The sequence below is a fragment of the Pedobacter punctiformis genome (assembly GCF_027213715.1).
Classification (GTDB): Bacteria; Bacteroidota; Bacteroidia; order Sphingobacteriales; family Sphingobacteriaceae; genus Pedobacter; species Pedobacter punctiformis.
The window spans coordinates 1-115,343 of the sequence record NZ_JAPWGM010000001.1; the positions used below are offsets into that span (position 1 = coordinate 1).

A 115,343-nucleotide genomic window follows, 5' to 3' on the forward strand; every position below is an offset into this window, starting at 1 on the left:
TTCTGTATTCTGGTGTTCGATAATCAGGTTGATGAAATTACCATTGTTCCCATCGATATTGGTTGGCCCTGAAGCCATAGCCGGATAAAAAGGGTTAGTGCCCGGGTTGTAGATAATAATCTTGCCCGTACCGCTGAAAGTAGCCCCCGGGGCAATCCAGACATTTTTACTGTAAATCTCCAGCGTACCGTTGATCTCCCAGTTCGCTTTCGGGCCAAAGTAAGTGCCCTCGCTAAAGCGCTGCTCGGTCGTACCCGCTGAAACCACAACCACCGACTCATCAACCGTCATACTCCCAGCGCCACTTTGAGCGTAAAGACCAAAAGAAATTAAACTCAGGCAGCACAATAAATTAATTATTCTTTTCATTTTTTCTCTAATTGGACTTCGTTTTTAATTACTACAATTAATTTGGAGGTACTCAATTAATTTTATTGAATTGGAATAGCATAAAAATAACGCTCATAATTTCCGCTACCGAAGAGGTTAACCCAATAACCTGGATTTGTACCTAGAGTCGTTCCTCCATTAATATATATTTGTGCTGGTCCACCTGTGTATGTTTCCAGTTCCTGATTTGCCCATAAATAATATGTTTTGTTTGCACCGCTGGTATTGTTTATAGCAATGGCACCAGTTACCATAGTTCTGTTCATTCCTCTACCAATTGATCCACCAGAACCTCTCTGACCTGTATAGGCTGTGATGTAATCAGTAGTTGCCACATTTGAACTCGTAGAATTAGATAAAAATGCCGTGCACCATAATTGTGCATCTGAGGTATTCATTCTGTCATTTTGCCCCATAGAAGCTAATGAACCAAAAGAAACCATCCATTTTCCTGGAGGCAGGGTTATAGAACCTCCAGTATATAACGAGATATTTGGAGGATTACCTGCACCGTAACTTGTAAAGCTAACCACTGATGCACCTGAGGGCAAAGTACCTGTTATTGCTTGTAAAGCTGAATATGTCCAGGAAGTATTTCCATTCGCATCAGAAGTAAGCACCTTACCAGTAGCTTGCGATCCATCAACAATCTGCAATGCAGATACTGGTGTGGATAATGTACCTGCAGTATTGGTAATTTTAACCATAGATGCAGCTGTACCTGTATAACTGAGTGTATTTGCTCCTTGTGTAACAATTCTATTTGATGCAAGTGTTCCATCATTAGTATAGATATTGTTAACAGCATCCTGCATCCTTACCCATTTACTACTTATTGTACTCCAATAGTAGTAACCTGGCGTTACATTATTTGGAGCAGTTCCAGCAGTAGCTGTATTAAAAACTGTAAGCCCGTTTACAGGTGTAGAAACTGGTGCTGCTACTGTAATGCTGGTTAAAGCAATACGAGGCAACAAAGCGCCCTTATCTGTGGCAACCATGTCGATTACAGATGACGAGGCTGGACTATTTGTACCAAAACCTTGCTGAGCTTTAGTTATTGTTACTGTGCACAACAACAATAGTGTTGATATATATAAATTTTTCATCTTTTAACAATAATTGAATTTTCTTATTAAATACGGCTAACGATAAACCAATTCACACCATCACATTGGAAAACCCACCCTTGCCATGACAGTGTTCCTGTAATACCTGTAGCAGCCGCATTCCCATCAATGGTACCGCCTGAGGAAATTACATTAACTCCATTTCCAGTGGTATCTATTTTCTTAACTGTATATTTTTTACCTTTTATTGATGCACTTGCGGCAGGCAAGGTTACTTTTACAGCAGCACTTGTTGCATCTATTAGAATCGTTTCATCTGTTACCACAGCTGAGTAATTTGCAGTTTCCGTGCGGATAGCACTAGCTGGTAAAGCGGAAATTGTTTTCAATACGCCACTTGCATCAGCTACTACTATTCTCTCGCTGCCTACTCCTGTATATGCGACTGTATTGATATCACGGATTCTAACACCTTTCGAACCAATATCCAAACGCTCAGTTGGCGCAATAGCTAAATCAGTACCAATACTTCCGTTTTTAAGTACAGTTATGGCATTACTTCTAGTTGTAGATGTACCATTACCAATCTGGAATGCAGCATCAGTCCCGGTAGGTACACTTGTATTTCCGGTAGTGATGGCATTGTACAGACCCGTTACGACTTCTCCAATTGAAGAAGCAATTGTATTTTGACCAGTAGCAAAACTATGCTGTCCACTTGCTCTATTGCCCTGTCCTGACACAAACGTATTTATCGCAGAAGCTGTATTGTTAATACCGCCGGCAATGAATGCATTAGCTTGTGAAGCAGTTGAAGTTGCTCCAAAGTTTTTTGAATTGTAACCAGATGCGATTGTTCCGTTCGTTCCTATAGCAATAGAGTGATCTCCTGAGGCTATTGAATTAAAACCACCAGCAATAGAATTCTCTCCAGAAGCTACATTATTGTTACCGCCAATGATAAAAGAGTTTAGACCTACTGAGCCTACATGACCAGTTCCTGTAACTACAGCACCCTTAACATCTAAAGAGCTACCAGCTAAAGCTGTGTTTTTAGCAATCGCAACCGTACCCATTTGGTAAACATTATCTGTATTAGCAATCGCTTTATCGGTTGTTCCCTGTATCTGCAAAGGCTCAGGACTATTAACCAAATCATTAATATCTTTCCAAACCAATTGTGCATTTAAACCTCCCGGAGTAGTTAGCACCTGATTGGTCGCACCGTTAATTCTTGGAAAAGTATAACTGCCTTCAACTGTTCCATCTGTTTTATTAAAGTCAAAGCTTACCCCTTTCAGTTTTTCAAGTTTAATATTCGTTGCTTCTGCTGATGTTCTTGCATGAGAGAGCGTAACATTGCTTAGTGAACCATCATTATAACCCCAAACAGAAGAAGTAATGTTTCCAGCTGGATTATTAGCGACCATACTAACATTACCGCCACTTGCATTTGAAAAAGCAGCCACACTACCAGTGCCACCACTTGCATCAGTAGTTTGAAAATTAACAATCCCTGGTCGTAAAATACTGATAGAAGTTGCTGTAGCAGCAGTAATATCTACGTTGTTGCTCACATACATCATACTGGTCGGTATACCCAAGCCTGCATCGCCCGTTTCGACACCATAATAGTTTCCACCATTTAAGTATTTTGCTTTTAAATCACCTACTACTTCTAATTGTTTAGTTGTAGCTGGTGTAGCACTTGTAGAACCAATAGAAACTTTTCCTTGCTGATAAATATTATCCGTATTTAATATCGCCTTATTAGCAGTACCCTGAATTTGCCAAGGTTCTAAATTGGTTATCGATGCCTGGGTAAGCAAAGCACCACCATCAGTACCTACTGTTAAAAGCTGCCCTGCATTTGTACTGCGAACCACAGCTGTTGAAGTAACAGGAGTAGTAGCATCATTAATATGCGTAATTACTCCGGTTGATATATCCTGACTAAATGCAGATGCTTTAGTATTAATCTGATAAGGTGTTGCAGTTGTTCCATTTCCGGTAACTATAGTATTAAGACCATTAGTAATTAAACCTATACCACCCTGAGTACCTGTATCACCTTTTGGACCCTGAGGACCCATTGCCCCCGGCGCTCCCGTTAAACCAATAGGACCTTGTGCACCTGTTGTTCCTGTATCTCCTTTTGGACCCTGAGCACCAGTAGCTCCCGGTGCTCCCGTTAAACCAATAGGGCCTTGTGCACCAGTATCACCTTTATCTCCCTGAGGGCCCTGAGCTCCAGGCGCTCCGGTTGGACCAATAGGACCCTGAGCACCATCAACTCCATTTGCTCCAGGTATACCCTGAGCACCTGCTGGCCCTGCTGCACCAGTTAAGCCAATTGGGCCTTGTGCTCCAGTATCCCCCTTGTCTCCTTTTGGACCATTGATATTCGTCCAGGTATTGGTTGTTGGGTTATAAACCCAGGTACCACTGTCATTCGTTACAATCGTAACTCCTGTGCCAGGTGCACCAGGCGTACCTGATCCCGGAGTACCAGGTGCTCCGCTTGTGCCAGGCATTCCCTGAACACCAACTACGCCTGCATCTCCTTTATCTCCTTTTGGACCATTGATATTCGTCCAGGTATTGGTTGTTGGGTTATACACCCAGGTGCCACTGTCATTCGTTACAATCGTAACCCCTGTGCCAGGTGCACCAGGCGTACCTGATCCCGGAGTACCAGGTGCTCCGCTTGTGCCAGGCATGCCCTGAACTCCAACTACGCCTGCATCGCCTTTATCTCCCTTGTCTCCTTTTGGACCATTGATGTTGGTCCAGGTATTGGTCGTTGGGTTATACACCCAGGTACCACTGTCATTCGTTACAATCGTAACCCCTGTGCCAGGTGCTCCAGGCGTACCTGATCCCGGAGTACCAGGTGTGCCGCTTGTGCCAGGCATTCCCTGAACACCAACTACGCCTGCATCACCTTTATCTCCCTTGTCTCCTTTTGGACCATTGATATTCGTCCAGGTATTTGTGGTTGGATTATACACCCAGGTACCACTGTCATTCGTCACAATCGTAACTCCTGTGCCTGGTGCACCAGGCGTACCTGATCCCGGAGTACCAGGTGCTCCACTTGTGCCAGGCATGCCCTGAACACCAACCACTCCTGCATCTCCTTTATCTCCTTTTGGACCGTTTATGTTTGTCCAGGTATTGGTCGTTGGATTATACACCCAGGTACCACTGTCATTCGTCACAATCGTAACCCCTGTCCCAGGTGCTCCAGGCGTACCTGACCCCGGTGTACCAGGTGTGCCACTCGTGCCAGGCATGCCCTGAACACCAACTACGCCTGCATCTCCTTTATCTCCTTTTGGACCATTGATATTCGTCCAGCTATTGGTTGTTGGGTTATAAACCCAGGTACCACTGTCATTCGTTACAATCGTAACCCCTGTCCCAGGGGCTCCAGCTGTGCCGGAACCCGGAGTACCAGGTGTGCCACTCGTGCCAGGCATGCCCTGAACACCAACTACTCCTGCATCGCCCTTATCTCCTTTTGGACCGTTGATATTCGTCCAGGTATTGGTCGTTGGGTTATAAACCCAGGTACCACTGTCATTCGTTACAATCGTAACCCCTGTGCCAGGTGCACCAGGCGTACCTGATCCCGGAGTACCAGGTGTGCCGCTTGTGCCAGGCATACCCTGAACACCAACTATTCCTGCATCACCTTTATCTCCCTTGTCTCCTTTTGGACCATTGATATTCGTCCAGGTATTTGTGGTTGGGTTATACACCCAGGTACCACTGTCATTCGTCACAATCGTAACTCCTGTGCCAGGTGCACCAGGCGTACCGGAACCCGGAATACCAGGTGCTCCACTTGTGCCAGGCATTCCCTGAACACCAACTACGCCTGCATCTCCTTTATCTCCTTTTGGACCGTTTATGTTTGTCCAGGTATTGGTTGTTGGGTTATAAACCCAGGTACCACTGTCATTCGTCACAATCGTAACCCCTGTGCCAGGTGCTCCAGCAGTGCCGGAACCCGGAGTACCAGGTGCTCCACTTGTGCCAGGCATTCCCTGAACTCCAACTACGCCTGCATCACCTTTATCTCCCTTATCTCCTTTTGGACCATTGATATTCGTCCAGGTATTGGTTGTTGGGTTATACACCCAGGTACCACTGTCATTCGTTACAATCGTAACCCCTGTCCCAGGTGCACCAGGCGTACCGGAACCCGGAATACCAGGTGCTCCGCTTGTGCCAGGCATTCCCTGAACACCAACTACGCCTGCATCTCCTTTATCTCCTTTTGGACCGTTTATGTTTGTCCAGGTATTGGTTGTTGGGTTATAAACCCAGGTACCACTGTCATTCGTCACAATCGTAACCCCTGTGCCAGGTGCTCCAGGCGTACCTGATCCCGGAGTACCAGGTGCTCCACTTGTGCCAGGCATTCCCTGAACACCAACTACACCTGCATCTCCCTTATCTCCTTTGTCTCCCTTCGGACCATTGATATTTGTCCAGGTATTCGTCGTTGGGTTATACACCCAGGTACCACTGTCATTCGTTACAATCGTAACCCCTGTTCCAGGCGCACCAGCAGTGCCGGAACCCGGAGTACCAGGCGCTCCGCTTGCGCCAGGCATTCCCTGAACACCAACTACACCTGCATCTCCTTTCAGGCCTTTAATATTTCCTGTTACTACCCAGGTATTTCCTTGTTTGGTATAAACATCTCCGTTTGTTGTATTAACATAACTATCACCATTTGCACCTGTATTTAATCCTGGTGCACCTGATCCTCCGGTAATAGATTTACCATCAATCCCATCTTTTCCATTATCGCCTTTCGGGCCTTTGATATTCCCACTTAATACCCAAACATTTCCTTCTTTTGTATAAACATCTCCAGTACTGGTATTAATATAAGTATCCCCATTTGAACCCGCTCCGTTTACAGGCGTATTTGGACCTGCTGTTACAGAAGTACCATTCTTTCCATCGGCTCCCTTTCCTCCACTAATATTTGTCCAGGTATTGGTCGTTGGGTTATAAACCCAGGTACCACTGTCATTGGTCACAATTGTAACGCCAGATCCTGGACCACCCGGTTGACCGGGGATACCAGGTGTACCTGTTTTACCAGGTTGACTTTCAACCAATATCGAACTGCTGCTTCTTACAAAAACCCATTTAGTACCATCATTGTAATAAATACCCGGTACAACATCGTTTTCGGTGGCTGTATTGTAAACCATCATCCCCGCAACATGTGCACTTAATGGAAAAGCATTCGTAGAGGCCTTTAAGGCAACACGGGTATGTAAAAAACCTTTGTTAGAACTCTCCAGCTCTAAAATTGCATCCTTATTCGGTAAATTACCTCCTGCAACTGTTCCATCTTTTACTTTTTGTTGTGCAGAAACACCAAAAGCGCTTAACAAAATTGCTAAGCTAAAGATAAAGCGTCTATTCATAATAGTTAAGTTATTTTTGTTTGGTATGATTTAGTGTTAATTCTCTAAATGCATCTGCATCCCTAAAGACAAAAACCTATCCAATGTAACTTATGCCACTACATATAGCGGAATGTCCCAATCACACAAAACAACAAGAGGAAATATGAGGAATAAAGTCTCAACAAGTAAAACAGCAACATGGAAATAGGGGAATTTTTTACCCAATTAAACCACAATACTTGCTTTACAGAGACCTGCTTTTACCATACTTAATCATAAGTAAGAAATTGAGGAATATAAATTGAGGAAAAGTGGGGAGATATAGCCAAAATACTCCACAGAGCAGGGCATTTTTTTTTATAAATCAAGGAATTAAATAAAACTGAAATCTACATTTTTGGGGAAATGTTAGGATTGATGCTTTATCTTACAGTAATCCATATAAGCCATTTGCGTAAGCGCGTATTGATGCTGAAACGCTTCTCATTTTATCGGGTGATGGCCCTTTTACCCTATAAGCTTCAGGATGTAATTCTAATGGCTGGTTACTAACTTCTTCTGATGTACTTTTATTGCTTAATGAAGCATTTTGTTCTGCATTTATTTCTAATGGTGTCATGTTATATTTTTATATCTACAACAGCTATTAACTAATTAAGTTTGCTGAAAAATCATTTCATAACATGAATTTTGATCTAAATATAAGTAAACAAAAAAGCCACTTTACAATTGCAAAGTGGCTTTGATTCATGATCAGTTTATTTATTTTATAGATACCGGAACAGAAATCATGTCCCAGTCTAAAGAAAAACCACTATTCGTAATTTTATAAACCAAACGTTCTTGTGTTGCTTTTAATGCTTTTGTTTTAACATTAACTCTTAACTGGTCTTTTGCTTCTTCATATTTATAAGCACCCCACTGTTTTGGTTCTTTGTTAAAAATAGCTACCCACGGGCCGCTTTCTTTAGGAATTAAAAAGAAGCTGTATTTTCCGGCAGGTAAAACTTTACCTTCTACCTTAATATCTTTATCGGTTTCGAAAGTTGTTGCTTCGTTTGCTCCGGCGCGCCATACTTTATCGTAAGCTTCTAATCCACCCCAAATTTTACGTCCTTTAACTGCGGGACTGCTATAATTAATGGTAATGTTTGCACCTTTTACCTTCCCTGTTGCTGTTGCTGCCGGACTTGGTTTTGGTTGAGCATCCTGAGCCATGGCCGTTACGGAAACGGTAATTGCCGTAAAGATCATAGCAATAGATTTGATCATCGTTTTCATAGTATTATTTTATTTGTTTTTGTTGTATTTTGATTTTACGAATTTAGGGCTTTAGGATGATAAAACAATAAACCGGCAATACAAAAAAAGACAACACCAAAAGCCCCGATAATATTGAGCCAGAGAAAAGAAACTATATCAAATTTATAAACGGCTATTACGCTTACCTCCGCTAATATTGCAGCAAAAAATACCAAAGAGCCATTGATTTTTTTGAAATAAAAGGCAACCAGAAAAATACCCAATATAGGTCCGTAAAAAAGTGACCCCAGTACGTTTACGGCCTCTATTAAGGAACCCATTTGAGTTGCAAACATGGCCACAGCTATCGAAAATAATCCCCAGGCCAGGGTATGCAATCTGCTGTAAGCCAACTCCTCTTCATCATTGGGCTTCTTTTTACTAAAAATTAAATGTACATCTTTTAATGAGGAGGAAGCCAGAGAGTTTAGCGCAGCAGAAATAGAACCCCAAGAAGCCAAAAATATTACAGCAAATAATAAACCGATCATACCAACCGGCAAAGTGCTTTTTACAAAATATAGAAAAATGTAATTGGTATCTGTCCGTTCAGCATTATAATTGGTTTTATTAATGGCCTCCTCAACTCTGCTGTGTAAGTCTTTAATTTGCTTTTGGGTTGTTTTAAATTCGGCTATTGAAGTATTTAAATGTGCCGACGCCGTTTTACGTTCGGCTAATATTTGTTTCGATTGCAGTCCGAATTTCTGTTGCAAAAAATTATGTTCTTTTTCAAGACTGGTTGCGAGCTCAGGATTACTCGTTTTTAAATATTGATAAGAGTGTTCGTTAAAATAAATTGGTGCTGGTTTTAATGCAAAGAACGCAAAAAGTAAAGCGCCGATTAAAAGTATTGCAAACTGCATCGGGATTTTAACCAATCCGTTCAGCAATAAACCCATCCTGCCAGTGCTGGTATCTTTTGCACTGATGTAGCGCCCTACCTGACTTTGATCGGTTCCAAAGTAAGAAAGCGCAAGAAAAAAACCTCCAAAAATGCCACTCCAGATGTTGTATTTGTCTTTCCAGTCAAACTCTGTGGTAATGACATTTAATTTGTCCGATTTTCCGGCCAGGTAAAGTGCATCACTAAAACTTGCCCCATTTGGCATATTTTGCACCAATAAATAAGCTGCAAAAGCCATAGTTCCTAAAATAATCAGAAACTGCAGTTTTTGGGTATGTGCAACAGCCTTTGCTCCTCCAATATAGGTATAGATCAATAAAATTCCACCTGTTAAAATATTGGTTAAATAAATGTTCCAGTTTAAAACACTGGATAAAATAATACTGGGTGCATAGATGCTGATTCCGGTTGATAGACCTCTTGAAAGCAGAAACAACAGAGAAGTAAGCACACGGGTTTTGCGGTCAAAACGTTGTTCCAGATATTCATATGCAGTATAAACATTCAACCGTTGAAAGATGGGGATGAACGTAATTGAAATGACAATCATCGCCAGTGGCAGGCCAAAATAGTATTGTACAAAGCGCATTCCATCGGTGTAAGCCTGCCCCGGTGCTGAAAGGAAGGTAATGGCACTGGCCTGTGTGGCCATAATCCCAAGCAATACAATATACCAGGGCATTTTATTATCTGCCTTAAGGTAAGATTCATTGCTTTTCTGACCACGGCCAATAAAGATGCCATAAACCACCACAGCAAACAAAGTAAAAACAAGAACAATCCAGTCTATATTGCTCATGCCCAATATTTAGTAAAAAGGTAATAGAATATAATCTGTGCAATTAATGCCAAAGCAAGTAAAATATACCAGGTGTTCCAATTTCTCAGTATATTTTTCATCTTATTTGCCTGCTGATAAAAAGTTAAAAAATAAACGGGCAGCACCTACATTTCCGGCGGGCAGCTGTCTGAAAAATGCAAGCGGAGTATAAATAAAGTTACCCTTTCCATATTTTGCATATAGCGTAGATCCCTGCAAAGGTTCCTCTCCAGTATCGTGCATTTCAAATAAAACTTCGTACTGTTTATCCCAACGATCAGGAAAATAAGCTCCACGCTCCTGTACCCAGTTCTTAAAATCCGCTTCTGTAATTTTATTCGGGTAATTTAACAAACGATGCCCGGGATTTAAGAACTTAACCTCCGCATTTTCTTCGGTTACTCTTTTATTACTTAAGGAGAACGGATATACCCCAAAATCTTCAGTAGCCATATCCTGCTGGGTATTGTATTGCATCACCAGCGTACCTCCGTTTTTAACATAGTTTTTTAATTGAGGCAGCCAGCTTACGATTTGCTTTTCGGCATTAATAACCCTTACACCAGTTACAATGGCATCATATGAAGCTAATTTCGTGGCATCAAAAATATCTGCAGCTTTCAGCACGTCAACCTGCAAACCCGATTGCCTTAAAAAAGTTGGAATAAAATCACCTGCTCCTTCAATATATCCAATTTTTTTGGCAGTAACCTGAATATCACCTTTCAGAACCAATGTGCTTGCTGGTGTAAAATATTGCAGCGATGGCAGGTGTGGGTATTGAATAAGCTGTTGGTTTTTTTCGAACACGGTATTACCTGAGGTATAACTGGCTTCAAGTTTAAACTGGTTGGTATTTAACTTATTCAGATCAGCTTTTTTAAGCGTAAAACTTAAGGTTTGATCTTTTCCGTTTAAAGTAATGCCTGAAAGCGTAGTCAACACCTGATTGCCTGATTTTAGAACCACCTTGCCATCTTTAAATTCGCGGTTGGTGTTGATCTTAAAATTCAGATCGAGAACTAAATCATTGTCAACTTTCACCAGATAAACCGACTGGTTAAATTTTAACTCCAAAGCCGGAACAATGCGCAAAGGCTCTACAACATCACCCTTAACCGGATCTAATTTTTTATAAGATAAAGGGAGTTGAACTTTAAACCGCTCTGCCCCTATCTTTAAAGTCAACCATACATTTAAAGGTGATTCTGTTTCGGGCAAACCGATTAAAGTGTCGTTGGTAACACTAAAAGTTGCAGCATTTTTTGCAGGTTTTGCCAGCCAGTAAGGCTCTGTTAAAGCCGCATCAACAGGAATTTGAATTTTGTGATTTAATGTAATCAAAGAATCGTTAGATAAAACTCTGTTTAATTTTTCATTATCCTTTAACCAGCCAATTTCTTCAATTGATACGGGCGTTTTTGATCTGGCGATCAGGTTAAGTCTAAAGTTATACTGATCTCCGGCTACAGCGGTTGGTGTATTAGTCACTACCTCACCCATAAATCCGGTACAATGTAAAATCAACTGATCCAGTGCCTGCAATTTATCTGTGAGTAAGTATTTATCTTTAATAATGCTGATTTTTTTACGCAGTGCAATTAAATCCGTAAGAATTAAATCCGGGTCTTTAAAATTAAATTTTTCAATAATCCGGCTAATTGCATCATCTATTTCTTTATAACCTGCAGTAGTAAAAGTTTTATTTAATCCGTCAAACATGGTTGATTTAGCCTGATCTCCGGCTACGGGCGTAAAATATTCTGTGCGTATGCCCGCAACAGACTGTGTACCAGCACCCTGACTTTTATGAAGGCTTCTGCTGATTCCGGCAAGTTCACCATAGCCCATTCCAAGTTGTGGATCATATTGGCCTGCGGTAATTTTAAGCTGATTTTCTGATGTAGTATTTACACTCCCAAATCTAAAAGTATTCCACAACAAGCGCTTAGGTTGCCAAACACTTACATATTTTAACTGATTAGGGAATTGCTTCGGATCGGCAGCTGCCGCAAAAGCTTTCTCTGCAACAACAGCCGAAGCTGCATGCTGCCCATGACCTGCAGCCGCAGTTGGCGGAAAGCGGCAGATAATTACATCAGGTCTGAATTTACGGATTACCCAAACCACATCTGCTGTCAAACTATCGACATCCCATTGTTTAAATGTATCGTCTGTATTTTTAGAAAAACCAAAATCTATCGCCCGGGTAAAAAACTGCTGAGCGCCATCTAATTTCCTCGCCTCTAAAAGTTCGTGTGTTCTGATTAAACCCAATGCAGCTCCTTGCTCTGTACCTAAAAGGTTTTGTCCCCCATCGCCTCTGGTTAGAGATAAATAAGCAGTTTCTACATTTTGTTCGTTAACTAACCATGACAATAAACCAGTGTTTTCATCATCAGGGTGTGCCGCCAGATACAACACTTTGGGTAAGTGTTTCAGTGTTTTAAGTTCTCTGTAAATATCTGATGATTTTGCCGGACGAACTTGTTGCGCCTGGCAAAATACCACATTCAAAAGCAAAAATGCTATTGCAATCAGGTTTCTAAACATAAAATTTGTTTTGTGCACTCAAATATGCTCAATTTGCTTCTATTCTGTGTCTTTCGAAACGAAAAAAGTACAAATTCTGTCTGGCAAGATAATCTTATCTATCTGCTCGCCGCAGAGGCCTTTTTCTTTTGGCAACAAAAGAAACAAAATTGTTGGCTGAATTTTTTTGTATTAAGGTTATTGCTAAGGCCTAGCTTTTTACATCCCCCAAATTTATTGGGCCGATTAGAAGTTGAACGAAGAAGCAGTACTTTGGCCTTATTGAGTGCAGATACAAGGTGCAGAATAATATATTTTGTTAAATTGCTTATCGGCTTTCGCCGAACAATCTTTAATTCCATGATGTACTGAGCGATTTAGTCTCCGGCATGGCAGGATTTTGATGGATCGCACATTAGAATTCTTGCAGGATTTTTCATATTACAAAAAACCAAGGAAATATGCAGCGGGCGCAGGAATTGTGAGCAGGTCTAAGCCTCATATTACCGCCATTAGAATTCTGATGTTGCTATTCAAGAAAGCATGCAAGCCTTGACTTTTGGGTACCTTTTTGTTAAGAAAAAGGTACGAAGCCTGTCTGGCAAAGACAATTCTACTTATCCGATGGTTATAGGGCTTCTTGCTATAGCAACAAAGAAACACTGCTTCGGCTCCACAAACTAGTTATGCAACATACCAAAGAAGCAGATCAAAATCATTTATTTTATTCTTAATATTGCCTCATAAATAAAACCTATGAACGGAATTGTGCTCATCATTGATGATGAAAAGAAGATTTGCAGTTTACTTTCCAGAATTATTGAACTTGAAGGTTTTAAAACTTTACAAGCCAGTACTGGCAAAGAGGGTATCAGGATTCTCAAAAATAACGACATTAGTATTGTAATCAGCGATGTAAAATTGCCTGATGTTAACGGAGTGGCTTTGGTAAAGGATATTAAAGCCTTAAAACCTTATGTAGAAATTATTAATTTAACCGCTTATGGAACCATAGCTGATGGTGTATTGGCCATTAAAAACGGAGCCTTCGATTATCTTGTAAAAGGCGATGATAATGATAAAATTATTCCGTTGCTATACAAAGCTATGGATAAATCTAATCTGCAGCGCCGTGTAGCCGATCTTGAAAATAAAATTATAAGGAAACACAATTTTAACACCATTATAGGTCAGTCTAAGGCTTTAAAAGAAGCAATAGAATTAGCCAAAAAAGTAAGTCAAACCGATACTACTGTTTTATTATTAGGCGAAACAGGAACAGGAAAGGAAGTTTTTGCACAATCTATTCACTATGAAAGTCCACGGGCACTTAATCCTTTTATAGCCTTAAACTGTAGCGGTTTTAGTCCTGATTTACTGGAAAGTGAATTATTTGGCTATAAAGCAGGTGCCTTTACTGGTGCCAATAAGGATAAAAAAGGATTACTGGAAGAAGCCAACGGCGGTACGTTATTTCTTGATGAAATTGGAGAAATGAATCTCGATTTACAGGCCAAACTATTAAGGGTTTTAGAAAATCAAAGTTTTATTAAAATTGGAGATACACACACCCAACAGGTAAATGTCCGCATTTTAGCGGCTACAAATAAAGATTTAAAAGCAGATGCTAATTCAGGCAAATTCCGTTCTGATTTATATTACAGACTCTCTGTTTTTAGCATCCTATTGCCATCACTAAATGAGCGAAAAGGAGATATTCCGGCAATCGCTAAATATTATTTAAAGGAATTTTCGGACAAGGTTAATAAAATGGAGCCTAAAATGGATGATAAAATCCTTGCCTTGCTAAGTAATCACAATTGGAAGGGTAACATTCGCGAATTAAAAAACGTAATCGAGCGTTTAGTAATTTTATCTGATGGTGATGTTTTAAATACTTCTGCCCTGCCTCCGGAGTTTTTTGAGTTTGCTCCATTGGAGAACAACTACGATTTACAGCAAATCGAAAAACAACACATCCAAAAAGTACTTGTTCATACCAAAGGTAATAAAACGGAAGCTTCACGATTGCTCGGCATTGGCCTAACAACCCTTTATCGTAAAATTGAGGAGTATCAGATCCGGGAACTGTAAAAATCAATTTTAAATGGTTATTCAGGGAATTATCCTTATCATCTGAAAAAACCTTAATAAACCAAAATACCTGCTTTATTCCACCCCTGCAAGGGCGAAAAAGCATTCTCTTTTAAAAACCCGTTGGAATTAATACTCCTTTCCGTTATGATAAAAACCCTTCCAAAATGGAAGGGTTTTTTTATGCTTATTTTTTTTCGGTTCAACCAAAAACAAATCAAAACATTAAAAACCAATCACTTATCAAAAAACCCATCGTATTGGTACAACAGTTGGCAACTGGCTCATAAATATCATTAAGATTATGACAATTATTTCATCTCTAACCCTGCTTGCCCTATGCTGGGCAGCTTACAAAACAATCGACTGGTTCGAAAAAATCTAAAATTATGGCCGCACTATTTATGATCGCAATCGCCGTATTTATCTACATGATTTACGTGCTGATTAAACCCGAAAAATTTTAAAAACAATTGTCCTGCAAAGCAAATTGAAGCCTATCCTTCAATAAACCAAAAGACAAGTACTTAGTAAAAACATTAAAAATGAACACTGAATTAATTGGCATTATTGCCACGTTCCTGCTTACGCTACTTATTGCCATCCCGCTCGGTAAGTATCTGGCTAAAGTATTTGCCGGAGAAAAAGTATGGACAGATTTCCTGAAACCGCTTGAACGCGGAATATTTAAGCTGTCAGGTATTAATATTAAAGAACAAATGGACTGGAAGCAACAATTAAAAGCCCTGTTAACCATCAATATACTGTGGTTATTTTATGGCTTTTTCGTATTGATCTTTCAGGATAAGCTTCCGTTCAATCCTGATGCTAACCCCGGTATGAGCCCTGATTTGGCTTTTAATACCATTATCAGCTTTGTCGCCAATTGTAATCTTCAGCATTACTCAGGCGAAAGCGGCGTAAGTTATTTAACACAGCAATTTGTGCTGATGTTTCTTCAATTTGTAAGTGCCGCAACCGGTATTGCCGCAGCTGTAGTTTTGTTTAAAGCTTTCAGAGACAAAACGGCTACACAACTGGGTAATTTCTGGGAATACTTCGTAAAATCGATCACCCGCTTATTGCTGCCGCTATCTGTGGTGGTGGCCTTAATTTTAACTTTTAATGGTACACCTGCAAGTTATGAAGGCAAAGACCAGTTTATTTCGATGCAGGGTGATACCGTACATGTTTCGCGTGGACCCGCAGCGCAAATGATTGCCATAAAACATCTGGGCACGAATGGAGGTGGGTACTTTGGGGCAAACTCCTCACATCCATTCGAAAACCCAAGCTACCTAACCAATATGGTTGAAATGATGGCTCAAACCATCATTCCACTGGCTATGGTTATTGCTTTTGGCTATTTTATACGCAGAAAAAAATTAGCCTGGATGATCTTTGGCGTAATGACAATTGGAATGTTTATGCTGATGATTCCAACATTAAGTTCAGAACTGGACGGAAACTCTGCATTGGCCAAAATGGGTATTTCACAAACTACCGGAGCAATGGAAGGGAAAGAAATGCGCATCGGCCCGGCTGCTACCGCATACTGGAGCACTTTAACTACGGTAATTTCTACCGGTTCGGTTAATGGAATGCATGATAGTACCATGCCGCTAACCGGATTATGGCAATTATTGTCCATGATGATTAATGCTTTTTACGGTGGTTGTGGCGTTGGTTTATTAAATTATTTTATTTACCTGATTATTGCCGTATTTATTTCAGGGTTGATGGTAGGTCGTACGCCAGAGTTTTTGGGGCATAAAGTAGAAGCCCGCGAAATTAAAATCGCCGCTATTATTACTTTATTGAGCCCATTTTTAATCCTGGCCGGAACTGCTGTTGCAAGTTATATTTTCACCAATCACGGTGATGCAGCCTGGGCAGTACAACCTAAAAACTGGTTAAATAATCCCAATTTTCATGGTTTTTCCGAAATGCTTTATGAAATGACTTCCTCAAATGCCAATAACGGTTCTGGTTTTGAAGGTTTGGGTGATAATAACATCTTCTGGAATCTATCTACAGGGATTGTAATTTTCTTAGGCCGTTTCTTACCAATTATTGGCCCGGTTGCTATTGCTGGTTTATTGGCTAAAAAGAAATTCATACCAGAATCAGCCGGCACGTTAAAAACTGATACCCTAACTTTTAGCTTAATGACATTTGCCGTGATCATTGTGTTAAATGCGCTTTCATATTTCCCTGCTTTGGCCTTAGGCCCATTGGCAGAATATTTTACGATGCTTAAATAGATTAATAAAATGAAACCCAATAATAAATTGTTCGAACCTGCTTTAGTGCAAACCGCATTAAAACAATCTTTTATCAAGCTTGATCCCCGCATGATGGTTCGCAACCCGGTGATGTTTACCGTAGAGATCGGAACGCTCGTAATGGCGTATGTTACCGTGTATTCTTTCAGCCATAGCGGACAGGGTTCGCCATTATATAATTTCTTTATCTTTTTAATTTTATTGCTGACCGTTTTGTTTGCCAATTTTGCCGAGGCCATTGCCGAAGCCAGAGGTAAAGCCCAGGCCGATAGCTTGCGCAAAACGAGAGAAGAAACGCCTGCTAAAGTCTTATCAGATAGCGGAATTATTGAAATCCGTTCTTCCAATCAGCTGAAAAAAGGAGATATTTTTGTTTGCGAAGCAGGTGATATCATTCCCACTGACGGTGAAATTATTGAAGGAATTGCCACGATTGATGAGTCGGCCATTACCGGAGAGTCTGCTCCGGTTATTCGTGAATCCGGCGGGGATAAATCGTCTGTAACAGGCGGTACAAAAGTGCTCTCTGACGAAATTAAAGTTCAGGTAAGTACTGCGCCCGGCGAAAGTTTTCTGGATAAAATGATTGCTTTGGTAGAAGGTGCATCTCGTCAGAAAACCCCAAATGAAATTGCATTAACCATTCTCCTGGCCAGTTTTACCCTTGTATTTATCATTGTTTGTGTAACCTTAAAACCTTTTGCCGATTACGCCAACACACCAATTACCATTGCAGCCTTAATTTCATTGTTTGTTTGTTTAATTCCAACCACAATCGGTGGTTTGCTATCCGCAATTGGCATTGCAGGAATGGACAGAGCATTAAGGGCAAATGTGATTACCAAATCAGGAAAAGCAGTTGAAACAGCTGGCGATATAGACGTATTGCTTTTGGATAAAACCGGAACCATCACTATTGGAAACCGTAAAGCCACCAACTTCTATCCTACCGAAGGTATACCTGCAGATGCTTTTACTGGTGCATGTGTATTGAGTTCACTGGCAGATGAAACTCCTGAGGGGAAGTCAATTATTGAACTGGCCGCAGAACAGGGATTTAAAAATTTTCATACCCCGGTTGATTCTACATTCATCAAATTTACAGCAGAAACCCGTTCGAGCGGATTGGATACTAAAGATGGCAGACGCATTAGAAAAGGTGCCTTTGATTCAATCCGAAACATGGTTGAAAAGGCCGGAAATATCTTTCCATCAGATATTGAAACACATGTAAAAACTATTGCAACTAATGGCGGAACACCTTTGGTGGTTGCTGAAAATGAAAAAGCTTTAGGCGTAATTGAGTTACAGGACATTATTAAACCCGGCATTAGCGAACGTTTTGAACGCCTGCGCAAAATGGGGGTTAAAACGGTAATGGTAACCGGAGATAATCCTTTAACAGCCAAATACATTGCAGAAAAAGCAGGGGTTGATGATTTTATCGCAGAGGCAAAGCCGGAAGATAAAATGAATTACATTAAAGATGAGCAGGCTTTGGGCAAGCTGGTTGCTATGATGGGCGATGGTACAAACGATGCCCCTGCATTAGCACAGGCTGATGTAGGTGTAGCGATGAATAGTGGTACTCAGGCTGCAAAAGAAGCCGGGAACATGGTGGACCTAGATAATGACCCAACCAAATTAATTGAGATTGTGGAAATTGGCAAACAATTATTAATTACCCGTGGTACCTTAACCACTTTCTCTATTGCAAACGATGTGGCAAAGTATTTCGCCATTGTTCCGGCCTTATTTATTGCTTCAATTCCGGCATTAAAAAGTTTAAATATTATGGATTTAAATTCTCCGGAAAGTGCAATTATGTCGGCTGTAATTTTTAACGCCATTATCATCCCGATTTTAATTCCACTGGCTTTAAAAGGCGTGGCTTATAAACCAATTGGCGCAACAGCTTTGCTTCGCAGAAATTTATTTATTTATGGAATTGGCGGTGTAGTAGCGCCATTTATCGGAATTAAATTAATTGATTTATTAATCAGCTTATTTATATAAAAAAAACCTGTCATTCTGAACACAGTGAAGAATCTCCAGGCAATTAGCACTTATCAAAACAACAATGCACCTATGCCAGAGATCCTCAACAAGCTCAGTATAACAAAAAATTAGAAACATCATGAAAAAGTATATCATACAATCTATACGCTTAACCTTAGTTTTAATCGTGTTGCTGTGCATCATCTACCCCATCAGCATTGCACTTGCGGGTAAACTTTCAAAAGGGAATGGTGGTGGAGAAAAAATAACCAAAAACGGTAAAACTGTCGGTTATGCTTTACTTGGTCAATCCTTTAATAAACCTGAATATTTTTGGGGCAGACCATCTGTTGTGTCCTATAATGCTGCAGGTTCTGCGGGTTCAAATAAAGGCCCTTCAAACCCGGACTACCTGAAAGAAGTTTCTTCAAGAATTGATACCCTTTTGAAATACAATCCGGGTTTAAAAAAATCAGAAATTCCAGCCGATATGGTTACCGCCTCCGGAAGTGGTTTAGATCCCAACATTTCCGAACAAGGTGCAGCCATTCAAATAGCAAGAGTTGCCAAAGCCCGTAAACTTGATGAGAAAAAAGTAAAAGAATTAGTGGCCATCAATACGTTAAAACCATTAATGGGTTTATTCGGGCCATCCTCTGTAAATGTTTTAAAACTGAACCTGGCTTTAGATAATTTATAATTCAACAAACCGTCATTGCGAGGAACGAAGCAATCTTAACATTACAACCCCAAAAGCTTATAAGCCGGGTAATCATAAACTTAGGATCTTAAAAGGAGTTCGCTTCCTCATTCCGCTTCACAATGATGTTGAGTAAACATTAAATCAAAAAATAAAATGAAAAAATTAATCATCCTTATCTCTATTATAACAATATCGTTAAATGCTTTTTCCCAGGAGCAGTCTAAAGTGAAATTTTCAGGTTATCTGGAAACTTATTACCTCTATGACTTTAATAAACCCAACGATCATAACCGTCCAGGATTTGTATATTCTCATAACCGTACTAACGAAGTAAATTTAAATCTGGGTTTTATTAAGGCTGCTTATGATAATGGCTCTGTCCGGGCCAACTTTGCGGTAATGGCGGGCACTTACACTAATGCAAATCTGGCTGCTGAACCCGGTGTACTAAAAAACGTGTTTGAGGCAAACGCTGGACTCAGATTATCCAAAACAGAAAATCTTTGGATTGATGCCGGTATATTTTCATCACATATTGGCTTTGAAAGTGCTGTGGCTAAAGACTGTTGGGTACTAACCAGAAATATATCATCAGAGAATACACCCTATTACGAATCTGGAGCCAAAATGACTTACATTACTAAAAATGGAAAATTAACTGCGACCCTACTCTACCTAAATGGATGGCAACGGATTACCCGCCAGAACGGCAATAATAAACCCGCAGGAGGTGTACAGCTTACCTGGAAACCAACTGATAAAATTACAGTGAATTATAGCAATTATCTAGGCGCTGAGGGCGCCGATTCAGTCCGGATAAATCGTTTCTACCATAATGTTTACGGCATTTTTCAGGTAACGGATAAATTCGGTTTAACCCTGGGCTTTGATTATGGCATACAACAAAAGCTGAAAGGAAATTCTGCTAAAAATGAAGTCCTCTCCCCTGTTGCTATTGCTCAATATAAATTTACAGACAAATGGGCTGTTGCAAGTCGGTTTGAATATTACGATGATAAAAATGGTATCCTGATTTCAACCGGAACTCCAAACGGGTTTAAAACCAAAGGTTATTCTCTAAATGTAGATTATTCGCCAATTGTAAATGCAGTAGTGCGTTTAGAAGGTAAAATTTATGACAGTAAAGATAAAATTTTTAGCCGTGGAGGAAACCCGGTAAATGCTAATACAGCCTTAACAGCAAGTATTGCAGTAGCATTTTAATGTTTTTTGCTACAGACACACGGAAATCACTTAATTTTCTCCGTGTGTCTGTAGCTAAATAAAAAATCAATGTCAGAAAAAGAAGATTCGGTACGCAAGTTCCTGGACCTGGTTAAAAAATCCAGACGGGGAAAACTCAAAATCTATATTGGGATGAGTGCAGGTGTGGGAAAAACTTATCGTATGCTGCAAGAATCTCACGCCTTGCTTCGTAATGGTGTTGATGTTTGCATTGGCTACATAGAAACACATAACCGTGCAGAAACACAAGCATTGGTTAGTGGTTTGCCCATTATTGCCCGGAAAAATATTTTCTACCGTGGCAAAGAGATTGAGGAAATGGATTTACAGGGCATCCTTAACCGTCATCCGGAAATTGTAATTGTGGATGAGTTGGCGCACACCAATGCTGAAGGCAGCAAGAATACCAAACGCTGGCAGGATGTATTTGACTTACTCGAGGCCGGAATTAGTGTAATATCCGCTGTGAATATTCAGCATTTGGAAAGTATAAATGAAGATATTGTTCACATTACCGGGATTGAAGTTACGGAAAGAATTCCCGATAAAATTCTGGAAATAGCCGATGAAATTGTAAATATAGATTTAACTGCAGATGAACTGGTTACCCGTTTAAAAGAAGGCAAGATATACGATCAAACTAAAATAAAAAGCGCATTAGGAAATTTCTTTCAGTCCGATAAAATTTTGCAGCTCCGGGAGCTCGCCCTTAAAGAAGTGGTTCATCAGGTTGAGCGTAAAATCCAGAAAGAGATTCCTAAATCTGTAAAATTAAGAGCTGAACGATTTTTAGCCTGTATTTCTTCCAATGCTGAAACAGCCGGTGTAGTAATCCGGAAAACAGCAAGGCTTGCCTCCTATTACCATTCGCCATGGATCGTTTTGTATGTGCAGAGTGATGAGGAAAGTTTCGACAGAATTAAGCTGGATAAACAACGACATTTGATCAATCATTTTAAACTGGCAACGGAATTGGGCGCCGAAGTAATCAAAATTAAAAGTAATCAAATCACCCAAACCATCATTAATATGGCAACAGAAAAAGAAATCACAACCATTTGTATCGGGAAGCCACATTTAAATATTTTTCAGGTTATGATGCGAACGGCAATTTTTAATCAACTCTTGCGTAATTTAGCACGCAAAGAAATTGATTTGGTTATTCTTTCATAATGCTGAGTTTATTTCAGCATCTAAGTAGAAAGAAAGACCCTGAAATAAATTCAGGGTAACGTTATTATTAAAATAAATTCTCATGAAAATCAAAACCAAACTCCGCATTGGATTCGGCTTTCTCTTTATAATCGTACTCTCCTTTGGATTAATTGCCTTATTCTATCTAAATAAGTTATCCGATAAGTCGAAAGTAATTTTAGCAGACAATTACGAATCACTTAATTATGTATCTGCTATGCGAAACATACTGGATAAAAACCCTGGTGTTTTAAATCAGCAAAATACGCAGATATTTGAAGACAATCTTAAAAAAGAACTTGATAATTTAACAGAACCGGGAGAAAAAGCAGCTGCAGAAAAATTAAATGTTGCTTACAATCAATACAAAAAATCTCCATCCGATCATGTTAAAGAAAACATAATTAAAGATATCCGGTCTGCGCTCCATTCCATTGATCAGGTAAATATGAAAGCCATTTATCACAAAAACCAACTGGCAAATAAAACCGCATCGAGTGCAAATTTTTACATCATCCTTGCAGCAACCATAAGTTTTATAATCCTGTTTACTTTTATCATTAATTTCCCCGGTTTTGTGGCCAATCCTTTGGCAGAGTTTAGTTCTGCCATCCGCCAAATCAGTCGTAAAAATTATAAACAACGACTTCATTTCGATAATAAAGACGAGTTTACCGAACTGGCCAATGCTTTTAATGGCATGGTTGTAAAATTAAATGAATGGGAAAACAGTAATTTATCAAAGATTAAATCTGAAAAATCAAGGATTGAGGCCATCATTGCTCAAATGCAGGATGCTATTATTGGATTAAATGAAAAGGGTGAGATTCTGTTTTTAAATCATTTGGCCGCTAAACTGATGAACCTGGACGAAGAGCAAGTTATTGGTCAGAATGCAGACGAGCTCATGAAAAAAAATGAGTTGTTAAAAAGAATTATTAAGCCCGAAACAGACGATAAAACGCTTAAAATTTATGCAGATGAAAGAGAATCTTATTTTGTTTTGGAAAGCCGCGAAATCAGGATTCCCAATTATGATGATGGAGAAGAAAAAACGTTAATCGAAACCGAAAAATCAGCTGGCAACGTTTATATTCTCAAAAATATTACGCAATTTAAAGAACTGGATGAAGCCAAAACAAATTTTATCGCTACAGTTTCACATGAGCTAAAAACGCCTTTATCCTCAATAAAAATGAGTTTGAAACTGCTTAAAGATGATCGCGTAGGTACGATGAATGAGGAACAAACTGAATTGGTTGAAAACATTAAGGAAGATAGCGACAGGCTTTTAAAAATTACCAGCGAACTTTTAGATCTTTCTCAGGTAGAAACCGGAAATTTAAAATTAACTTTTGCCGTTACAAAACCTGAAGAAATCGTTCAATATGCCATTGATGCGGTTAAATTTCAGGCAGAACAAAAATCTATTCAACTTGAAATAAATTGCAGTACTAACCTGCCAAAAGTAAATGCTGATATCCAAAAAACGGCCTGGGTAATGGTCAACTTTTTATCAAATGCCTTGCGCTACAGTGCCGAAAAATCTAAAGTAATGATTGATGTGTTGCAGAAGGATAAATTTATTGAATTTTCTGTTCAGGATTTTGGAAAAGGCATTGATGAAAAATACCAAAAGCGCCTCTTCGACCGATATTTTCAAGTTCCAACCGATGGACAAAACAAATCAGGTTCTGGTTTGGGTTTAGCCATTTCAAAAGATTTTATTGAAGCAGAACAAGGCAAAATATGGGTAGAAAGTGCCATTGGAGAAGGTAGCAAATTTTGTTTTACTTTACCGGTTGTAGAATAAACTCAAATAATACACCGTTTATTATTGCCTGTTATTTTCAATCAGAACACGATATTGAATACCATGAGGACTATTGGCTTTAATTTTTGATTCGATTGTTTGGCCCAGAAAATCCCATTCTTCCTGGTTAAATTTTGAATTCGAATTTGGATTTAGTTTAATATCCAGGGTACGTACATACCCTTCCTTTGGATGTGGAGAAGCAACAATTCCTTTTTCCACTTTTACAGCTTTTAGCCTATCTCCTAATTCGTACCTGCAAAAATTACAAATATCTTCCGTTGTAATCAACCTTCCACCCCTGCTTACCAAAGCAAAACGATAGGCATCCAGCTGTTCGCCCGACTGTAGTTTTTCTCTGCCACCAACGGTATCCAATAGTAAAAAGATAGATCCTGAAATCAAATCTACATTGCTTTGCAAAGCCATTGAAGTATTTGCCCTAATGTTATTGGCCAGTTCGCACTGCGTTACCCAATATTCTACATTTAGTTCGTCTCTTACATCGTATGGTTCTGCAATAAGATACGTCGGTACTTCTTTAACATCTGTACCAAATTTGGAGGTTTTACTATCTAAAAGTCTAAGCTGCTTAGATAGTTCGCCTAAAATGGTTACTATAAAATCCTGATTAAATGAAGAAAAAGCAGCGACTTCATCTCTCGTTAACTCAATTAAGTACTTAACCATTTCCAAGGCATTCCGCTTATCGAAACGTTCTGCACCGCCATACCTTATGGAGTAATATCCTTGCCCTAAACCTCCTGCCCTTTGAAAAGGAATATCATTAAAAACCCTGTCATTCGAATCCACAACCTGGCTAACGGCCATGAAATGCTGGTATAAATCTGTTCTTAAAGGTAAAATTCCATTTAAAGATGAGAAGTTATAATTGTTTGTTTTTATCGTCCGGTTGATCACCGGAAAGGCATTCATGGCCACAAACATATTTTCTAAAATATCATAAGTATAATTGGCAGAAAATTGCAAACGGACCCAAACTACCTTTTTTGGAGCTATAGCTTTTAAAGCATCTAAGCCATAAGATTCTATTAACTCGGCAGGAAAGTCTGAGGTAGTGACCTCAGGATGATTTTCAATTTCACATGGTCCAAAAGTGACAAACTTATGCTGATACTGTATTTTTACATCCCTGATTACCTGATGCATTAAATCGTAATCACGAAATATCATTTGCTCTTTACTTAATTCAACCGGCGAAGGATACTCAAGGCCTGCATTAAATGTTACCGTTTTACCATTAACTTCGGGTTTACAAAGTGGCAATAACTGATAAACCCATGATTGGGTTTGATAAGCCGGAAAATCAAAATATAAACCCAATCCTTCCAAACTGCGAACATTATTGCCCAGCTCTATCCCAATGTAGGCACTCCCCCACTCTAAAGGACTTGTTGTACGTAATAATGGTGACTTTGAATTATTTTGATCCAAACCAAAAAACTGACGGCCACCAGCCAGATAACTTACCCTGCCATTCACCAGATTTACATAATCAACAGGTGTAAACTGAACGTTTACAAAGTTATTGGCAATTCCTCCGTTAACTTCAGGTATACGTTTAGGGGTATAAAAATGGGTTTGAGGATGTAAAAGTAAAGGTTCATCAACTGGTATAGCCGTCATTACCGCATGTGCAGCCTTAGGCATACTAAGCAAATCAGGCGTTAACAACCGGGCTATTTTATCCAGCAATCTTCCTTCAACATTTTGTGTTTCATTTCCACTTCTGTGTATTTCAACAGCAAATGCTTCTATTAAAAGCCGTACAAAAGGATCTAATGCCATGGCGTTTTTTACACCCCACAAATTAACCGCATTATTGATCATTCGCGTTTTGATGCCCTCTTTTGTAAATTGATTAATTGCTGAAGTATTTCTATTCATTGCGCTTGTAAAATCTAGTTGTACTATTTGGTTAACCCACTGACATTGGGCTCAAAAACAATTCTGTTTTAAAACTAAATGCTTCTTTAGTTTCTGTTAAATCGGCTTTGATAAGAATGGTCACTTTTTTTCTTACCTCTGTAAATTTCTTCATTGGCCATTCTTTCTCCACCATTTCGGTAAATATTTGGGCCGTCGGGTTTTCTATCCTTTGTTCATATTGCTGAATTGAGTTAATTACATGAAGCCGAAACTGCTCTTCCCACTCTGCCGTTGTAATGTTATTTTCAAACTCAACCTCCCATATCTTATTTCCATAATCAAAATCGTATCTGTTTTCTCCAAATCTTGTTGTAATTAACAACTGAATATGCTGTGCAATACTTTCACCCAAACCACACATTTGTAAATCCCTTCCTTCAAGAAGTTCGCCTAAATAAATTGGAAATTTAAAATACATATGCCTTAATTATCAGTTTTATTAATCATTTCCTCAATAGACTCTTTTAAAATTTCATCTTTATACAAATAAAAATCAGGCATTTTATCCTTTGGAATTTTAAGAAGGTAGGAACTCTGCATAGAACGTTTTATTTCAAAATCAGGATTTAAATCTGTTAATTGTTTATAGGTTAACTGTAGCTTTTTGGCAATAATGGCTAAAGAATATCCGGTAGAAACCGAGCAGGTAAGGTAACTGGCGGATGAAGATTCTTTTGTTTTTAAAGGCGCTTTTTTTTCCGCAATCCAGTTATCCGGCAACCTGTTATTGATGATATAAGAGACACTAATAAATTTTTTAACATGATCTCTGGTTTCCTTCGGAAGGCGGTTTTCTATTTTCCAGAAAGACCGGGAATCATTTTGAGCCATTGCTCTTTTTACCCTGCCTGGCCCGCAATTGTAAGCGGCGACCACTAATAACCAATCGCCAAAATCCTGATGCAACTCCTTTAACAATTTACAGGCAGCATAAGTACTTTTATAAAAATCAGTTCTTTCATCGATTTTATCTTTGTTTTGCAAACCAAAAGCAGTTGCCTCCGTTTGCATAAACTGCCAGGGCCCTACCGCTCCCGCCTTTGAGATACTCTTGTTTTCTAATTCTGATTCTATTACCGCCAGCGCCCCCAGCTCTTTTGGAATACCGTGGGTGGCTAAGGCATGTGAGAAGAAATTTAATAAAGCATTATTCTTCTTTTTTAGCTGTGCATATCTTTTTTCGTAGCGATTAATATAGTTTTCAATATAAATTTTATTGGCTTGGCTGATTTCCTGAGGATAGTTTAGTCCATAGGCTGAAACAAAGGTGGTATCGGCAATACCAGGCTTTCTAACTTGCTGAGCACACATGCTGCTCCATGAAAATACCATCAGCAAACCCATTGTATATAATTTAATATTTACATTTAAAAGAAACATCCCACCTGGCGTTAACTATCTATTACAAAGAAATATTATGGCAATTTTTCAGCAGGTAACCAATAATAAGCCATTCCATTATTGTAAAATCTATACTTATTGTTGCTCATATTTTCCTGCAACCATTGCGCTTTCGTTTTACAATCACTTATAAACTTTAAAATATCAGTCATGTTCATTTTTTTCTCTTTCTTAACCATTCTTAGTGTTTTACTATCCCAGAATGGGTTGACCGATTTATTTCCGGTTAAACATTCTAAAACATCTGACAAACTCATCTCTGATAAATCACCATTTTCCAATTTTATCTTTTTCCTTGCTAAATAACCCGACACTACTTTTTTAAGGTGTGAATAAATTTCGCTCCGGTATGCAAAATTATGGTCCCCGTTACCCGCCAGCATTAATAAATTTTCAGTAACCTGTTCATACTCCTGCTCTGAAACCAGTAAGCCGAGTCTGATATTATTTACAGAATCAGGGAGGGCTTTATAATAAAGCCACGCAGGAATATAAAATGGCTGATTTACATTGGTAAACGTTTTTAGAAAAGGCGGTGGTAAATTTTGATTCCGGTAGCTTGAATAATAATTTTGAAAAGGCGGTTCTATTCCAGTATTCAAAATGCCAATCGTGTTGAAGAAACGATCGAGTGATGATTCAATTTTTGTGTTGTCCAATGCAATTTTATCCATTAAACCAATAAGGCTTTGTTCTAAAATAGAAGCTTGCATAATTTCTCCACGTTCCGGAAAAACAACATAGCCCTGGGTCATTGCCTTTTCGGGATAATCTAAATAATATACTCCTGAATCACTTTTAGCTAATGTAAAAGCCGATTCTTTAAGCATATCCCGGATATCCACCATTTTTTCCTTTTTCAGCAAGGTGATGTTAGCTGCAGATTTTAAAACCAAATCTTTTGCTTGTAACACAAAATCATTATAAGATGGATTTGATAAACTTTGAGTTTGAAAAATCAGCATCCTCGCTCCTACATAACTCAGGCGATTTATCACGTCATTCCAGCCTACAGCACCCGGGCTAAAATCATTTCCGGCACCACCGATAAGTATGATCATATTGCTCTCATTTTTGTTTTTTTCTAAAAGTGCGGAGGCTCTTTTTAAACCGGAAAACACAGATTGTGTAATGTTTTCGTCGTTACATTGACCGATTCGTTCTTGTTGTACTCTTAAAAACTGAGCAATGCTTTTATAATCATCTGTTAAAGGCAGTTCTGTATTTTCATAACAACTTCCGCCTAAATCATCTTTATAAACCACCGCACCATATTTAAAAGAATTGTATCTGTTTGCGGTATCCCTGTACATCTGCAAGTTTTGCATAATGGTAGAAACGTAAGGCATATATTTCCCATTCTCCAAACCTCCATCTACGACAAAAATCAGGTTAATGTTTTTCTGATCTTTAATAATTTGCTTGTAACGGGTATAATTAATGGTGCGCCCTGCAATATTCATCACCTCATTTTTACTTTTATCCAATACACTTGCAAAGATTCCTGTCTTAATTAAACTAGCTGTTGTATCATTTGCAGCAGATATAATTTTTTGTACAGGATAAATAGTTTCGAGCCGGTTTTTTACATTTTTTTCTGCCGATTTTGAATAAAAAGGTGCCACATAGACAGAGTCTGATCTACCTGCATCCAGTTGATTCCAATAAAAATCTGCAGGATTATTACCCGGTTCCAAACCTAATCTGGTGCCCCAAAACTGAACTACATCTTTTGAAATCCAACCTACTATAACCTGTTTAACATCATCAGGTGTAACTTGCGTTGATTTTCCAATTAAATACTGTTTCCCGTCATCGGATTGTTTAAAAATATAAAATAGATTTTCGGTGGCACATTTCTTTTTAAGCGTGTCATTTAACAATGGTCCGCCAAAAAGCATTAAAGAATCTTTACTTAAATATTTTTTAAAATTGGTAAATATCGATTCATCCTTATAACAGGTAACAGTTTTTACAAAAAATTTAGAATTGTTTTCTTTTATCGCCGTTCTCCACAATAACAATTTGCTTTTATGTACCCAGCCTAAATATTCAGCAGACTTTCGATCAATTGTACCACTTTTAGGATTATTTAAAAGTGAAGGGTTATATTTAATCAGCTCCAAGTAATCATCTTTTTTATTAATTACGTAGCAAGCTTCTAACAAACCCAGTTTTTTTAATTGCATATCGCTACCCGGAGATTTGTAGGTGGTGTTGTTACTTCGATCAGAAAAAACATACCAGCGTTCGTTTTCTGTAAAATAACCTTCATCCAGTTCTATATCAACATCATTAATGCGGTAACTTTGCGTTTGAGGGCTTAATTTTATCCTGGTTTTATGTTTAAATATGCCTAATCCGAATTGAGCACTGGCTAAAAACGGGATTAAAAAAAAGAGGACAAATAGTAAAAAACACCTATTCCAGTTGTTATTTCTACTTACTTGCCTATGTATTCTAAAAATATTCATATTAACTTTTTAAGTTCAGCAGGCTATTTACTCTGCTTTACTTCTATCATTTTTATACAATTCTGCTCCTCATTCGGACTCAGTTTTACGGCTTGAATGGTTAATTTTGACTCAAATTGTAAGCCTAAACAATAGCTGTTAAAATCATTAACTTTTTGTCCGTTTATTTTTACTACAGCTTTTTCATTACCACATAAATATTTCTTGATCAGATAATAATAATGTTCGTTAAACTTTTCTCCGTTAGCAATCTTTTGTAAATGTGCTTTAAAATCCAGTCCATACTTTGCGTAAACATCTTCAACATTCACCAAACTGTCTTCCGCAAGCTTGAAAGAAGGAAGAATATTTATTTTATGACGAATCGGATATTCACTGTTATCGGTATAAAGCAGAACCGTATAAGTACCAGGTTCTTTATAGAAATATTGCACAAATTTTTCCTTAGAATCGATAAAATTACTTTCACCAAACTTCCATCTATATTGAGTTGCCCCCTTACCAATTGCTCTGAATGTTAGGTTTTCAAATTGCATCCCTACTTTTGGCGCCTCAATCATTGCAATAGAATCTGTTAAAGGCACAATAAGAGCTGTATCTTTTACTGTTACGTAAAATGTATCCAGGTATTTGGCATTAATTTTTAACTGAACCATATAATTGCCGGCTTTGATAAAACGATGTTTACCGGCTTTTGAAAACGAGATATTTCCATCTCCAAAATTCCACATCCATTCCTTTGCAAAGCCTGATGAATCTTTGTAAACAATTGAATCTTTTGTGGATAGCAAACGAGGCGAAACCCCCGCATTTATATCATTAGAAGAGGGCAGAAATAATTTAGCACCGAAAATAATCAGCCCTAACAAGACGCCAATTAGTAAGGTAAGGAGAATAACTTTTAAGGTGTTTTTATTTTTAAACCCTTTTTTTTCTTCTCCATCCCACTGGTTATCTACAATATTATCCATTAGCTTCTAATTCTGTTGGTTCATTCATCTTTACTCAAGTTTAATTTTCTAATGTTTGGCTATGGTTATTATTTCAATAAGTATACTTTTTGAAATTTTAATAAAAGCCCATTAGTTTTGCTGTATTCCCTGTTCTATTGCCTTGAGTTGATTTAATCGTGTTTCTTTATCCTTGTACCCAATTTGACATTGATCGAGTTGAGATTGAAAGAGTTTAATATTTTCCATCTTTTTCTTCATAATCAGCATATCTTCAAAGTGCATTTTTTCAAATAATGCCATTTGTTTAAAACCTACAAACCTGGGATCACGGTTGGATAGATTTTCGTAATAACTATTCAGTGTATTGATTTGATTTTTTATATCAATCTCAAGTACCAAATTAGTGGGTACGTTTTGAAGGCCTTCAATTTTAACCAATACAGAATCGTACAAAGGCACCGCTTCTTTTTGTTTGTCTAAAAAGAACTGCTCCTGATTAATAAAGGATACATCAGCATAACTGGCAGTTGAGAATGGATTGGGACTCTTTCTAAAAATAAGCCCGACCAAAATTCCTGTAATAACCACAAACATGATGATCAGGTAAATAAAATAATGTCTTTTCTCGGTTTGATTAAGTTTTATTTCTTCTTCCATGTTTAACTAGTTAAATGAACGTCTTGTTTTTCCTGATATATCTGAACTTATTTTTCTATTCTTTTGAATACAATCGTTCAAGTCCTTTTTCATTAATTCTTCTCTTGCCGCAATCCTGACTACAGAATCTTTTAACAATAAAAGTTTATTCAAATTTTTAGTTAACCGGGCGTAAATTGTAAAATTGGCTGTACTGTCATTTCCAATCTTTTTCACTATAGATTCCTTATTATCTGAGATGTACTTGGCAAGAAATAATGTGTTATCCACCCGGGTTCTATCCAAATAAGTCATTTGCAGATATAAAGAGTCTATTTTTTCATTTAAGGTAATTTGTTTATTCACAATATTTTTATAGGCCGTAATTCTATTGTTAAAAGCCGCCCTTTGTTGTTGGGCAGCCCAAAAAAACAGGTAAACAGAGGCAATTGAAAAGAAAACTAAAACACCAAACAGCAACCAGAAATGGGTTGATTTTTTATAAATTTCTTGTATGTTCTTTGCTTTCATTATTTATTTATCGTGGTAAAATTTCTGATTATGTTCAACTTACTCGAATCTAAATCCGGACTAATTCTGAGTGGGTCTATTTCTTCCAGATACCTTATTCTTCGTCTTCTGGTTTTCACTAAATGCTTTCTCTTCACATTTTTTGGCTTGCCCAATTCATCGTATTGGTTTAAATATGGAGCGTCTAAAGTCCACTGCCATTTAAAGTTATAAGCCAGTAACCTTTTATTCCTTAATTGGCTCAAATAAGCTGCAGATGTATCTTTTTGTTTAAATTGTGGCCTTACATTACTAACAAAATAGAGTATATCGTAAGGTTTTTGCTTTCCCTTCAACACCTTAATCACCCTTGCGCCAACTAAATAAAATACAGGCTTGTTGGATTTGTTTAATACACTATCCATTTTAAGGGGTATGCAGGTTACTACAACATCACTGGCCTCATAGATCTCATTAATATTTAACACAGGCAGACTTTTCTTTTTACCAAAAAAAACATTAGTACTGTTTTGAAGGGTGTCAAACAAGTCAATTTTATTTTTTTTTATTGTATCCTGCTCATGGTTACCACAAGAGGTAAGCAATAAAATATTCAAAAATATAATGGTGTATGATAAAAAAATCTTAGCCTTTTTTACGTTAAGATTTCGTTCTATATTATTCGCCCGTACAATCAAATTATGCATTCTTATCTCCGCTGAATTCGTACAAATAAATTAACCGATGGGAGATTTTGGCTCCAATCGGTTAGTTTAAATGCTATTATCCCTGTGCATATTCGGTGTTCCACTCAGCCGATTCATCATCGCCTTTATGTCCATCTAATTTAATTACAAAGCTTTTTGCAGGAAAATAAGGTGTAATGTGCAGATCAAGCCAAATTCTGTCTTTTTGAATTGGGTCCTGTTCGAAACGAACAATTTTAAATTTCTCAATAAGTCCGCCATCAGGTCCTTTGATGCTATCAAGATAACGAACAATCTGACCTCTTAAATCAGCTTCGGTTTTAGAAGTCCAGTTTTCAAATACACGACGGTTTAAGAAATCGAATAATACTTTAGTGATGTAATCGAATACACGAACAACAGAATAAGTTTGCAACCCGATGTTATCACCGTTAAATAAGGTTTTAGCAGAAAAAGCCATAACTTTTCCATACTCATTTACCATTGGTACCAAACCAATTTTTTCTAAATGCGATATTTCAGATTTTTTAAGATCGAAACGAACTGCATCTATTTCATTAATACCACCATGTTTTTTACCGGCAGTTACCTGACTCATTAAAGTCGTATACATTTTACCGGCCAGTGATGCAGATCCCGGAACCATAATATCTTCTGCTTCATCCACCTCGTCCGCTTTTCCTCTTCCAATCAGGTAGTTACAGGTCATGATGGTATTACTTCTAAAGGGCTCACCACCAGTTAAATTAGCCGAATTAAACATTTCAACTACATCATCCGGCTTATCCAAATTGGCAAAATCGGTAACCAGCATAGCTTTATTTTCGTAAGCTATTTTAGACCATTTTTCAACTACTTTATTAGAACCTAAATAACCAGGAACAACCAATAAAGAATAGTTTTCACGAAGATCAAGTCTATCGAAATTTTGTTTTAATGTTGAAGACACATAATCAATAAACAAGGGATTGTCTAAATCTCTAAGCTGATCTTCATTCGCATTTAAAATCGTTACATTATTTACCTTGTCAACTTCGGTATTTTTATAAAATTGAGATACAGTTCGGTAAGAAGTTTCCAATTCACGTGTTGCGGAAAGTGTATTTTTAAGATTTTTCTTTAGTTCTTTACCGGCCAAATCAGCATTTTGCTTACAGGTATCGGCCATTTCAGAAACTGTTTTATTATTTTCCAGCAACTCAACCCACATATTTATAGTTTTATGCAGGTCTTCTCTTTCTTTTTTCTTGTCGCTATCTGTTAAAAATATTTGCTTTCTGGCTTTTCTATCCGGATTTAGGTTTGCAATTCCATCAATGGTGCCTTCTAAGAAGCTAAATCCACCTGCTTTTGCTAATTTTAATAGTGGTTCTGCAAGTTTTTCTGCATGACCGTTAGCCTGGCTAGCAGCAGAAACTTTTTGTGATTGTGCCATATTTTGTTTTTTAGAGTTAATTTAAATTGGAGGTTGATTACTTATTATTTTCAAGTTCTTGTGCCAGCTGTTTTAAAGCTTCAATTACCGCACCTTTTGTTTCTTCGTTTTCCAACATCGATTTAAGCACCTTATTTACTTTCAGCTGCTTGTTAATCTTGTTATACTGTTGTTCTTTTAAACTTTGGTTTCTCAGGTAGCTACTTTGACGGGTAATGTTAATTGGAGAAAAATCTCCTAAATTCTGAAAAGAAACATTTTCTTTACTGGTTGCTCCATCAAGAGATTCCATTTCAACTTCAACAGAAGGGTTAAAGTGTCGGAAAACATCTTCAATTGTTTTCAATCCAGAAATTGCTTCCGGCTGAATTGGATCTTCTGCTGTTAGTTTTGAAACTAAGAGTGTTTTGTTGTGCTGAATTTGCTGAATAGCTTCATTGGCATCTACGGTTACCTCGTTGCCGCCAATTCCATAACTGTAATTTGACATAGTATTTGATTTTAAATTTATTTCTGGATTAGAAAATTTGTTAACTGATTTATTGGTTATATCTGGTTCATTTACCTTATTTACAAAAGGTAAAAGCTGTTTAATTCTATTTTTTATCCTTTTAAAAAAATCCATTAATTCATGGTTCCTAAATGTATTATCCGTTTTATGTGTTAACTATTTAAAGGAGATTCCCTTTTTTATCTCTTCAGTTATTACCTTTTAAATAATCTCCCATTTAATGTTGCCTTCTTCATCCACACCCAATACAATCTGGCTGTTTTTTGAGATCTTCTCTCCTACTATCATTTTGGAAATGGGTCTGCGGATCTCTTTGCGAATTACCCCGCTAATTTGCCGGGCTCCATATTTTGAATTAAAGCCGTTAAGTGCCAAAACATGTTTGGCCTCATCTGTAATGGTTAAGGTGATGTTTAATTTGGCCAGTGCATCATACAAGGTTCGCATTTGAATATCGAATATCTGAACAGCCATTTCCTCTGTAATCGGACTAAAAGGGACAATTTCAGTTAACCTGGCCAGAAACTCCGGCCGGAAATAATTTGTGACCAAATCCAGCAATACATTAGGTTTAGGAAGCTCACCTTCAGCAAATTTTTCAGCAATAAATTCACTGCCAATATTTGAAGTAAACAGAATTAAAGCGTTGCTAAAATCGCCTTCTTTGCCCAATTTATCGTGGATGTGTCCTTCATCCATAATTTGAAGAAAAATATCGAATACGGATTGATGCGCTTTCTCTATTTCATCAAACAATACCACAGAATATGGTTGCTGATGAATTTTATTGACCAGCATTCCGCCTTCTTCATAACCGACATAACCGGGAGGCGCTCCGTAAAAAAGTGCTGCAGAATGTTCTTCTTTAAACTCCGACATATCGAAGCGAATCATCGCCTTCTCATCGTTAAATAGAAGCTCGGCAATAGATTTAGCGAGTTCCGTTTTTCCGGTTCCTGTTGGGCCCAACAAAAAGAATGATCCAATAGGCTGCCCAACTTTATTGATCCCACTTCTGCTTTCAATAATGGCTTCAGAAATAACTTTTAAAGCATACTCCTGTCCTACCATTCTTCGTTTAAGATAGGATTCCATATTCAGTAACTTTTCCTTTTCCTGACTTTGAATTTTACCTATTGGAATTCCGGTTTTTGCTGCAACAATAGCTGAAATCTCTGTTTTCCCGATTGTCTCCCGTTTAACCAAGGCCAATTCTGCAAATGCAACAAGCGTTTTGCGAAGATGTGCTGCCAATTCATCAGGATCAGCAATCTGATCGGCCTCAACTTCATTATTTAATTGTCCAAACAGAATCGGACTTAATTGATTAGGCAACTGACTATTAAACCACTTTAAAGCAGAAATTTTATCCTCCTCCGCAAGTTGATCATTCGCGATTATGCTTTCTAACTCATTATTTAATTTTTCTATATCCTTTGCAGATGCTTCATTCATCATCCGCACAGCAGCCATCGTCCTATCCAGTAAATCAAGTGCCGCATCTGGCAATCGTTTATCTTTGATGTATCTCTTTGCGAGCCTTACACATTCGGCTGATACCTGATTATCAATTTTTAATTGGTGGTGTTCTTCATACCTCGGGGCCAGTAAATCGAGCATTTTTATCGCCGTTTGGATATTAGGCTCATTTACCTTCAATAATTCAAATCGGCGGTTAAAGGCTTGCTCCGGCTCTATAATTTTTCTATACTCTTCAAGGGTTGTAGCACCGATTACCGTAATCTCTCCTCTGGCCAATTCTGGTTTAAGTAAATTACCGGCACCTGAACCAACAGAACCTTTTTCATCCAGAAAAATGTGCATTTCATCAATAAATAAAATCGCTTTATGGTATTGTTTTAAAGCTGAAATTATTTTCTTCAAACGGTCTTCTATCTCTCCTTTATAGCTTGCCCCTGCCATTAAAGCACCAAAATCAAGTTCAAGCAGTAAAGCCTCCTGCAAATGTTTAGGTACTTCTTTATTAATAATGGCTTGTGCAAAACCATCAACCAAAGCAGTTTTACCTACGCCCGGTTCTCCCGCAATAATAACATTAGGTTTATTCCTGCGCCCCAGTATTTCAATCATCTGTCTGGTTTCACTTTCTCTTCCTACAATTGGATCAAGTCTGTTTTCACGGGCTAATGCAGTTTTATCAATGCAGTATTTTCTAAGTATATCGCTATGACCAGAATGACTAACATTTTCTTCGGTTATTCCTGGTTGGTTTTGAGCATTTAAAGAAGATAGCAGATCACTTTCAGGCTCATATAATTCGTATAGTTCCTTTTCTCTTAAAGGAAACGACTTTAACTGTCCTGTAGTAAATCCAATATTCGGTTTTACTAATGCAGCCAATACACACGTAGTATTAATTTCATTTAATCCTAGCTTTAATCTTATATCATCAGCAATTTCCATTACATCAGAAATTGCATCTTCAGGACCTATATCATCAGGCAATGCGCTTACTTTAGGGCAATCATCAATCCGGACCTCAGCCCAATCAATCATATAGTGTATGTCTTTACCTAATAATTCTAAAAAATCTGTTAGTCCTGATTCCCTATGAAGCAACGCCCTTAATAAATGAGCAGAGCCATACTCGCTATTGTAGTTTTCTTTGGCGAAACCTTTAGCTATCTCTAAACAAGAGAGCAGCGTTTCATTGAATTGGAGCGTTGAGTTAAATATTGTATCCTTCATTTAATTTTTGAGTATAAAATCTCATAAAATAGCCTTTAAAGACCAATAAAACAAGATTATTACAAAAACAGCATACACACAAATCTCCTTAAAAAAGCAGAGATTTCTTAATTTGTGTATGATTAACACAATGGGAATAAATATTCAATAGGGATAATTAAACATGTTTGTTTAACTACTGGTATTAAAAAACAGGATGAAAAAATTTAAGAGAGGATTTAAAAAATTATCTTCAAATCCTTAAATCAGATCCGAAGCATAGGCTAAAACTATAAATTAATTTTTGAAAAACTATATTTTTTTTTGAAAAAAAATTACAACATGTAAAATACTTTGTATAATTACAGGTAATTATTTTTAAATTAGTTATTGTAATTATTCTAATACTTAATGAATATAATAGATAAAATTGAAACAGATGTTAAAGCGGAGGTACTAGCCGTATCTTTATTAACTGAAACAACTGATTTTAGTAAAATTATTTTTAAACGTTTAGGACTTGACGCAAGAGGACATACAAAGGATATCAGTAAAGTTTACAATGCCCAGGGCTTATTTGACTTAAATGAACATACTGTAATTGAAACCCACCGGCAAAGCATTTACGAAGCCATGCCCGAACATATATTTCATCCAAGTACTTTAGGTGGTTTTGATAAAACTGAAGAAGATATTATTATTGAAATACGTCATCAAAGAAAAAGAGAAGAAGAGGCCAGAAAATTTTTCCAACCATTTGAACAAGAAGCTTCTTATGTAGAGATGCAAGCTCTTTTGATTGAATTAATGTTTGACAAAAAGGAGAACTATGATAATTTATTACATCTATTCCAGCAAGGCTGGCCAATTTTAAAAAAATTATCAAAATCAACTTCTTTATCTTACATATACATACTATCTATACTACATAAAGTTAGAGGAGATAAAGACTGGACCGAAAAAGCGTTATCTTTTATCCTTGGATATACCGTTAAGATATTTACTGTTATCGAATTAAAGAAAATCGGCCTGCAAAAAGAATCTTTTGAGATTGGAGCATGCCGTTTAGGAATAGAATCAAATCTTTCTGGTTTCCAATATGATGGAATTTCTGACTGGAACATACAAATTGGCCCGATACCTGAAAAATCTGCAGCTTCTGTTTTACCTGGCTCAGACTTTATAGATTTAGTAAATATATTATCCGAACAATTCATCCCTGCAAACATCTTCACACAAATTAAAATCGTAACCGAGAAAGGTTCAGACTCCATCCTGTCTGCATCAAATTCAGAAAGTTGCATTTTAGATTATACTTTTTATTTATAGCAGCGCTCGAGTCATGATTATTAAAACTATTTTTCTACAGTACTTACTCCTCCCTTTAATTGCAATTATACTTGCATCGTGTTTAGTTTTTGTTAAAAAGAAGAATGAATTGGTGAATAACACCCAGCTTATTGTTTTTATTTTAGTGAGTTCACTTATTCTCTGTATCCCCGGTTTTTTAGGTGTTACCGGAAACCGGTTTGTACCTGTATATTATTTAATATCACAATGCCTGTACTTCATTGCAGGTATTGGTTTTGTAAAGTGGTACCCCCTATTCTTTTATGATCAGGTAAAGAAATATAAAGCGTTATTTCAAATTTTAGTTATGGTGGTAAGTATGTTGCTTGGAGCCTATTTATTTGCCATGCTTTTTAATTTATTCAGCGAAATCGGCAATGGCTATATGGCCGCTACCAGCATGCTTACCTTTTGTATTCCTTTGTTATTTTACTGGGCCTACATTGCTTTTATCGATATTCCGTACGAAATATATGACGTATGGACTTACCCTATGGGCAGTGGGGAAATCAGCTTTGAAGGGTTGGATTTCAATAAATTAATGGTTATTGAATTGGAATTTAGTCGCGAATTAAATGATAAAGACCGATCGAGGGTGAAAGCAAAAGCACCTGCTGAAATTCCATTTGGCGATTGGTTTAAAAAATTTATTGAAGATTATAATGTAAAATTCCCGAATGAAAATATTGAATATATCAATGAAGATAATGAGCCTTACAGCTGGATCTTTTATTATAAAAAATCTTTTTTTCACCGTAGAAGGTTAATGGATCCCAAACTAAACATCCTGCAAAATAACATCAAAGAACAAGTAACCATTATCACTAAAAGGGTTATAGAAAATAGCGCAGAAAATTTATAAACATTCTCAAAATCTAAATATGATTATACCTCAAAAATATCTTGCAGTAAACTGGGCAGACGGCATGAAGGTTAATAAATCTCATTTTATTAACAATGAAAATTATTACACAGATACCATAAGAGATATGGCTTCTGTACAATTGAATAATTACAATTATGGGTTGCTACCATCTTTAGAAGGCGGAGAGGCTGCTTTAAGTAAGTTTACAGTTAGCAAAACAACAACAAATCAGGTACAAATTCACATTTCACGCTTACAAGCGGTTACCCCGGGCGGTGTCCGGATTTCTATTTTAAATGATCTGACAAGTGTACATTCTTTATCAGATTTTTCTAACGTTAAAACCGATTTATTAGATGGAACAAAAGAAGAATTTTATGTTCTTATAACCGTTAACCCTTTTGAGCAAATCCCCTTTGGAAGCCCTGATCCTGAAGAAGTTCCAATCCGGCAACCTCAAACTCAGCCTAAATATGAAATCCAGCTGGTTAATGCTAAAAATGTTAATGTAGATCAGCTTGGTGGATATATTTTAGTGATCGGCCGGATAATAAAACAAGGGGAAAGCTATTTAAAAGATGAAGATTTTATTGCACCTTGTACAACCATCAATAGCGATGCAAAATTGATTAGTCAATACATTTCGGTTGGCAGATGTTTCAATGAATTGCAAAATATGTCGCTGCAAATTATCCAAAAAATACTTTTTAAAAATCAACAATCAAAAGTTGCTCAAAATGTAAAGTTGATGTGTGAAACGGTATTGAATTTTTGCAATCAGAACTATTTCTACTTTAGAAATATTGGCACTCAGCAAGCTCCCATATTTTTAGTTAATGCAATTTCTATTTTTTCCAATTACCTGTATACGGCGATTAATATTTTACCGGAAAATGAAAAAGAGGAATTGTTAAATTATTTCTTCGAATGGAGTGATGTAACGCCCATCAATTTTCAAAATAGCCTGGCAGGAATCATTGAAATCAACTACAATCATTACAAAACAGGCAGCTACCTGCACGAAATACAAATTATGCTGAATAACGTTGTTTTAATTTGGCAGAAATTAAATATGCTTGAGTTTATCGGCCAGCATAAGGAAAATATAGTGGTAAAACAGGAAGTACTTACCCATGTTGTTAAAGAGAAAAAGGGTTGGAGTATTTTAGATTAATTAGAAATACTTTTGCAAAGCAACTTTTAATTTTTACATTAAGAGTTGCTTAACCTATTAAAATATGTATAATAAAGTTGTAGTTATTAACACCTTTGAACCCGGAGATTTTCAGATTGATCACTTTGCTAAAGCTTATGATAATGGAGTAGCTGAAAGTGGCAATTTGAGTGAATTATTTTTCACTGGCAACATGCTTTTTTCTGCCACCCCTTTCCCTGAAAAATACACATTTGAAACCCTCGAAACAGATTTAAAACAGCTGGTTATTGCTATAAAAAATGCCAGTACAATTATATTTTTCACCAATTACAAACCGGACAGAACAAATCACCAGCTTAAAAACTTAATATCGAGACTGTTTCATATTACACAGGGCAGTATAAACAGAGAAATTTGGGGAGACTTTAATTCCTTTCATAAACAACAGGTCCGGATTATAACCTATATGGATGACTTGAAAACTTCTATAGAATATAAGGCAGCCCGTGATCCTCAGAAATTTCCCATACAAAAAGTTCCATTTAGATTTTTTGGCTTTGGGCGGATAAGAGCCATCCACATCAGATGTATCCTTGAAAAAGGCTTTAGCAAAACCACTTTAAAAGAAATGGCCTTACTCCATGAGTTTGGGCGACAGGATGCCGGTTTAGTTCCTAATAAACCCTCATCGGAAAAAATGAAGTTAATGTTTGATGTAAAGGAATCCAGGGATGAGGAAACTGGTAATGTAACAATTAGGAAGAGACGTATACGTATCAAATAATAAATTAAATATTACATAAATACACATACAAAAATTGTAGGTGTATTTTTAATAAAAAAGTGTAATAAATATTTGGATTAGTCAAAGACTTTGATTATCATTGATCTAATTATTTAATTAATTCATTTAATTCTTTCAAATTATGGCAACAAATGCCGGAAAATTAGCAAGACTTACCATCGACGGTAAGGAGTACAATGTATTTGAAGCTAACTTCGAATCCATTAAACCTGTAGACCAATGGAACAGGGTAACCGCATTCGCAACTAAAGCTGATGCGAGATTTGTCATCGAAGGCAAAGACGACACCACTTCAATCTTCGAGAAATTTGCAAACAGCCGTAAACGTTTTGATGCAAAGTTGACTTTGTACAGTACGCACGGTGAAGGTAAACTGGTAGAAACATCTTATAAGGATTGTTCTATTACTTATTACTCTTCTGTTTATAACTCGGCTAACGAAGTACCTTACAAACTGGTTATCGTTTTATCTCCGAAGTCTACAGTAGAAGGCAATGCTGAACTTACTTTTGATCAGAACACCTAGTCGTTCTGCTTTTATTTAAGTAAAGCAACCAAAAAGGGCAGCGCATCCCGCGAGCCCTAAAAGCTAGAGGGTAGCTGCCCTTTTCACATCCCATTTTTGCCGGTTACCTTTCCCTATGCCGGAACATGACATCCTATTTATCATTTTGTTTTTAACCTGGTTATCTGATTAGAACTGTGCTGACTTTTCCTGCGCTGCTTTTCCTCAGTAAACCTGTAAACTGTTATTCATGGCATCCGGCAATTCGGCTCTTAAGGCAATAAAAGATTTAATACAACCTCAGCGTATGGGCTGTGAGGTATATATTGACAATAAAAAAATATCTCCTGTACTTAAACTCAATATAAAACAATACATCGGTAGGCATAATGAACTTATCATGCACTTCAAACATGAAGTAATCCAGGAAGTTGGATTATTTGTTATTGAAGATGCACAAACCTTGCTTGGCAGGCTTACAGAAGTCTCGATTTTCAATATCAGTGATCCCCATGAAAATCCTTTTCAAAATAAATTTATCATTACAGAAGTAAAACTGGTTAATGATGGGCTTGCTGAAGGGATTCTGGAGTTAAAAGGCCTTTCGCCAACCATTTTACTTGATGGCGCCAAACATTTTGAAAGTTTTGCTACGCAAAACCTCGCAACGATTGTAAACACTTTGTGTAAACCGATGGAAAGTATGCGTACCTACCCGATTAATACCTTAAAAGTAAATCCTGTTCTGGAATATACTTCAAGATATAACGAAACAGCATGGAATTACTTGAAAAGATTAGCCGATGCAACCGGAAACTGGATTTACTGCAATGGCACGGGTTTGGTATTCGGTGCAGCTAAAAATGAGGCTCCGATACCGTTGATTTACGGAAGTGATTGTACAAAAGTCAGCATGTCTTTATTGACTGTTCCGGTACAGTCTGCCCTGTTTGATTATGAGGCGGGGAGTAATCTAACCATGAATCAAAATACAAAAGATTACAATGGAAACATTGGTTCTACCGCTCAGGATGCTTACAAAAGATCAGCCAGATTGTACAGCGATCAAAGTGTGGTACCTATGCAAACCTTTCAGGCCAATCAGGAATTACTTGCTGAAAAAGGAAAAGCTATTGCAGCTTCAAAAGTAGCCAGTTCTTATGTGATGGAAGCTGAGACCAATAATTTCAGACTGGGTATCGGTACACTAGTCGATTTTGAGTTTAAACGCCAGGGCGAAGGTTCGGTACACCCTCAAATGCGGATTGTATATTCAGAACATGAACTGTTAATTAGCGGAATGTACAGCAATCATTTTAAAGCTGTTCCATCCGGTGCAGAAACGCCTCCAGAGTTTGATTTCGAGCAGCCTTCGACCTTTCCAATGCTTGCCAAGGTAGTTTCCAATGCAGACCCGCTAAGCCAGGGACGGGTTCAGGTTGAATTTATTGGCTGGGTACATGACCAAAAATTCCGCTATGAAAAACAAATTACCGATTGGATCAGGGTATTAAGTCCCGATGCGGGTAGCAGTAATCTGGTTGGGCAAAACCGTGGTTTTGTATTTATTCCAGAGGAAGGTGACCAGGTGATGGTTGATTTTGAAAATGGCAACCCCGACCGGCCTTTTGTTTCTGGCTCAGCTTTTCATGGACAAATTGCGGCTGGTGGTGGCACCAATAATCACCTTAAAACGATTATTACACGTAGTGGAGCCAAAATACAATTTGATGATGACAATAATAAAGGCAGTATTTACATAGAAGATCCGAGCGGGAACACTTACTTAATGGATGGAAATGGGAATATCAATGTAAACGCGCCGAAGAATATGACTTTTACAGCAGGGGAAAACATCAGTATTACAGCAGGACAAAACATCCAAAGTAAAGCAGGAAATAACATTACAAATGAAGCCGAAAAAGGTAATATCCACAATTCTGCAAATATTGAAATTAAAAATAACGCAGGAAGTACAATAAGTAGTACCTCTAATAATAATATCGTAGATGCGAAAAATGAAGTTCAGATTACTGGTAGTAGTAAAACTATTATAAAAGGAGGACTTACGGAAGTGAATGGCTCAATCAATAAACTAAAACTACCTTAATATGTCTAAAATAGTAGCTTTACAAACGGATCCTACTGCTGATGGAAGTGTGGTTGTAGTTCCTTCAACTCAGGTAACTTTGAACGGGTTGCCTATTGCTACACAAGGAAGTAATTTAATTTACAAAGGTAGCCCCACCGATCAGCCATTAGAATTTGTATCAGGAATTTTAATAAATAATAAACCATTGACTTTTGTAGGTGCAAAAACTTCTGCTGGATCAACTATTTTGACAGCTAACCAAACAACCGCTACAATAGAGGCGGCGGATGGAGCTGGAGAAGGAACTGAAGAAGAGCCTAAGGAAGTATCAAAAAGAGTAGAGCTAAGAAGTAAGTATCCGATGCTACAAGTATATGAGCTCGCAAAAGAAAGTGCGAAAAGTACTTTTTACCTCTTGATTTCTTCATTCTTCCACGGAGAGATTCCAATGATAGCTTACGGAAATCTTTATGATGCGCTTATGGATGATAAAGACGCTATGATGCCACCTATTAAAGTATTGAGTAGTGGACTTTCAGGTGGAGACAGAGCTAAATATATCAAAGAAAAAAAATGGATAGAAGTACGTGAAGATACTGTTTTAAAAGCTGTTGAAGGTAAAAAAAATGAAAAACAAGAGGCTAGAGCTGAACTTTTAAAATCACTTTTAGAAGAGTATGGGCATTTTTTAGATGATGTTCTCAGAAATAAGTTTTCAACAGTTGGAAAAGATACTCAAAGAGATGAAGGTGCTGTGTTTTCATATTATTATACCAATTATAAGATAAAAGATAAAAAAATTGATTTTGCTGTTGCTGTTGTAGATGGTGCTGAAAAAAAGCTTGTTATAGATTTACGAGACATACAACAGGATCTGGCAGAAACTATCCAGAGAGCAGACAAAGATTTTCAAGACGAATTTGGAGAGTTCTTTAAGGCGGGAAAAGGTGATATGAAGATGAAGCATTGCGGGCATTTCGATTTTGAAGCCAACATGTTTGAAAAAACGGGAATGGATAAATATTGGCTTAATTGGATGTACCTCGGAAATTATATGCGGGATATGAGCCAGATGATTGTTCCCACAGTTACCGATTTCTCAGATGAAGAAGACGCCAAACTGGATGCTATGGATAAGAGGATAAGGGATGAATCTTATAGTTGGGCAGATGCTATAAAACCAACTCGTAAAACATGGACAAAGATTATCGAAGTATTGGCAGCAAGCCATACGATGACAGAGATCAGAGGAGATCAGGCAGAAGGATTGCCTGACAAAGCAAAAAAACTTTTTGAAGCCAAAGATCAAACAGCAAGTAAAGGTAACCCAATAGTCGATTTTGCCAAAGATAAAGCAGTTGATATTGGAATGAAGGCTTTCCAGCTCTCTTTAGATTACGTAAGTTTTATTAAGCATTTTGAAGGTTTCAATCAAGAAGAGCTGGGAGTGTACAGACCAGAAGAACATATTGACAATCCTATTTATGCCGTTACTCTTGATGATCTTAACAATGAGGGATTTTATTGCCCTCCGGATGACATAAACTCGGAAGAGGTGAAAAAAGATCCGAGGATAGATGAAGGCTTAGGAATGAGCAAGCACATTCATTTTACAGAAAATCATGTAAAAATTCAAAATGCAAAAGGATTTGGCACAAAGTATGAAGGAGGGAAACTTCCCACTGCTACCGAATGTATGAAACAAAGATTCATATCTGGAGTTAATAAATACAAAAATGCATCAAATCCTCACGCTCAAGGGATGGGAATTCGGGATATTGGTGCTGGGTTGCACATTCTCGAAGATTATTTTGCCCATACCAATTTTTGTGAAATTTTGTTGATAAAACATGGGATTTCGGTGCATCCATGGGTAGATTTCTCATCTCCAGAATTATCAAGTCATAAAGGTGTTGGTAGGTTTAAACTTGATTCTAAAAAATATAAAGGCGCTACCAAAGAAGAAAGAAAAGAACCACAAAAACTCGATCCGAGCATTAATAATAGTTATTGGGATATTGTTGAATTATATAATGACCTGAAAGAAAAAGGCAATATTACATTATTGCCTTCTTTTTGGGTAGATGGTTTTTACTTTACCTATCAGCCAAAAGGCGGAAATAAAAAATTGTATCTTGTTTCGCATTCACGTGTTCCAAATGTAAATCAAGTAGGTGATCCTTTATCTTTGAACTGTTCAGAAGAAAGAAAAAAATTTGTTTATTCTTGTACAGGGTTGAGCATTTCTGAGATAGACCAGTATTCTTTTCTTACTAACAATGAAGTTCCCTATGTTGCCAATATCCCTGTAGTATCTGGTTATTTTTCCGGGGAAGATACGGCGCATTCTTTAATAGATGCTGCAGAAGGTTTGTTTAAACAGACCGAGATCAACCTCAAGACCATTGCAATGTACGAGGATGCCAAATACAGCAAAATGCTAAAACTGGTAGATATGCTCGCTTTTTATGTGCTTTCCGACCTTATGCTTACGCAGAAAGAAAAAGAAAAAAATGCAAAAGATACGGGGCTTGACTACTCAAAAATACTGGAAGGATACACTACATTTATAGAAGTACGAGGTATTGTGGTGGGTGTTATAGAAAGAGCAAAAGGTGGCGGAGGCTGGTTGCTTACAGCGGTGGTTTGGCTCATAGAAAGTATGGTAAATGCACTCTATGCAGCTATTATGAATCTAGTAAAATCGGTGGTAATCAGTATGCTGGAAGTGGTTAATAACATTATCCTTTATAAACAAAACCTACAGATAGGAAGAAACGTAGGTATAGACCCAAGCCACACCCAGCTGGCAAAAGACGAGTTTGAACACCCGCTGCACACTTTAGCATCTGATCTTGCCTGCGAAGCAGTTTTTGGAGTGGGGAGAATTATTAGAGATTTAGTTATAGATAAAGGTAAGCCAGTAAAAATAACAGGAATGGATTTATATAATGAAGCAATAAAATATATGCAGCATCCGGCATACTGCGATTGGGCAGATGCAATCGCTGTAAAATGGATACAGGAAAACCCAAACAAGATAGAAGAGCGGCACGCAAAAGATGCCGCATTCCACATTGCTACCGAAACGGGAAAATGGATCAAGCGTACAGTAGAGGAAATGGAAGCTGAGCTACGTAAATCAATCAATATAATAACTGAGTGGATAAAAGACCTTAGGGAAAAATTCGAAGAACTGAAAGAGCTTATTGCAAAATTTCTGAATGAAGTGGAACGTTACTTCCAGATGACCAAAAGAGAGCTAAAAAAAGCGATCGATGAAATAGGAGAAGAGATCGACAAAAAGATGAGGCAGTACCGGAAAGGGCTGAAAGAGCTGCAGGAGGAGGGAGAAAAATGGATGAAAAAGGTTTGGGAAAATGGGTTAGGCGCAATTACACCAGAAGAGCGTATAGAGTTCAATATATGGGCAAAAAGAGTGGAACTGAAAACACAGGAAATTCTTGCAGAGATGAGGAACGAACACTCATCTCTGGAGCAAGGCGATGTGGGAAATATAGAACAAGAGGTTCTTGCCTATCACCATTCCGTAATACAGTCTAAAAAAGAATACCTGAATGATGAAACCGATTTTGCAGGAAAGCTGTACCAATATTGTTTTTATGATACCAAAGATGAACAATATAAAAAATTTGGCATCCTGATGGATAATTATTATAAGGTTTTGGAAGTCGAAACCAATACAGAAAGAATATATTTGGCAAAAAGTGCCAAAGATCATCTGGCAAGAGCCAACGATTCTTCAAGATATTCACTGTTGTTTGAAGATAATGATACAGGCTTATCTATGGATAATAGTCTGTACAAAAAACCTAAAAAGAAAGGATGGTTCGGTTAAAAATCATAAAAAAATATATGAAATATTTAAAATTATTATTGCTCTTATTAATGGCAGTCTCCTGCAACGGACAAGAAAAAAAGGAAAACCTTAAAAATGAATCAAAATCCCACGATCCAGCTGCACAGTTATATGCTAAGCAGAAAGACCGTTTTGAAATTAAAGGATATAAGTTATATTTTAATGATCAATTATTGAAATCAGATACTGTAAAAAGTGTTTTTAAAATTTTAGGACAGCCTAAATATCCTGATGAAATCTATTACACTGATAAACCTTTGAGTTTAATGCTTAGATATGTTGTTAAAAAAGATAAGGATGGTCATCGATTATTTATCAATAAAAAAGATAATAAAGTTTATAGTTTAACTGAATTATCAAATATGGATGAATATAATAATTATGGTAATGACATTTATATGTATGATAAACAAGGAGACACATTAAAAATTATAAGAAAATACAGGATTCATTTTCAAAAATACACTCCAAGATCTATAGCAGATGCACAAGATTCTATGCTAATACAAATCCCACCTGTAGAAAGTTCTGTGAAAGTAAACGGTTTTCTTATCGATAAAAACACGACAATTGAGGAACTGAAGCAAAAGCTAAAACCAACCATAAAAAATGCAGATTTTTTCGTATTAAGAGGCAACACCGTTTCCACGTGGTATTACGGGACAGAAAACGATGAGACTTTAGATAAATTCGATCCAAGAATCAATACAAAATTCAACAGTTATATCCGCATAGATTATGTTTACATTGATGATAAACTGAATGCCATAGATTACTATTATGATATTTTGGAGTAACATTTATGAAATATTTAAAATTATTATTGCTCTTATTAATGGCAGTCTCATGTAGTGGGCAGAAAAAAAATTCGGCGGTTCTTGTTTACCAATATCTATTAAAATGCTGACAGACTCTTCAAAAGAGGTATAAGGAGTTTAAAAATTTGATGAGGGGCATTATTAATAAAGGGGAAAAACCTCAAAAAAGTACAAATACAAATGGAAGAATACTACCAGCATTTAAAAAAATTACAGCAAATTATTCAGGAAAAAATAGATTCAAAATTAGAATATGCAGAAGATAAGCTGAATTTTAATATTGCCGCTAACAATTTTACTGCTGAGATAAACAAACTGTTAAATGAAGTGGCAGATCAAAGTAATATTATAGAACAATCTGTTAATATTGAGGGACAACTTAGTGCCTATTATCGCCAAAATATAAAAAAACAACGTTTCGAAATGGATAACAAAAGTCCTTTCGATGATAACAAAAAGATACAGCTATGCAGGCCTACCTTAAACAGCAGCACCACTTTGAGTTTAAAAACTATAAAATATACTACAGCGGGCAATTGGTTAAAAACAGGCTCCATTAAAAATATTTACAAAATATTTGGAAAGCCTCAATATCAGGAACCTGATTTTGTATATACTGATAAGCCTTTGAGTTTAAATGTTCGCTTAATAGCAAAAATAAAGAAAGAAAAGCACTTTTTTTATATGACGGAAAGAGTATCCATTTTCTGATAGTAAAGGATTAATAAAAGAAAACTGGTCTTTATATAAAAAAGGTGGTAAGGATATATACCTAAGGGAAAAAGATGGGGTACCGAAAGCAATTGTAGACACTTTCGCATTCAAATGGCTCAGCAGGAAAAAACCGCAATTTACGGCGAGGCCGATTCGCTTGACAAAAAATTAATGTCTATACCACCTCTAAACGGTTATGTACTCATTAATGGTGTTTTGGTAAACAAAAACATGGGCATGCAGGAATTAAGAAACAGGCTTGCCAAAATAAAAAATGCAGAGGTATTTTTGATGATGAATGAACCTATAATTATTTTCGAACCGGAAAAAGGACATTCTTTTACTGAATACGATCCCAAAATAGACCCAACAGACGACTACATTAAATTAAGTTTTGGCTGTAAAAGAAATAAAACTTCGAAAGAGGTAATAGGCATTTACTATATAGATTATTTCTATTCAATTAAACAATAATACCATGGCCAAAAAAGTAGTGTTGCGCAATCCATTTATGAACCAACTTTAAAAAATAATTTTTTAACACTATGTTGTTTGCAAATAACCACCTACCATGCACAGCCAGCTCATACCAGCCAATTAAAGATACAAATGTACAAGGGGGGTACTGCCATGCAGGCTTACGTTAAACAACAGCATTGTTTTGAGTTTAAAAATTATAAAATGTATTACAATGGGTTTGTTAAAGCAAATTCCATAAAGAAAAACCAAGAGCTCTTATTGATTATAAAATAATTTTAAATAGAACCAAAGGACTCCAACCATTTCCACTTATTGTAACAAACAAAACCTTAAACTATATAAGGTTTCATTTCTTCATCAATATCCTTACGCAGATCCATAAGTTTAATAGCATAACGATGCATCGCAACTTCTTTTTCTGTTTTGGGCTTAAATGCCGGGATTGATTTGGGTTGTCCGTCATCATCCACAGCTACAAAAACAATAATACAGTGGGTGTTTTTAACAAAATCTGTTTGCCCAACAGGTTTCGAAAAGGCATCAACTGCAATATGCATGCTGGTTTTGCCCGTATAAATAATACGGGCCTCCATTTTAACCAGATGACCAATATGAACGGGATGAAAAAAGCGAATGCCCCCAACATATACGGTAACGCAGTAAGACTGACTCCATTGTAATGCACAGGCAAATGCAGCCTGATCAATCCACTTCATCATCATTCCCCCATGCACTTTGCCACCATAATTAACATCTGATGGCTCGCTTAGAAACTGAAGTTCGATATGATTTTTAATTCTGGACATCGTTCTATTTATTTAGCCATTACACTGATCGCATATCCCCCACCCGGTGCACAATATTGAGTTAATTTAGTTTTATTGGTTACCTCCATTTTGCGAATGGTATAAGCTTTAGGATTCGTTTCGTAATTGGCATCTTTAGCATCTGCATAAATAGTGGCAATATATTTTTTACCCGGATCTAAAAAGCTGAAATCAATTTTCGAAGTGCGGGCAACTTCATCATTAGTACGACCAATAAACCAATTGTCTTTTCCTTTTGCTTTACGGGCATAAGTAATGTAATCACCTGGCTCTGCCTCCAAAACTTTGGTATCATCCCAATCAACGGCAACATCTTTAATAAACTGGAAGGCATCCATATATTTATTATACGTTTCAGGTAAATCTGCCGCCATTTGCAAAGGACTGTACATGGTTACGTATAAAGCCAGCTGACGTGCGAGTGTACTGTGTACAAAAGAGTTATTTTCTGGGTTATAAGCACTGATTTTTGTTTCGAAAATACCCGGTGTATAGTCCATTGGGCCACCAATTAAACGGGTAAATGGTAAAATGGTTGTATGATCGGCATTGTTACCACCAAAAGCCTCATATTCCGTCCCTCTGGCAGATTCATTTCCAATTAAATTAGGATAGGTACGTGCCAAACCAGTTGGTCTTACGGCTTCATGTGCGTTAACCATAATTTTATAATCTGCAGCTTTAGTAATGGCATACAGATAGTGATTAACCAGCCATTGCCCATAATGATGTTCACCACGGGGAATCATGTTTCCTACATAACCACTTTTAACGGCATCATAACCATTAGCTTTCATAAATTTATAACCCGTATCAATATGTCTTTCGTAATTACGAACTGAAGAAGAAGTTTCATGGTGCATAATCATTTTTATGCCTTTACTCGCAGCATAACGGTGAAGTTCCTGAACATCAAAATCTGGATATGGCGTTACAAAATCAAATACATAGTCTTTTGTTTTACCAAACCAGTCTTCCCAGCCTTCATTCCAGCCTTCTACTAAAACTGCATCCAGGCCATTTTTAGCTGCAAAGTCTATATATTCTTTAACGTGTGCTGTATTTGCAGCATGTTTACCATTAGGTTTAGTTTTAGAATAATCAGTTATGCCCAATTGTACACTTGTTAAATCATTATATGCCCAGGTACTTTTTCCGGTAATCATTTCCCACCAAACGCCAACATATTTTATAGGTTTAATCCATGATACGTCCTTGTATTTTGTTGGTTCGTTAAGGTTATAAGTTAGTTTTGAAGTTAAAATATCGCCTGCTTTATCACTCACAATAATAGTTCTCCACGGAGATTGACAGGGTGCCTGCATATAACCTTTATCACCAACCGCATCCGGGGTTAACCACGATTCGAGCACCATATTTTTATCATCAAGATTTAACGACATGGTCGAATAATTGATTAAAGCCGCCTCATGGATATTAATATACAAGCCATCTTTACTCTTCATCATCAAAGGTGTTTGCAAACCAGTAGGTGAAAACGTGGTTTGCGACGCATTTGGCGTAACGGCATCTTTCATTTTAGCATGCACTTCAGATAAATTTGAAGTAACCGTACTATATTCCTGCGTGTCATAATCACCAGGCAACCAAAAAGCTTTATGATCGCCTGCTAAAGCAAACTGAGTTTTTTCTTCTTTAATTACAAAGTAATCGAGATTTTTCTGTTCAGGGAATTCGTATCTGAAACCCAAACCATCATTAAATAAACGTAAACGAATAATAATGTAACGTTTGGTTTCTGCCTGAGTTAACGTTACAGCAAGCTCATTATAATGATTTACAATTTCCTTTACCTCACCCCAAACTGGTTTCCAGGTTTCGTTAAAAGTACTGGCTTTAGTATCTGTTATAGTAAAACCTGCTAATAACGACGTTGAGTTTTTAAGTTCAAGTCCTAGTTTACTCGTTTTAATTACATCTTTACCTTTATATTTTAAATTATAAACCGGAATTCCGCCAGCTTCCAATGAAAATTTGGTAATTAGATTTCCATCCGGAGATTTTAATTCCTGTGCCAATAGGCCTGTCGCTAAAAAGCACAGACAGGCAACAGCCAAAAATTTTGAGACCTGAAGGGAGATGTAATTTGTGTTTAGGTATTTATTCACTTTATTAAGATTTATTTATAGTTCATTTTAAATTCAGCAATACTTTTTTCGGTTTTAATCTAAAAGCAAGGTGTCATCATCGTCGGTTAAGCTCAGTTGAATGCTGTCACTTCCAGCAATACCTTCTATAGATCCACGAATGTGTGTAGCATTTAACAACACCTTTTCCAATTGTTTTTCGCGGGCTTTCCATAAGCGTTCCATAGCATCACGTTCACGCTGGATGGATAATTTCATACTCATAAAACCTTCACGAATGGCTTTCCATTGTTCTGAAAATTCAATACCTGTTAGATAATCGTATAACATATGCATTTTCTCCCCTCGATTTTCCTGCGATTTTACCGCACCTGCCAATCTTAAAATCCCTTCACGCAATACATAAGCCACTGCATTGACTTCTTCGAAAGAACAAATCCATACGCCATCTCTCTGTCCGAAACAATCCATTCCTTTTGGGTAACACTGACTTACAATTACGGCAACATCAATACCCATACTTCGCATGTCTTTCTTCAGCTTTTCAATCCAATCGCCTCCAAAATCTTTAGTTCGTTTGCTTTCATAGATAATTTTACCACACTCTTGTCCAAACTGGTTGCGTACCACCTGTACACAGTCTGCCCCACGAACACCTTTACCCACCTCTTCTATTAAATCAAAAGGATAATTACTCCGCAGCAATTCTTCCAGAATTAATTCCTGCACCTCACCCTGCAATTGCATACTCCCCTGCTCTGCCCTACGCTTCATTTCTTCTGCCAGCTTTTTCTGGTCATCAAGCTGCTTTTCCAATTCCTTTAAACGAAGCTGATGTTCAGTATCTTTAATGCTATTTTTCTCTGCTTCCTGCTTACGGATTTGTTCAACCAATTCATTGCGTTGTTCCTGCATTTTACGTTGAAAAGCCAGTTCCATTTCTTCTTCTTTAACTTTTAAGCTTTCTTCTCTGCGTAAAAATTCAATTTCCTTTTCATGGGCCAGTTTTAACTTTTCAGCATTATCTTTAGCATTCCCCTCCAGCATTTGCAATTTGGTTTCAAAGTCTGCAGCAATGGTTTTTCGTAAATTTTCTTCGAGGTTATCTTTTAATTTCGTTTTTTCTTCTGCCAGTTTCAGTTCAAAAGATTTTAACTGCTGCTGTTTTTCAGCATCAAGAGTGGCCAGTTTACGCTGAAATTCTTCATCCTTTTGCTTTGTGAAGATGACCATTTTCTCTCTCAGCTCTTTCTTATAATCTTCGGCCATTGCTTCTTCCATAGGAAAAACATGGGCACAGTTAGGACATTTTATTTCAGTTGGCATGTATAATAATTTTTAGCTCAGCGATTGCAGGGCTATACAAAGATATTAAAGCTTTTTAATTGATGAGCATTACCGAGTTAAGAAGTCATTTCTTACACAGATTAGACTTATTTTTCACCCCTTAAAGCCAATTTTCACGTGGCTGCCATCACAATAAGGTTTATTATTTGAAGCCCCGCAACGACAAAAAGCTGTTACTTTATTTTTATGTGTTTTATTTCCATCCGAATCCTTAACCACCAGATTCCCATAAACCATTAAAGGCCCGTTTGGCAGGGTTTCTACTATATTTTCTGTTGTGGTTTCTACCGGTTTCTGTTCTTCATCATTGTAGTAAAAACTCAAGGCACCGGACGGACATTTTTTAACATGCTCCACAATTTTTTCAGTTATGGCATTTTCCGGTTTAATCCATGGACGTACTTTAGGATTAAAAACCTCAGGCAAACCCGTATTATTATTCCAGCACAAAGTACTGTGAATGCAAATCGTTGGTTTCCAAACAATGGTTACTTCACCATTTGTATATTTCTTGGTTATATCTTTCATAAAACTTTAGATTTGATCAGACTACCAAAACTTAATATTTTACTTACCGGACACTTTGCAGCTATATCCTCTAAACGTTGTTTCTGATCCTCAGTCAAGCCTCCAATACAAACAATCTCTTCAACAAATACATTTTCTCCATTTTCGATTTCAGCAGTCACCGTTACATCTATTTTTTCTACCGGCCACTGTTTTCTGTCTGCATACATCCTTAAAGTAATCGCTACACAAGAGGCTAATGAGGCCATTAACAAGCCCTTTGGGGCAAATCCTTTGTGTGTACCGCCTAATTCTAAAGGCTCGTCTACCATAACTTCATGAGATCCGTTTGTAACCGAGCATGCGTAGTGCTCTTTATGTATTGTTGCTTTAACCATTTATTCCATTTTGTTAGTTTTTAAATTTAAGCATATCTATTCTTTATTACGAATTGAAACATTTTAAATAACACAGAGTGAATTAATAAAAACTTTATGATCAGCCATTTGTTCATTTAGAAAAACCTGCTATGAAATACGGAAAAATGTTGACTAAACATCTGATTAAAAGATCGGATAATAATGTTCAAATCGCAATGGCTTTAGTTGCCGGATTGGCTGCCGGTGCAATAATTAGTGTTTTATTTGCCCCGGATAGCGGTACCGGAACACGTGAAAAAATTGCGGATAAGGCTAAAGGTCTGAAGTATAATTTTCAAGACCGGTACGAGGCGCTAAGGAAAAAAGTTTTTGGCACAGCTGCTGTTGAAGAAGATATCGTGGAACATGAAGTGCCTCATTTTAAACATACCAGAGCACCTAAACGTAAGTCAGATGTTGAAGAAATTTTGGAAAATGCACATCAAAACGGGCAAGTGCAAGAAGGACAGGGATAGATAAGCAATTTTAATTCCTGATGCAAGTGCATTGATGAAATGGGAATTGGTTTTAAAGGAATGGGTAGGTTTGATTGCAGATCATTTTAGGAGTTAAACCCTGTAAATAAAAAAAGGATTCTGAGTTCAGAATCCTTTTTTATTTTTATGATTAATATTTATCCTTCAATTGCTTTCCAAAGCATATCTTTTAATTCCAGTAAATTTTTCTCTGCCACAGATGAAATAAATATAGAAGGTACATTTGGCAGGTCTTTTTTCATTTCCTCTGTTAATTCTTCATCGAGCATATCCGATTTTGTGATGGCTAAAACATGTGGTTTCTGCATTAACTCCGGATTATAAGATTCAAGTTCTCTTTTTAAAATTTCATATTCTTCTTTTATGCTTCTGCTGGTATCAGCCGGAACCATAAAAAGCAAAACGGAATTGCGCTCAATGTGACGCAAGAAACGATAACCTAAGCCTTTTCCTTTCGATGCACCTTCGATAATCCCCGGAATATCGGCCATTACAAAAGACTTGTTATTACGGTAACTCACAATGCCCAGATTCGGAACAATTGTAGTAAAAGGATAATCTGCAATTTCAGGTTTAGCAGCAGAAACAACGGAAAGCAATGTCGATTTTCCGGCATTCGGAAACCCAACCAAACCTACATCAGCTAAAACTTTTAACTCTAAAATATTCCAGACTTCCTTACCTGATTCTCCTGGCTGTGCAAATCTTGGTGTTTGTAAGGTTGAGGTTTTAAAATGTGCATTACCCAAACCTCCGCGACCACCGGCTGTTAAAATTTGAGTTTCGCCATCCTTAGTAATTTCAAAAAGAACTTCTCCGGTTTCTGCATCTTTAGCAATGGTTCCCAGCGGAACTTCAAGAATCTCATCTTTACCCTGACGGCCAAATTTATGAGAACTTCCACCTGCCAAACCATCCTCAGCAATAATATGTTTACGATATTTTAAGTGTAATAATGTCCAGATGTTACTGTTTCCTTTAACAATAATGTGGCCACCACGTCCGCCGTCTCCACCATCAGGTCCACCCATTGATGTTAAAATATCGCGATGCAGGTGCGCAGAACCTGCCCCGCCCTTACCTGAACGGCAACAAATTTTTACATAATCCACGAAATTCGAACCCTGAGACATATTATTTCCTTTTTAAATAAAAATGGCGGAAAAAAATAAAATCCTTTCCGCCATTCACAAAAAACTTATTACTTAGTATTGATCAATAACAGCGCAAAGATCATTAAATACTGTTTCTATTTCACCGATTCCGTTTACTTTATTCAACTTTCCCTGTGCCTCATAATAAGGCAATACATGGATTGTTTTATCGAAGTACTCCGAAATGCGTTTCTTCAATTTTTCAGCGTCATCATCTGGTCTGCCACTAATTTTATGACGTTCCGCAATGCGTTTTGTTAATTCATCCTGGTTAACGTCTAAAGCAATAACACCGGCAATTTTGCTTCCTTTACGTTCCAAAAACAGGTCTAATTCTTCTGCCTGAGGAACGGTACGAGGAAAACCATCAAAAACAAAGCCTTTAGCTTCAGGATTTTTATCTACTTCCTCTTCCAGCATTGCAATGGTAATTGCATCCGGAACCAACTCTCCATCAGCAAGTAACTGACTCACTTTTTGTCCTAATTCGGTTTGATTCTTAACGTGTCCTCTAAAAAGATCGCCTGTTGAAACATGTACCAACTGATATTTTGAGATCAGCTTTTCTGATTGGGTGCCTTTACCCGCCCCCGGAGGGCCAAAGAGAACTAAATTAAGCATTAACGTGGTTTAGGTTATCTTTAAAATTAAAAAAGCCTTGTTGCCTAGGCGCAACAAGGCTTCATCCAAATTGTGCACTTGTAGGGATTCGAACCCCAAACCTTCTCATCCGTAGTGAGATGCTCTATCCAATTGAGCTACAAATGCATTTCCGTTCGTTAACGGATTGCAAAAGTAAGATTTGATATTTAAATACGCAATTTTATTTTAAAAAAAATCTTCCTAAAAACACTTATTCAAACTCTAAAACGCATTACAGTTACAAATACAACTGATCATCAGCCATTTAGTTGTGGTTAGTAAATTTGAAACTGTTTAATTTTTTTATTAAATCAATCCGCTGAAAGGAGTACTCTCTGTAAACCATCCTTGTTGGTATCTCAATTCACCTGTGATGAAAGATTAAAGTCCTTCAAAATAATCATTTTTAATTAGGGTACACCAAAAATGGGGTACACCAAAGTGCGGATAAAAGTATTCTATCGTGTATCAAACCGGGAAATTCTTTGATCTAACTTTGATCTATTAAATAACACATTAATTAAATTATTATGCGAGTTCTATTAGTGGAAAACGATAAAATGATTATCAAAATAATTGCCAATTGTTTATTATCCAGAGATTGTGCGGTTGTTTCCATCCAAAACGGATACGACGCTTTAAAAGTAGCTAGTGAGGAACATTTTGATGCCATCATATCTAATGTTTTTTTAACTCAGTTAAGTGGATTAGAATTTATAGGTAAACTTAGCACAAGCAATAGTTTACGTCCGCCAGTTTATGTGATTTCTAAAACACCTAACGAAGATCTTGAATTTGAGGCCTATCAATTGGGTGCAATAGACTTTATTACAATTCCTTTTGACCCGGTTTTATTAATTGAAAAAATGATAAGCGATCAAGAAAACCGGTTACAAAAAAATGCACCGCACATAAATCAAAAATGAATTTTATCCAGGTCATAAAAGGTGAAGTAATGAATATAATAACAAGCGAAAGATTTGAAGAATTAATGATTATTGTAATAATTATTCTGCTGATAGCCATTTTAATCGTATCAATATTATATCTCCTAAAAATTTCATCAATAATTGATGAAGGTAAAAAAAATGACATCTACGAAGGGATCGTTGATGCTTATTTGAACGATATCGAAACGTGCACCATTAAAATAGAACAAGTTGCAATAAATTTTATAGAGAGCCCCCATTTCCGGGATCCATTATTTAGAGAATTGATGACAAAAGAGCTTATAAACACACATCATTACTTAACAGGGCTCATAAAAAACAGACTTCAAACATTTTATTTTTCTTCAGGATTAGTTAACGATTCTTATCTGAAATTAAAATCTAACGATTGGCATTTACAATGTAAGGGCATCAATGAATTTTCTGAAATGGATGCAATTTCCTACTATGATGATATTTTATCTCTTCGTTTTAACAAGAATAGTCAAGTTAGGTTACAAGCAGTTCTTTCATTAATAAAACTGAAGGGAAAAAATGCTTACAAAGACGTTAGTAATTTTGATTATAACGTAAATAGATGGGCAATAGCCAATGTAATTGAATTAATCAAAGATTTACCTGATAACCAGATATTCGATTACAATCTTATGTTAAATAGTAATAATGATGCTGTAAAAATAATTGGCATAAGCTTAATTGAGCATTTTAAACTTAAAACTTATGAAGATGAATTAAACACTCTAAAATCTGACTCTGTTTCTTCAACCATGTTAAAGTTGCAGTATTGACATTTTAAATGTAGCAAAATGGAAAATTTTATTTCACAACTTAGTTTAATCATCATAAGCTTAGCAATTATCATCTTGGTTTTTAAGTTGCTATTGGCATTAATTTCCATTTCAGAAATCAATAAAAATTTAAAATCTAATACTCTGGTAAACTATGATATTCTCTTATCATCCTCTTTAGCACCTCAAATCTCTTTATTGATACCCATTTCAAATGATTCGGCAAGCTTAATAGAAGACATTAATACCTTTTTATGTTTAAATTATTCTAAATATGAAGTTATTTTAATTACAGATGATGGCGCAATACTCAAAAAATTGGTATCTGCCTTCTTTTTAGATCTAAGTAGCAATATTTCAACACAAAGTATTAAAACAGCTAAAATTAAGAATATTTATAAGTCAAAATTACTATCCCTTTCTAAGTTAATAGTGATTGACAAAAAAAGCAATGGCAAATTTGATGCTTTAAATGCAGGTTTGAATATTTGCAAAGGTGATTATATTATTTCCACAAATCTTAATTCCCTGCTCGTTTATGATTCGTTACTTAAGCTTTCAAAACCAATAATGGACGAAATTGATTATAAAGTAATTGCAGTTAGCGGATCAAAAAGAGTATTAAATGGAAACCAAATTAAAAGAGGGCTTATTAAAAAAATAGACCTTTCTAATTCTTTGCTCTCAAACATACAGATGCTTAATTCTTTAAAAGAACTTCTTTTAAGAAAAATGGCCTGGTCAAAGTTAACTTCATTTCTTCCTCTTCAACATAGCATTAATTTAATCAGCAAAGCCGATGCAATGCTTGTTGGCGGATATAGTAAAGTTATTTTGGGAGAAGACTTAGACTTGATTTTTAAAATACAAAGGCAATTAAAAATAAACGGTCAAAAACCAAAGGTATTGGCTATCCCGGATGCAATCTGCTGGTTTCGGGCTTCTGAAAATCTACATAAACTTATCAAACAAAAAAGCAAGCTAGCTAATACAAGTATTAACGGCTTCTTTAAGTATATTAAAATGTTTGTTCAACAAAATTATAACATCATCCCTATTTTAAGTACTTTCTTTTGGTTTTTGTTAGATTATTCCTATCTCTGGATAGGAATATCAACCATTGTTGCTTCTGTTTATTTATTATGCACAGGATTAATTTATTCTAAAGTTTTAGTTTTTTTACTAATGATTGCTTATATTTCTTCCATATTTTTCACTCTTTTAGCTATTTTAATTGAAACAAAATTTAATGTTTATTTAAATAAAAATCAAACTAAAAAGTTGCTTCAGGCAATACTAATAGAACCTATATACCTTAAACCTATTATTTTATATACTCAGCTAAGCGCTATTTTTAAAAAGAAAGCTTCCTAATTTATTAAACATAATATCGAGTTAAGGGGCTGCGATATTTACATTCACAGTTAATACAGTTAAATGTATAAATTAGTTAAAATGTCAAAAATTAACATCAAGTACAAACTATTTAAACTGGTTAATAATGGCATTTTACATACAAAAAGCAGAGATGAAAGGAATAAACTTCAGGTTTTCAACATCATTGTTTTTCAAATTGCTGCCTTTAATATTATAATATCTTTTGCCTATTGCTCGTTTGGCTATTACTGGCAGGCCTTTCTAACCATTGCATACATGACGTATTTGTTTGCAAGTATTGCACTTATTAGAATGGGGTATATTACCTTTGCTAAGGTATTGGGTACGCAACTTACTTTCTTATTTCTATTTTGTTCAAGCGTTATATATGATTATCAACCTAATTTAAATCATTTTTATTTTATCGTAATTATTGCCGCTACCTTTATTTTTACTCGTAAAGAAATGTACTATTTGTATTTTTTTACGATCGAAGCCATCACATTATTTTTACTGCAGTCAATAAAATCAAAATACCTTCCTCAATTAAATTATCAACAGGATAATTTACTGAATTACAATATCATTTTATTAGTGGGTTTGATTGCTTATAGCATTGCCTTGATTTTACTCTTTATCCTCATTAATCGCGTACAAGAAAATAAGTTAATAAAGCTTCGTTATAAGCTCAAAAAGAATCAACGGCACCTTATTACCCAAAATAAAGACTTACAGGATTTCGGTTTAGCAACTACTCACGCATTAAAAACACCTTTATTTATCATCAATAGTTTTTTAAATAAGATCAAAAAAAACTTAATTGAACAGCTAAATTTAGATTTAAATCTACAGTACATTGGCCTTGTTAAAGAAAGCATTTTGCTAACCGAGCAATATGCAGAAGATTTAAATGCATTTCACACCATAACTAATTTAAAAAACCAGAAGATGCGGTTTGATCTTCATGAACAAATTGCTGACCTTACTAAAATATATAGCGTTCAATACGAGAACTCACTCATAATCAACAATGTGAGTCATATTTCAATTTTTTGCAATTCAAAATTATTTGAAATCGTTATACAGAATCTGGTCGAAAACGCAATAAAATATAATGATTCTATCACACCAAGAATTACCATTTACTCTGAAATTACGGATAGAAATATTTGCATATATTTTGAAGATAATGGAATTGGCATCAGCCATATTTACAGCGAAAAAATCTTCAACCCTTTTACTCGGATAAATCAAAAATCTACTATTTCTGGAAGTGGCTTAGGCTTATATGGCGCTAAAATGGCTGCCAAAAAATTAAAAGCTAATTTATTATTAGATAGAAGCGATTCTTCGGGTTCAGTATTTAAACTGGAAATGGGCTTATGAGAAAAACAATCACTCATTTCAAATTTACTATTTTAATCAAACTAGTAAGATTTATATACACCGGTATTCAAAATATTAATGAGGAAGATGTTAACGATAAAATTAAAATCTTTAATGTTTTAAATCTAATTTCAATCATCAGTCTGACCATCATCATTGCTTTATTTTACCTCACTAATTTATTTAATAATGCGATCTTCTCCTGTTTACCTATTCTACCTTTATTACTGCTTTATTTCTTTAGTTATAAAAAAAAGTATGTTTTAGCTAAATTTTCCTGCTTTCAACTGTATAACTGTTACATAGCAGGCTCTTTTTTACATTTTTCACAATCTGTATTATGCTATTATCATATGCCAATAATTATTGCTGCCACTTTAATTTTCCATTATAAAGAGTGGAAATATTTAGTATTAGTGATACTAACTTCCTTCACCTTATTATTTATAGAAACTACACCCTTTTTTGACCCTCAAGCAAACGATTCTGGTTTTCAGACATCAGAAAATATGACCAGTTATTTATTAGTGGTATTAGTATTTTACATTTTAACACTGGTTTATTTCTACATGAGTTATACAAAATTGAAATCTGACAGATTAATCCTGATTAGCGATAGATTACTAAAATCAAAAATTGAGTTAGGAAAACAAAGCGAAGATTTAATTGAGTTTAGTAAAGCCTCAAATCATTTTATTAAATCTCCTGTGTATATTTCAAATTTCTTTGCTGAAAAAATAGAAAAGGGCATTATCGAAAATAAAAAATATGCCGAATTAGAACAATACTTTGATTTGATACAAAGCAGTATTGATAATGAAGAGATTTTCATCAACAATATGTTCGATTACAATGAGATCATTACAATTACACCTAAAAAAGAAAAGGTAGACCTATACGCATTATTACTACAATCGATTTCTGAATATAAAAAAGATAAGAAAAATATCGAGTTCGATGTAGCGCCCTTTAATGCTAAAATTAAACTGGATAAATACTTGTTAAAAAAAGCATTCTTTGTCTTGTTTGAAAACGCGATTAACTACAATTTGAATAAAAAACCGTATTTATACATTTACAGTGAGCACAATAATGATGATGATATTCTCCTAAATTTTAAAGATAACGGCATAGGAATTGATGATAGTTTTAAAGATAAAATTTTTGAACCGTTTTTGCGGATAAATGACCTTTCAAATGTTAATGGTGTCGGCCTTGGGCTTACTAAAGTAAAAAAAATAGCCGAAATTTTAAATGGAAATGTTACGTTAAAGAATAGTTCGAAAAATGGAAGCACTTTTCAACTGCTGTTAAAGAACAACTAATAAGTCATCCCAGCTTTTTTTTAGTTCTAAACATACAAAAATGAGTATAAAAATAGCTTTTATCGAAGATAATCAAGTATTTTATCATGCAATTAAAATTCTAATACTTGAAAATGAACAGTTTGATTTAGTAGGGATGTTCTCAAATGCAGAGTCATTTTTAAAGGATTTTGAATTTATTAAACCCGAAATAGTTTTAATGGATATAGATCTACCGGGAATGTCTGGCATTGAAGCAATTGCATCTGTTAAAGCCAATTATCCCGATACTAAAATTATTGTCTTAACCGTACATGATGGTGAAGAAAATATAATTAATTCTCTAAAAGCCGGCGCAGATGGATACTTGTTAAAAAAGAGTTCATTAGAGAATTTATCAGAAAGTATAAATGTAATTTTAAATGGCGGGGCGCCAATAACACCCGCCATAGCCCACAAAATTGTACTTCATTTTCAAAAAGAACAAAGTCATGCGGGTGACATGAATAACCTAACGAGTAGAGAAAAAGAAGTTTTATCGTATATTTCTGAAGGTTTACTTAATAAAGAAATTGCAGAAAAAATGTTCATATCTATAGATGCAATTAAAAAGCATGCACAAAGTATCTACGCTAAAATTCAGGTTAGAAACAGAGCTGAAGCCATGAAAAAATACTTAAATAATTTAGGCTAAAAGCTACTTCTGTTTCCAATCTGAAGTTTATATTCTATTTTTTTACAACTTCATTAATCACCTTAAAATCAGGAAGGTCAAGTGCATTCTCCAAAACCTCAGCGTAAGTAATTATACCCTCTTCATCAATAACAAAAGCGGCTCTTTTAGAAACACCTTTCAATCCGTAAACAAATTCGTCATAATATGCACCAAAAGCTTTGGATACTTCTTTATTAAAGTCAGACAATAAAGGAAACTGATAATTTTGAACTTCTTTAAATTTAGCCAAAGCAAAAGGTGAATCTACTGAAATACCGATTACCTGAGCATTTATACCTTCGTAATAGCTAAAATTATCTCTCATAGTACAAAGTTGTTCGGTACAGGTACCGGTAAAAGCCATTGGAAAAAAGTGAATAATTACTTTTCTGCCTTTAAATGCGGCTAAAGAAACTTCTGTTAATTCGGAACTGTAAAGTTTAAAATCAGGCGCTTGATCGCCAACTTGTAATGCCATATTGGTTAATTATTGTAATTATATAAATTGATTAATTGTTCTTTATTGTGATCACTCAATTGTTTTGGCTTCAGGGTTCGGGCCATTAACTCCCCGCTTTCTTCATCTGCTCGTCCACAATTCTAAGCCCTTCTTCAAAACTATGCGGATTATATCCTAAATCTTTTATCGTTTTATCCAAAATAAAACCCGTTTTCACAGGTCTTTTTGCGCTTTGATTTAAACTTTCAGAGCTTATTTCGCTGATAATCGATTTATCGAGCGACCAATAATCGGCAACTTTTCGCACTAAACCTGCAATACTCATGTAATCTTTCCCTGAAACGTTGTAAATCCCTCTGGCATCTTTTTCTACAGCCAATAAACAAGCTTCGGCTAAATCCTCAGCAAGTGTTGGCATTCTCCATTGATCATTTACCACATTAATAGGAGAAGCTTTTTCCAGTGCTCCTTTTGCCCAAAGTACAATATTACTTCTGCTCATGTCACTCGTTATACCATAAACCAATATTGTTCTTAAAGCTGTCCATTTTGCCTTAGAATTTTTTAATAAATCTTCTGCCAAAACTTTTGATTCGCCATAATAACTTAAAGGATTCACAGCATCTTCTTCTGTGTACGGCCCATTGGCACCATCGAAAACAAAATCGGTACTTAAATGAACCAACTGAATGTCATGTGCTTCGCAAAGCGAAACCAAATTTTGAACTGCACCAACATTGAGTTGGTGGCAAAGTTCTTTATTGGCTTCACACACATCTACATTAGTCATAGCAGCAGTATGTATTATTGCATCGGGTTTGTATTTTTCAACAACCTCTTTTACCTGTTTGTAATTTAGAATATCTAACTCGGCATATTCATAACCTTCGTTTACAGGATACCGGTTAACGCCTTTTGATGTGGCAATAAGTTTTACCCGGCCCTCACTTAAAATTTTCTCCGTTAATTTCTGTCCCAAAAGGCCATTACTACCGGTTACTAAAACTGTTTTCATACCTACCTTAAAAAATGTTCAATTATGGTTCAAATGTAGTAAAATGCATTTTTCAAAACACTAAAAAACCCAAACCTTAATTAAAAGACTTGGGTTTAATTTAGAGTAAATAATCTCTTTTTTAATTTAGAGGCAATAATTGATAGATACTTTTATCACCCTTTAACATTTCTTTTGACGCATCTTCGTAACGCTTATCTCCACCTGGATCACCACCCCAGGCCTTTCTTCCGGCATTAAAATCTGCATAATAATCTTCCCAATTTTTAAAATCTTTTTTAGCAAGCGGCAAAATTTCAGTTATAATTTTTTCAGCCTCTTCTTTTGTCAGGTAACCAGCGGCATAACCCATACAAGCGTTATTAACCAATCGGGCATAATCCCACGCTCTGTGGGTATTTTTTTCCACATTTCCGGATTTTAATTCTCCTAAAGTTTTGATCAAACCTTCCTTATCATTAATACCCCACATACTTTTCAATGTACTTTTAATTGCAGGAGCGTCACTTCCAGGTTTAAAAGGAAACTCCAATAACTCCTTATAAGATGCTACTATTTCTTCCTTTTCGCTGCTTGTAATCATTCCATTAACAGCACTTTGACCGCCATAACCTTCAATAAAATAAACTCCACCCAGCATAAAGCTGCTTAGTTTATCATCCTTAAGTTGATCAGATTCGGCCTTAGCGCCTTGTTCAGATTTAGTTTCACCTGCAGGTTTATCGCCACCGCAAGATGTAAAAGAAACACATAAAGCAATAGCTAAACTGTGTAAAAGCGTTTTTTTCATAATTTTAATTATTAGTTTACAGTTGATTATCTAATAAATGTGGACAATTATTAAGCCAAAATCCTAAGGCAAATTAAAACGTTAATACCTGTGTTTAACCTTAAAACAGATGGCTTTACCGGTCTAAAATTTTGCCTCAAAAAAACTGTTAAAAAATTTTATATAATATATTTAAAATTCGTTAAGAAAAGTTTAACTTTGCCAACCGAATTGGAGCCCTTACAAACAGCTTTAATTCATTGACTGTAATAATTTTACTCACAACAGATATGCCTAACTTAGGAAAAATAGCACAAATTATCGGCCCAGTGGTTGACGTTAGCTTTGCTAATGATGCCCATCTACCTAAAATTTTTGATGCATTAGAAATCAAAAAAGAAAACGGACAAAAAATTGTTTTAGAGGTTCAGCAGCACTTAGGTGAAGACCGTGTACGTGCTATTGCAATGGACTCTACTGATGGTTTAGTTCGTGGAATGGAAGTAGTTGACACTGGTTCAGCGATTAAAATGCCAATTGGCGATCAGATAAAAGGTCGTTTATTTAACGTAGTTGGAGAAGCTATTGATGGTATCAATACTTTAGATAACAGCAACGGTAATCCTATCCACGCTACCCCTCCTAAGTTCGAAGATTTATCAACAGAAACTGAAGTACTTTTCACAGGTATTAAAGTAATCGATTTATTAGAGCCTTATGCAAAAGGTGGTAAAATTGGATTATTTGGTGGTGCTGGTGTAGGTAAAACAGTATTAATCATGGAGTTGGTAAACAACATCGCTAAAGCTTACGCTGGTTTATCAGTATTTGCGGGTGTTGGTGAGCGTACTCGTGAGGGTAATGATTTACTTCGTGAGTTTATCGAATCAGGTGTAATCAACTATGGTGATGAGTTTTTACACTCAATGGAAAAAGGCGGATGGGATTTGAAAGCTGTTGATACTGAAAAATTAAAAGATAGTAAAGCAACACTGGTATTCGGTCAAATGAACGAGCCTCCTGGTGCACGTGCACGTGTGGCATTATCAGGTTTAACTGTTGCTGAATATTTCCGCGATGGTGATGGCGAAGGCGCTGGAAAAGATATCCTTTTCTTCGTGGATAACATCTTCCGTTTTACTCAGGCAGGTTCTGAGGTATCGGCATTATTAGGCCGTATGCCTTCGGCAGTAGGTTACCAACCAACACTGGCTACTGAGATGGGTTTAATGCAAGAGCGTATTACTTCAACAAAACGTGGTTCAATTACTTCAGTACAGGCCGTTTACGTTCCTGCGGATGATTTAACTGACCCGGCTCCGGCAACAACTTTTGCCCACTTAGATGCAACAACTGTATTATCACGTAAAATCTCTGAGCTTGGTATCTATCCTGCGGTGGATCCATTAGATTCTACATCACGTATTTTGTCACCAGCAGTATTAGGTGATGAGCATTACAACACTGCTCAACGTGTTAAGGAAATTTTACAACGTTATAAAGAATTACAAGATATCATCGCGATCTTAGGTATGGATGAATTATCTGAAGAAGATAAATTAACTGTACACAGAGCACGCCGTGTTCAACGTTTCTTATCTCAGCCTTTCCACGTAGCCGAGCAATTTACAGGCTTAAAAGGGGTGTTGGTTGACATTAAAGATACCATCAAAGCATTTAACATGATTATGGACGGTGAAGTTGATGAGTATCCTGAAGCTGCATTTAACTTGGTTGGTAGCATCGAAGATGCCATCGAAAAAGGTAAAAAATTATTAGCAGAAGCGAATAACTAGTATCAGGATACTGATACTCAATTTATAAAAGATGAATTTAGAAATATTAACTCCGGATAAAAAAGTTTACGAAGGTGAAGTAACAGCAGTTACTGTTCCGGGTACTTTGGGTTCTTTTCAAATTTTGAAAGACCATGCGCCTATCATCTCAACTTTAGAAGATGGAGAAGTTATTATCAAAGGCAATAAAACCGACGAAGAACGCTTTTTTATTAAAGGCGGCGTTGTAGAAGTCATCCACAATAAAATTGTGGTATTGGCAGAAGGTATTGCTTAAATACAATCAACTTATTTTGGAAAGCCTCCCGATGTAAATCAGGAGGCTTTTTTATTTCCTCCTACTTAATAAAATTGCACAGAGCAGAGATAAATTCTTTGTTTTTTTCATAATAAAGCATGTGCGATCCATCGATTTCAATAACTTTAATATCCGGAAATTTATAGTTTTTATAATAATCAGGGCCAATGGCGTAATCATGCTTACCTGAAATAATTAAAGCCGGTACTTTTATCTCAGCAGTAATTGGTGCATAATTTTTATAATACTCCGGGTATTTTTTTGTTTTTGTACTGTCTATTAAAGGTATAAAAACTTCCATACCATAATCAGAAGTTCGTTTGTAAGAAGATTCTATACTATCCATTTTAATGATCGTATTCACATCATCTGCAATTAATTTATAGCCAAGCTTTACCGCACTCAACTTTTTTCTTACATCCGTTACTTGCTGAATGAGTAAATTCAATTTATCCTCTTTAATTATAGTGTCCTTTTTTAAAAGATGGTACCCATACTGAATTTGTTCCTGCAAGGTTTTTGGTCCTATAAAATAAGCCGTTGAATTTGCTAAGATTAAACCTGATAAATGCTCAGGGTATTGGTATGCATAATTTACAGCTAATACACCGCCAAACGAATGGCTGAGTACATACACTTTATTCAGGCCGAGCTTAATTCTAAGTTCTTCAATATCTTTAATTACCCTGTCCAGGCTGTAATCTTTTGCATTTTGCGAATGCCCTGAACCTCTTTGATCTACATAAACCATGGTAAAACATTTTTCAAGATCTGAACCACCCATTTTTTCGAAAGAAAGGTAATCCTGCCCCGGTCCGCCATGAATATAAATGCAAACCGGACCATTACCCGCCACTTTTACGGCTAATTTTATGCCATCAGAAGTTAAAAACGTTTGCGCTCCTCTTTTAATGTTTTTTGAAGAATCAGCTGGAGAACAACAATTAAACAAGGTAGTTGCAACTATTAATAGAACGTGAATCTTTTTCATAATTTAATATTAATTGTTAATTCCGGTTAGTATTATGCGATCAATAAATAAAATTAAGCAACTCAAACGTTATATTTATCGTATATCAGCAATAAACAGATTGATACAATATGGTTTCAGGCAAAAGGCTATTCTTTCTATTATTGCTTATACTCTCTTTTACCGGAATACGGGCTGCTTGCTTTATTGAATATGAATCTTTAGCGGATTACCTGAATGCACATCTGCAAGGAAAGCATGATGGAATGGATGGTCATTGGCTAAAAGTGGACAGACAGAAAAACAATAGGATATGGGGCAATGCCAACAAAATAAATATTGAAAAAACAGATGGTTTTAAGGAATATGGCAGCATTTCGCAGCGATCTGATTTTTATAAATGGTTTCAACAGCAAACCGATTCAGCAGGTTTTGAAACCAGATGGGGATTTGCAGCAGCCTTAACCACAAAAAAGCTAGAGAATTTGCTAACCAATGCTGCACAAATTACCGGAAGCTCAAACGCAGAGATACAATCTTTTGTTTATGATGGAAACCGGATTATTTTTGATGATATATGGATTGACCTTAAATTACTTTACGAACAAAAAAAACCGTTAACCGGAAAAAATGCCGAAATCTGGGATGGAAATCTATTGTTAAAAGAACAAAACCTGATAGAGCCTTATTATCAAAAACTTAGCGCCTCCTCTTTGGCTAAATTGGAAAAACTTTTAAGAAAGGAAAATTTCTTTTCCAGACTTTTACCGGGATACGAATTTGAAGGCACCTTAATCAGCATCCCAGACCGGTGGTTTTACGGCATGAAAATGATGGGTTACAAAAAGCCCGATTTTAAGGCATTATTATCTAAACATTAACCTAAAAAATTAGCCGTATTCCGGGTTTAAAAATCCATTTTTTACTTAAATAAATCCATTTTACGCCGAAAATAAGATAATTTATAATGCAAGCATAATATTTATACCGTATACCGATTTGATATTTGGTATACAACGGTCGGCATTAAATCACCATCACAGCTTAAATTCAAAATATTTACACTGTTTTAATTAAGAAAACAGAATTATATTCTTATTTCATTTTTTTTTAATTTCCCTTGCTTATTTATAGACCAAAAACTAAATTGGTTTTATAAACAAATGAATAAAGCAATGACCATTCAAAGCAACATAAATTCAATAAATTCTACTGCAAATGCAGTTAGAAATATTGTGTTGTTGCCTGTCATTCTAGTTAACCTCTTACTCCTAAATATTTTATTGGGTAAAAAGCAGGCGCAGTTTAAATAATTTTTAAAATTAAAATATAAGCGAGCGCCTCCCACAAAGAGGCGCTTTTTTTAAACAACAAAACACGTGTATAATGAAATATTATAATTCTAACACGATCATTTACCTTGACGGGCGGTTTGAAAAAGCTGTTGATAGTAGCACTGATCTTTACGGCCAGTCGTTACACTATGGTTATGCCGCTTTTGAAGGAATAAGAGCCTACAAAACACACAATGGCAACCGTATATTTAAAGCTGCAGCTCACTTTGATCGCCTTGAACGTTCATGCCAGCTGGCCAATATTCCATTTCCCTGGGATAAAAACGAATTGATTGCAGCAACCTATAAACTATTGCAATTAAACAAGTTGAAAGATGCTTATATCCGTCCATTGGTTTTTTGCCACCCAAACATGAAGTTGAATGTGCCAAGTGGTGTTTCGATTTTAATTTGCGCCTGGGAATGGGATGCTTATTCGGGAAATAAATTATTAAACTTAACCGTTTCTGATTATCAAAGACCAAACCCAAAATCGACTCCAATGGAAGCGAAATTGAGCGGAAACTACGTAAACTCGATCTTAGCGACTACTGCAGCCAACATAAAAGGTTATGACGAGGCTTTACTTTTGGATATGAATGGATTTGTTGCTGAGGCATCAGGTGCAAACATCTTCATCGAAAAAAACAACAAATTGTATACGCCATCCTTAGGAAATATTCTACCAGGAATTACCCGGGCAACTGTTAAAGAACTTTGTGCGGTACTGGATATAGAGTGCGTTGAAAAACAACTTACCGTAGAAGATCTAAAATCCGCTGATAGTGCTTTCTTATGTGGAACAGCAACCGAAATTGCAGGTATTGCATCAATTGACGATACAGTTTATCGTCCACTTTGGCGCGAATCTTTAGGCTATACCATTCAGCGTGCGTACAAGAACCTTGTTTTAGAAAAGGTTAACTATGAAGTGATTATATAATATTTTATTTTTTTCAAATAGTTCTTTGATTTTTTCAATAAGTTAGTATGTTTGTGATTCACAGTCAAAGACATGAATTTTAATACAAACATTATTAGCAACCTGATTATTGTCATTTCTAGAAATAGAGGTGGAAATCGTTGCGTATAATAGAAAAATATACAATATCGAAACCGCCTCCGAAACGAGGCGGTTTTTTTTTGCCCCAAAAACGAACAAAACACAACCAGAACATTACATATTAAACAATGAGCGAATTAAACAAGTACAGTAAAACATTTACACAAGACCCAACACAACCTGCGGCACAAGCTATGCTTTACGGAATCGGATTAACCGATGCCGATATGCAAAAAGCACAGGTTGGTATTGCAAGCATGGGTTACGATGGTAACACCTGCAACATGCACTTAAATGACCTTGCAAAAGATGTCAAAAAAGGGGTTTGGGCAAATGATTTAGTGGGTTTGATTTTTAATACCATTGGTGTGAGTGATGGAATGAGTAACGGCACAGATGGCATGCGCTACTCTTTGGTAAGCCGTGATGTTATTGCAGACAGTATTGAAACCATTTGTGGTGGACAATATTACGATGGTGTAATTGCCATTCCGGGTTGCGATAAAAACATGCCTGGAGCCATTATGGCGATGGCCCGTTTAGATCGTCCTTCCATTATGGTTTACGGAGGTACAATTGCACCGGGCCATTACAAAGGAGAAGAATTAAACATTGTTTCAGCATTTGAGGCTTTAGGTCAAAAAATTTGCGGAAATCTTTCTGATGAAGATTATACAGGCATCATCAAACATACTTGCCCGGGCGCAGGCGCTTGCGGTGGTATGTACACAGCGAATACAATGGCATCGGCAATCGAAGCTTTAGGTATGAGCTTACCTTATTCTTCTTCTAATCCTGCAATAAGTGAAGAAAAGAAAAAAGAATGTCTTAATGCAGGAAAATACATCAAAATATTATTAGAAAAAGACATCAAGCCATCTGATATTATGACGAGAAAAGCATTTGAAAATGCCATTCGTTCTATTATCATTTTAGGTGGAAGTACAAATGCAGTATTGCATTTTATAGCAATGGGTAAAGCAATTGGCGTCGAAATTACGCAAGATGATTTCCAGCGGATGAGTGACGAAACCCCGGTTTTAGCCGATTTTAAACCAAGCGGAAAATATTTGATGCAGGATTTACACCAATATGGAGGCATTCCGGCAGTGTTAAAATATTTGCTAAATGAAGGTTTATTACATGGCGACTGCTTAACCGTAACGGGTAAAACTTTAGCAGAGAACCTGGCTGACGTTAAATCAGTTATGGATTATAACCAGAAAATTATCCAAAAATTAAGTGAGCCTATTAAAGCTACAGGTCACTTACAAATTCTTTATGGAAATCTGGCAGAAAAAGGTTCTGTTGCTAAAATCAGTGGTAAAGAAGGAGAAAAATTTGAAGGTCCGGCACGTGTATTTGATGGTGAGCACGACTTAATTGCAGGAATATCAAACGGCCGTGTAAAACCAGGTGATGTAATTGTAATTAAAAACGAAGGCCCTAAAGGTGCTCCAGGTATGCCTGAAATGTTAAAACCAACTTCGGCTATTATTGGTGCAGGATTAGGTAAATCAGTTGCGCTGATTACAGATGGTCGCTTTTCCGGTGGTACACATGGTTTTGTGGTGGGCCATATTACACCTGAGTCATATGATGGTGGTTTAATTGGACTGGTACAGGATGATGATCCGATTTTGATTGATGCGGTAAATAACATTATAAGCTTACAAGTTAGCGAAGAAGTGATTGCTGAACGCAGAAATAACTGGAAGCAACCTGCTTTAAAAGTCACTAAAGGAGTTTTATACAAATATGCAAAAACCGTTTCAGATGCAGCAAGCGGTTGTGTTACAGACGAATAGAATATTAAAGCCATCCCGACGATAAATTAACATTTAAATGAATGCGATATGCAAATTATTAAAAGCATTGAGAGTAGAATTTATATAATAAGGGGTGAAAGAGTAATGTTGGATTTCGATCTGGCAAGTTTATACGAAGTTGAAACCAAGGTATTAAATCAGGCAGTAAAACGAAATATAAAGCGTTTTCCAGATGATTTTATGTTCCGGCTTTCTCCGAATGAGTGGCACAGTATGCGGTCACAAATTGTGACCGCATATGAAGAAACGTTAAACCCATCATCTCAAATTGTGATGATAAACCAGAATAAAAGAAATACGATTATAACGCCATTTGCTTTTACCGAACAAGGCGTAGCTATGCTAAGTGGTGTTTTGAAGAGTGATAAGGCGATTAATATGAACATCGCCATTATGAGGGTTTTTGTTGATGTTCGGAAAATTTTGTTGAAGCAAAGCAATGTTAACGAACAACTAACAGAAATTAAAGAACGGATTGGTGAACATGATGTTCAGCTAAATGAGCTTTATGATGCAATGGAAAATTTAATAGACGAGAAAATTGCTCAATTAAAGTGGAAAGACAGAGAGAAAATTGGGTTTAAAATTAAAGAATAATAGAACCAGCAAAAACATAATTATGGAAACTGCACAAGATATTACAATCGAAAATAAAGAGGTTAAGGCAGAAACCTCAAAAAAATTATTCAAGGGATCCGGTTCTCAGGTTTTATTGAATGGATTAATTGAGGAAGGCGTAACCACAATTTTTGGTTATCCGGGTGGTGCAATCATGCCAATTTATGATGCCCTTTACGATTATGCCGATAAATTACAACACATTTTGGTTCGCCATGAGCAAGGTGGTATTCATGCTGCTCAGGGTTTTGCAAGAGCAAGTGGCGAAGTAGGCGTTGTCTTCGCAACGAGCGGACCCGGTGCCACCAATCTGGTTACCGGTTTGGCTGATGCACAAATTGACAGTACACCACTGGTTTGTATCACCGGACAAGTTTTTGCTCATTTATTGGGTACAGATGCTTTTCAGGAAACAGATGTGATTAACATTACCACACCTGTTACCAAATGGAACTATCAGGTTACTGATGCAAAAGAAATTCCGGAGGTTTTGGCTAAGGCTTTTTACATTGCAAAAAGTGGAAGACCAGGCCCGGTTTTAATCGATATTACTAAAAATGCACAATTACAAATTGAGGAATTTCCTGAATATGTAAAATGTAATCACATCCGCAGCTACCGTCCGAAACCAAAGGTAAGAGTAGAATTTATTGAGCAGGCCGCCGCATTAATTAATACTGCAAAAAAACCATTCATATTATTCGGACAAGGCGTTGTTTTAGGCAAAGCCGAAGAGGAATTTAAAGCCTTTATCAACAAAAGTGGTATTCCAGCTGCCTGGACAATTATGGGCGAGGGCGCCATTCCAACTTCTCACCCTCTGAATGTTGGTATGTTGGGTATGCATGGAAACTATGGCCCAAATGTTTTAACAAATGAAGCAGATGTAATTATCGCCATCGGAATGCGTTTCGATGACCGCGTAACCGGTCGCTTGGATAAATATGCTAAACAGGCTAAGATTGTTCACTTAGATATTGATCCTGCTGAAATTGATAAAAATGTTAAGGCAGATGTTGGTGTTTGGGGGGATTGTAAAGAAACCCTTCCCCTATTGACCAATTTGGTTAATGAAAATAAACACGAAGATTGGTTGGCAAAGTTCAGAGACTATAACCAGCAGGAAATAGATCAGGTAATTACGCCTGAACTTTACCCGGAAGGTGATGAAATGACAATGGGCGAAGTATTGCGCAACATCAATGAAATTTGTGGTGGCAACGCCGTGATTGTAACCGATGTTGGTCAGCATCAAATGGTTGCCTGTCGTTATGCTAAATTTAACAATACCCGAAGCAACATTACTTCTGGCGGTTTAGGAACTATGGGTTTTGGTTTGCCGGCAGCAATAGGTGCCAAATACGGTGCTCCTGATAAAACTGTTATCGCCATTATTGGTGATGGTGGTTTCCAGATGACACCACAAGAGCTGGGTACCATTATGCAATTTGGTGCAGCAGTAAAAATTCTGATTTTAAATAACCGCTTCCTGGGCATGGTGCGCCAGTGGCAACAGCTATTCCACGAAAAACGTTATTCTTTCGTAAACATTACAAGTCCTGATTTTGTAGCACTTGCCAAATCTTACTACATTGATGGACAGATGGTTAATGAGCGTGCAAATTTAAGAGCTGCACTGGAAACCATGATTAACCACGAGGGTTCTTATTTATTAGAAGTTATGGTTGGAAGAGAAAACAACGTTTTCCCAATGGTACCACAAGGTTGCAGCGTTAGCGAAATCAGATTAAAATAATTGCGGGTTATAAAGAGAAAATAAAATGAGTACAATAGATCATTTACAAAACAAAAATGCCCCTCTAGTTGATGGCAAAGAAGAATATACCATAACGGTTTATGCAGAAAACCGCATTGGTTTATTAAACAGGATTGCGATTATATTTTCGAAAAGAAAAATCAACATTGAGAGTTTAAACACCTCTCCTTCTGAAATTGACAGGATCCATCGTTTCAATATCGTGATCCATGAAGGTTATGAAGTGGTGAGAAAATTAGCCCGTCAGATTGAAAAACAGATCGAGGTATTGAAAGTTTACTTCAACACTAATGACGAAATTATCTGGCAGGAACTGGCTCTTTATAAAGTTTCGACAGATGAAATAGCAGAGAAAGTAACGGTAGAAAGATTATTGAGACAGTATGGTGCAAGCGCCGTAGTGATTCGTAAAGATTATACTGTTTTTGCAGTAACCGGGCATAAAGAAGAAACCGATGCTTTGATAAAAGCTTTAGAACCTTATGAGCTGATTGAGTTTGTACGCAGTGCAAGAGTTGCCATTATTAAAGACAGCGCTGGTTTCCACGAAAAACTGAAAGAATTTGAAGCTTTTGAACCTGGTGAAGAACTCATAGAAAACGAGTTTTTAGAAAAAGGCGAGAAAATATTTACCATGTAGTTGAGCAGTAATAATAAAAGCTGAAAGCAAGACCTGTAAAAATATGAAATGCAATAAAGCAATACCGGTTTTAAGAATATTCGATTACAATAAAGCAATTGAGTTTTATGTAAACTGGTTGGGTTTTAAAATAGACTGGGAGCATCATTTTGAAGAAAATACCCCGGTTTATATGCAGGTTTCTTTTGCAGGGATAGAATTACATTTAAGTGAGCACCACGGTGATGGAACACCGGGAACACATTTGTATGTTGACTGTACTGGTTTAAAAGCATTTCATAAATCGATTACTGACAAAAAGTATAAATACAACCGACCGGGTTTAGAAAAAACATTTTACGGAACCTGGTGTGTTACTGTTAATGATCCTTTTAACAATAAAATATCATTTAATGAGGAGTTAAGCAAAGCCGAAAAATCAGAATTGCAAGACTAAAATTACAAGAAGAAATATAATGAATCAGGTATTTGAATTTATAATAAACTCGCGAAAGGCATTTATTCAATTGGTAGATAGTTTAACCATCGAACAATTAAATAAAATTCCGGATGGCTACAACAATAACATCATTTGGAATTTTGGGCACATCGTGGTAAGTACGCAAACCCTTTGCTACGTGAGGACCGGAATACTACAGGATGCAGGCTTAGTGAAGTTTAACGAGTACTACAAAAAAGATACCCGGCCAACTTACACCGTTTCTAAAGAAGAAGTGGACGAACTAAAGGCGATTGCATTAGAAAGCATCAACAAAATAAAAGAAGATTATGCAAATGGTGTATTTCCTGATATAACCCCATTCGCAACCTCAACTTATGGTACACAATTGAATAGTGTAGAGGAAATCCTCATTACTACTATTGGTCATGATAACCTGCATTATGGCTATGCATGGGCACTGAAGAAAGTGATTTAAAAAAACGAATACCGTAATTAAAAAATATAAACCGATAATAAATAGAAATTAACCGATAAAACGATGTCAAATTATTTTAACACACTACCGCTTAGAGAAAAATTAAACCAGCTTGGTGTTTGCGATTTCATGGACAGTTCTGAATTTTTAGATGGCGTTAACGCACTAAAAGGCAAAAAACTTGTCGTTGTAGGTTGTGGTGCACAAGGCCTGAATCAAGGTTTGAACTTAAGAGATAGTGGTTTAGATGTAAGCTATACCTTACGTAAGGAAGCTATTGAAGGTAAAAGAGATTCATGGAAAAATGCAACTGAAAACAATTTTACAGTTGGCACTTATGAAGAACTTATCCCAAATGCGGATGTAGTAATTAACCTTACACCGGATAAGCAACATACTGCGGTTGTGAATGCAATTATGCCTTTGATGAAAGAAGGTGCTACTTTATTGTATTCGCATGGCTTTAACATTGTGGAAGAAGGTATGCAAATCCGTAAAGACTTAACCGTAATTATGGTTGCTCCAAAATGCCCGGGCAGTGAAGTTAGAGCAGAATATGTGAGAGGCTTCGGTGTACCAACTTTAATTGCTGTTCACCCTGAAAATGACCCTCAGGGCAAAGGTTTAGCACAGGCTAAAGCTTACTGCGTTGGTACCGGTGGTCACAGAGCTGGTGTTTTAAAATCATCTTTTGTAGCTGAAGTAAAATCTGATTTGATGGGCGAGCAAACTATTCTTTGCGGATTGTTGCAAACGGGTTCTATCTTATCTTTCGATAAAATGGTTGAAAAAGGAATCGAGGCTGGTTATGCATCTAAATTGGTTCAATATGGTGTTGAAGTAATTACCGAAGCCCTAAAACAAGGTGGTATTACGGCAATGATGGATCGATTAAGTAATGTTGCAAAAATCAAAGCTTTTGAAATTTCTGAAGAATTGAAAGACATTATGCGTCCATTGTTCCAAAAACACCAGGATGATATTATGAGTGGTGAGTTTAGTAAAACCATGATGGAAGACTGGGCTAATGGTGATAAAAACCTGTTGGCATGGAGAGCTGAAACTGGCGAAACTGCTTTCGAAAAAACACCTGCGGGCGATGTTAAAATTGGCGAACAGGAATATTTTGACAATTATACTTTAATGGTTGCTTTTGTTAGAGCAGGTGTTGAACTTGCTTTCGAAACGATGGTTCAGGCAGGTATTAAACCAGAATCTGCTTACTACGAATCATTACACGAAACGCCACTTATTGCAAATACCATTGCCCGTAAAAAGTTATTCGAAATGAACCGCGTAATTTCTGATACCGCTGAATACGGTTGTTACCTGTTTGATCAGGCTTGTAAACCACTACTGGGCGATTTTATGAAAAAAGTAGATACCGATTTAGTAGGTAAAAACTTTAACGAAGGTAAAGATGGTGCCGTAGATAACAGAACTTTAATTGCGGTAAATGATGTAATCCGTAACCATGAAGTTGAAATTATCGGCGCAACATTGAGAAAAGCAATGACTGCAATGAAAGCGATTAAAACAGCATAAAAATAAAATGTCAATCCGGACTTATCAAAGAAATCTAGATAAGCCCGGATTGACTAACATTAAATAAAAACAAAATGTCGAAAACATTAGTAGAAAAAATTTGGGATGCACACGTTGTAAAAAGTGAAGAAGGATTTCCTGATATTTTATACATTGATACACACTTAATACACGAGGTAACTTCTCCACAGGCTTTTGATGGCTTGCGTAAAAGAGGATTACCTGTTTTTCGTCCAAAACAAACCGTTGCAACGGCTGATCATAATGTACCTACGTTAAACCAGCTGTTGCCGATTAAGGAAGAACTTTCCCGTTATCAGGTAGACATGCTCACAAAAAACTGTGCAGAATTCGGTATCGAATTATACGGCTTGGGTCATCCTTTCCAGGGAATTGTACACGTAATCGGTCCTGAGTTGGGCATTACCCTGCCAGGAAAAACAATGGTTTGCGGCGATAGTCACACCTCTACACATGGTGCTTTTGGAGCCATTGCTTTTGGTATTGGTACCTCGCAGGTTGAACAGGTTTTTGCAACACAGTGTTTGTTGCAACAGAAACCTAAAACCATGAAAATTGAAGTTAACGGACAATTAGGTAAAGGAGTTTCTGCAAAAGACATCATTTTATACATCATCTCTAAAATATCTGCTGCCGGTGGTACAGGTTATTTTATTGAATATGCAGGTTCGGCTATTGAGGCTTTAAGTATGGAAGCCCGTATGACCATTTGCAACATGAGTATAGAAATGGGTGCCAGAGGTGGATTAATTGCACCTGATCAGATTACATTCGATTATATCAAAGGCCGTGAGTTTGCCCCTGCAGATGCTGAATGGGATAAAGCTTTGGCTTACTGGAAAACTTTATATAGCGATGCCGATGCAAAATTTGATAGTGTTTTAACTTTCGATGCTGCAGACATTGCCCCAATGATTACCTACGGAACCAACCCAGGCATGGGCATGGGCATTCAGGAGCATATTCCTGCTACCAATGCACAACCTGAGAAAGAAAAACTCTCTTACCAAAAAGCTTTGGATTATATGGGTTTTGATGATGATACTTCATTAATCGGAAAACCTGTTGATTATGTTTTTATTGGCAGTTGTACCAATTCGCGTATTGAAGATTTACGTGAAGTAGCTGATTTTGTAAAAGATAAACGCAAAGCTGATCATGTTACGGTTTGGATTGTTCCAGGTTCGAAACAGGTAGAACAGCAGGCTAAAAATGAAGGTTTGGACAAAATTTTCGAAGCGGCAGGTTTCCAATTGCGTGAACCAGGTTGCAGTGCATGTTTAGGAATGAATGAAGATAAAATTCCGGCAGGTAAATATTGTGTTTCTACTTCCAACAGGAATTTTGAAGGCAGACAAGGGCAAAATGCACGCACCCTGCTGGCAAGCCCGTTAACCGCAGCAGCAGCAGCAGTTACCGGAAAAATTACGGATGTAAGGGAATTATTAGAAAAGGTTTAATCTATTGTCATGCTGACGAAGGAAGCATCTGCCTAACGTTTATAGATTCTTCGTTCCTCAAAATGACAATGATCGAAATTTAAAAATATGATTTTAGAAGTTGCCATATTAAATGTAAAAAGTGGATTGTCAGTTGATTTTGAGAAAGCTTTTAAAGAAGCTGAAAAAATTATCTGCTCCATGAGTGGTTACATTTCACATCAGCTTCAAAAATGTATCGAAACAGAGGATAAATATATTTTACTGGTTCGTTGGGAAACTTTAGAAGCCCATACAAAGGGTTTCAGAACATCACCAGAATATCAGGATTGGAAAAAATTACTTCATCATTTTTATGATCCTTTTCCAACCGTTGAACATTATATAGAAGTAGAATACTAAAAACAAAAAGTTATGCCAGAAATAGTTTGGGATGCAACATTATACGACAAACAACATCACTTCGTATCGGATTACGGAGCGGATGTATTGCAATGGCTGGCGCCAAAAGCAAATGAACATATTTTAGATGTAGGTTGCGGAACCGGTCAGCTGGCAGCGCAAATTGCTGCTTCCGGGGCCATTGTTTTAGGAACAGATGCATCTGCTGATATGATTGCTAATGCTAAGCTGGCCCATCCTGAACTAACTTTTGAAGTTGTTGATGGAACAAAACTCCATTACAGTGAAAACTTCGATGCTATTTTCAGTAATGCAACTTTCCACTGGATTGAAAATCAGCCGGCATTGGTTGAAGGTTTATTTAGAAGCTTAAAATCTGGCGGACGATTAGTTGCTGAATTTGGAGGCAAAGGAAACGTGAAAAGCATAACGAATGCCATTGCATCAGCTGCTCAGCAATTAGGGCTGGCCGATCAGGTGGTTAATGACTTTTGGTTTTTCCCCTCAATAAGTGCTTATACCACTTTATTAGAATCTAAAGGTTTTGAAGTGGAACAAGCCTGGTTATTTGACAGGCCAACCAAATTAATTGGCGAAGAAGGCATGTATGTTTGGATTAATCAATTTGCCCGGCACGCATTTAAAAATTTAGATGCAACACAGGCAGAATCCATTAAAAACCTAGCCGTAGAAATCCTGAAGCCTGATTATTTTATAAACGGCGAATGGGTAGCAGATTACAGAAGATTGAGAATAAAAGCCTGGAAAGCGAAAGCTTAAGGAAAAAAGAATAAAGCGAGATGAAAAAATTCACAAAATTGACATCGGCCATTGTGCCTTTAAATATAGAAAATATTGATACCGACCAGATTATACCTGCAAGGTTTTTAAAAGCAACCACCCGTGACGGTTTTGGCGAAAACCTGTTCCGCGATTGGCGTTACGAGAATAACAACCAACCTAAAGCTGATTTCGTTTTAAACAACCCAACCTACAGCGGCCAGATTCTGGTTGCAGGCAAAAACTTTGGCTGTGGCAGTAGTCGCGAGCATGCGGCTTGGGCCATTCAGGATGCCGGTTTTGATGCTGTAATCAGTAGTTTCTTTGCCGATATTTTTAAGGGAAATGCCTTGAATAATGGTTTATTGCCTATTCAGGTAAGTGAAGATTTCCTGGCTCAAATTTTTAGAGCAGTAGATCAGAATGCTGGATCGGCTTTGGAAGTTGATTTGGAAAACCAAACCGTAACCATTATCGAAACCGGAGCCAAAGAATCATTTGAGATTAATCCATATAAAAAATCATGCTTAATAAATGGTTACGATGACATCGATTTCATTTTAAACCAAAAACAATTAATAGAAGAATTTGAGCAAGCAAAATAATGTTTAAGCCATTTGTTCACATACAGAATCTAAACTTAAGTTATCGTCACAAAGCGGTGCTGAAGGATTTGTATTGGGAAATAAATGTTTGCGAAAACTGGGTTCTTTTTGGAGAAAGTGGTAGCGGAAAAACTTCTCTGGCAAAAGTAATTGCAGGATTAATCCCTGCACAAGGCCGCGTTGAAGTTGATTTCGACCCGATAAGCAAGTTGCCCGCGGAAGTTTTATTTGTAGAAAGCTGGTATCAGTTTAAAAATTTAGAAGGCGTTGCAAATTTTTATTATCAGCAACGTTATACCAGTCAACAGGCCAAAGAAACATTAACCGTTCATGCAGAACTGGTTGCTTATGGAAAAGAAAAAGGGCTTCATCTGGATCAGGTTGAACCTATTTTAGCAGCTTTAAACTTTTCTTCTTTTGCCAGTTCTCAATTAATTGAACTATCAAGCGGTGAGCACAAAAAATTACAGTTGGTTAAAGCTTTATGGTTAAAACCACAATTGTTAATTATCGATCAGCCCTATACCGGCCTTGATGTAGCTTCCCGTCAAAATTTGAATAGCTTGCTGGATGGAATTTCCTCACAGGGCGTTCAGTTAATTTTGATTTCCAATGATGCAGAATTGCCTTCGTCCATTCACAGTTTTGCAGAGATCAAAGATGGTCAGCTAATTACCTCTGCAAAAAGAGATTTAACATCAGTTTCTGTTGAAAAGCATAATAGAAAAATCCCTGATTTCCTAAAAGAATCACCTGTTTATTCATCAAATAACATTGTTAAAATGGTTGATGTAAACATCAGCTACGGAGAGAAGCAGGTTTTGAAAAATATAAACTGGGAGGTTAAAGCTGGCGAAAAATGGTTGTTACAGGGGCATAATGGTTCAGGAAAATCAACCTTGTTAAGCCTGGTTAATGGAGATCATCCGCAATCGTACGCCAATGAACTGTATTTATTTGGCAACAGACGCGGAAGCGGTGAAAGCATTTGGGACATTAAACAACATATTGGTTTAATCTCGCCAGAACTTCATTGGTATTTCGATGCAACTTCTACCGTTTGGCAAAGTATCGCTTCCGGATTTTACGATACAGTCGGCTTATTTCAACAACTCCCTTATTCAAAAAGTGCTCAGGTTGATGCACTTGTAGAATATTTCGGATTAACGGAAAGTAAAAATGAATTATTAAACAGCCTCCCGCTGGGCAAACAACGCCTGGTTTTACTGGCCAGAACAATTATTAAAAATCCGGAGCTTTTAATTCTGGATGAACCTTACCAGGGTTTGGATCAGCAACAAACACAACACTTTAACCAATTAGTTGATGAATTGTGCAGCAACGGGATGACTTTAATTTATGTTGGCCATTTTGAATCGCAGTTGCCAACCTGCATAGAAAAAAGAATATTATTAGAAAAAGGCGAGGTAAAAGTCGTCGAAAGTTTAAATACAAAAACTCGTCATTGCGAGGTACGAAGCAATCTTTTGCATCGTACTATCTAAATGAGATTGCTTCGTACCTCGCAATGACGGCAATATATAAATACAATGAAGAAGAACATTTTAGTAATACCTGGAGATGGTATCGGACCCGAGGTTACAACATGGGGAAAAGCAGCATTAGCGCAAATTGCTACTGCATTCGGTCACGAATTTACTTTTGATGAAGCACTGATGGGTCACGTAGCCATCGAAGCAACCGGAAATCCTCTTCCGGATGAAACTTTAGAAAAAGCAAGAAAAAGTGATGCCATCCTGTTTGGTGCTGTAGGACATGCCAAATATGACAATGACCCAAGTTTAAAAGTCAGACCGGAACAAGGTTTACTAAAAATCCGTAAAGAACTGGGTTTATTTGCCAATCTACGTCCGATATTACTATTTGATGAACTTCTCCAGGCATCAAGCATTAAACCGGAAATTTTAAGAGGAACAGATATTTTGTTTTTCCGCGAATTAACGGGCGATGTTTACTTTGGTGAAAAAACGCGTTCTGAAGACAGAAATACTGCTTCTGATTTAATGATTTACCATCGTTATGAAGTAGAACGTATTGCCCATAAAGCTTATCAGGCTGCACAACAACGTAATAAAAGGTTATGTTCTGTGGATAAAGCCAATGTTTTAGAAAGTTCCCGCTTATGGCGTGAAACGGTACAGGAAATTGCAAAACAATATCCTGATGTAGAAACCGAGCACATGTTTATTGATAACGCAGCGATGCAGTTAATTAAAAACCCGAAAAAATTTGATGTGGTTTTAACGGCAAATTTATTCGGAGATATTTTAACGGACGAAGCCTCTCAAATTGCAGGTTCAATGGGTATGCTGGCTTCAGCTTCTGTTGGCGAAAGCACAGGTTTCTTCGAGCCTATTCATGGTTCAGCACACGATATTGCTGGCAAAGACCTGGCAAATCCTCTGGCTTCTATCCTATCGGCCGCACTGATGCTCGAAATTGGTTTCGGATTAAAAGACGAAGCTAAATTATTGGTTGATACCATTGATCAGGTATTGAAAGAGGGCTTTAGAACACATGATATTGCTGATCAAACTACAAACCGATTTAAAGTTTTAGGCACAACTGAAATGGGCAAATTGGTTCTTAAATTCTTATCCCAAAAATTAATTACTACAACCCAACCATAATGATACACGACCCAAATAAAGTCTATATTTTCGACACCACCTTACGCGATGGAGAACAAGTTCCCGGCTGCCAGTTAGATACCAAGCAGAAGATTGAAATTGCGAAAGCACTTGAATTACTTGGCGTGGATGTAATTGAAGCAGGTTTCCCAATCTCAAGTCCCGGAGATTTTCAAAGTGTAGTAGAGTTATCAAAAGCAATTAAAAATCCAACCATTTGCGCGTTAACCCGTGCAATTAAAGGCGATATTGATGTAGCTGCAGAATCTTTAAAGTATGCCAAACATCCGCGTATCCATACCGGAATTGGCTCATCAGATATGCACATTAAATATAAATTTAACAGCACCAGAGAACAGATTTTGGAAAGAGCGGTTGAAGCCGTAAAATATGCCAAAAAATTTGTGGAAGATGTTGAATTTTATGCTGAAGATGCAGGAAGAGCAGATAATGAATTTTTGGCTCAAATGATTGAAGCCGTAATTGCTGCAGGTGCTACTGTAGTTAATATTCCCGATACAAATGGTTACTGTTTGCCCGATCAATATGGCTCTAAAATTCTTTATTTAAAAGAAAACGTTAAAAATATCGACCAGGCTATTATTTCAGTTCATTGCCATAATGATTTAGGATTAGCAACCGCGAATAGTATTGCAGGGGTAATAAATGGTGCCCGACAGATTGAATGTACCATTAACGGGATTGGTGAAAGAGCAGGGAATACGGCTTTGGAAGAAGTTTCGATGATTTTAAAAACCCACAGCTTAGGTTTACATACCGGCATCAACAGTAAGCATTTCACCGAACTAAGTGGAATGGTTAGCCGTATGATGCACATGCCTGTGCAACCGAATAAAGCAATTGTAGGTAAAAATGCTTTTGCGCACAGTTCTGGTATTCATCAGGATGGTTTTTTGAAACACCGCGAAAACTACGAAATTATTAATCCTGAAGATGTAGGTTTAAATAGCGCTGATATTATTTTAACTGCCAGAAGCGGTCGACATGCTTTGAAACACCATTTAGAGCGTTTGGATTATGATATTGATAAAATTAACATCGATGACGTTTACGAACGTTTCCTGGTTTTGGCGGATGAAAAGAAAGACATTACGGATGATGATTTACTTTATTTAATGAGCGATGGCGAAACGGAATCTTACAAAAACGGCTATAAATTAAACTTGCTTCAAGTGGTATGTGGCGACCAGGTTAAACCTGTAGCCAATATTAAATTGCAGTATGAAGGTGTAGTTAAAGAAGCAAAAGCCGAAGGTAATGGTCCTGTTGATGCGACTATAAATGCAATAGTTAGTATTATTGATAAAGATATTACCCTTAAAGAATTTACGATTCAGGCCATGCATGGTGGTAGCGATGATGTGAGTAAAGTGAATATGAAAGTTGATTATGAAGGCAAATCTTTCGTTGGTTTTGGTTTCAGTACTGACATTGTAAAAGCATCCGCCAATGCTTACTTAGATGCAATTAATAAATTTTTGTAGGAAGAAAGCTTAGAAGCTGAAAGACTAAAACTCTTAACTGTCTGCTATAAAAGGCTATCGTGCTGAATTTATTTCCGTATAGAGGGAACTGAGTGAAGATTTAATTTTGGAAAACAAATTTTGCTTCCTAAACCTGATAGCAGTGGAAATACTTTTTGTTTGCAGCACCACAGAACAAGCTGTCATGCCGAGGCACGAAGCATCTGCAAGCGATAAAACAGATGCTTCGTACCTCAGCATGACAGAAGTTAAAAAAGATTGCAACGAATAGCAGGACTGAAATAACCGAAAAGCACTGAAACTGCTTTTCAAAAAAACATAAGTGAAATCCAAGTATTAGAACTTGATGGTCACGACTTGATACTAAAAAAATGAATGATACAATAAAAAACACTTTCGATTTTGAAAATGCTTTTAAAACTTTAGAAGGTGTTGTAAAACGCACTCCTCTTGAATTTAATGCAGGCTTATCGTTAAAATACAATGCAAATATTTATCTTAAAAGAGAAGATTTGCAAATTGTACGTTCCTACAAATTGCGTGGTGCTTACAATAAAATAAGTGCCTTAAATGCCAATGCATTACAAAATGGTATTGTATGTGCAAGCGCCGGTAATCATGCCCAGGGTGTTGCTTATTCTTGCAAAAAATTAAACATTAAAGGCGTAATATTTATGCCCGAAATAACGCCCAGACAAAAGATTAAACAGGTAAATATGTTTGGCGGCGACAACATAGAAATTGTTTTGGTCGGCGATACATTTGATGATTGTTTAAAAGAAGCTTTAACTTATTGTGAGGAAAAATCATCCACGTTTATTCCTCCCTTTGATGATGACAAGGTAATTGAGGGACAAGCCACTGTTGCAATGGAGGTTTTTCAGGATTTACCTGATTTAGATGCCATAATTGTACCTGTTGGTGGTGGTGGTTTAGCTTCGGGAGTTAGTGCCTATTTGCAAACGGTAAAGCCATCGGTAAAAATTTTTGGTGTTGAACCCATGGGCGCTCCATCGCTTAGCGAAGCACTTAAAAATGGAGGGCCAATAACCGTTGAAAATATTGAACGTTTTGTAGATGGCGCAGCTGTAAAAAGAATGGGTTGGATAACTTACAAATATTGTAAGGAGCTTCTAAGTTCTACGTACTTAATTCCCGAAGGGCAAATTTGCACAACAATTTTAAAGCTTTATAATGAAGATGCCATTGTGGTAGAACCTGCAGGCGCATTATCTGTTGCTGCTTTGGAGCAATTGAAAGACCAAATTGCGGGTAAAACAGTAGTTTGTATCGTGAGCGGTGGCAATAACGACATAGAGCGTATGCAGGAGATTAAAGAGAAATCTTTACTTTTCGAAGGGCTTAAACATTATTTCATTGTTCGTTTTCCTCAAAGACCAGGTGCTTTAAAACTTTTTGTAAATGAAGTTTTAGGGCCCCATGATGACATTACCCGGTTTGAGTTTATTAAAAAAACAAACAAAGAAAACGGACCTGCACTGGTTGGAATCGAGCTGAGTGATAAAAATGACTACGCCAGTTTATTACAGCGTATGAAAGATTTTAAATTTGAAATTATAGAATTAAATCAGGACCAGACTTTATTTGAATACCTGGTTTAATTAACTGTCGCATTGAGGGTTTGTCGAAGAATAGCATTTCGATAAACTCAACATGACATATTTACCTTGTCGTCCTGAGGAACGAAGGATCCCTGAGTGAAAATACCTGACATCATCCATAAACAGATGCTTCGTACCTCAGCATGACAGAATAGAGTATATTTTCTTTAACCCTTCATTTGTCGTCCTGAGCCTGTCCTGTGGAAGGATAAAATATTCAATGCCTTAACCTATATTTGCATAATGAACTACAATAACCTTACGGACAAAGCCTTAATTACTGACAACGACATTTCATGGGAAGACTTGGGAGATGGAGTTAAACGCAAAATAATGGCTTATAATGAAAGTTTAATGCTGGTTAAAGTTCAGTTTGATAAAAATGCAGTTGGTGCTATCCATCAACATCCCCATTTACAAATGAGTTATGTTGCTGAAGGCAGTTTTGAAGTAAGTATGGCTGATGAAAAGAAAATTTTAAACCAGGGTGATGTATTCTTTGCTCAATCTAATGTTTTTCATGGCGTGGTTTGCCTTGAAGCAGGTTTGCTAATCGACATTTTCAATCCGCATCGTGAAGATTTCTTAAGTCCTAGTCAAAAGTAAATTTCACGTTCTTATAACCCAACCCTTCAATAATGGGTTTTAAAACATTGGTTGCATTGGTTTTTGTTTGCAATAAAATGCTCGACTTTTTCACTTCTGCCGTAACTTGTTTTTCTGCAGCTTTATAAGCATCATCAACCAATGCAGCCTCACGGAAAAAAGCCATCTTCGTATCATAAACCTTAGAGTTTTTATGATCGATTTTTACATAACAAATCTCGGGCTGTGGTAAATTTACTACAGCTGTATCTGCATCTATACCAATATCTTGTTTGGTAATTTTAGTTAAATCAATGCAACCCACCGCTTCTGCTTTTACCACTAATAAAATGCTGGCTTCGGGTAAAAAATCTGTTTTCTCTTTATGTTCTAAAACATCGCTAATCTGATACCTAACCAGCTCCAATTTGCCAATAGCTTCAATTTTTTCGACCAGAAGCTGATGTTTATTCTCTACAGAGGTATTGATACTGAACTTTTTAGAAATAAAAAAGTAAACGGCAGCTAAAAGGATTACCCAGGGCAAGAAGCGAAAAAATACTTTCATGATAAAGAAATAAACAAGGTTTCACTATTGTACAGAAATATTTACACAATTATTAATCCATAATTAATCTTTAAAACTTTTTTTGGCAGTTGTTTTGTAATACGAAAGTAATACACACAAAAAACACTAATCAACATGAAAAAATTAACCATTCTAATGCTTTGCATTGTCACGCTGGGCCTGGCATCTTGCAAAAAAGACACGATTATCAGAGAGCAAATCAATGCCAGAACGTATAATTTTACCATAAAGGCTTCAGACTGGAAGCGTAATGCCAATGGAAGTTATTCGTCTTCATGGTTAAATCAGAAATTTGATGCTATTACTTTAGATGATGAAGGTATCCTTGTTTACTTTCAGCACCCTGCAGATGCGAATGGGGATATTCAATTACCATATACCTATAATTACAATGCTTTTAGTTACGAAATCTTTAATGGGGGTATTACATTTGATGTGCAAAACACCACCAATCTATTGAATTCAGTACCACCTAACTATGATACACTGGTAAAAGTTGTGATTGTTCCTTCAGAGTACGCTCAGTAAAAAATATACTAAAATTCTAAAAAGCGACCAATGTTCAATTGAACGTGGTCGTTTTTTTTATGCGCTCCCCTGTTCAGTTGCAAAGCACGAACCAGCACTCCGTTTCTTTCCAATAACAACTCATCATAAAAACCTTTGTAGTAAACATCTTTTACTTCAAAACGCCTGCTGTCCCAATTGCTTTTCAATTCGGCCCATTCAGGATAAAAAACAACCATTTCCTTTTCTGTCTTCAAGCCGATTTTTTCTGCATCTGCTTTATTTAAAACAACAGCGTTTCCAAGGATTCTTGCAGTATAAATATGTTCAGGATGCTGATAGATTTCTGCTGGTTTTCCAGTTTGAAGCAATTTCCCATCTTTAATAATTAACAGCTGATCAGCCAAAAATAAGCCATCTGCAGGATCATGAGACACCAGAATAACAGTTACACCCGTTTCTGCAGCAACACGCTTTATATCGCCTCTTAATTGGTTTTTCAGTAAAGCATCAACCTGGCTAAAAGGCTCGTCTAAAAGCAGCACTTGCGTATCAGCCACCATTGCCTTTGCTATGGCCACCCTTTGCTGCTCACCACCGCTTAATTCGATAATCTTTTTATTTTGCAACTGCGAAATACGCAAATGCTCCATAATCTGATTGGTTTTTTCAGCTTTGGTTTTTAAATCGGTGTTGGATAATTGTGAAGCTATGTTATCGTAAACTTTAGCATAAATATTCAGGGAGAAATCCTGAGTCACCATTTTCATTTGTTTGTGCCCCGGAATCAGTTGTTCATCAGGACCTTTTACCTTTTCATTCTGAAAAAAGATTTCTCCATCATCAATTTTAAGCAAACCATAAATAGATTTTAGTAAGGTTGATTTCCCACTGCCACTTTCGCCGATTATGGCAACTACATCTCCTTTTTTGATTTCGAAACTAATATTTTTAATACCTCCGGCTTGTGTAGCCTGGTATTGTTTCGTTACATTTTTTACACTGATTATAGTATCACTCACGGCCTAAAGATAAGCAATTTTGAAAACAAAACACGTGTAAAATAAAATAAATTTGCACGTGCAATTATATATTTATATATTTATATATGAGTACTAAATTAACTTTAACAATAGATAAAACAGTTATAGAACGAGCTAAAGCTTATGCTGAAAAACAAGGCCGGAGTTTATCCGCTGTAGTAGAAAATTATTTAAAGGCTGTTACCCGAAAGGAAGAAACTATTAGTACAGATGATGAACTTTCGCCAATAGTAAAATCCCTGATGATAAATCGTCCCAAAATAGATTTACCTCAAGACTATGATTATAAAGAGGAGTTATCAAAAATAAGAGATGAAAAGTATAAAAAATACTGGGGTAATGAAGATAAATAATATTTTAATTGACTCTGATATTCTACTTGATTTTTTTCTGCAACGAGAACCTTTCTTTGATGATTCTATAAAAATTTTAAGCCTGTGTGAAAAGAGGAAAGCTAATGGTTTTGTAACAGGTTTAATCATATCAAACACTTATTATCTTTTAAAAAAGCATTTTCAACATAAAATGATTGTGGCTGACTTTAAAAAGTTATTGATTTTCTTAGACGTACTAACAACAGATAAAAAGACTGTTTTACAGGCAATCGATTCTGAATTTGTGGATTTTGAAGATGCTTTACAAAATTTTTCTGCAGAAAGTCAGGGCTTAATTGATAGCATAATTACACGGAACATTAAAGATTATAAAAAAAGTAATCTTAGCATTTTAACTCCGGAAATGTTTCTCAATACACTTTAAATAAAACATCCTGCTCCGATAACCGAAGCAGGATTGATTTTATTTGTGTGTTGTGTTTTAATTTAAGCCTAAAGTTATCCCGAATGACATGTTTTTTAAACCTGACTGTGCTGCTGTGTTAAACATATCGTTGAAATAGTATTTGGTAAATAAGCCTAAAGCTCCATAACCAAATCTTACTGTACCGCCGTACCGAACCGACTGGAAGTGATAATCATCATATGATTTTTCTTTACCACGTTCATCACTGATCTGTTTAATCTTCCCGTTTAACAAAAAACTAACTTCAGGGCCTAATACAAAGTAAAATCTTTTTCCTTTATCATTTTCTTTGGTGCGCAATTCAAAGTTTAAGGGAATATGTACATAACTGCTGGAGAAACGGTTTTTAGAAAAAATAACCGGTTCATCGATATAAGTTAAAGCTGGTTGGTTTTTCTGAATGGTAATGTTATCTCTTAATCGAATCAGTGTCCAGTCGAAACCACCAGCAACATAAACTTTAAAATTAGAATTGAAACGGTAGCCAAATTGTAACACATCAAAAGAGAACGTGCTGGTTTTTCCGCCTTTGTAATCCAAAAACTGATTGTTAGGAGAAAGATTGAAACTTCCGTTATCGATTAATCTTGAAAAACCAATATCAACCCTTGTAAAAGTAATACCACCAATAAAACGACCTTTTTTCACAGAATCTGCCGACTTGGTTTTGATAATAATTCCATGCCCCTCACTATAATCTGTTTTACTTTTTTTGGTACTGTCTTGTTGAGCAAAAGCACCCTGAGCCATAACACCGGCAAGCCCGCTTACCATTAGTGCTGTAAAAATTAGATGTTTCATTTTATGTTGTGTTTGTCTGTGTTAAATTAATCAGCTGTTTAAGCGCTTATTTATTGTCAGCTTTTTTGCGTTTTCCAAATTTAAAGGGGCCTATATTGATTGATGAAATAGAAGAATCATCATCATCAGTTCTAAACTGGATAAACTTGTCTTTCCTTTTATCCACCTTGTTTACCACCAGGTTCACCAAATCGCCTACGTTTCTAATGCCTTTACTTTGTTCGTTCTCATTAACAGGCTCATCAGGTAAAACTGCAGTACCCGTTGAGGCATTTAAAGTTTCATTTTTAGCTGCAACAGCTTCTTTAATTCTTTCTGTCAAATCCTCCTGTTTAGCTTTCGGAACCTCTGCACTGGCAATTAAGGTTTCTTCTTTTACTATTTCAGGTTTTACCGCTGGTTTTTGTTTTTCCTCTTTTTTAACCTCCATTTTTGCAAATGAAGTCGCTTTCTTAACTTCAGGTCTTAATTTTGGAAACACTTCTTCTTTAACTTCAACCGGCTCTTTAAGTTCGGGTTTAGCTACATTTTCGTTAGAAGGTTTATTTACTTCAGTTTTAGTAAAATTCTCCGGCTTTTCTAAAGTTGTATCCTGATTATTTCTAATCAAAATTCCAACCGTAGTGATAACCAAAACTGCAGCAGCAGCCAACCAATAAACCGGTAATTTCCGGGTTTTCTTTGGTTCAATTTTTTGTTCTATATCGCTCCACAAATTTCTCGAAGGCGTAACTTCTGCATCAGCAAAAGCATCCTTAAATAACTGATCAAAATCTTTATCCGGTGTAGGTTGCATAACCAAATCCCTCCATTTTTATAATTTCTTCTTTTAAAATTGTCCTCGCCCTTGATAATTGTGATTTACTTGCCCCTTCGGTTATTCCAAGTGTTTCTGCAATCTCTCTGTGCGAGTAACCTTCTATTGCATACATATTAAACACCATGCGGTAACCATCGGCCAGTTTCTGAATCACTTTCATCAAATCCTGCATGCCCAACTGACTAAAATCAAAACCAGTTGATGGCTGTTCATATGCTTCATCTATTTCAACTACATTTAAGCTGCGTAAATTTTTACGGTAACTTTCTATTGCAGTATTAACCATTACTCTTCTAATCCAGCCTTCAAATGAGCCATCTCCCCTATAATCTTTAATTTTCTGAAAAACTTTGATGTAGCCCAATTGCAATACATCTTCTGCTTCCATCCTGTCTTTTGCGTACCGTATGCAAACTGCCAGCATTTTGGAAGCAGTTTGCTTATAAAGTATCTCCTGCATCTTCCGGTCGCCGGCTTTACAGCCTTCCATCAAATCGTTTATAGTATAGGGTTGAGTCAACTTCATTGTGTGTTTGTATATAGAAGATGATGGTTTACAAACAATGGTTGCATGAACGTTAATAAAAAGGTTAAATATTTTAGAAATGACATAACTACCTACTGATTATCAGCAAGATAAAAATTTAAATAAATTTCAAGAAAGATATTGTTTTTGTTTTGGAAAGCAAAATCAGCTTTTTTGAAAGAACAGTATGACTATTCATTGCGTACCTCAGCACGACAATGATGCAAACAAAAAGCCATCCCTTTTATTGGTATGGCTCTTTATAAGGTTAATTATTCATCTAAATTTACTATTCGGCTTTTTTCTTCACTTTAAACAATTTAAAATCCTGTTTATAGGTTAAAAAGAAAGAATGATTAAACTGAAGTTGTTTATCGCTGTTATCCAAATCAATATGAGGCTCAAAACGAACATCGAGGTATAAATTAGGGATTAACTCCTTTTGATAGGCATAACGCAAAGAAACAATGTTTCTGGCACTTTGCTTTAAGCCGTTGCTGTATAAATTAGAAGAAACTGATTCATATAACGGCATCCCTTTAATTGAAATAAAGTTATTGCCTTTCCAATAAGATCCAACCAAACTTCCCCACCTGGTTTCTACACCCGCATTTAACCATAATCCAAAACCGCCCTGATAAGCTCTCCTTTTATCAGGAGAAAAATCTTTGTAAACGGCCACATAGTTATCGGTGTAAATCTGTTTAATATTAGTGTTAATAGCTTTATGCAATTTCAATCCGGCAGCGCCATTAAATAATGTACTGATTGGAATTTCTTTCAAAACATCTATTTGTCCGCCCTGATGGAATGCTAAAAATTGTACCGGCACACTAAATTTCCAGCCATTATTTTCGGCAAGTGTTGTTTCTGTAGATAAACCTCCTATGATTTCCTCTTTTACGGGATCACCTTTATAGATCATTTTTTGCCAGGCAATCCAGGCATCCAGGTTAAACTTCTTTCTTTCAACTAATAATTGTGTCCCATATTCAATTGGAGTAGTAATGGTTCTTTCAAAATCATAAAGCGGTTCTATGTATTTATGCTGAATACCGCCTTCCAAACTTCCAAAGATTAATGTCAGGTTTCTTTTGTGGTATTTAACACTAAATAAAGGTTTTGCATCATAAACTCCATTGTGTCCAAAGTCTTTACGAATAAAAGCGCCGGCTGTAATGGCTAAATTAGGGTGTGCGTAATATACAATTTGCGGCTGTAACTGCGTGCCATATAAGGTATAACCATCATGAAAATCGTTGGTATACTCATAATTACGAACGTAGTTAAAGTTGTAAAAATTGAAATGCACTTCGTTGGTTAAACTGCTATCCGGACGGATTCTGTTTTCTATAGCCGACTGATCAAACTGGGCCGAAGCAAAATAAGAACTGAATAGAAATGATATGAAGAGTAGGGTCCTTTTCAGACCCGTGGTTTTAAACATAAGTTATGATTTTATCGCCCAAATTTAGGATAGTTTTTGTAAAGCAGATGTAGTTCTGTTGCTAATATTTATTATTTTACTTTAAACAGATCACAAGAAAATATTCAATTTATCTGTCTTCAATTATTAAATTATATATATTTTTACTTATTATTGACATCAATTATATGACGAAAATACAATTTGTTGATTGCCACAGGCTGCCGGAGAGGTCCTTTTTTTACAAAGGGAAGCAGTTTCCTATGTGTGCCAGATGCACAGGTATCTACGTTGGTTATGCTATTTTTATACCGATAATATTCTTTTTTAAAATAAATATATTCATTGCATTATTAGCCATAATGCCTACTACAATAGATGGCATAACCCAGGCATATTGTAAGCGTGAAAGCAACAATATCCTGAGATTTATTACAGGCATACTGGCTGGTTTTGGATTGGCAGGAATCAGCGATTTTATTGCCTATTATATTGTTGTATCTTTTAAATTCTTATATCATTTAATCTAATAAATTCACTTTCAAAATTTACAATCATGTCAGAAAACGAACCGTTTAACCCACAACAAAATCAACCCTTTAATCAAGAAAACCAACCTTTTAATCAATTTAACAATCAGTCGAATGAGGATTTGAGTACTGGGCTAAAAATACTTTCCTTTTGTATTCCTTTGGCAGGTGCGATTATTTATTTTGTGAAAAAAGATGAACAACCAGTAGCTGCAAAATCAGCCTGTAATTTGGCTTTAATTGGTTTTGGAGTTGGGGTAGTATTAAATATTATCAGCTACATGATCAGAGGCTAATATTTAATCAAAATTGATTAACTAAACTTTCTTCGGGTGCAGATCGCGAAGAAAGTTTAATTTATTTTTTTAAGCGGTAGTTTTTATAGAGTTTAACAGCAATCATAATAACCATTGCAATCCCCATAATTCCTATCAGGCCATAAATCCAGTTTATTGCACTTTTTACAATAACAATAAACACAATGGAAATCATAAAAATGGTGGCTAGTTCTCTCCACAACCTTAATTGAAAACTTGTTAGTTTACATCGATCGTTTTTGAGCTGCTTTACTATGTTCTGGCAAATAAAATGATAAATAAGTAAGCCAATTACAAAGCCAAGCTTAACCAGCATCCAGTCGGTTTGTAAAAGCCCCGTATTTAGCGTTAACATGGTTACCCCGGCGAGTACAGAAATAATCATGGCCGGTGTGGCTATAATCTTCCATAAAGTAGCCTCCATTTTAACAAATTGATTCCGGAGGATACTTTTTTCAGGTTCAGGCTTATCATTAGCCTCAGTATGGTAAATAAAAAGACTTAAAATATAGAATAACCCAGCCATCCAGCTAATCACGAAAACCACGTGCACAGCAATAATATAGTGGTAATATTCCATTAAAGATTCCATCATTTAATTTTATTTAAAACATAGGTATCCAACCAGGTTGGTACCCTAAGAAATTCTAATTCTAAAATTCCTTTTTTTATACTTCCAACAAACTGATGTTTAATTCCGGAATTATCCCAAAGATACGTCTCATCAACTCTTTTTAGCATATCGATTAATAAATCCATTGTCAAAAAGTAACGTTTCTCAATCTTTGACGCTTCCACTAAATGTCCACCCTTTTCAACCCTATCTTTTACCCGTTCCAGATTCATAAAGGGTGTTTCTGTTCCTATAAAATACAAATATACCTTATAATTATTTTGATGAGCAAAATCAATAAGTTCTAATTTGGCAGGATGTGAAAACACGGTTTCAAATGAAAATGATTTTTCATTTTCTATAAGTTTATAACGAATAAAATCAGCAAGAATAGCAAAATGATAAGAATTATAATGAACTGATTCTGTTAGCCCCTTAACGATAACATTTTCCCTGACAATTAAATTCCAGCTTTGAATAGTGAAGTCTGCCTTTAAAAACAAGCCATTATTAAAACAGAATGATTCAAAATCTTCATTGGAGACTTCAATCTCAAAATCAGATAAGTTGAGAAAGGTTTTTTTCTTAAACTCTTCCTCCAATAAATCTGCATTCACAAAAATTCTTGTAGAAAAGTAACTCGACTTTATAGAATCAAATAAAGTAGTTTTACCGGAACCATTAGGCCCGGCAAAAATTCTCAATTTGGGCTGTTGAGGCATTAAAAAAGTTTAATTCTCTTTGCTGCAGCTCGTCTTCTTTTAAAAACACCTTCTGCCACTTTCACAGTATCCCCATTATTAAATATCCTATATACACCATCAGTCCTAACTTCAGTTCTTCCTAAATTTAGAGCATCAACTACTCTTAGAACATCATCCATACTCCTATTAACTGCTTTTATTAATTGCTTAATCGGCAGCTTATCCTCGTCTCGTAGTGATTTAACAGTCATAAATAATTAAACAAAATGCAGTTATATAAATCAAATATAAAGATTTGCAACTGCTATTCAAAGGTTCTTTCAGTGAGTTTATGGTTTATTAATACCTAAACTCCTTAATTACGTCAATTGCATATTTTACATTATCAAAAGGGATATCAGGCATAATACCATGTCCTAAGTTAAAGATAAATCCATTTGTACCACGCATACGCTCAAACAACTGGTGGATATGTTTTTTAATAACCGGTTGATCAGCATACAAAATATGAGGATCTAAATTTCCCTGAACGGCAATATTTGAAGGTAAGCTATTTTTAATGTTTAGTAAATCTGCGTTCCAGTCTACCGAAATTACATCAGGCTTAGCCTCTGCCATAATTGGTGCAAAAACCGAACTTCCTTTACAGAAAGAAATCACCGGAATATCTTTCCTGTTTAAGTTAGAAATAATTTCCTGAATATAACGGTGAGAAAATTCCTGATAATCATTCCATGATAATGCCTGTGCCCAGCTATCGAAAATTTGAATGGCATTTACACCAGCCGCAATTTGAAGGTTTAAATAATCAGCAGTTACCTTAGCAATTTTAGCCAGTAATTTATGCGCAAGTTCTGGTTGATTATGCAGCATCAATTTGGTTAACTTAAAATCTTTTGAAGATCCGCCTTCCACCAAATAACTCATTACGGTAAAAGGCGCACCAGCGAAACCGATTAAAGGAATATTTCCATTCAAGCGTTGTTGAATCACTTTAATAGCATCGGCAACATATTGTAATTCGTCCAAACAATCTACATTCAGATTTTCGATATCCTGCGCTGTGCGAACTGGATTTGCAAATTTAGGCCCTACTCCTTGCGTAAAGCTTAAATCTCCACCCATGGCTTCTCCTGTTACCAGGATATCACAGAATAAAATGGCTGCATCAATACCCAACAAATCAACAGGCAGCATGGTTACATCTGCGGCAATTTCGGGTGTTTTACACATCTCTAAAAAAGAGTATTTGTTTTTAATTTCCCAATATTGTGGCATAAAACGACCTGCCTGACGCATCATCCATACGGGTGGGCGTTCTGTTTGTTTTGAAAATGCGGCGTCTAAAAATAAATTATTCTTCATTGTTGGATTTTGGATCCGGTTCTGCTATTCATAATAAAAACGAAGCATCTTCCTTACGTGAAAGAGATCCTTCGTTTCTCAGGATAACACCCGAATGCTTTATATTTTACTTATTTCTTTTTCTATTTTAACAATTATATCCTGCGATCGCTGCGTAGTTGCCAGTTCTTTCGCAAGTGCTGTATAAGCCACAGCCCGCTCTTTATCTCTTTTACGTAAAGCCAAATTAGCCAGATGGATTAATACATAAGATTTCTCATTTTTTCCACCTACCGAAAAACGACTGGCGATTTGAAAATGGTACTCTGCCTTATCATAATCTTCATCTTTTAAAGCCAGGTTGCCTTGCATAAATTCATAGTAACCTCTTCTGCTTTTTGATAGCCTTTCAGGGTGACTTACCTCTGCAAGCATCTCTCTAGTTTTTGCAAACTCATTATTTTTAAAATGCTTTGAGGCCAAAAGCACTGAGCTATGTTTAAAATGGCTCCAAACAACAAAAGCGAATAAAAACCCTGAAACAGCCGCCAGCTGATATTGATTGTAATACACACAAACCAATGCAGCCAGTACAAAAACAGCCATTAAAGCATATCTGCCTTTGTTATTGTACATTAATGGCTATCTGTAAATTTATAACCTACCCCGCGAATAGAATGGAAATAAACAGGATTTTTCTGATCCGGTTCAAAATATTTGCGGAAAGTTAAAATAAAGTTGTCAATCGTTCTGGTTGATGGATAAACATCATAATTCCAAACAGTTTCTAAAATTTGCTCACGTGAAACCGCATCGTTCTTACGTTCGATTAACAGTTTCAATAACATCGTTTCTTTTTTCGTTAACGGGGTTATGGTGCCATCATCCTGTTTCAATTCAAATGAGTTAAAATAGATGGTTTTATCTCCGATTTTGTAAGAGTTTAACTCTTTTAAATCATCAGATTTTAAACTGCGTTTAACCAAAATCCCTACGCGAAGAATTAATTCTTCAAGGTTAAATGGCTTAACTAAATAATCATCAGCTCCTTTTTTCAACCCCATAACACGATCTTCGGATGTGTTTTTAGCCGTTAAAAATAAAATAGGAACTTCAGTATTTTCTAAACGTATCGTTTCACATACCTGGAAACCATCCATTTCTGGTAGCATTACATCTAAAATAATTAGATTAAAGCGTTCTTCTTTAAATATTTTAAGAGCGGTTTTGCCATCTTTAACGGCATGAACTTTATAACCTTCAAGTTCGAGATTTAATTTGATGGCATCTAACAAGTGATCCTCGTCTTCAACCAATAGAATTCTTTGTTTTTGTGACATAATTGAGATTAACTAAATGTTACTTCAAAAATACTTCCTTTAGGCAGATTGTCTTTTACTGTAATATCTGCATCATGGTATTGTAAAACCTCTTTCACAATAAACAAGCCTAAACCTGTTCCCTTCGCTTTTCTGACATTCTCATTACCAACGCGGTAAAACTTATCAAATATCAACATTTTTTCGGCATCTGAAATACCTGGTCCTGTATCGGCCACACTTAGCTTAAGATGTCCGTCCACTTGATCTAAAACCACATTTATCTCGTCGCAGGGGTCTGAATATTTAACGGCATTTTCAATTAAATTGGTCACTACAGATGAAAGTGCAAATTTGTCACCTACTATCTGCAAATTTGGCTGAATTTTAGCCACAATAAGCTGTTCGTAACCGCACGAGTGGACCTGTAACCGATCCGTAATTTTATAAACCAGTTCTGAAAAATTAAATTCTTCCTTTGGAAAACTATAAGAACGGTTTTCAATTTTCGTTGCAAGCAACATATTCTCTACCAAATCATCCAAACGCTCAATATCTTTTAAGGAGTTGTTAAGCAGCGACGTTTGTCTGGCTTTATCCAGATCTCTTTTAACAATGGTTTGAATAGAAAGTTTGATTGCCGCTAATGGCGATTTCAATTCGTGCGTAATTGACATTAGAAAATTCTGTTGCTGCTCTCTTAACTTGTCTTCGCGTTTTAAAGACTGGTGTAGAAAATAACCGCCGATGCAGAGTAAAAACAAAAACACAGAACCTTCGCCCATAATCATAGTCATACGACTGGGTTGCAAACGCACAACCAATGTGCCCCAGGAAATAAGCTGTATTAGTGCGTAAAGCAGTAATGCATAAAATATGATAATGGATTTCTTCATTCTATTTTTTGATTCTTAAATCAATATTTTGCTTTTGGTTTAACAACATCTGTCATGCTGAGGTACGAAGCATCTGTTCATTGCCTGGAGATGCTTCGTACCTCAGCATGACAGTATCTCAAGGTCGCATTAAACAAAAAATATTTACACTTTCTATCTTGCGGAGACTATTAACAAACTTATTTCTTAAACACTAAATCCAATGCTTCAAATATAGCACGTTTTGCTTTCTCCAGCTCAATTTTAGTATGTGCTGCAGAAACAAAACCAACTTCGTAACCCGATGGGCCTAAATAAATTCCACGGTTTAATAATTCGCGGTGCATAATTTTAAATTTCTCCATGCTGCCTGCATCAATATCATCTGCAGATTGGATTTTATCTTTATCTGTAAAGGCGAACCAAAAGATAGATCCAACGGTAAAAACTTTAAATCTATAATTTCTGGCTGTTGCAAAACGTTGAATACTGGCTACAAATTCCTGTGCTTTAGTATTTAAATCCTTATAAAAACTCGATTTGCTTAACTCCGTTAACGTTGCTATACCTGCGGCCATGGCTACAGGATTTCCAGATAATGTTCCGGCCTGATAAACACCACCATCAGGAGAAATATGTGCCATAATTTCAGCAGATGCACCATACATCCCTACAGGCAAACCACCACCAATGATTTTTCCATAGGTTACAATATCCGGTGTAATGCCATAATGTGCTGCTGCACCTTCAAAACCTACCCTGAAACCCGTAATTACCTCATCAAAAATCAGTAATGATCCGTTATCCGTACATATTTTACGCAAAAACTTAACGTATTCCTCATCCTGAATAATCAAACCGTTATTCGCCGGTATGCCTTCTATAATTACTGCGGCAACCTGATCTTTAAATTGTGCGAAAGCCTGTTCAATTGCAGCCGTATCGTTTAAAGGAATAACAATGGTTTCTTCTGCAAAAGATTTTGGTACCCCCGCTGATGAAGTTTCACCAAAAGTAACCAATCCCGAACCTGCTTTTACCAATAAAGAATCACTGTGACCGTGGTAACAACCTTCGAATTTGATAATTTTATCACGACCGGTAAAGCCCCTGGCCAAACGAATGGCAGACATTACAGCTTCGGTTCCTGAACTTGTGAAACGTATTTTTTCTACAAAACGATTATTTTTTATAATCAGCTCTGCCAATTCATTTTCTAATGCTGTTGGTGCACCAAAACTCATCCCGTTTTGCATCACCTCAGTTACCTTTTCCCTGATTTTAGGGTTGTTGTGACCTAAAATTAATGGTCCCCAGCTGCCGCAAAAATCAATAAACTGGTTGCCATCAGCATCCCAGATAAAACAGCCATCGCCTTTTTCGATAAAAAGTGGAGTGCCATAAACAGATTTAAAAGCTCTGACAGGCGAATTTACACCACCAGGAAAATAGGTTTTTGATTTTTCATACAACTCGGCAGATTTTACCCTTGAAATATCAGGTTTACTTCCTGTATTTACCGGAACATCGGCTTCATTGCCTGAAAACATCTTTTTTAATGAATCTAACATTTTATTTAGCTAAAAGCTGAAAGACTAAGCTGAAAGGCAATAACCAGCGCCATAATTAGCGCTTCGATCTTTCTGCTCTGAGCTTTCCGCTTAAATTATATCCAATCGTTATTTAAAATATCTTTAATGTGGTAAGTGGTAATTATATTGGCTCCGGCGCGGGCAAAAGCATGCATGGTTTCCATTACTATTTTTTGTTCGTCTATCCAGCCTCTTTCAGCAGCGGCTTTAACCATGGCATACTCACCAGAAACATTATATACCGCAATTGGCAAGTTTGTATCTTGTTTCAATTTGTGAATAATATCCAGATAAGCCAATCCCGGTTTTACCATTAAAACGTCAGCACCTTCCTGTTCGTCTAATAAAGCTTCGCGTAAAGCTTCGCCCGGGTTTCTGAAATCCATTTGGTAGGCCTTTCTATCACCTTTACTTGGCGCACAATCTGCCGCTTCTCTAAACGGTCCATAATACGCGGATGCAAATTTTGTAGCATGACTCATAATGGCTGCATTTACAAAACCATTTTCATCAAGCAAATTACGCATGGCTGCAATACGCCCATCCATCATATCCGATGGCGCAAACATATCAGCACCTGCCTGTGCATGTGTCAAGGCCATTTTGGCAATTACTTCTACCGTTTTATCATTTTGTACGTAATCATTTTCTAAAATACCACAGTGCCCATGCGTGGTGTAAGAACAAACACAAACATCTGTAATTACGTATAAATCATCACCAAACTGCTTTTTTAACTCGCGAACTGCGGTCGGAACTAAAGAATGATCATGATAAGCAGACTTCGCATCTGCAGATTTCTCATCGCCAACACCAAAAAGCATCACTTTGTTTAAGCCTTTTTTTAACCCGCCTTCTATATCTTTAACCAAAGTATCTATAGAAAAGTGGTTTACACCCGGCATTGAATCAATCGCATGCGTAACATTTGTGCCCGGCACCACAAAATAAGGGTATACAAACATATCTTTTGATAACCGGGTTTCGGCCATCATCTCTCTTACCAACGGGTTTTTCCTTAATCTACGCGGACGATGTAACATATTTTATTTTATTTAGTTTCGAGCGTTAACTCTAACCATTTTGTTTTGCTGTCGTAATGGCTCCGGGTAAAGAACCATTTTCTTATTTATCTGAAAAGCGGATTAACCTTTTAAATAACTCCTGTCATATTAGGTTTTAAGAATCTACTTAATGTCAATTCCAAAAACGGCTTCTGCCAACCCAATTTCATCCGGAGAGTAGGGCAAAGTATATTTCACACCCATTTCGTCAAACTTTTTACCGGTAGAATTGCCAATTGCAATCACCTGTTGCCCGGGTTCCAATAAATTATCAACAAAATAAGCATCTACATTTGATGGACTTGTGAAGATTAAAACATCGGCAAAACTCTGGTCTATATTTTCTTCTATCACCGTTTCGTAGATTGGCAAATCAATCACCTTTGTATCAGCAGGTAACGATTTTTGTATCGATTGTAAAGAATCCTGAGCTCTTGGGAACATAACAATTTTTCCTGCAACTAATTGTGCAAAATCTTCGGCAACTTCGGTAATATCTCCGCTTGTGCCCACAAAGCTGGCTGCATGCCCATACTTGCGCAAAGCATCTTCCGAGCCACGTCCAACTACGCCAAATTGTGTTTTCTTTGGCAATAAAGGTTTAAGGCTAAAAAAATACTCCACTCCATTTCGACTGCTAAAGAAAATCCAGTCGATGTTTTTTAAAATAAACTGATCTAAAACCGTAACAATTGGAAAAGTACGGATTAAAGAACGCCCTTCTATTTCTATATTATTGTTTTCCAGTGCTTTGCGGAAATAACTATGCTCACCAATTTCGCGGGAAATAAAAACCTTTGCAGGTTTCTTTCTTTCTGCATTAAATTTAGCCACTACTTTTTCGGCAAGGCCTTCTGTCGTTTCTGAGCGTAGAAATAAACGCTCCGGAAAATCTTCTGCTGTTTCAGCTTTTGCTGTCCAAACTTCAAATTGTCCGTTTTCCTTTTTACAGTAACAACCTAAAGGCATATGGCAGCCTCCTTCAAAAAGGTTTAAAACTTTACGTTCTACCCCTACTTCTTCGGCTGTATCCGGGTGATTTAATTTTTGAATAACCGCAAAAAGTTCAGGATCGTTATCTCTGATCTGAATACCCAAAGCACCCTGAGCAGGCGCCGGAATAAATTCAGTAGTATCAAGTTCTTCTACATGTAAATCACTTAAATCTAATCCTAAACGTTTTACGCCTGCTTTGGCAAGCATAATAGCGTCATAATCTTCGTCTCTAAGCTTCTGGATTCTGGTGGGTACGTTTCCGCGTAAATCTTCAACTTCTAAATCAGAACGTAAACCCAATAACTGTGCTTTACGGCGGTTGGATGAAGTACCAACCATAGCACCTTTTTTTAGAGAAAGTTTTTGAGAGAAATCAACACAATCTTTTAAAATTAAAAGGTACTCTGTAGCTTCTTCCCTGACCGGGATTGCCGCAATAGTTAAACCTGCGGGATGATTTGTAGGTAAATCTTTTAGTGAGTGTACCGCTAAATCAATGGTACCGATTAACAATTCTTCTTCAAGCTCTTTAGTAAAAAAGCCTTTTCCTTCCAGTTTATCCAACCGAAGGTTTAGAATTTTATCGCCCTGTGTTTTAATAATTTTTAGTTCAGCTTCGATTCCATTTGCCGCCAGTTCATCTTTAATGTGATTGGCTTGCCATAAGGCCAGGTCGCTACCGCGTGTTCCGATGATTAATTTCTTCACTATAACGTTTAAATGATTTGCAAATTTAAGGTAAATACCTCTTTATCTTATAAAATGTTTAAAAATGAGACAGTGAGGTTACAGAGTTAAATGATTTAATGGATTTCTATGACACTCATCGTTCTAAATTACTCTTTTTTTGTTTTGGATCAATAACCTTTATGGCATTCTGGATTACAAATTGTTGTAACGTTTCGGGCCTCAGCAAGAGAAGGAGTAAATAAACAGTGCAATATGAGCCTGCTTTCAGGATAAAAAATCTGAAAAGAAATAACTTTTTAAAGAGGAAAGAAAAGTTAAGATTGATTAACCAGAATTTCTTTAGCCATAATCATCGGAACACTGATGCATTTTTTCTCCATGTAGTTCATCACACGTTCTAAAACTTCACGGGAGGCATCATCCAGTTGATTAATTTCATCAGCAAATACACCATTCATAGCTGTATTTTTAATTTCCTTAATCTTTTTTGGCACTTCCTGCATTGCCAGCTCAATACGGCGTTGTTTTAATACATAGAAAAACTCTGCAATATTAGTGCTGATAATTTCTTCTGCATGAACCAGTTCTTTGTAACGTTCCTGAATATTTTTACGGGCAACTTCTTTTAAAGATTCTACCTCGATATAATGAATAGGATTATTATGAACAACGGTGGGATCAACATCATTAGGAATTGCTAAATCTACAATTACCTTTTTCGATTTGTCGCCATTAAGCAACTTACTATAAAGTTTTTCGGTAATAATAACTTCAGTTGAACCTGTACAGGTAATAATAACATCAAAACCTTCATTAAAATTTTCAAGCGCATTTAAATCAAAAGCTCTTCCGTTTAACTCTGCGGCTAAGGTTTTTGCTTTTGACAGCGTACGGTTAAAAATAGAGAAGTTGGAGTATTTGTGTTTATTAAGATATTTTGCAATATTTTGATTGGTTTCGCCGGCACCTATAATTAAAATGCGTGAATTTCCACACATATTTAATTCTTTAAGTTTACGGTAAGCTAATGAAACAACCGAAACCGGGTTTTTAGAAATATTGGTGTGGGTATAAACTTCTTTAGCCGTCTTAACTACACGATCCATAATCATTCTCATATAATCGCCTGTAAAACCTGCATCACGACAATTTTCGTAAGCTTTACGGATTTGTGCCAGAATTTCTTTTTCGCCAACAACCAAACTCTCTAAAGAGCACGATGTTCTTAAAAGGTGATTAAACGCTTCTTCGTTTTCGTAAACAGAAACATTATCAATAAAGCGTTCTAAAAATTCTTCAGGCAAACCCATGTCTAAAATCCTCAAAAATTTGGTTACAAATTCTTTATCGGTTTTCTCTTTGGTTAAAAAGATAAATTCTACACGGTTACAGGTACCAACGTAAAAAATTTCACTCACCGGAAGTTGTGTACGAATATTTTGCAGCCTGCTTTCCAGGCTCTGATCGCAAATTACTAACTTACCTAAAGATTGCAGGTCTAAATGGTGATGCGTAAAAGCTATTACTTTTAAATATTCCAATGGGTTTCCGTTATTAACTATTATCGGGATACAAAAGTAACAAGGTAGAGGCATGTCACTGTCATTAACCTGTAATTTACATCAATTTAGAACGGTTTTAAATAGATGCAAAATGCTGACAATCGTTCTTCTGCCTCTAAATAATCGTTTTAAATATGTGCCTGATTTTATATTACAGCAAGGTTAAATCATTTTATATCACTTAATGTATATTACGAAATTATTGAAGAATGGTTGCCGGTGCATCAATTTTAAATTGATTTGGTCAGCATAATTAAAATTAATTGGCCGAATGCTTCTTTATTTTTATCAACTAACTGGGATTTTATCGAAAGGATTTCAATAAAAAAGGCAGAAATCGTGTGATTTCTGCCTTCGTTTTTTTAACCGGGGAATAATTATGGATTATTTTTTTTCCACTCGTCAGTTTTAGCTTCTATTTTATCTCCAATTTCTTCAGCTTTATTTGCTGCATCAGATTTCAAAGCATCAACTTTAGCTTCAGCTTTCGCTACCTCCTCATCCTTTTCTGAAGTTAAATCATCCCATTTATCTTCAGCTTTATCTTTAAGTTCAGCAGCTTTCACTTTTGCATCATCCCAGGCATCTTCAGCCTTGTCTTTTGCAACATCCCAGGCATCCTCTGCTTTATCTTTTGCATCTTCCCAGGCATCTTCTGCTTTGTCTTTAAATTCGTTTAATTTTCCTTTAAGATTATCAAAAAATCCTTTTTCTGATTCTTGGTTTGGGTTTTGGTTCTCTGTCGACATTTCTTTAAATTTAAACGAAATATAACAAACTTTATACCAATAAAATTGGTTTACAATAAATGATTAAACAAAATAATTTTAGTCTTGCCGGTGCCAATGGCAAATTAATTACCGGCGACATTACCCAGGAAGATAATGGCTCTAAAAAACCTGTTATCATATTTATTCATGGTTTTAAAGGTTTTAAAGATTGGGGTGCCCATAACCTGGTTGCCCGTTATTTTGCAAATAATGGCTTTTGCTACATCAAGTTTAATTTATCGCATGGTGGTGTTCCGGCAGACAATCCAAAGGATGTTACCGACTTAAAAGCTTTCGCAGAAAACACCATTTCAAAAGAGTTATTTGATGTAAACGCTGTACTGGATTTTATTCAGAAAATTTACGGGGATCATACAGAAATTAATTTAATCGGACATAGTCGCGGTGGTGGACTGAGCATTATCGAAGCTGCTAATGATCTAAGGATCAACAAACTGATTACCTGGAGTTCTATCGCGGATTTTAGTAGTCTTTGGAAAAAGGAACAGGAAGCAGAATGGCTGGAAACAGGTCAAATTTATGTAACCAATGCCCGAACCAAAGAACAAATGCCGCTTAATAAAACATTACTGGAAGATTTTGATGCACATGCTGAAACAATGAACATCGTTAATGCAGCTAAAAGAATCAATATTCCGTGGTTAATTGTGCATGGCAGCGACGATATTAATGTTTCCTTTGAGGTTGCCCAAAGTTTGGCCAATGCCAACCCAAACAGCCGATTGGTTAAAATTGAAAATGCCAATCATGTTTATGGAGCCTCGCATCCTTATGAAAGCGGGGATTTGCCTCCACAATTATTTAAAGTTTGCGAGAAATGTTTGGTATTTTTAAGTGGAGGCAGGATATGAATTGATATTTAATTATCTAAATTTGGCCCATATCTTTAATTAAATGTTAATAGAAGAAATCACGTCTCTAAAGTATTTTAAAACTAATTTTCAAACATTTATTATCTGTCTTTCTTTAATAATCTGCCTTTTTATTGTTTCTGATGCATACTTAAGCCCATTAAAAATCAGAACAGAATTTATAATGGATTTAGAAAATTATAGTAGCTATTCCAAATTTGGGAAAAGCCAGGATAAAACTTTCGTTGTTAAAACGAAAGAGAAAAAATATGTTGTTCCGGGTAGCCTTTACAATGAAATAGAAGATAAAGACTCAATTGTTATCCATTCATCAGCCCTGACTGGCTCAATACAAAAACTCGATTTAAAAAGAAACAATAATTTGATTTCATATCAAGCTGGTTTTATTAGAAGCCAATGGGGACTATTTATGACATCTTTACTAATGATTGGACTTATATCATTTTATTTTTTTTCCAAAAATATTAAAGAGGAGTACACAAGAAGAAATCTATTAATATTTTTATGCCTTGCTCCCTACGCACTATTATTATTTCATTTTGATGTGAATTTTTATCTGAAATAAATCTTATTTACAATTAGCTTCTCTGAATTAACTGCCGCATATCGCTTCCGCTTGGGTTTTGGAAAATTTCCAGATCAAAGTATGGCACCGCAGCCAGCAAATGGTCAAATATATCGGCAGCAACTTCTTCAAATTTCTTAAGCCCTTTTTCTTTTGAAAATACATAAATCTCAACAGGCAAACCATTTTCTGTTGCCTGAAGCTGGCGAACCATAAAAGTTAAATTGGTATTAATGTAGGGATTGCTCTCGAGGTATTTTTCTGCATATACCCTGAAAGTACCAATATTAGTCATGTGCCGGCCATTAACCAAATTACCAGGGTTAACCGTATGCTCGGCGTTGTAACGTTCTATTTCCTGCTGGGTTTCTTTTAAATAATCTTTAAGAAAATCAATACTCTGTAATCGTTGAATAAGCTCATCATCACAAAATTTAATACTTGAAATTTTGATATTGATGTGTCTTTTTATTCTGCGTCCTTCACTCTCTTCCATTGCACGCCAGTTTTTAAACGATTCACTTACAATCGCATAACTCGGCACAATGGTTACTGTTTTATCCCAGTTACGAACTTTAATTGTGGTTAAATTAATCTCTGTAACCTCGCCATCAGCACCATACTTTTCTACAGTAATCCAGTCTCCTACCCTAACCAAATCAATTGCACTCATTTGTACCGAGGCCACAAAACCTAAAATGGGATCTCTGAAAACCAGAATAAAAACCGCTGTAACCGCACCAAAACCTCCAAAAATATACAGTGGAGATTCATTTAATATGATGGATAAAATCAGTACAAAACCAACAATATAGAAAACTATTTTTGCAACTTGCTTATAACTCCTAATGGGTTTATCGGCATATTTCCTGGTGCTTTCCATAATAGAAACCAATGCATTAAGAAATGCATTTACAGCAAACATGACCGCCAAAACCACATAAATTTTCGCAAAGATTAAAGCATAGAAATGTGCCTTTTTAAAATCAATGAAAAGATAAGGGATAACGCTGTATAAAATATAAGCAACAAAAATGAGCGCAAAAGCCCTAAAAACACGAAACTCCAGTAAGGCTGACTGCCATTGGGGTTTTCGTTTAATGATTATTTTATTAATGACACCAATAAATATTTGTCTGGTAATAAATAGCGTAACGAATAAAAACAGAACTAAGCAAAGAAGTCCGATGGATAAATAAGCATACTTTAACCCAGAGCCCGCAAAGCCATTTTCGGTAAGCAAAGTTCTGAGCTGTGTAAAAAGCGTTTGGAAATCTATGATCATCGTTAATTACCTGAAAAAATAATATAAGCAGAATTTAAGCCTTTTCTACCCAGTTGCCATCATCTTTAATAATATCAATCAATTCGTCCAGTGCATAAGCAGTGGTTACATTTTTCTTAACTACTTCTTTACCCCGGTAAAGGGTAATTTTATCAGGCCCGGTGCCTACATAACCATAATCAGCATCGGCCATTTCGCCCGGGCCATTTACAATACAACCCATAATACCGATTTTAATTCCTTTTAAGTGATCGGTTCTTGAACGGATTAACTGGGTAGTTTCCTGCAAATCAAAAAGGGTACGCCCGCAACTGGGGCAAGAAATATATTCAGTTTTGCTGATCCGCGTACGTGTTGCCTGTAAAATACCAAAACTGGTTGCATTAATTAAAGCCAGGTTCTGTCCGGCTGCATCAATCCAAATCCCATCTCCAAAACCATCGGTAAACAAAGCACCTAAATCCGTAGCGGCGTATAACATTAAATTGTCTGCATCCAGATGGGCATAGGTTCGTTTAATCATCACCGGAATTTGTATATTTTTTTCCTGCAACGATACGAAAAACGCCCTTTGCTGTGCCATGCCATGTACCGCAGCTGTTTTTAAAATTAGTACGGTATTGGAGTGAAATGCCGGAATATCGGCATATTGAAATGCATCTGCATCCACCTCAACGAAGTTTAGCAATTCATCTTTTATCTCAGCTTCACCAAACTCCTTTAATGAAAATAAAGGATGACAGTTGTTTTTATCTTTTAAACTTAACCAGGTATTGTAGTTATAAACTTGTTTCAGGTTTCCGGGAAAAGAGAATGAAGGTAAATGGTCTCCAAGATAAACTAAATCGCATGCCTGATCTGCAAGATTATATTTATCTAAACCTGCACTGTAATTATACCCAACAGTATTTAAAAAGAATGGATCTTTGAGGTTTTCATTTGAAACATCAACCATTACCACAGGATGATGATGCCCGCCAATGTGCTGAACCGGATCAGTAACCCTGCGATTATACTCGTAAGGATTATAAGTTTTAAATGGAACATCAGGCATGGAGATTTTGGTAGCCTCATGACCTCGCAAAGAGTAACGATCTGCTAATGCTTTAGCCACTGGCGCTTCAAATTCCGGATCTTCAGTTAAAGAAACCCTAATGGTATCGCCTAAACCATCCTCCAGCAAAGTTCCAATGCCAACTGCAGACTTTATGCGCCCGTCTTCTCCATCACCAGCCTCTGTAACACCCAGATGTAATGGATAGTTCATTCCTTCTTTCACCATAGTTTCAACCAAGAGGCGATAAGCCTGAACCATTACTTGTGTATTACTGGCTTTCATGGAGATCACCAGGTTATAATAATGCTGATCTTCGCACATACGGATAAACTCCATTGCCGATTCAACCATTCCACGGGGTGTATCTCCATAATGACTCATAATCCGATCAGAAAGTGAACCATGGTTAGTACCGATGCGCATAGCAGTACCGTATTCCTTACAAATTTTAACCAGCGGAATAAATTTTTTATTAATTCTTTCTAGTTCCGCATTGTAAGCATCTTGTGTGTATTCTAAATTTTCAAATTTCTTTTTATCAGCGTAATTACCCGGATTAACCCTTACTTTCTCTACAATCCTTGCCGCCATTTCAGCCGCATTTGGGGTAAAGTGTATATCAGCAATTAAAGGAACATTATATCCGCGAAGACGTAATTCTTTTTTGATATTGGCAAGATTTTCGGCTTCTTTAATGCTTGGTGCCGTAATCCGGACATATTCGCAACCCGATTCTACCATTCTAATGATTTGCTCTACCGTTGCCAAAGTGTTCATGGTATCAGTAGTGGTCATAGATTGGATACGAATTGGGTTATGGCCTCCAAGGGCAATATCTCCAATATTTACTTCGCGTGTTAAAAACCTGGAATACTGCGTTAAACTGTTGCAATATCCTCCACCTAACTCATGCTTTACTGATAAATTCTCCATGCGATGCAAAGATAAGGATTGTTAGAAAGTTTTAATGTTGGAATGTTGTAATTATATCAACCTGTCTTTTACAACTAAAGTATTTGCAGCAATATCATGCCAGCATTGATTTTTTTTGTTCAGGAAACTGTATAAATAACCAAAAAATACAGGAATTACAGACAGAATTTTAGAGAAATTCCTGACGAATGAAATACCAGTTGAAATACGGCTGCCTTCCATATTGGTTACCTTTATACTTAGCAGGCTTTTGCCTATGGTTGCCTGTTTCTTTGAAGCTTCGGCAAAACTTCCATAAATTAATTTGAATAAAAAAACAGCAGGAAGCGGTACAACAAAAGCCATAATGCGTTCGTCTTTACCTTCAATAAAAATGTAACTGGTTAAAATAATTAAGCTGTAAAGAATAAAAATCAGAAAATGATCGATTACAGAGGCCAGCAAGCGCTGATCAAAGGCGGCAAAATATTGAGGTGCAGTTTTTTGGTAAGAAAAACCTAAAAGCTCACGCAATTCTGGCATTGCGTGAGCTTCTTTATAGTCGTCCATTCCCGGCTTGCGTATAAAAGTGCCCGGCTTTATATCTAAGTCTTTTAACTCGTTTAAAGTATAAGGACCCTGAGGTTTGCCATTTACAACGATTATATATTCTTCCATTCAGGAACGGTTTTAAGGTTAAGGATTAGTAAGATCAAAATCTGAAATTAATCCGGGTTATCTTAATTCAATCCCTAACCTTTCAAATCTAGTATCTTTGAACTTCAAAATTACTTAATCCACCGTCTAAATTAATAAAGATTTTTTTGGTTGATGATTTATAGTTTGATGTTTCATACACACCATCGCTAATTTTATCAAAACCATCGAAATCTTTAGCAGATAAACCTGTTTTGGTTTTAATTCTGCAACCCGAATTGGTAGGTACCTTAATTTTAATGTCTGCAACACCCGATTTAACAATTACATCAGCAATTGGTAATAAATCGCCCATTTTTATATCAAGTGCAGCGGCACCACCTTCAAATCGAAAGGTCCGAACTTTATAAGGTGCAAAATCGAAATCTGCCTCACCCGCACCTAATTTCATAATAATATCCCAGTTTGGCGCTTTGTTCAATTTAAAATCAACATCATTGCCTCCGTCACCAAAATTCCATTTGTTCTTTTTATCCTGCATTTTGAAGGTTAAAAGCGTAGCGGTATCTGTAACTTGTTTAGTTAAAGAGAAATCGCCATGTTTTTTCTTTACGTCAGCATGGATCAGCTCAGAAGTTTCTCCGTCAAGGTTAAAAGAAATGCCACCGCCGGAAATATTCAAAACTGTTTTTTTAGCGGTATCTGCAGCCACAAGTGGTTCAGATAATTTAAGCTGATTAAAAGCAGTATCCCGGTCATCGTTATCATTGTCGTCATCATCATCGATTGTGATGTCAACATTGTCTTTCATTTTATTTCCCCACCACGAATTACGCTCAGGCGGCTGTTGTCCTTTATAAAAAAGGAATGATAAGGTTACCACAAGCACGGCAATGGATATAATGTGCCCCATTTGTGAATTATTACGGTTAAACAAAATGTTAACACCTGCAATAATTAAAAATACAGGCCAAAAATGCCAAACATTGCGCCAATAGAAATTGATTACGCCAAAGTTTTCCAGTAGAAGTACTCCGCCTATAAAAAGCAGTAAAATACCCCAAATTAATCTATCTAGTTTCATAACGTATATTATTGAGGGTTAGCGGATGATGAATTAGTTTCATCTTTAGGGGTTTCGGTTACAACTATAGCATCTTCAGCAACGGTTGTTGCTTTTGGTTCAGCTGCAGCCTGTTGGTTTTGCCAGTCTTTCCAGTCGTTTTTTCTTTTTGATTTAGCAATAATACTGATGCCCAGTGCAATAAAAATTAGTGGCCAAAGGTTTCTGAATCTAAAAAAATCAGGAATCAGGTCAAATTCACGCATTAAGAAAAAACTTCCGATCACCAATAGAAATAAACCGCCTATAGTGCGTCCGGTATCATTCGGTTTACTAAACTGATTGAAATTTGGTTGCGTTTCAAAAGGTGTTTTTTGTGCACCTTCATTAACCGGCTGATTCCAGTTAGTGTTTCCTGCATTATAAGGTGTCGCAAACGGATCTGCAGTTCCATAAGGCGGCGTATTCGGATTATTTTTATTGAAATAATCATTAAATTTTGAGAACCTGGCCGCCGGATCATTATTAACCGGTAAAATGATCCACATAATAATATAGGCCAATAAGCCACCGCCAGCCATAAATATAGCCGATAAAGCAAATAATAATCTAATTATGGTAACCTCTACCTGCATATAATCTGCAAGGCCCGAAGCTACACCGGCAATCATCTTATCGTGTTCGTTTCTAAAAAGCTTCTTTTCCATAATGCAATTCCTTTGTGTTTAAAAATCAAGCGGGGTAATCAGTACTTCATCAACGTTTACACCTTTACTTAATTTTAAAATGGTGAATAAAGTTTCTGCAATATCTTCCGGCTGTACAAATTTTTCATCGGGGATTGTTGTTCCTTCCCAGGATGACGTTTTAGTAGAGCCCGGTAAAAAGGCAGTCACTTTTACGTTGTATGGAGCTAATTCTTGCCGCAATACATGATTAAGACTAAGCATCGCTGCTTTTGTTACACTATAACTTCCTCCATTTTTTACTGGAGCACGACTGGCTACCGAGCAGATGTTAAAAATATGCCCCTGACGCTCAGAACGCATCAATTTTCCAAAATATTTACTGACATAGTACCCTGCATTTACATTAAGTTGCTGCTGTTTTTCAAAGGTTTCATCCTCTTCATCTAACATACTACCCGGTAAAAAAGCACCAACATTATTGACCAAAACTTCTGCAAAACCAAAATTTTGCGCAGCAGCATCCAAAAACTGATAAACCTGCTTTTTATCAGAACAGTCTACCACAAAAGTTAAAATAGTTTGTCCATAAGGAATTAGCTCATTTTTAAATTGCTCCAAATCTGTTAAACTTCTGGCCACTAACACTAAATCATACCCATTTTGAGCCAACTTAGTTGCAATTGCCCTGCCTATTCCTTTTGTTGCACCTGTTATTACCGCTTTCATATTTTTATGGTTTAATTTTTGTAAGCAAAAAACCATATTTATATTTAAAACCACGAATATTTTTACAATTAACAAAGGCCTACAAATTATTTATCGTTTCTTTGTAGGATTATAGATTTAACATTTAAATTAAGCAAAACTATACGGAATGAATTTCACCAATTTTGGCAGATACATCCTGCTACTCAAATCTGTATTCAGAAGGCCGGAGAAGCTAAAGATAT

The 115,343-nt window shown here is 36.5% G+C and carries 106 protein-coding genes, 1 tRNA gene and 1 pseudogene (1 of these 108 running past the window's edge); 54 read left to right on the forward strand and 54 right to left on the reverse strand.

Features of this window, described 5'->3' with window-relative positions:
* The 7 genes and pseudogenes from O0955_RS00005 to O0955_RS00035 form a co-directional block, all read right to left on the reverse strand.
* Window positions 1-369, reverse strand: a pseudogene (locus tag O0955_RS00005) (gliding motility-associated C-terminal domain-containing protein); the annotation flags it as partial.
* A 62-nt stretch (window positions 370-431) separates the two neighbouring features.
* The gene (locus O0955_RS00010; RefSeq protein ID WP_269425490.1) at window positions 432-1,499 is read right to left on the reverse strand and encodes a hypothetical protein; all 1,068 of its coding nucleotides are present in this window, start codon (window positions 1,497-1,499) and stop codon (window positions 432-434) included.
* Between the two features lie 26 nt (window positions 1,500-1,525).
* Window positions 1,526-6,916 (reverse strand): beta strand repeat-containing protein, encoded by a 5,391-nt coding sequence (locus tag O0955_RS00015; RefSeq protein WP_269425491.1) that lies wholly within the window; start codon window positions 6,914-6,916, stop codon window positions 1,526-1,528.
* Between the two features lie 409 nt (window positions 6,917-7,325).
* Complete coding sequence (locus O0955_RS00020; RefSeq protein WP_269425492.1) at window positions 7,326-7,517, reverse strand: hypothetical protein; 192 nt, start codon at window positions 7,515-7,517, stop codon at window positions 7,326-7,328.
* 143 nt (window positions 7,518-7,660) lie between these two features.
* A complete protein-coding gene (locus O0955_RS00025) occupies window positions 7,661-8,179 on the reverse strand; it encodes a DUF2911 domain-containing protein (RefSeq protein ID WP_269425493.1) in 519 nt (172 codons plus the stop codon).
* A 35-nt stretch (window positions 8,180-8,214) separates the two neighbouring features.
* A complete protein-coding gene (locus O0955_RS00030; protein WP_269425494.1) occupies window positions 8,215-9,906 on the reverse strand; it encodes a sodium:solute symporter family protein in 1,692 nt (563 codons plus the stop codon).
* Between the two features lie 102 nt (window positions 9,907-10,008).
* Window positions 10,009-12,480, reverse strand: coding sequence for a PIG-L family deacetylase (locus tag O0955_RS00035; RefSeq protein WP_269425495.1), 2,472 nt, complete (start codon window positions 12,478-12,480; stop codon window positions 10,009-10,011).
* A gap of 735 nt (window positions 12,481-13,215) precedes the next feature.
* Between O0955_RS00035 and O0955_RS00040 the strand changes: the two genes are divergently transcribed.
* From O0955_RS00040 to O0955_RS00070, 8 genes are all read left to right on the forward strand, one after another.
* Complete coding sequence (locus tag O0955_RS00040; RefSeq protein WP_269425496.1) at window positions 13,216-14,553, forward strand: sigma-54-dependent transcriptional regulator; 1,338 nt, start codon at window positions 13,216-13,218, stop codon at window positions 14,551-14,553.
* 404 nt (window positions 14,554-14,957) lie between these two features.
* Window positions 14,958-15,020 carry a potassium-transporting ATPase subunit F gene (locus O0955_RS18180; RefSeq protein WP_394333576.1) on the forward strand — a complete coding sequence of 21 codons (63 nt, stop codon included), beginning with the start codon at window positions 14,958-14,960 and terminating at the stop codon, window positions 15,018-15,020.
* A gap of 78 nt (window positions 15,021-15,098) precedes the next feature.
* Window positions 15,099-16,817 (forward strand): potassium-transporting ATPase subunit KdpA, encoded by a 1,719-nt coding sequence (gene kdpA, locus O0955_RS00045; RefSeq protein WP_269425497.1) that lies wholly within the window; start codon window positions 15,099-15,101, stop codon window positions 16,815-16,817.
* Between the two features lie 9 nt (window positions 16,818-16,826).
* Complete coding sequence (kdpB, locus tag O0955_RS00050) at window positions 16,827-18,854, forward strand: potassium-transporting ATPase subunit KdpB (protein WP_269425498.1); 2,028 nt, start codon at window positions 16,827-16,829, stop codon at window positions 18,852-18,854.
* Between the two features lie 121 nt (window positions 18,855-18,975).
* On the forward strand, window positions 18,976-19,536 hold the full coding sequence (kdpC, locus tag O0955_RS00055; RefSeq protein WP_269425499.1) for a potassium-transporting ATPase subunit KdpC: 561 nt from the start codon (window positions 18,976-18,978) through the stop codon (window positions 19,534-19,536).
* Window positions 19,537-19,692: 156 nt separating this feature from the next.
* Entirely contained in the window at window positions 19,693-20,763 is a 1,071-nt protein-coding gene (locus tag O0955_RS00060; protein WP_269425500.1) for a porin, read from the forward strand.
* A gap of 69 nt (window positions 20,764-20,832) precedes the next feature.
* Window positions 20,833-21,957 carry a sensor protein KdpD gene (locus tag O0955_RS00065; RefSeq protein ID WP_269425501.1) on the forward strand — a complete coding sequence of 375 codons (1,125 nt, stop codon included), beginning with the start codon at window positions 20,833-20,835 and terminating at the stop codon, window positions 21,955-21,957.
* Between the two features lie 82 nt (window positions 21,958-22,039).
* A complete protein-coding gene (locus tag O0955_RS00070; RefSeq protein WP_269425502.1) occupies window positions 22,040-23,791 on the forward strand; it encodes a HAMP domain-containing sensor histidine kinase in 1,752 nt (583 codons plus the stop codon).
* A 21-nt stretch (window positions 23,792-23,812) separates the two neighbouring features.
* Here the strand turns inward: O0955_RS00070 and O0955_RS00075 are convergent, their stop codons facing one another.
* From O0955_RS00075 to O0955_RS00125, 11 genes are all read right to left on the reverse strand, one after another.
* Window positions 23,813-25,699, reverse strand: a complete 1,887-nt coding sequence (locus O0955_RS00075) for a hypothetical protein (RefSeq protein ID WP_269425503.1) — start codon at window positions 25,697-25,699, stop codon at window positions 23,813-23,815.
* 31 nt (window positions 25,700-25,730) lie between these two features.
* The gene (locus O0955_RS00080; protein WP_269425504.1) at window positions 25,731-26,159 is read right to left on the reverse strand and encodes a GPW/gp25 family protein; all 429 of its coding nucleotides are present in this window, start codon (window positions 26,157-26,159) and stop codon (window positions 25,731-25,733) included.
* A gap of 5 nt (window positions 26,160-26,164) precedes the next feature.
* On the reverse strand, window positions 26,165-27,121 hold the full coding sequence (locus O0955_RS00085; protein WP_269425505.1) for a lytic transglycosylase domain-containing protein: 957 nt from the start codon (window positions 27,119-27,121) through the stop codon (window positions 26,165-26,167).
* A gap of 35 nt (window positions 27,122-27,156) precedes the next feature.
* Complete coding sequence (tssR, locus tag O0955_RS00090; RefSeq protein WP_269425506.1) at window positions 27,157-29,616, reverse strand: type VI secretion system protein TssR domain-containing protein; 2,460 nt, start codon at window positions 29,614-29,616, stop codon at window positions 27,157-27,159.
* Between the two features lie 23 nt (window positions 29,617-29,639).
* On the reverse strand, window positions 29,640-30,587 hold the full coding sequence (locus O0955_RS00095; protein ID WP_269425507.1) for a PKD domain-containing protein: 948 nt from the start codon (window positions 30,585-30,587) through the stop codon (window positions 29,640-29,642).
* A 111-nt stretch (window positions 30,588-30,698) separates the two neighbouring features.
* Window positions 30,699-31,226: a type VI secretion system TssO gene (gene tssO, locus O0955_RS00100; RefSeq protein ID WP_269425508.1), complete on the reverse strand. Its 528-nt coding sequence runs from the start codon at window positions 31,224-31,226 to the stop codon at window positions 30,699-30,701.
* Window positions 31,227-31,232: 6 nt separating this feature from the next.
* Entirely contained in the window at window positions 31,233-31,736 is a 504-nt protein-coding gene (gene tssO / locus O0955_RS00105; protein ID WP_269425509.1) for a type VI secretion system TssO, read from the reverse strand.
* Complete coding sequence (locus O0955_RS00110; protein WP_269425510.1) at window positions 31,736-32,332, reverse strand: hypothetical protein; 597 nt, start codon at window positions 32,330-32,332, stop codon at window positions 31,736-31,738. The genes tssO (O0955_RS00105) and O0955_RS00110 overlap by 1 nt, the downstream gene beginning before the upstream one ends.
* 166 nt (window positions 32,333-32,498) lie before the next feature.
* Window positions 32,499-33,857 carry a DUF5458 family protein gene (locus O0955_RS00115; protein ID WP_269425511.1) on the reverse strand — a complete coding sequence of 453 codons (1,359 nt, stop codon included), beginning with the start codon at window positions 33,855-33,857 and terminating at the stop codon, window positions 32,499-32,501.
* A 37-nt stretch (window positions 33,858-33,894) separates the two neighbouring features.
* On the reverse strand, window positions 33,895-34,347 hold the full coding sequence (locus tag O0955_RS00120) for a hypothetical protein (RefSeq protein WP_269425512.1): 453 nt from the start codon (window positions 34,345-34,347) through the stop codon (window positions 33,895-33,897).
* A gap of 222 nt (window positions 34,348-34,569) precedes the next feature.
* A complete protein-coding gene (locus O0955_RS00125) occupies window positions 34,570-37,077 on the reverse strand; it encodes an ATP-dependent Clp protease ATP-binding subunit (protein ID WP_269425513.1) in 2,508 nt (835 codons plus the stop codon).
* A 390-nt stretch (window positions 37,078-37,467) separates the two neighbouring features.
* Here O0955_RS00125 and O0955_RS00130 point away from each other — a divergent pair, with 390 nt between their 5' ends.
* From O0955_RS00130 to O0955_RS00175, 10 genes are all read left to right on the forward strand, one after another.
* Window positions 37,468-38,385, forward strand: a complete 918-nt coding sequence (locus O0955_RS00130) for a hypothetical protein (RefSeq protein WP_269425514.1) — start codon at window positions 37,468-37,470, stop codon at window positions 38,383-38,385.
* A 13-nt stretch (window positions 38,386-38,398) separates the two neighbouring features.
* Window positions 38,399-39,268: a TssN family type VI secretion system protein gene (locus O0955_RS00135; protein ID WP_269425515.1), complete on the forward strand. Its 870-nt coding sequence runs from the start codon at window positions 38,399-38,401 to the stop codon at window positions 39,266-39,268.
* A gap of 19 nt (window positions 39,269-39,287) precedes the next feature.
* Entirely contained in the window at window positions 39,288-40,445 is a 1,158-nt protein-coding gene (locus O0955_RS00140; protein ID WP_269425516.1) for a hypothetical protein, read from the forward strand.
* Window positions 40,446-40,509: 64 nt separating this feature from the next.
* On the forward strand, window positions 40,510-41,211 hold the full coding sequence (locus O0955_RS00145; RefSeq protein WP_269425517.1) for a hypothetical protein: 702 nt from the start codon (window positions 40,510-40,512) through the stop codon (window positions 41,209-41,211).
* A gap of 142 nt (window positions 41,212-41,353) precedes the next feature.
* Window positions 41,354-41,758 (forward strand): type VI secretion system tube protein TssD, encoded by a 405-nt coding sequence (gene tssD, locus O0955_RS00150; protein WP_131537900.1) that lies wholly within the window; start codon window positions 41,354-41,356, stop codon window positions 41,756-41,758.
* A 229-nt stretch (window positions 41,759-41,987) separates the two neighbouring features.
* Entirely contained in the window at window positions 41,988-43,847 is a 1,860-nt protein-coding gene (locus O0955_RS00155) for a phage baseplate assembly protein V (protein WP_269425518.1), read from the forward strand.
* Window position 43,848: 1 nt separating this feature from the next.
* Window positions 43,849-47,688: an HET-C-related protein gene (locus tag O0955_RS00160; RefSeq protein WP_269425519.1), complete on the forward strand. Its 3,840-nt coding sequence runs from the start codon at window positions 43,849-43,851 to the stop codon at window positions 47,686-47,688.
* A gap of 17 nt (window positions 47,689-47,705) precedes the next feature.
* Window positions 47,706-48,506: a hypothetical protein gene (locus tag O0955_RS00165; RefSeq protein WP_269425520.1), complete on the forward strand. Its 801-nt coding sequence runs from the start codon at window positions 47,706-47,708 to the stop codon at window positions 48,504-48,506.
* A 201-nt stretch (window positions 48,507-48,707) separates the two neighbouring features.
* Window positions 48,708-49,238 (forward strand): hypothetical protein, encoded by a 531-nt coding sequence (locus O0955_RS00170; RefSeq protein ID WP_269425521.1) that lies wholly within the window; start codon window positions 48,708-48,710, stop codon window positions 49,236-49,238.
* Window positions 49,239-49,352: 114 nt separating this feature from the next.
* Window positions 49,353-49,715 carry a hypothetical protein gene (locus tag O0955_RS00175; protein WP_269425522.1) on the forward strand — a complete coding sequence of 121 codons (363 nt, stop codon included), beginning with the start codon at window positions 49,353-49,355 and terminating at the stop codon, window positions 49,713-49,715.
* A gap of 335 nt (window positions 49,716-50,050) precedes the next feature.
* Here the strand turns inward: O0955_RS00175 and O0955_RS00180 are convergent, their stop codons facing one another.
* The 5 genes from O0955_RS00180 to O0955_RS00200 all read right to left on the reverse strand — a co-directional run bounded on the left by O0955_RS00180 (window position 50,051) and on the right by O0955_RS00200 (window position 54,908).
* Window positions 50,051-50,527, reverse strand: coding sequence for an acyl-CoA thioesterase (locus tag O0955_RS00180; RefSeq protein ID WP_269425523.1), 477 nt, complete (start codon window positions 50,525-50,527; stop codon window positions 50,051-50,053).
* 8 nt (window positions 50,528-50,535) lie between these two features.
* Window positions 50,536-52,677 carry a glycoside hydrolase family 97 protein gene (locus O0955_RS00185; RefSeq protein ID WP_269425524.1) on the reverse strand — a complete coding sequence of 714 codons (2,142 nt, stop codon included), beginning with the start codon at window positions 52,675-52,677 and terminating at the stop codon, window positions 50,536-50,538.
* Window positions 52,678-52,731: 54 nt separating this feature from the next.
* Entirely contained in the window at window positions 52,732-53,982 is a 1,251-nt protein-coding gene (locus O0955_RS00190) for a DUF2130 domain-containing protein (protein WP_269425525.1), read from the reverse strand.
* Window positions 53,983-54,096: 114 nt separating this feature from the next.
* The gene (locus O0955_RS00195; protein ID WP_269425526.1) at window positions 54,097-54,531 is read right to left on the reverse strand and encodes a (4Fe-4S)-binding protein; all 435 of its coding nucleotides are present in this window, start codon (window positions 54,529-54,531) and stop codon (window positions 54,097-54,099) included.
* Window positions 54,528-54,908: an OsmC family protein gene (locus O0955_RS00200; protein WP_269425527.1), complete on the reverse strand. Its 381-nt coding sequence runs from the start codon at window positions 54,906-54,908 to the stop codon at window positions 54,528-54,530. The genes O0955_RS00195 and O0955_RS00200 overlap by 4 nt, the downstream gene beginning before the upstream one ends.
* Window positions 54,909-55,039: 131 nt before the next feature.
* Here O0955_RS00200 and O0955_RS00205 point away from each other — a divergent pair, with 131 nt between their 5' ends.
* Window positions 55,040-55,405, forward strand: coding sequence for a YtxH domain-containing protein (locus O0955_RS00205; RefSeq protein WP_269425528.1), 366 nt, complete (start codon window positions 55,040-55,042; stop codon window positions 55,403-55,405).
* Between the two features lie 158 nt (window positions 55,406-55,563).
* On the opposite strand, the gene obgE is transcribed toward O0955_RS00205, so the two are convergent.
* The 3 genes from obgE to O0955_RS00220 all read right to left on the reverse strand — a co-directional run bounded on the left by obgE (window position 55,564) and on the right by O0955_RS00220 (window position 57,348).
* Entirely contained in the window at window positions 55,564-56,559 is a 996-nt protein-coding gene (gene obgE, locus O0955_RS00210; RefSeq protein ID WP_269425529.1) for a GTPase ObgE, read from the reverse strand.
* A gap of 72 nt (window positions 56,560-56,631) precedes the next feature.
* Window positions 56,632-57,201 carry an adenylate kinase gene (locus O0955_RS00215; RefSeq protein WP_269425530.1) on the reverse strand — a complete coding sequence of 190 codons (570 nt, stop codon included), beginning with the start codon at window positions 57,199-57,201 and terminating at the stop codon, window positions 56,632-56,634.
* A gap of 73 nt (window positions 57,202-57,274) precedes the next feature.
* Window positions 57,275-57,348 (reverse strand) — tRNA-Arg (locus O0955_RS00220).
* A 404-nt stretch (window positions 57,349-57,752) separates the two neighbouring features.
* On the opposite strand from O0955_RS00220, the gene O0955_RS00225 reads away from it, so the two are divergent.
* The 6 genes from O0955_RS00225 (at window position 57,753) to O0955_RS00250 (ending at window position 63,721) form a co-directional block, all read left to right on the forward strand.
* Window positions 57,753-58,148: a response regulator gene (locus tag O0955_RS00225; RefSeq protein ID WP_269425531.1), complete on the forward strand. Its 396-nt coding sequence runs from the start codon at window positions 57,753-57,755 to the stop codon at window positions 58,146-58,148.
* A 29-nt stretch (window positions 58,149-58,177) separates the two neighbouring features.
* Window positions 58,178-58,960, forward strand: a complete 783-nt coding sequence (locus O0955_RS00230) for a hypothetical protein (RefSeq protein WP_269425532.1) — start codon at window positions 58,178-58,180, stop codon at window positions 58,958-58,960.
* Between the two features lie 18 nt (window positions 58,961-58,978).
* Window positions 58,979-60,334: a glycosyltransferase family protein gene (locus O0955_RS00235; protein ID WP_269425533.1), complete on the forward strand. Its 1,356-nt coding sequence runs from the start codon at window positions 58,979-58,981 to the stop codon at window positions 60,332-60,334.
* 288 nt (window positions 60,335-60,622) lie between these two features.
* Entirely contained in the window at window positions 60,623-61,723 is a 1,101-nt protein-coding gene (locus tag O0955_RS00240) for a sensor histidine kinase (RefSeq protein WP_269425534.1), read from the forward strand.
* A gap of 353 nt (window positions 61,724-62,076) precedes the next feature.
* Complete coding sequence (locus O0955_RS00245; RefSeq protein WP_269425535.1) at window positions 62,077-63,048, forward strand: sensor histidine kinase; 972 nt, start codon at window positions 62,077-62,079, stop codon at window positions 63,046-63,048.
* A 40-nt stretch (window positions 63,049-63,088) separates the two neighbouring features.
* Window positions 63,089-63,721 carry a response regulator gene (locus O0955_RS00250; RefSeq protein ID WP_269425536.1) on the forward strand — a complete coding sequence of 211 codons (633 nt, stop codon included), beginning with the start codon at window positions 63,089-63,091 and terminating at the stop codon, window positions 63,719-63,721.
* A 34-nt stretch (window positions 63,722-63,755) separates the two neighbouring features.
* On the opposite strand, the gene O0955_RS00255 is transcribed toward O0955_RS00250, so the two are convergent.
* The 3 genes from O0955_RS00255 to O0955_RS00265 all read right to left on the reverse strand — a co-directional run bounded on the left by O0955_RS00255 (window position 63,756) and on the right by O0955_RS00265 (window position 66,007).
* The gene (locus O0955_RS00255; RefSeq protein WP_269425537.1) at window positions 63,756-64,220 is read right to left on the reverse strand and encodes a redoxin domain-containing protein; all 465 of its coding nucleotides are present in this window, start codon (window positions 64,218-64,220) and stop codon (window positions 63,756-63,758) included.
* An 85-nt stretch (window positions 64,221-64,305) separates the two neighbouring features.
* On the reverse strand, window positions 64,306-65,217 hold the full coding sequence (locus O0955_RS00260; protein ID WP_269425538.1) for an SDR family oxidoreductase: 912 nt from the start codon (window positions 65,215-65,217) through the stop codon (window positions 64,306-64,308).
* A 121-nt stretch (window positions 65,218-65,338) separates the two neighbouring features.
* Window positions 65,339-66,007, reverse strand: coding sequence for a DUF1266 domain-containing protein (locus tag O0955_RS00265; protein WP_269425539.1), 669 nt, complete (start codon window positions 66,005-66,007; stop codon window positions 65,339-65,341).
* Between the two features lie 269 nt (window positions 66,008-66,276).
* On the opposite strand from O0955_RS00265, the gene atpD reads away from it, so the two are divergent.
* Together atpD and atpC are read left to right on the forward strand one after the other, a co-directional pair.
* Window positions 66,277-67,782: a F0F1 ATP synthase subunit beta gene (gene atpD, locus O0955_RS00270; RefSeq protein WP_131536163.1), complete on the forward strand. Its 1,506-nt coding sequence runs from the start codon at window positions 66,277-66,279 to the stop codon at window positions 67,780-67,782.
* 31 nt (window positions 67,783-67,813) lie between these two features.
* Window positions 67,814-68,059, forward strand: coding sequence for an ATP synthase F1 subunit epsilon (atpC, locus tag O0955_RS00275; RefSeq protein WP_269425540.1), 246 nt, complete (start codon window positions 67,814-67,816; stop codon window positions 68,057-68,059).
* 61 nt (window positions 68,060-68,120) lie between these two features.
* Here atpC and O0955_RS00280 read toward each other — a convergent pair whose 3' ends face one another.
* Window positions 68,121-69,071 carry an alpha/beta fold hydrolase gene (locus O0955_RS00280; RefSeq protein WP_269425541.1) on the reverse strand — a complete coding sequence of 317 codons (951 nt, stop codon included), beginning with the start codon at window positions 69,069-69,071 and terminating at the stop codon, window positions 68,121-68,123.
* A gap of 110 nt (window positions 69,072-69,181) precedes the next feature.
* Here O0955_RS00280 and O0955_RS00285 point away from each other — a divergent pair, with 110 nt between their 5' ends.
* The 19 genes from O0955_RS00285 to O0955_RS00375 all read left to right on the forward strand — a co-directional run bounded on the left by O0955_RS00285 (window position 69,182) and on the right by O0955_RS00375 (window position 88,404).
* Entirely contained in the window at window positions 69,182-69,931 is a 750-nt protein-coding gene (locus tag O0955_RS00285; protein ID WP_269425542.1) for a hypothetical protein, read from the forward strand.
* Window positions 69,932-70,436: 505 nt separating this feature from the next.
* Window positions 70,437-71,327, forward strand: coding sequence for a branched-chain-amino-acid transaminase (ilvE, locus tag O0955_RS00290; RefSeq protein ID WP_269425543.1), 891 nt, complete (start codon window positions 70,437-70,439; stop codon window positions 71,325-71,327).
* Window positions 71,328-71,575: 248 nt separating this feature from the next.
* Window positions 71,576-73,255, forward strand: coding sequence for a dihydroxy-acid dehydratase (gene ilvD / locus O0955_RS00295; protein ID WP_269425544.1), 1,680 nt, complete (start codon window positions 71,576-71,578; stop codon window positions 73,253-73,255).
* A gap of 48 nt (window positions 73,256-73,303) precedes the next feature.
* Window positions 73,304-73,873 carry an ORF6N domain-containing protein gene (locus tag O0955_RS00300; protein ID WP_269425545.1) on the forward strand — a complete coding sequence of 190 codons (570 nt, stop codon included), beginning with the start codon at window positions 73,304-73,306 and terminating at the stop codon, window positions 73,871-73,873.
* Between the two features lie 22 nt (window positions 73,874-73,895).
* On the forward strand, window positions 73,896-75,650 hold the full coding sequence (ilvB, locus tag O0955_RS00305; RefSeq protein WP_269425546.1) for a biosynthetic-type acetolactate synthase large subunit: 1,755 nt from the start codon (window positions 73,896-73,898) through the stop codon (window positions 75,648-75,650).
* A 25-nt stretch (window positions 75,651-75,675) separates the two neighbouring features.
* The gene (gene ilvN, locus O0955_RS00310) at window positions 75,676-76,311 is read left to right on the forward strand and encodes an acetolactate synthase small subunit (RefSeq protein ID WP_269425547.1); all 636 of its coding nucleotides are present in this window, start codon (window positions 75,676-75,678) and stop codon (window positions 76,309-76,311) included.
* A gap of 13 nt (window positions 76,312-76,324) precedes the next feature.
* Entirely contained in the window at window positions 76,325-76,747 is a 423-nt protein-coding gene (locus O0955_RS00315) for a glyoxalase superfamily protein (RefSeq protein ID WP_269426587.1), read from the forward strand.
* 19 nt (window positions 76,748-76,766) lie between these two features.
* Window positions 76,767-77,228 (forward strand): DinB family protein, encoded by a 462-nt coding sequence (locus O0955_RS00320; protein ID WP_269425548.1) that lies wholly within the window; start codon window positions 76,767-76,769, stop codon window positions 77,226-77,228.
* A 63-nt stretch (window positions 77,229-77,291) separates the two neighbouring features.
* Entirely contained in the window at window positions 77,292-78,773 is a 1,482-nt protein-coding gene (ilvC, locus tag O0955_RS00325) for a ketol-acid reductoisomerase (RefSeq protein ID WP_269425549.1), read from the forward strand.
* Window positions 78,774-78,847: 74 nt separating this feature from the next.
* On the forward strand, window positions 78,848-80,254 hold the full coding sequence (gene leuC / locus O0955_RS00330; RefSeq protein WP_269425550.1) for a 3-isopropylmalate dehydratase large subunit: 1,407 nt from the start codon (window positions 78,848-78,850) through the stop codon (window positions 80,252-80,254).
* Window positions 80,255-80,341: 87 nt separating this feature from the next.
* On the forward strand, window positions 80,342-80,635 hold the full coding sequence (locus O0955_RS00335) for an antibiotic biosynthesis monooxygenase family protein (protein WP_269425551.1): 294 nt from the start codon (window positions 80,342-80,344) through the stop codon (window positions 80,633-80,635).
* A 12-nt stretch (window positions 80,636-80,647) separates the two neighbouring features.
* The gene (locus O0955_RS00340; protein WP_269425552.1) at window positions 80,648-81,415 is read left to right on the forward strand and encodes a class I SAM-dependent methyltransferase; all 768 of its coding nucleotides are present in this window, start codon (window positions 80,648-80,650) and stop codon (window positions 81,413-81,415) included.
* Between the two features lie 20 nt (window positions 81,416-81,435).
* Entirely contained in the window at window positions 81,436-82,020 is a 585-nt protein-coding gene (leuD, locus tag O0955_RS00345) for a 3-isopropylmalate dehydratase small subunit (protein ID WP_269425553.1), read from the forward strand.
* Window positions 82,020-83,525 carry an ATP-binding cassette domain-containing protein gene (locus O0955_RS00350; RefSeq protein ID WP_269425554.1) on the forward strand — a complete coding sequence of 502 codons (1,506 nt, stop codon included), beginning with the start codon at window positions 82,020-82,022 and terminating at the stop codon, window positions 83,523-83,525. Before leuD ends, O0955_RS00350 begins: the two co-directional genes overlap by 1 nt.
* A 45-nt stretch (window positions 83,526-83,570) precedes the next feature.
* Window positions 83,571-84,671, forward strand: coding sequence for a 3-isopropylmalate dehydrogenase (gene leuB, locus O0955_RS00355; RefSeq protein WP_269425555.1), 1,101 nt, complete (start codon window positions 83,571-83,573; stop codon window positions 84,669-84,671).
* Complete coding sequence (locus O0955_RS00360; protein WP_269425556.1) at window positions 84,671-86,176, forward strand: 2-isopropylmalate synthase; 1,506 nt, start codon at window positions 84,671-84,673, stop codon at window positions 86,174-86,176. The genes leuB and O0955_RS00360 overlap by 1 nt, the downstream gene beginning before the upstream one ends.
* Window positions 86,177-86,318: 142 nt before the next feature.
* Window positions 86,319-86,447, forward strand: coding sequence for a hypothetical protein (locus O0955_RS00365; RefSeq protein ID WP_269425557.1), 129 nt, complete (start codon window positions 86,319-86,321; stop codon window positions 86,445-86,447).
* 100 nt (window positions 86,448-86,547) lie between these two features.
* Complete coding sequence (gene ilvA, locus O0955_RS00370; RefSeq protein WP_269425558.1) at window positions 86,548-87,798, forward strand: threonine ammonia-lyase IlvA; 1,251 nt, start codon at window positions 86,548-86,550, stop codon at window positions 87,796-87,798.
* A 243-nt stretch (window positions 87,799-88,041) separates the two neighbouring features.
* Complete coding sequence (locus tag O0955_RS00375; RefSeq protein ID WP_269425559.1) at window positions 88,042-88,404, forward strand: cupin domain-containing protein; 363 nt, start codon at window positions 88,042-88,044, stop codon at window positions 88,402-88,404.
* Here O0955_RS00375 and O0955_RS00380 read toward each other — a convergent pair.
* Window positions 88,391-88,951: a DUF4230 domain-containing protein gene (locus tag O0955_RS00380; RefSeq protein ID WP_269425560.1), complete on the reverse strand. Its 561-nt coding sequence runs from the start codon at window positions 88,949-88,951 to the stop codon at window positions 88,391-88,393. The genes O0955_RS00375 and O0955_RS00380 overlap by 14 nt on opposite strands.
* Window positions 88,952-89,086: 135 nt before the next feature.
* On the opposite strand from O0955_RS00380, the gene O0955_RS00385 reads away from it, so the two are divergent.
* Entirely contained in the window at window positions 89,087-89,500 is a 414-nt protein-coding gene (locus O0955_RS00385; protein WP_269425561.1) for a hypothetical protein, read from the forward strand.
* An 8-nt stretch (window positions 89,501-89,508) separates the two neighbouring features.
* On the opposite strand, the gene O0955_RS00390 is transcribed toward O0955_RS00385, so the two are convergent.
* Window positions 89,509-90,501, reverse strand: coding sequence for an ABC transporter ATP-binding protein (locus tag O0955_RS00390; RefSeq protein ID WP_269425562.1), 993 nt, complete (start codon window positions 90,499-90,501; stop codon window positions 89,509-89,511).
* A gap of 86 nt (window positions 90,502-90,587) precedes the next feature.
* Between O0955_RS00390 and O0955_RS00395 the strand changes: the two genes are divergently transcribed.
* Both O0955_RS00395 and O0955_RS00400 read left to right on the forward strand, forming a co-directional pair.
* Window positions 90,588-90,875, forward strand: coding sequence for a DUF6364 family protein (locus O0955_RS00395; RefSeq protein ID WP_269425563.1), 288 nt, complete (start codon window positions 90,588-90,590; stop codon window positions 90,873-90,875).
* Window positions 90,835-91,281, forward strand: coding sequence for a type II toxin-antitoxin system VapC family toxin (locus O0955_RS00400; protein ID WP_269425564.1), 447 nt, complete (start codon window positions 90,835-90,837; stop codon window positions 91,279-91,281). The genes O0955_RS00395 and O0955_RS00400 overlap by 41 nt, the downstream gene beginning before the upstream one ends.
* A 57-nt stretch (window positions 91,282-91,338) precedes the next feature.
* Here O0955_RS00400 and O0955_RS00405 read toward each other — a convergent pair whose 3' ends face one another.
* From O0955_RS00405 to O0955_RS00420, 4 genes are all read right to left on the reverse strand, one after another.
* The gene (locus O0955_RS00405) at window positions 91,339-92,124 is read right to left on the reverse strand and encodes an outer membrane beta-barrel protein (protein WP_269425565.1); all 786 of its coding nucleotides are present in this window, start codon (window positions 92,122-92,124) and stop codon (window positions 91,339-91,341) included.
* A gap of 46 nt (window positions 92,125-92,170) precedes the next feature.
* Complete coding sequence (locus O0955_RS00410; RefSeq protein ID WP_269425566.1) at window positions 92,171-92,920, reverse strand: hypothetical protein; 750 nt, start codon at window positions 92,918-92,920, stop codon at window positions 92,171-92,173.
* Window positions 92,901-93,470 (reverse strand): RNA polymerase sigma factor, encoded by a 570-nt coding sequence (locus O0955_RS00415; protein WP_269425567.1) that lies wholly within the window; start codon window positions 93,468-93,470, stop codon window positions 92,901-92,903. Before O0955_RS00415 ends, O0955_RS00410 begins: the two co-directional genes overlap by 20 nt.
* A 289-nt stretch (window positions 93,471-93,759) precedes the next feature.
* On the reverse strand, window positions 93,760-94,917 hold the full coding sequence (locus O0955_RS00420; protein ID WP_269425568.1) for a hypothetical protein: 1,158 nt from the start codon (window positions 94,915-94,917) through the stop codon (window positions 93,760-93,762).
* Window positions 94,918-95,084: 167 nt separating this feature from the next.
* Here O0955_RS00420 and O0955_RS00425 point away from each other — a divergent pair, with 167 nt between their 5' ends.
* Window positions 95,085-95,426, forward strand: a complete 342-nt coding sequence (locus tag O0955_RS00425) for a DUF2085 domain-containing protein (protein WP_269425569.1) — start codon at window positions 95,085-95,087, stop codon at window positions 95,424-95,426.
* Window positions 95,427-95,452: 26 nt separating this feature from the next.
* Complete coding sequence (locus O0955_RS00430) at window positions 95,453-95,722, forward strand: hypothetical protein (RefSeq protein WP_269425570.1); 270 nt, start codon at window positions 95,453-95,455, stop codon at window positions 95,720-95,722.
* A gap of 61 nt (window positions 95,723-95,783) precedes the next feature.
* Here O0955_RS00430 and O0955_RS00435 read toward each other — a convergent pair whose 3' ends face one another.
* The 12 genes from O0955_RS00435 to O0955_RS00490 form a co-directional block, all read right to left on the reverse strand.
* Window positions 95,784-96,338: a CopD family protein gene (locus O0955_RS00435; protein WP_269425571.1), complete on the reverse strand. Its 555-nt coding sequence runs from the start codon at window positions 96,336-96,338 to the stop codon at window positions 95,784-95,786.
* On the reverse strand, window positions 96,335-97,060 hold the full coding sequence (locus tag O0955_RS00440) for an ATPase (protein ID WP_269425572.1): 726 nt from the start codon (window positions 97,058-97,060) through the stop codon (window positions 96,335-96,337). The genes O0955_RS00435 and O0955_RS00440 overlap by 4 nt, the downstream gene beginning before the upstream one ends.
* A gap of 17 nt (window positions 97,061-97,077) precedes the next feature.
* Window positions 97,078-97,311, reverse strand: a complete 234-nt coding sequence (locus tag O0955_RS00445) for a hypothetical protein (protein ID WP_269425573.1) — start codon at window positions 97,309-97,311, stop codon at window positions 97,078-97,080.
* An 88-nt stretch (window positions 97,312-97,399) separates the two neighbouring features.
* Window positions 97,400-98,425 (reverse strand): uroporphyrinogen decarboxylase, encoded by a 1,026-nt coding sequence (gene hemE, locus O0955_RS00450; protein ID WP_269425574.1) that lies wholly within the window; start codon window positions 98,423-98,425, stop codon window positions 97,400-97,402.
* A gap of 99 nt (window positions 98,426-98,524) precedes the next feature.
* The gene (locus tag O0955_RS00455; RefSeq protein ID WP_269425575.1) at window positions 98,525-99,040 is read right to left on the reverse strand and encodes a hypothetical protein; all 516 of its coding nucleotides are present in this window, start codon (window positions 99,038-99,040) and stop codon (window positions 98,525-98,527) included.
* Window positions 99,040-99,744 carry a response regulator transcription factor gene (locus O0955_RS00460; protein WP_269425576.1) on the reverse strand — a complete coding sequence of 235 codons (705 nt, stop codon included), beginning with the start codon at window positions 99,742-99,744 and terminating at the stop codon, window positions 99,040-99,042. The genes O0955_RS00455 and O0955_RS00460 overlap by 1 nt, the downstream gene beginning before the upstream one ends.
* Before the next feature lie 8 nt (window positions 99,745-99,752).
* Window positions 99,753-100,619: a sensor histidine kinase gene (locus O0955_RS00465; protein WP_269425577.1), complete on the reverse strand. Its 867-nt coding sequence runs from the start codon at window positions 100,617-100,619 to the stop codon at window positions 99,753-99,755.
* A gap of 179 nt (window positions 100,620-100,798) precedes the next feature.
* Window positions 100,799-102,169, reverse strand: a complete 1,371-nt coding sequence (gene hemL, locus O0955_RS00470) for a glutamate-1-semialdehyde 2,1-aminomutase (protein WP_269425578.1) — start codon at window positions 102,167-102,169, stop codon at window positions 100,799-100,801.
* A 95-nt stretch (window positions 102,170-102,264) separates the two neighbouring features.
* Window positions 102,265-103,233 (reverse strand): porphobilinogen synthase, encoded by a 969-nt coding sequence (gene hemB / locus O0955_RS00475; RefSeq protein WP_269425579.1) that lies wholly within the window; start codon window positions 103,231-103,233, stop codon window positions 102,265-102,267.
* Between the two features lie 144 nt (window positions 103,234-103,377).
* Window positions 103,378-104,958 carry a hydroxymethylbilane synthase gene (hemC, locus tag O0955_RS00480; protein ID WP_269425580.1) on the reverse strand — a complete coding sequence of 527 codons (1,581 nt, stop codon included), beginning with the start codon at window positions 104,956-104,958 and terminating at the stop codon, window positions 103,378-103,380.
* A 296-nt stretch (window positions 104,959-105,254) separates the two neighbouring features.
* The gene (gene hemA, locus O0955_RS00485; protein WP_269425581.1) at window positions 105,255-106,481 is read right to left on the reverse strand and encodes a glutamyl-tRNA reductase; all 1,227 of its coding nucleotides are present in this window, start codon (window positions 106,479-106,481) and stop codon (window positions 105,255-105,257) included.
* Between the two features lie 398 nt (window positions 106,482-106,879).
* Window positions 106,880-107,251 carry a YtxH domain-containing protein gene (locus tag O0955_RS00490; protein WP_269425582.1) on the reverse strand — a complete coding sequence of 124 codons (372 nt, stop codon included), beginning with the start codon at window positions 107,249-107,251 and terminating at the stop codon, window positions 106,880-106,882.
* A gap of 59 nt (window positions 107,252-107,310) precedes the next feature.
* Between O0955_RS00490 and O0955_RS00495 the strand changes: the two genes are divergently transcribed.
* Complete coding sequence (locus O0955_RS00495) at window positions 107,311-108,144, forward strand: alpha/beta hydrolase family protein (protein ID WP_269425583.1); 834 nt, start codon at window positions 107,311-107,313, stop codon at window positions 108,142-108,144.
* A 43-nt stretch (window positions 108,145-108,187) separates the two neighbouring features.
* The gene (locus O0955_RS00500) at window positions 108,188-108,730 is read left to right on the forward strand and encodes a hypothetical protein (RefSeq protein WP_269425584.1); all 543 of its coding nucleotides are present in this window, start codon (window positions 108,188-108,190) and stop codon (window positions 108,728-108,730) included.
* Window positions 108,731-108,743: 13 nt separating this feature from the next.
* On the opposite strand, the gene O0955_RS00505 is transcribed toward O0955_RS00500, so the two are convergent.
* The 6 genes from O0955_RS00505 to O0955_RS00530 all read right to left on the reverse strand — a co-directional run bounded on the left by O0955_RS00505 (window position 108,744) and on the right by O0955_RS00530 (window position 115,119).
* Window positions 108,744-110,015 carry a mechanosensitive ion channel family protein gene (locus O0955_RS00505; protein WP_269425585.1) on the reverse strand — a complete coding sequence of 424 codons (1,272 nt, stop codon included), beginning with the start codon at window positions 110,013-110,015 and terminating at the stop codon, window positions 108,744-108,746.
* Window positions 110,016-110,049: 34 nt separating this feature from the next.
* Window positions 110,050-112,005 (reverse strand): (E)-4-hydroxy-3-methylbut-2-enyl-diphosphate synthase, encoded by a 1,956-nt coding sequence (gene ispG, locus O0955_RS00510; protein ID WP_269425586.1) that lies wholly within the window; start codon window positions 112,003-112,005, stop codon window positions 110,050-110,052.
* Between the two features lie 51 nt (window positions 112,006-112,056).
* A complete protein-coding gene (locus O0955_RS00515; RefSeq protein ID WP_269425587.1) occupies window positions 112,057-112,662 on the reverse strand; it encodes an RDD family protein in 606 nt (201 codons plus the stop codon).
* An 88-nt stretch (window positions 112,663-112,750) separates the two neighbouring features.
* Window positions 112,751-113,725 (reverse strand): toast rack family protein, encoded by a 975-nt coding sequence (locus O0955_RS00520; RefSeq protein WP_269425588.1) that lies wholly within the window; start codon window positions 113,723-113,725, stop codon window positions 112,751-112,753.
* A gap of 8 nt (window positions 113,726-113,733) precedes the next feature.
* Complete coding sequence (locus O0955_RS00525) at window positions 113,734-114,411, reverse strand: PspC domain-containing protein (protein WP_269425589.1); 678 nt, start codon at window positions 114,409-114,411, stop codon at window positions 113,734-113,736.
* Between the two features lie 18 nt (window positions 114,412-114,429).
* Complete coding sequence (locus O0955_RS00530; protein ID WP_269425590.1) at window positions 114,430-115,119, reverse strand: SDR family oxidoreductase; 690 nt, start codon at window positions 115,117-115,119, stop codon at window positions 114,430-114,432.
* A 148-nt stretch (window positions 115,120-115,267) separates the two neighbouring features.
* On the opposite strand from O0955_RS00530, the gene O0955_RS00535 reads away from it, so the two are divergent.
* Window positions 115,268-115,343, forward strand: the 5' end (the start) of a protein-coding gene (locus O0955_RS00535) for an MlaE family ABC transporter permease (protein WP_131536049.1). The gene runs 659 nt beyond the window's last position; the window shows 76 of its 735 coding nt (coding positions 1-76); its start codon is at window positions 115,268-115,270; its stop codon lies beyond the right edge, outside the window.

Excerpts from the sequence above, each read along its gene's own strand:
- O0955_RS00010 (WP_269425490.1), bottom strand. The coding sequence starts at position 1,499 with ATGAAAAATTTATATATATCAACACTATTGTTGTTGTGCACAGTAACA.
- O0955_RS00015 (WP_269425491.1), bottom strand. The coding sequence starts at position 6,916 with ATGAATAGACGCTTTATCTTTAGCTTAGCAATTTTGTTAAGCGCTTTT.
- O0955_RS00020 (WP_269425492.1), bottom strand. The coding sequence starts at position 7,517 with ATGACACCATTAGAAATAAATGCAGAACAAAATGCTTCATTAAGCAAT.
- O0955_RS00025 (WP_269425493.1), bottom strand. The coding sequence starts at position 8,179 with ATGAAAACGATGATCAAATCTATTGCTATGATCTTTACGGCAATTACC.
- O0955_RS00030 (WP_269425494.1), bottom strand. The coding sequence starts at position 9,906 with ATGAGCAATATAGACTGGATTGTTCTTGTTTTTACTTTGTTTGCTGTG.
- O0955_RS00035 (WP_269425495.1), bottom strand. The coding sequence starts at position 12,480 with ATGTTTAGAAACCTGATTGCAATAGCATTTTTGCTTTTGAATGTGGTA.
- O0955_RS00040 (WP_269425496.1), top strand. The coding sequence starts at position 13,216 with ATGAACGGAATTGTGCTCATCATTGATGATGAAAAGAAGATTTGCAGT.
- kdpA (WP_269425497.1), top strand. The coding sequence starts at position 15,099 with ATGAACACTGAATTAATTGGCATTATTGCCACGTTCCTGCTTACGCTA.
- kdpB (WP_269425498.1), top strand. The coding sequence starts at position 16,827 with ATGAAACCCAATAATAAATTGTTCGAACCTGCTTTAGTGCAAACCGCA.
- kdpC (WP_269425499.1), top strand. The coding sequence starts at position 18,976 with ATGAAAAAGTATATCATACAATCTATACGCTTAACCTTAGTTTTAATC.
- O0955_RS00060 (WP_269425500.1), top strand. The coding sequence starts at position 19,693 with ATGAAAAAATTAATCATCCTTATCTCTATTATAACAATATCGTTAAAT.
- O0955_RS00065 (WP_269425501.1), top strand. The coding sequence starts at position 20,833 with ATGTCAGAAAAAGAAGATTCGGTACGCAAGTTCCTGGACCTGGTTAAA.
- O0955_RS00070 (WP_269425502.1), top strand. The coding sequence starts at position 22,040 with ATGAAAATCAAAACCAAACTCCGCATTGGATTCGGCTTTCTCTTTATA.
- O0955_RS00075 (WP_269425503.1), bottom strand. The coding sequence starts at position 25,699 with ATGAATAGAAATACTTCAGCAATTAATCAATTTACAAAAGAGGGCATC.
- O0955_RS00080 (WP_269425504.1), bottom strand. The coding sequence starts at position 26,159 with ATGTATTTTAAATTTCCAATTTATTTAGGCGAACTTCTTGAAGGAAGG.
- O0955_RS00085 (WP_269425505.1), bottom strand. The coding sequence starts at position 27,121 with ATGTTTCTTTTAAATGTAAATATTAAATTATATACAATGGGTTTGCTG.
- tssR (WP_269425506.1), bottom strand. The coding sequence starts at position 29,616 with ATGAATATTTTTAGAATACATAGGCAAGTAAGTAGAAATAACAACTGG.
- O0955_RS00095 (WP_269425507.1), bottom strand. The coding sequence starts at position 30,587 with ATGGATAATATTGTAGATAACCAGTGGGATGGAGAAGAAAAAAAAGGG.
- tssO (WP_269425508.1), bottom strand. The coding sequence starts at position 31,226 with ATGGAAGAAGAAATAAAACTTAATCAAACCGAGAAAAGACATTATTTT.
- tssO (WP_269425509.1), bottom strand. The coding sequence starts at position 31,736 with ATGAAAGCAAAGAACATACAAGAAATTTATAAAAAATCAACCCATTTC.
- O0955_RS00115 (WP_269425511.1), bottom strand. The coding sequence starts at position 33,857 with ATGGCACAATCACAAAAAGTTTCTGCTGCTAGCCAGGCTAACGGTCAT.
- O0955_RS00120 (WP_269425512.1), bottom strand. The coding sequence starts at position 34,347 with ATGTCAAATTACAGTTATGGAATTGGCGGCAACGAGGTAACCGTAGAT.
- O0955_RS00125 (WP_269425513.1), bottom strand. The coding sequence starts at position 37,077 with ATGAAGGATACAATATTTAACTCAACGCTCCAATTCAATGAAACGCTG.
- O0955_RS00130 (WP_269425514.1), top strand. The coding sequence starts at position 37,468 with ATGAATATAATAGATAAAATTGAAACAGATGTTAAAGCGGAGGTACTA.
- O0955_RS00135 (WP_269425515.1), top strand. The coding sequence starts at position 38,399 with ATGATTATTAAAACTATTTTTCTACAGTACTTACTCCTCCCTTTAATT.
- O0955_RS00140 (WP_269425516.1), top strand. The coding sequence starts at position 39,288 with ATGATTATACCTCAAAAATATCTTGCAGTAAACTGGGCAGACGGCATG.
- O0955_RS00145 (WP_269425517.1), top strand. The coding sequence starts at position 40,510 with ATGTATAATAAAGTTGTAGTTATTAACACCTTTGAACCCGGAGATTTT.
- tssD (WP_131537900.1), top strand. The coding sequence starts at position 41,354 with ATGGCAACAAATGCCGGAAAATTAGCAAGACTTACCATCGACGGTAAG.
- O0955_RS00155 (WP_269425518.1), top strand. The coding sequence starts at position 41,988 with ATGGCATCCGGCAATTCGGCTCTTAAGGCAATAAAAGATTTAATACAA.
- O0955_RS00160 (WP_269425519.1), top strand. The coding sequence starts at position 43,849 with ATGTCTAAAATAGTAGCTTTACAAACGGATCCTACTGCTGATGGAAGT.
- O0955_RS00165 (WP_269425520.1), top strand. The coding sequence starts at position 47,706 with ATGAAATATTTAAAATTATTATTGCTCTTATTAATGGCAGTCTCCTGC.
- O0955_RS00170 (WP_269425521.1), top strand. The coding sequence starts at position 48,708 with ATGGAAGAATACTACCAGCATTTAAAAAAATTACAGCAAATTATTCAG.
- O0955_RS00175 (WP_269425522.1), top strand. The coding sequence starts at position 49,353 with ATGGCTCAGCAGGAAAAAACCGCAATTTACGGCGAGGCCGATTCGCTT.
- O0955_RS00180 (WP_269425523.1), bottom strand. The coding sequence starts at position 50,527 with ATGTCCAGAATTAAAAATCATATCGAACTTCAGTTTCTAAGCGAGCCA.
- O0955_RS00190 (WP_269425525.1), bottom strand. The coding sequence starts at position 53,982 with ATGCCAACTGAAATAAAATGTCCTAACTGTGCCCATGTTTTTCCTATG.
- O0955_RS00195 (WP_269425526.1), bottom strand. The coding sequence starts at position 54,531 with ATGAAAGATATAACCAAGAAATATACAAATGGTGAAGTAACCATTGTT.
- O0955_RS00200 (WP_269425527.1), bottom strand. The coding sequence starts at position 54,908 with ATGGTTAAAGCAACAATACATAAAGAGCACTACGCATGCTCGGTTACA.
- O0955_RS00205 (WP_269425528.1), top strand. The coding sequence starts at position 55,040 with ATGAAATACGGAAAAATGTTGACTAAACATCTGATTAAAAGATCGGAT.
- obgE (WP_269425529.1), bottom strand. The coding sequence starts at position 56,559 with ATGTCTCAGGGTTCGAATTTCGTGGATTATGTAAAAATTTGTTGCCGT.
- O0955_RS00215 (WP_269425530.1), bottom strand. The coding sequence starts at position 57,201 with ATGCTTAATTTAGTTCTCTTTGGCCCTCCGGGGGCGGGTAAAGGCACC.
- O0955_RS00225 (WP_269425531.1), top strand. The coding sequence starts at position 57,753 with ATGCGAGTTCTATTAGTGGAAAACGATAAAATGATTATCAAAATAATT.
- O0955_RS00230 (WP_269425532.1), top strand. The coding sequence starts at position 58,178 with ATGAATATAATAACAAGCGAAAGATTTGAAGAATTAATGATTATTGTA.
- O0955_RS00235 (WP_269425533.1), top strand. The coding sequence starts at position 58,979 with ATGGAAAATTTTATTTCACAACTTAGTTTAATCATCATAAGCTTAGCA.
- O0955_RS00245 (WP_269425535.1), top strand. The coding sequence starts at position 62,077 with ATGCCAATAATTATTGCTGCCACTTTAATTTTCCATTATAAAGAGTGG.
- O0955_RS00250 (WP_269425536.1), top strand. The coding sequence starts at position 63,089 with ATGAGTATAAAAATAGCTTTTATCGAAGATAATCAAGTATTTTATCAT.
- O0955_RS00255 (WP_269425537.1), bottom strand. The coding sequence starts at position 64,220 with ATGGCATTACAAGTTGGCGATCAAGCGCCTGATTTTAAACTTTACAGT.
- O0955_RS00260 (WP_269425538.1), bottom strand. The coding sequence starts at position 65,217 with ATGAAAACAGTTTTAGTAACCGGTAGTAATGGCCTTTTGGGACAGAAA.
- O0955_RS00265 (WP_269425539.1), bottom strand. The coding sequence starts at position 66,007 with ATGAAAAAAACGCTTTTACACAGTTTAGCTATTGCTTTATGTGTTTCT.
- atpD (WP_131536163.1), top strand. The coding sequence starts at position 66,277 with ATGCCTAACTTAGGAAAAATAGCACAAATTATCGGCCCAGTGGTTGAC.
- atpC (WP_269425540.1), top strand. The coding sequence starts at position 67,814 with ATGAATTTAGAAATATTAACTCCGGATAAAAAAGTTTACGAAGGTGAA.
- O0955_RS00280 (WP_269425541.1), bottom strand. The coding sequence starts at position 69,071 with ATGAAAAAGATTCACGTTCTATTAATAGTTGCAACTACCTTGTTTAAT.
- O0955_RS00285 (WP_269425542.1), top strand. The coding sequence starts at position 69,182 with ATGGTTTCAGGCAAAAGGCTATTCTTTCTATTATTGCTTATACTCTCT.
- ilvE (WP_269425543.1), top strand. The coding sequence starts at position 70,437 with ATGAAATATTATAATTCTAACACGATCATTTACCTTGACGGGCGGTTT.
- ilvD (WP_269425544.1), top strand. The coding sequence starts at position 71,576 with ATGAGCGAATTAAACAAGTACAGTAAAACATTTACACAAGACCCAACA.
- O0955_RS00300 (WP_269425545.1), top strand. The coding sequence starts at position 73,304 with ATGCAAATTATTAAAAGCATTGAGAGTAGAATTTATATAATAAGGGGT.
- ilvB (WP_269425546.1), top strand. The coding sequence starts at position 73,896 with ATGGAAACTGCACAAGATATTACAATCGAAAATAAAGAGGTTAAGGCA.
- ilvN (WP_269425547.1), top strand. The coding sequence starts at position 75,676 with ATGAGTACAATAGATCATTTACAAAACAAAAATGCCCCTCTAGTTGAT.
- O0955_RS00320 (WP_269425548.1), top strand. The coding sequence starts at position 76,767 with ATGAATCAGGTATTTGAATTTATAATAAACTCGCGAAAGGCATTTATT.
- ilvC (WP_269425549.1), top strand. The coding sequence starts at position 77,292 with ATGTCAAATTATTTTAACACACTACCGCTTAGAGAAAAATTAAACCAG.
- leuC (WP_269425550.1), top strand. The coding sequence starts at position 78,848 with ATGTCGAAAACATTAGTAGAAAAAATTTGGGATGCACACGTTGTAAAA.
- O0955_RS00335 (WP_269425551.1), top strand. The coding sequence starts at position 80,342 with ATGATTTTAGAAGTTGCCATATTAAATGTAAAAAGTGGATTGTCAGTT.
- O0955_RS00340 (WP_269425552.1), top strand. The coding sequence starts at position 80,648 with ATGCCAGAAATAGTTTGGGATGCAACATTATACGACAAACAACATCAC.
- leuD (WP_269425553.1), top strand. The coding sequence starts at position 81,436 with ATGAAAAAATTCACAAAATTGACATCGGCCATTGTGCCTTTAAATATA.
- O0955_RS00350 (WP_269425554.1), top strand. The coding sequence starts at position 82,020 with ATGTTTAAGCCATTTGTTCACATACAGAATCTAAACTTAAGTTATCGT.
- leuB (WP_269425555.1), top strand. The coding sequence starts at position 83,571 with ATGAAGAAGAACATTTTAGTAATACCTGGAGATGGTATCGGACCCGAG.
- O0955_RS00360 (WP_269425556.1), top strand. The coding sequence starts at position 84,671 with ATGATACACGACCCAAATAAAGTCTATATTTTCGACACCACCTTACGC.
- ilvA (WP_269425558.1), top strand. The coding sequence starts at position 86,548 with ATGAATGATACAATAAAAAACACTTTCGATTTTGAAAATGCTTTTAAA.
- O0955_RS00375 (WP_269425559.1), top strand. The coding sequence starts at position 88,042 with ATGAACTACAATAACCTTACGGACAAAGCCTTAATTACTGACAACGAC.
- O0955_RS00380 (WP_269425560.1), bottom strand. The coding sequence starts at position 88,951 with ATGAAAGTATTTTTTCGCTTCTTGCCCTGGGTAATCCTTTTAGCTGCC.
- O0955_RS00385 (WP_269425561.1), top strand. The coding sequence starts at position 89,087 with ATGAAAAAATTAACCATTCTAATGCTTTGCATTGTCACGCTGGGCCTG.
- O0955_RS00395 (WP_269425563.1), top strand. The coding sequence starts at position 90,588 with ATGAGTACTAAATTAACTTTAACAATAGATAAAACAGTTATAGAACGA.
- O0955_RS00400 (WP_269425564.1), top strand. The coding sequence starts at position 90,835 with ATGAAAAGTATAAAAAATACTGGGGTAATGAAGATAAATAATATTTTA.
- O0955_RS00405 (WP_269425565.1), bottom strand. The coding sequence starts at position 92,124 with ATGAAACATCTAATTTTTACAGCACTAATGGTAAGCGGGCTTGCCGGT.
- O0955_RS00410 (WP_269425566.1), bottom strand. The coding sequence starts at position 92,920 with ATGCAACCTACACCGGATAAAGATTTTGATCAGTTATTTAAGGATGCT.
- O0955_RS00415 (WP_269425567.1), bottom strand. The coding sequence starts at position 93,470 with ATGAAGTTGACTCAACCCTATACTATAAACGATTTGATGGAAGGCTGT.
- O0955_RS00420 (WP_269425568.1), bottom strand. The coding sequence starts at position 94,917 with ATGTTTAAAACCACGGGTCTGAAAAGGACCCTACTCTTCATATCATTT.
- O0955_RS00425 (WP_269425569.1), top strand. The coding sequence starts at position 95,085 with ATGACGAAAATACAATTTGTTGATTGCCACAGGCTGCCGGAGAGGTCC.
- O0955_RS00430 (WP_269425570.1), top strand. The coding sequence starts at position 95,453 with ATGTCAGAAAACGAACCGTTTAACCCACAACAAAATCAACCCTTTAAT.
- O0955_RS00435 (WP_269425571.1), bottom strand. The coding sequence starts at position 96,338 with ATGATGGAATCTTTAATGGAATATTACCACTATATTATTGCTGTGCAC.
- O0955_RS00445 (WP_269425573.1), bottom strand. The coding sequence starts at position 97,311 with ATGACTGTTAAATCACTACGAGACGAGGATAAGCTGCCGATTAAGCAA.
- hemE (WP_269425574.1), bottom strand. The coding sequence starts at position 98,425 with ATGAAGAATAATTTATTTTTAGACGCCGCATTTTCAAAACAAACAGAA.
- O0955_RS00455 (WP_269425575.1), bottom strand. The coding sequence starts at position 99,040 with ATGTACAATAACAAAGGCAGATATGCTTTAATGGCTGTTTTTGTACTG.
- O0955_RS00460 (WP_269425576.1), bottom strand. The coding sequence starts at position 99,744 with ATGTCACAAAAACAAAGAATTCTATTGGTTGAAGACGAGGATCACTTG.
- O0955_RS00465 (WP_269425577.1), bottom strand. The coding sequence starts at position 100,619 with ATGAAGAAATCCATTATCATATTTTATGCATTACTGCTTTACGCACTA.
- hemL (WP_269425578.1), bottom strand. The coding sequence starts at position 102,169 with ATGTTAGATTCATTAAAAAAGATGTTTTCAGGCAATGAAGCCGATGTT.
- hemB (WP_269425579.1), bottom strand. The coding sequence starts at position 103,233 with ATGTTACATCGTCCGCGTAGATTAAGGAAAAACCCGTTGGTAAGAGAG.
- O0955_RS00490 (WP_269425582.1), bottom strand. The coding sequence starts at position 107,251 with ATGTCGACAGAGAACCAAAACCCAAACCAAGAATCAGAAAAAGGATTT.
- O0955_RS00495 (WP_269425583.1), top strand. The coding sequence starts at position 107,311 with ATGATTAAACAAAATAATTTTAGTCTTGCCGGTGCCAATGGCAAATTA.
- O0955_RS00500 (WP_269425584.1), top strand. The coding sequence starts at position 108,188 with ATGTTAATAGAAGAAATCACGTCTCTAAAGTATTTTAAAACTAATTTT.
- O0955_RS00505 (WP_269425585.1), bottom strand. The coding sequence starts at position 110,015 with ATGATCATAGATTTCCAAACGCTTTTTACACAGCTCAGAACTTTGCTT.
- ispG (WP_269425586.1), bottom strand. The coding sequence starts at position 112,005 with ATGGAGAATTTATCAGTAAAGCATGAGTTAGGTGGAGGATATTGCAAC.
- O0955_RS00515 (WP_269425587.1), bottom strand. The coding sequence starts at position 112,662 with ATGGAAGAATATATAATCGTTGTAAATGGCAAACCTCAGGGTCCTTAT.
- O0955_RS00520 (WP_269425588.1), bottom strand. The coding sequence starts at position 113,725 with ATGAAACTAGATAGATTAATTTGGGGTATTTTACTGCTTTTTATAGGC.
- O0955_RS00525 (WP_269425589.1), bottom strand. The coding sequence starts at position 114,411 with ATGGAAAAGAAGCTTTTTAGAAACGAACACGATAAGATGATTGCCGGT.
- O0955_RS00530 (WP_269425590.1), bottom strand. The coding sequence starts at position 115,119 with ATGAAAGCGGTAATAACAGGTGCAACAAAAGGAATAGGCAGGGCAATT.